The organism is Corynebacterium lehmanniae, assembly GCF_043161975.1.
GTDB lineage: Bacteria > Actinomycetota > Actinomycetes > Mycobacteriales > Mycobacteriaceae > Corynebacterium > Corynebacterium lehmanniae.
The window spans coordinates 1,304,981-1,415,806 of sequence record NZ_CP170998.1 but is presented as its reverse complement, the minus strand read 5'-3'; the positions used below and the strand labels follow the sequence as shown (position 1 = coordinate 1,415,806).

The 110,826-nt window shown below is 66.0% G+C and carries 109 protein-coding genes, 2 tRNA genes and 1 pseudogene (2 of these 112 only partly in view); 58 read left to right on the top strand and 54 right to left on the bottom strand.

What is annotated here, in order from left to right:
• A protein-coding gene (gene sepH, locus ACF3NP_RS06795; RefSeq protein ID WP_392398520.1) for a septation protein SepH crosses the window boundary here: on the bottom strand, window positions 1-662 show its 5' portion. The gene continues 340 nt to the left of window position 1, outside the view; the window shows 662 of its 1,002 coding nt (coding positions 1-662); the start codon lies at window positions 660-662; its stop codon lies off the left edge, out of view.
• Window positions 663-871: 209 nt separating this feature from the next.
• On the opposite strand from sepH, the gene ACF3NP_RS06790 reads away from it, so the two are divergent.
• From ACF3NP_RS06790 to ACF3NP_RS06770, 5 genes are all read left to right on the top strand, one after another.
• Window positions 872-2,167 (top strand): citrate synthase, encoded by a 1,296-nt coding sequence (locus ACF3NP_RS06790; RefSeq protein WP_239307682.1) that lies wholly within the window; start codon window positions 872-874, stop codon window positions 2,165-2,167.
• Window positions 2,168-2,339: 172 nt separating this feature from the next.
• Window positions 2,340-2,699: an FKBP-type peptidyl-prolyl cis-trans isomerase gene (locus ACF3NP_RS06785; protein WP_392398519.1), complete on the top strand. Its 360-nt coding sequence runs from the start codon at window positions 2,340-2,342 to the stop codon at window positions 2,697-2,699.
• Window positions 2,700-2,708: 9 nt separating this feature from the next.
• Complete coding sequence (locus ACF3NP_RS06780) at window positions 2,709-3,536, top strand: aldo/keto reductase (protein ID WP_239355692.1); 828 nt, start codon at window positions 2,709-2,711, stop codon at window positions 3,534-3,536.
• Window positions 3,537-3,746: 210 nt separating this feature from the next.
• On the top strand, window positions 3,747-4,085 hold the full coding sequence (locus ACF3NP_RS06775) for a DUF485 domain-containing protein (protein WP_181890168.1): 339 nt from the start codon (window positions 3,747-3,749) through the stop codon (window positions 4,083-4,085).
• Between the two features lie 3 nt (window positions 4,086-4,088).
• Complete coding sequence (locus ACF3NP_RS06770; protein WP_392398518.1) at window positions 4,089-5,738, top strand: solute symporter family protein; 1,650 nt, start codon at window positions 4,089-4,091, stop codon at window positions 5,736-5,738.
• Window positions 5,739-5,797: 59 nt separating this feature from the next.
• Here the strand turns inward: ACF3NP_RS06770 and ACF3NP_RS06765 are convergent, their stop codons facing one another.
• Window positions 5,798-6,631, bottom strand: coding sequence for a DUF1906 domain-containing protein (locus tag ACF3NP_RS06765; RefSeq protein ID WP_392398517.1), 834 nt, complete (start codon window positions 6,629-6,631; stop codon window positions 5,798-5,800).
• A gap of 16 nt (window positions 6,632-6,647) precedes the next feature.
• Window positions 6,648-7,346, bottom strand: coding sequence for a PAQR family membrane homeostasis protein TrhA (gene trhA / locus ACF3NP_RS06760; RefSeq protein ID WP_239307687.1), 699 nt, complete (start codon window positions 7,344-7,346; stop codon window positions 6,648-6,650).
• A gap of 118 nt (window positions 7,347-7,464) precedes the next feature.
• On the opposite strand from trhA, the gene ACF3NP_RS06755 reads away from it, so the two are divergent.
• Window positions 7,465-7,540 (top strand) — tRNA-Arg (locus ACF3NP_RS06755).
• 93 nt (window positions 7,541-7,633) lie between these two features.
• Here ACF3NP_RS06755 and ACF3NP_RS06750 read toward each other — a convergent pair.
• Together ACF3NP_RS06750 and ACF3NP_RS06745 are read right to left on the bottom strand one after the other, a co-directional pair.
• The gene (locus ACF3NP_RS06750; protein WP_392398516.1) at window positions 7,634-8,827 is read right to left on the bottom strand and encodes an IS481 family transposase; all 1,194 of its coding nucleotides are present in this window, start codon (window positions 8,825-8,827) and stop codon (window positions 7,634-7,636) included.
• A 166-nt stretch (window positions 8,828-8,993) separates the two neighbouring features.
• Complete coding sequence (locus ACF3NP_RS06745) at window positions 8,994-10,064, bottom strand: GNAT family N-acetyltransferase (RefSeq protein WP_392398515.1); 1,071 nt, start codon at window positions 10,062-10,064, stop codon at window positions 8,994-8,996.
• A gap of 59 nt (window positions 10,065-10,123) precedes the next feature.
• Between ACF3NP_RS06745 and ACF3NP_RS06740 the strand changes: the two genes are divergently transcribed.
• Window positions 10,124-10,720, top strand: a complete 597-nt coding sequence (locus tag ACF3NP_RS06740) for a TetR/AcrR family transcriptional regulator (RefSeq protein ID WP_392398514.1) — start codon at window positions 10,124-10,126, stop codon at window positions 10,718-10,720.
• A gap of 313 nt (window positions 10,721-11,033) precedes the next feature.
• On the opposite strand, the gene ACF3NP_RS06735 is transcribed toward ACF3NP_RS06740, so the two are convergent.
• Window positions 11,034-12,068: a hypothetical protein gene (locus tag ACF3NP_RS06735; RefSeq protein ID WP_392398513.1), complete on the bottom strand. Its 1,035-nt coding sequence runs from the start codon at window positions 12,066-12,068 to the stop codon at window positions 11,034-11,036.
• Between ACF3NP_RS06735 and ACF3NP_RS06730 the strand changes: the two are divergent.
• Window positions 12,067-13,484 (top strand): annotated as a pseudogene (locus ACF3NP_RS06730) (phytoene desaturase family protein). The gene ACF3NP_RS06735 and the pseudogene ACF3NP_RS06730 sit on opposite strands and share 2 nt — an antisense overlap.
• Here ACF3NP_RS06730 and ACF3NP_RS06725 read toward each other — a convergent pair.
• The 4 genes from ACF3NP_RS06725 to ACF3NP_RS06710 are packed head-to-tail and all read right to left on the bottom strand — an operon-like array spanning window position 13,485 to window position 15,814.
• On the bottom strand, window positions 13,485-13,769 hold the full coding sequence (locus tag ACF3NP_RS06725; RefSeq protein WP_269509487.1) for a glutaredoxin domain-containing protein: 285 nt from the start codon (window positions 13,767-13,769) through the stop codon (window positions 13,485-13,487). It lies immediately after the preceding pseudogene.
• 1 nt (window position 13,770) lies between these two features.
• Complete coding sequence (locus ACF3NP_RS06720; protein WP_392398512.1) at window positions 13,771-14,250, bottom strand: dihydrofolate reductase; 480 nt, start codon at window positions 14,248-14,250, stop codon at window positions 13,771-13,773.
• On the bottom strand, window positions 14,247-15,044 hold the full coding sequence (locus tag ACF3NP_RS06715; RefSeq protein WP_269509483.1) for a thymidylate synthase: 798 nt from the start codon (window positions 15,042-15,044) through the stop codon (window positions 14,247-14,249). The genes ACF3NP_RS06720 and ACF3NP_RS06715 overlap by 4 nt, the downstream gene beginning before the upstream one ends.
• Window positions 15,041-15,814 (bottom strand): 3'(2'),5'-bisphosphate nucleotidase CysQ, encoded by a 774-nt coding sequence (locus tag ACF3NP_RS06710; protein WP_070472938.1) that lies wholly within the window; start codon window positions 15,812-15,814, stop codon window positions 15,041-15,043. Before ACF3NP_RS06710 ends, ACF3NP_RS06715 begins: the two co-directional genes overlap by 4 nt.
• A 30-nt stretch (window positions 15,815-15,844) precedes the next feature.
• On the opposite strand from ACF3NP_RS06710, the gene ACF3NP_RS06705 reads away from it, so the two are divergent.
• A complete protein-coding gene (locus tag ACF3NP_RS06705; RefSeq protein WP_392398511.1) occupies window positions 15,845-20,512 on the top strand; it encodes an ATP-dependent helicase in 4,668 nt (1,555 codons plus the stop codon).
• Window positions 20,513-20,534: 22 nt separating this feature from the next.
• Here the strand turns inward: ACF3NP_RS06705 and ACF3NP_RS06700 are convergent, their stop codons facing one another.
• Window positions 20,535-22,103 carry an HNH endonuclease signature motif containing protein gene (locus ACF3NP_RS06700; RefSeq protein ID WP_392398510.1) on the bottom strand — a complete coding sequence of 523 codons (1,569 nt, stop codon included), beginning with the start codon at window positions 22,101-22,103 and terminating at the stop codon, window positions 20,535-20,537.
• Window positions 22,104-22,192: 89 nt separating this feature from the next.
• Window positions 22,193-22,429 (bottom strand): YciI family protein, encoded by a 237-nt coding sequence (locus ACF3NP_RS06695; RefSeq protein ID WP_239307331.1) that lies wholly within the window; start codon window positions 22,427-22,429, stop codon window positions 22,193-22,195.
• Between the two features lie 10 nt (window positions 22,430-22,439).
• Here ACF3NP_RS06695 and ACF3NP_RS06690 point away from each other — a divergent pair, with 10 nt between their 5' ends.
• From ACF3NP_RS06690 to ACF3NP_RS06680, 3 genes are read left to right on the top strand one after another with little or no spacing between them, the layout of a single operon-like run.
• A complete protein-coding gene (locus ACF3NP_RS06690) occupies window positions 22,440-23,276 on the top strand; it encodes a DNA-formamidopyrimidine glycosylase family protein (RefSeq protein ID WP_311389577.1) in 837 nt (278 codons plus the stop codon).
• Window positions 23,276-24,178, top strand: coding sequence for a hypothetical protein (locus ACF3NP_RS06685; RefSeq protein ID WP_392398509.1), 903 nt, complete (start codon window positions 23,276-23,278; stop codon window positions 24,176-24,178). Before ACF3NP_RS06690 ends, ACF3NP_RS06685 begins: the two co-directional genes overlap by 1 nt.
• On the top strand, window positions 24,175-24,432 hold the full coding sequence (locus tag ACF3NP_RS06680; RefSeq protein ID WP_392398508.1) for a hypothetical protein: 258 nt from the start codon (window positions 24,175-24,177) through the stop codon (window positions 24,430-24,432). The genes ACF3NP_RS06685 and ACF3NP_RS06680 overlap by 4 nt, the downstream gene beginning before the upstream one ends.
• A gap of 67 nt (window positions 24,433-24,499) precedes the next feature.
• Here the strand turns inward: ACF3NP_RS06680 and ACF3NP_RS06675 are convergent, their stop codons facing one another.
• A complete protein-coding gene (locus tag ACF3NP_RS06675; RefSeq protein ID WP_392398507.1) occupies window positions 24,500-25,129 on the bottom strand; it encodes a DedA family protein in 630 nt (209 codons plus the stop codon).
• A 113-nt stretch (window positions 25,130-25,242) separates the two neighbouring features.
• Complete coding sequence (pgi, locus tag ACF3NP_RS06670; protein WP_392398506.1) at window positions 25,243-26,880, bottom strand: glucose-6-phosphate isomerase; 1,638 nt, start codon at window positions 26,878-26,880, stop codon at window positions 25,243-25,245.
• A gap of 110 nt (window positions 26,881-26,990) precedes the next feature.
• Here pgi and ACF3NP_RS06665 point away from each other — a divergent pair, with 110 nt between their 5' ends.
• Window positions 26,991-27,320, top strand: coding sequence for an antibiotic biosynthesis monooxygenase family protein (locus ACF3NP_RS06665; RefSeq protein WP_392398505.1), 330 nt, complete (start codon window positions 26,991-26,993; stop codon window positions 27,318-27,320).
• 10 nt (window positions 27,321-27,330) lie between these two features.
• Here ACF3NP_RS06665 and ACF3NP_RS06660 read toward each other — a convergent pair whose 3' ends face one another.
• Window positions 27,331-27,624: a chorismate mutase gene (locus ACF3NP_RS06660; RefSeq protein WP_070472910.1), complete on the bottom strand. Its 294-nt coding sequence runs from the start codon at window positions 27,622-27,624 to the stop codon at window positions 27,331-27,333.
• On the opposite strand from ACF3NP_RS06660, the gene pcrA reads away from it, so the two are divergent.
• Window positions 27,563-30,004, top strand: a complete 2,442-nt coding sequence (gene pcrA / locus ACF3NP_RS06655) for a DNA helicase PcrA (protein WP_392399136.1) — start codon at window positions 27,563-27,565, stop codon at window positions 30,002-30,004. The two genes, ACF3NP_RS06660 and pcrA, sit on opposite strands and share 62 nt — an antisense overlap.
• 3 nt (window positions 30,005-30,007) lie before the next feature.
• Here the strand turns inward: pcrA and ACF3NP_RS06650 are convergent, their stop codons facing one another.
• Complete coding sequence (locus ACF3NP_RS06650; RefSeq protein ID WP_392398504.1) at window positions 30,008-30,706, bottom strand: M23 family metallopeptidase; 699 nt, start codon at window positions 30,704-30,706, stop codon at window positions 30,008-30,010.
• Between the two features lie 317 nt (window positions 30,707-31,023).
• Complete coding sequence (locus ACF3NP_RS06645; RefSeq protein ID WP_392398503.1) at window positions 31,024-31,764, bottom strand: M23 family metallopeptidase; 741 nt, start codon at window positions 31,762-31,764, stop codon at window positions 31,024-31,026.
• A 306-nt stretch (window positions 31,765-32,070) separates the two neighbouring features.
• Between ACF3NP_RS06645 and ACF3NP_RS06640 the strand changes: the two genes are divergently transcribed.
• The 6 genes from ACF3NP_RS06640 (at window position 32,071) to ACF3NP_RS06615 (ending at window position 37,701) form a co-directional block, all read left to right on the top strand.
• Window positions 32,071-33,306 (top strand): cell division protein PerM, encoded by a 1,236-nt coding sequence (locus ACF3NP_RS06640; RefSeq protein WP_392398502.1) that lies wholly within the window; start codon window positions 32,071-32,073, stop codon window positions 33,304-33,306.
• 10 nt (window positions 33,307-33,316) lie between these two features.
• Window positions 33,317-33,901 (top strand): phosphoribosylglycinamide formyltransferase, encoded by a 585-nt coding sequence (gene purN / locus ACF3NP_RS06635; RefSeq protein WP_392398501.1) that lies wholly within the window; start codon window positions 33,317-33,319, stop codon window positions 33,899-33,901.
• Window positions 33,894-35,432, top strand: coding sequence for a bifunctional phosphoribosylaminoimidazolecarboxamide formyltransferase/IMP cyclohydrolase (purH, locus tag ACF3NP_RS06630; RefSeq protein WP_392398500.1), 1,539 nt, complete (start codon window positions 33,894-33,896; stop codon window positions 35,430-35,432). Before purN ends, purH begins: the two co-directional genes overlap by 8 nt.
• Window positions 35,433-35,446: 14 nt before the next feature.
• Window positions 35,447-36,316, top strand: a complete 870-nt coding sequence (locus ACF3NP_RS06625; protein WP_392398499.1) for a serine hydrolase — start codon at window positions 35,447-35,449, stop codon at window positions 36,314-36,316.
• A 9-nt stretch (window positions 36,317-36,325) separates the two neighbouring features.
• A complete protein-coding gene (locus ACF3NP_RS06620) occupies window positions 36,326-36,889 on the top strand; it encodes a hypothetical protein (protein ID WP_392398498.1) in 564 nt (187 codons plus the stop codon).
• Window positions 36,890-36,960: 71 nt separating this feature from the next.
• The gene (locus tag ACF3NP_RS06615) at window positions 36,961-37,701 is read left to right on the top strand and encodes a serine hydrolase (RefSeq protein ID WP_392398497.1); all 741 of its coding nucleotides are present in this window, start codon (window positions 36,961-36,963) and stop codon (window positions 37,699-37,701) included.
• Here the strand turns inward: ACF3NP_RS06615 and ACF3NP_RS06610 are convergent.
• The 6 genes from ACF3NP_RS06610 to ACF3NP_RS06585 form a co-directional block, all read right to left on the bottom strand.
• Window positions 37,698-38,381, bottom strand: a complete 684-nt coding sequence (locus ACF3NP_RS06610; RefSeq protein ID WP_392398496.1) for a TetR/AcrR family transcriptional regulator — start codon at window positions 38,379-38,381, stop codon at window positions 37,698-37,700. The two genes, ACF3NP_RS06615 and ACF3NP_RS06610, sit on opposite strands and share 4 nt — an antisense overlap.
• A 145-nt stretch (window positions 38,382-38,526) precedes the next feature.
• On the bottom strand, window positions 38,527-38,778 hold the full coding sequence (gene rpsR / locus ACF3NP_RS06605; protein WP_172796731.1) for a 30S ribosomal protein S18: 252 nt from the start codon (window positions 38,776-38,778) through the stop codon (window positions 38,527-38,529).
• An 11-nt stretch (window positions 38,779-38,789) separates the two neighbouring features.
• Entirely contained in the window at window positions 38,790-39,095 is a 306-nt protein-coding gene (rpsN, locus tag ACF3NP_RS06600) for a 30S ribosomal protein S14 (protein ID WP_239217378.1), read from the bottom strand.
• A 3-nt stretch (window positions 39,096-39,098) separates the two neighbouring features.
• Window positions 39,099-39,263, bottom strand: a complete 165-nt coding sequence (rpmG, locus tag ACF3NP_RS06595; RefSeq protein ID WP_006841072.1) for a 50S ribosomal protein L33 — start codon at window positions 39,261-39,263, stop codon at window positions 39,099-39,101.
• Window positions 39,263-39,499, bottom strand: a complete 237-nt coding sequence (gene rpmB, locus ACF3NP_RS06590; RefSeq protein ID WP_181888011.1) for a 50S ribosomal protein L28 — start codon at window positions 39,497-39,499, stop codon at window positions 39,263-39,265. Before rpmB ends, rpmG begins: the two co-directional genes overlap by 1 nt.
• A 202-nt stretch (window positions 39,500-39,701) precedes the next feature.
• Window positions 39,702-40,832: an SLC13 family permease gene (locus ACF3NP_RS06585; protein WP_392398495.1), complete on the bottom strand. Its 1,131-nt coding sequence runs from the start codon at window positions 40,830-40,832 to the stop codon at window positions 39,702-39,704.
• Between the two features lie 188 nt (window positions 40,833-41,020).
• Between ACF3NP_RS06585 and ACF3NP_RS06580 the strand changes: the two genes are divergently transcribed.
• From ACF3NP_RS06580 to ACF3NP_RS06550, 7 genes are all read left to right on the top strand, one after another.
• Window positions 41,021-41,290, top strand: coding sequence for a type B 50S ribosomal protein L31 (locus ACF3NP_RS06580; protein ID WP_181888012.1), 270 nt, complete (start codon window positions 41,021-41,023; stop codon window positions 41,288-41,290).
• A gap of 21 nt (window positions 41,291-41,311) precedes the next feature.
• Window positions 41,312-41,485 (top strand): 50S ribosomal protein L32, encoded by a 174-nt coding sequence (rpmF, locus tag ACF3NP_RS06575; RefSeq protein WP_181888013.1) that lies wholly within the window; start codon window positions 41,312-41,314, stop codon window positions 41,483-41,485.
• Between the two features lie 108 nt (window positions 41,486-41,593).
• Complete coding sequence (locus ACF3NP_RS06570; RefSeq protein ID WP_181888014.1) at window positions 41,594-42,292, top strand: response regulator transcription factor; 699 nt, start codon at window positions 41,594-41,596, stop codon at window positions 42,290-42,292.
• Window positions 42,289-43,770, top strand: coding sequence for a HAMP domain-containing sensor histidine kinase (locus ACF3NP_RS06565; RefSeq protein WP_392398494.1), 1,482 nt, complete (start codon window positions 42,289-42,291; stop codon window positions 43,768-43,770). The genes ACF3NP_RS06570 and ACF3NP_RS06565 overlap by 4 nt, the downstream gene beginning before the upstream one ends.
• A gap of 101 nt (window positions 43,771-43,871) precedes the next feature.
• Window positions 43,872-45,104, top strand: coding sequence for a S1C family serine protease (locus ACF3NP_RS06560; protein WP_392398493.1), 1,233 nt, complete (start codon window positions 43,872-43,874; stop codon window positions 45,102-45,104).
• A 51-nt stretch (window positions 45,105-45,155) separates the two neighbouring features.
• Window positions 45,156-45,716, top strand: a complete 561-nt coding sequence (locus ACF3NP_RS06555) for a MogA/MoaB family molybdenum cofactor biosynthesis protein (protein ID WP_181888017.1) — start codon at window positions 45,156-45,158, stop codon at window positions 45,714-45,716.
• An 18-nt stretch (window positions 45,717-45,734) separates the two neighbouring features.
• Window positions 45,735-45,932: a hypothetical protein gene (locus ACF3NP_RS06550; protein ID WP_392398492.1), complete on the top strand. Its 198-nt coding sequence runs from the start codon at window positions 45,735-45,737 to the stop codon at window positions 45,930-45,932.
• Between the two features lie 28 nt (window positions 45,933-45,960).
• Here the strand turns inward: ACF3NP_RS06550 and mscL are convergent, their stop codons facing one another.
• From mscL to ACF3NP_RS06535, 3 genes are read right to left on the bottom strand one after another with little or no spacing between them, the layout of a single operon-like run.
• Entirely contained in the window at window positions 45,961-46,383 is a 423-nt protein-coding gene (mscL, locus tag ACF3NP_RS06545) for a large conductance mechanosensitive channel protein MscL (protein WP_392398491.1), read from the bottom strand.
• Window positions 46,367-47,011 carry an SAF domain-containing protein gene (locus tag ACF3NP_RS06540; RefSeq protein WP_392398490.1) on the bottom strand — a complete coding sequence of 215 codons (645 nt, stop codon included), beginning with the start codon at window positions 47,009-47,011 and terminating at the stop codon, window positions 46,367-46,369. Before ACF3NP_RS06540 ends, mscL begins: the two co-directional genes overlap by 17 nt.
• A gap of 34 nt (window positions 47,012-47,045) precedes the next feature.
• Complete coding sequence (locus ACF3NP_RS06535; RefSeq protein WP_392398489.1) at window positions 47,046-47,591, bottom strand: 5-formyltetrahydrofolate cyclo-ligase; 546 nt, start codon at window positions 47,589-47,591, stop codon at window positions 47,046-47,048.
• Between the two features lie 108 nt (window positions 47,592-47,699).
• Between ACF3NP_RS06535 and ACF3NP_RS06530 the strand changes: the two genes are divergently transcribed.
• The 6 genes from ACF3NP_RS06530 to ACF3NP_RS06505 all read left to right on the top strand — a co-directional run bounded on the left by ACF3NP_RS06530 (window position 47,700) and on the right by ACF3NP_RS06505 (window position 52,874).
• Complete coding sequence (locus ACF3NP_RS06530) at window positions 47,700-48,674, top strand: UTP--glucose-1-phosphate uridylyltransferase (protein WP_392398488.1); 975 nt, start codon at window positions 47,700-47,702, stop codon at window positions 48,672-48,674.
• Between the two features lie 18 nt (window positions 48,675-48,692).
• The gene (gene glp, locus ACF3NP_RS06525; protein ID WP_392398487.1) at window positions 48,693-50,024 is read left to right on the top strand and encodes a molybdotransferase-like divisome protein Glp; all 1,332 of its coding nucleotides are present in this window, start codon (window positions 48,693-48,695) and stop codon (window positions 50,022-50,024) included.
• A gap of 8 nt (window positions 50,025-50,032) precedes the next feature.
• Window positions 50,033-50,680, top strand: coding sequence for a GNAT family N-acetyltransferase (locus ACF3NP_RS06520; RefSeq protein WP_370642048.1), 648 nt, complete (start codon window positions 50,033-50,035; stop codon window positions 50,678-50,680).
• Window positions 50,681-50,794: 114 nt separating this feature from the next.
• A complete protein-coding gene (gene sepX / locus ACF3NP_RS06515; RefSeq protein WP_181888024.1) occupies window positions 50,795-52,003 on the top strand; it encodes a divisome protein SepX/GlpR in 1,209 nt (402 codons plus the stop codon).
• A gap of 75 nt (window positions 52,004-52,078) precedes the next feature.
• Window positions 52,079-52,151 (top strand) — tRNA-Ala (locus tag ACF3NP_RS06510).
• A 102-nt stretch (window positions 52,152-52,253) separates the two neighbouring features.
• Complete coding sequence (locus ACF3NP_RS06505) at window positions 52,254-52,874, top strand: cation transporter (protein WP_338026553.1); 621 nt, start codon at window positions 52,254-52,256, stop codon at window positions 52,872-52,874.
• Window positions 52,875-52,892: 18 nt separating this feature from the next.
• Here ACF3NP_RS06505 and ACF3NP_RS06500 read toward each other — a convergent pair whose 3' ends face one another.
• Complete coding sequence (locus ACF3NP_RS06500; protein WP_181888025.1) at window positions 52,893-53,516, bottom strand: DNA-3-methyladenine glycosylase I; 624 nt, start codon at window positions 53,514-53,516, stop codon at window positions 52,893-52,895.
• A gap of 52 nt (window positions 53,517-53,568) precedes the next feature.
• On the opposite strand from ACF3NP_RS06500, the gene ACF3NP_RS06495 reads away from it, so the two are divergent.
• Together ACF3NP_RS06495 and ACF3NP_RS06490 are read left to right on the top strand one after the other, a co-directional pair.
• Window positions 53,569-53,976: a DoxX family protein gene (locus ACF3NP_RS06495; RefSeq protein ID WP_181888026.1), complete on the top strand. Its 408-nt coding sequence runs from the start codon at window positions 53,569-53,571 to the stop codon at window positions 53,974-53,976.
• The gene (locus tag ACF3NP_RS06490; protein ID WP_181888027.1) at window positions 53,969-54,604 is read left to right on the top strand and encodes a zf-HC2 domain-containing protein; all 636 of its coding nucleotides are present in this window, start codon (window positions 53,969-53,971) and stop codon (window positions 54,602-54,604) included. The genes ACF3NP_RS06495 and ACF3NP_RS06490 overlap by 8 nt, the downstream gene beginning before the upstream one ends.
• 136 nt (window positions 54,605-54,740) lie before the next feature.
• Here ACF3NP_RS06490 and ACF3NP_RS06485 read toward each other — a convergent pair whose 3' ends face one another.
• From ACF3NP_RS06485 to ACF3NP_RS06475, 3 genes are all read right to left on the bottom strand, one after another.
• Window positions 54,741-55,760, bottom strand: a complete 1,020-nt coding sequence (locus ACF3NP_RS06485; protein ID WP_236883627.1) for an IS3 family transposase — start codon at window positions 55,758-55,760, stop codon at window positions 54,741-54,743.
• Complete coding sequence (locus ACF3NP_RS06480) at window positions 55,757-56,674, bottom strand: hypothetical protein (RefSeq protein ID WP_392398486.1); 918 nt, start codon at window positions 56,672-56,674, stop codon at window positions 55,757-55,759. The genes ACF3NP_RS06485 and ACF3NP_RS06480 overlap by 4 nt, the downstream gene beginning before the upstream one ends.
• Window positions 56,675-56,805: 131 nt before the next feature.
• Entirely contained in the window at window positions 56,806-58,443 is a 1,638-nt protein-coding gene (locus ACF3NP_RS06475; RefSeq protein ID WP_181889540.1) for a dolichyl-phosphate-mannose--protein mannosyltransferase, read from the bottom strand.
• 49 nt (window positions 58,444-58,492) lie between these two features.
• Here ACF3NP_RS06475 and rsmI point away from each other — a divergent pair, with 49 nt between their 5' ends.
• From rsmI to metG, 3 genes are all read left to right on the top strand, one after another.
• Window positions 58,493-59,353 carry a 16S rRNA (cytidine(1402)-2'-O)-methyltransferase gene (rsmI, locus tag ACF3NP_RS06470; protein WP_181888028.1) on the top strand — a complete coding sequence of 287 codons (861 nt, stop codon included), beginning with the start codon at window positions 58,493-58,495 and terminating at the stop codon, window positions 59,351-59,353.
• Between the two features lie 103 nt (window positions 59,354-59,456).
• A complete protein-coding gene (locus ACF3NP_RS06465) occupies window positions 59,457-61,262 on the top strand; it encodes a BCCT family transporter (RefSeq protein ID WP_181888029.1) in 1,806 nt (601 codons plus the stop codon).
• Between the two features lie 85 nt (window positions 61,263-61,347).
• Window positions 61,348-63,192 carry a methionine--tRNA ligase gene (gene metG / locus ACF3NP_RS06460; protein WP_236883382.1) on the top strand — a complete coding sequence of 615 codons (1,845 nt, stop codon included), beginning with the start codon at window positions 61,348-61,350 and terminating at the stop codon, window positions 63,190-63,192.
• A 7-nt stretch (window positions 63,193-63,199) separates the two neighbouring features.
• Here metG and ACF3NP_RS06455 read toward each other — a convergent pair whose 3' ends face one another.
• Both ACF3NP_RS06455 and ACF3NP_RS06450 read right to left on the bottom strand, forming a co-directional pair.
• Window positions 63,200-64,111, bottom strand: coding sequence for an alpha/beta hydrolase fold domain-containing protein (locus tag ACF3NP_RS06455; RefSeq protein WP_202032073.1), 912 nt, complete (start codon window positions 64,109-64,111; stop codon window positions 63,200-63,202).
• Entirely contained in the window at window positions 64,108-64,500 is a 393-nt protein-coding gene (locus tag ACF3NP_RS06450; RefSeq protein WP_181888031.1) for a DUF3806 domain-containing protein, read from the bottom strand. The genes ACF3NP_RS06455 and ACF3NP_RS06450 overlap by 4 nt, the downstream gene beginning before the upstream one ends.
• 12 nt (window positions 64,501-64,512) lie before the next feature.
• On the opposite strand from ACF3NP_RS06450, the gene ACF3NP_RS06445 reads away from it, so the two are divergent.
• The 9 genes from ACF3NP_RS06445 to ACF3NP_RS06405 all read left to right on the top strand — a co-directional run bounded on the left by ACF3NP_RS06445 (window position 64,513) and on the right by ACF3NP_RS06405 (window position 73,871).
• Complete coding sequence (locus ACF3NP_RS06445) at window positions 64,513-65,349, top strand: TatD family hydrolase (RefSeq protein ID WP_181888032.1); 837 nt, start codon at window positions 64,513-64,515, stop codon at window positions 65,347-65,349.
• A 98-nt stretch (window positions 65,350-65,447) separates the two neighbouring features.
• Window positions 65,448-66,587, top strand: a complete 1,140-nt coding sequence (locus ACF3NP_RS06440) for a resuscitation-promoting factor (RefSeq protein WP_181888033.1) — start codon at window positions 65,448-65,450, stop codon at window positions 66,585-66,587.
• Window positions 66,588-67,442 (top strand): 16S rRNA (adenine(1518)-N(6)/adenine(1519)-N(6))-dimethyltransferase RsmA, encoded by an 855-nt coding sequence (gene rsmA, locus ACF3NP_RS06435; protein ID WP_181888034.1) that lies wholly within the window; start codon window positions 66,588-66,590, stop codon window positions 67,440-67,442.
• A complete protein-coding gene (locus ACF3NP_RS06430; RefSeq protein WP_392398485.1) occupies window positions 67,432-68,379 on the top strand; it encodes a 4-(cytidine 5'-diphospho)-2-C-methyl-D-erythritol kinase in 948 nt (315 codons plus the stop codon). The genes rsmA and ACF3NP_RS06430 overlap by 11 nt, the downstream gene beginning before the upstream one ends.
• Before the next feature lie 45 nt (window positions 68,380-68,424).
• On the top strand, window positions 68,425-70,215 hold the full coding sequence (locus ACF3NP_RS06425) for an ABC-F family ATP-binding cassette domain-containing protein (RefSeq protein WP_392398484.1): 1,791 nt from the start codon (window positions 68,425-68,427) through the stop codon (window positions 70,213-70,215).
• Window positions 70,216-70,225: 10 nt separating this feature from the next.
• Complete coding sequence (locus ACF3NP_RS06420; protein WP_269509406.1) at window positions 70,226-70,549, top strand: putative quinol monooxygenase; 324 nt, start codon at window positions 70,226-70,228, stop codon at window positions 70,547-70,549.
• Between the two features lie 162 nt (window positions 70,550-70,711).
• A complete protein-coding gene (locus ACF3NP_RS06415) occupies window positions 70,712-71,902 on the top strand; it encodes an NRAMP family divalent metal transporter (protein WP_392399135.1) in 1,191 nt (396 codons plus the stop codon).
• A 45-nt stretch (window positions 71,903-71,947) separates the two neighbouring features.
• Window positions 71,948-72,691: a putative hydro-lyase gene (locus tag ACF3NP_RS06410; RefSeq protein ID WP_392398483.1), complete on the top strand. Its 744-nt coding sequence runs from the start codon at window positions 71,948-71,950 to the stop codon at window positions 72,689-72,691.
• Between the two features lie 100 nt (window positions 72,692-72,791).
• Complete coding sequence (locus ACF3NP_RS06405; protein ID WP_392398482.1) at window positions 72,792-73,871, top strand: HNH endonuclease signature motif containing protein; 1,080 nt, start codon at window positions 72,792-72,794, stop codon at window positions 73,869-73,871.
• 4 nt (window positions 73,872-73,875) lie between these two features.
• Here the strand turns inward: ACF3NP_RS06405 and ACF3NP_RS06400 are convergent, their stop codons facing one another.
• From ACF3NP_RS06400 to ACF3NP_RS06385, 4 genes are all read right to left on the bottom strand, one after another.
• Entirely contained in the window at window positions 73,876-75,600 is a 1,725-nt protein-coding gene (locus ACF3NP_RS06400) for an acetyl/propionyl/methylcrotonyl-CoA carboxylase subunit alpha (RefSeq protein ID WP_392398481.1), read from the bottom strand.
• A 3-nt stretch (window positions 75,601-75,603) separates the two neighbouring features.
• Window positions 75,604-77,088 carry a 5-oxoprolinase subunit B/C family protein gene (locus ACF3NP_RS06395; RefSeq protein ID WP_392399134.1) on the bottom strand — a complete coding sequence of 495 codons (1,485 nt, stop codon included), beginning with the start codon at window positions 77,086-77,088 and terminating at the stop codon, window positions 75,604-75,606.
• Between the two features lie 62 nt (window positions 77,089-77,150).
• Window positions 77,151-77,906: a LamB/YcsF family protein gene (locus tag ACF3NP_RS06390; protein ID WP_392398480.1), complete on the bottom strand. Its 756-nt coding sequence runs from the start codon at window positions 77,904-77,906 to the stop codon at window positions 77,151-77,153.
• A 59-nt stretch (window positions 77,907-77,965) separates the two neighbouring features.
• Entirely contained in the window at window positions 77,966-78,595 is a 630-nt protein-coding gene (locus ACF3NP_RS06385; RefSeq protein ID WP_392398479.1) for a GntR family transcriptional regulator, read from the bottom strand.
• Between the two features lie 186 nt (window positions 78,596-78,781).
• Between ACF3NP_RS06385 and ppk2 the strand changes: the two genes are divergently transcribed.
• Entirely contained in the window at window positions 78,782-79,633 is an 852-nt protein-coding gene (gene ppk2 / locus ACF3NP_RS06380) for a polyphosphate kinase 2 (RefSeq protein ID WP_181888043.1), read from the top strand.
• Here ppk2 and ACF3NP_RS06375 read toward each other — a convergent pair whose 3' ends face one another.
• The 6 genes from ACF3NP_RS06375 to ACF3NP_RS06350 form a co-directional block, all read right to left on the bottom strand.
• Window positions 79,634-80,395, bottom strand: coding sequence for an HtaA domain-containing protein (locus ACF3NP_RS06375; protein WP_070472765.1), 762 nt, complete (start codon window positions 80,393-80,395; stop codon window positions 79,634-79,636).
• Between the two features lie 333 nt (window positions 80,396-80,728).
• The gene (locus ACF3NP_RS06370; RefSeq protein WP_181888044.1) at window positions 80,729-81,574 is read right to left on the bottom strand and encodes an HtaA domain-containing protein; all 846 of its coding nucleotides are present in this window, start codon (window positions 81,572-81,574) and stop codon (window positions 80,729-80,731) included.
• A 92-nt stretch (window positions 81,575-81,666) separates the two neighbouring features.
• Window positions 81,667-82,470, bottom strand: coding sequence for a heme ABC transporter ATP-binding protein (locus ACF3NP_RS06365; protein ID WP_239217340.1), 804 nt, complete (start codon window positions 82,468-82,470; stop codon window positions 81,667-81,669).
• Window positions 82,467-83,510, bottom strand: a complete 1,044-nt coding sequence (locus ACF3NP_RS06360) for a FecCD family ABC transporter permease (protein ID WP_070421265.1) — start codon at window positions 83,508-83,510, stop codon at window positions 82,467-82,469. Before ACF3NP_RS06360 ends, ACF3NP_RS06365 begins: the two co-directional genes overlap by 4 nt.
• Window positions 83,507-84,574: a heme/hemin ABC transporter substrate-binding protein gene (locus ACF3NP_RS06355; protein WP_181888046.1), complete on the bottom strand. Its 1,068-nt coding sequence runs from the start codon at window positions 84,572-84,574 to the stop codon at window positions 83,507-83,509. Before ACF3NP_RS06355 ends, ACF3NP_RS06360 begins: the two co-directional genes overlap by 4 nt.
• 25 nt (window positions 84,575-84,599) lie before the next feature.
• Window positions 84,600-86,534, bottom strand: coding sequence for an HtaA domain-containing protein (locus ACF3NP_RS06350; protein WP_083290123.1), 1,935 nt, complete (start codon window positions 86,532-86,534; stop codon window positions 84,600-84,602).
• Window positions 86,535-86,707: 173 nt separating this feature from the next.
• Between ACF3NP_RS06350 and ACF3NP_RS06345 the strand changes: the two genes are divergently transcribed.
• On the top strand, window positions 86,708-87,055 hold the full coding sequence (locus tag ACF3NP_RS06345) for a hypothetical protein (RefSeq protein WP_141741270.1): 348 nt from the start codon (window positions 86,708-86,710) through the stop codon (window positions 87,053-87,055).
• Between the two features lie 11 nt (window positions 87,056-87,066).
• Here the strand turns inward: ACF3NP_RS06345 and ACF3NP_RS06340 are convergent, their stop codons facing one another.
• The 3 genes from ACF3NP_RS06340 to ACF3NP_RS06330 all read right to left on the bottom strand — a co-directional run bounded on the left by ACF3NP_RS06340 (window position 87,067) and on the right by ACF3NP_RS06330 (window position 89,158).
• Window positions 87,067-87,714, bottom strand: a complete 648-nt coding sequence (locus ACF3NP_RS06340) for a biliverdin-producing heme oxygenase (RefSeq protein ID WP_236883383.1) — start codon at window positions 87,712-87,714, stop codon at window positions 87,067-87,069.
• Window positions 87,715-87,797: 83 nt separating this feature from the next.
• Entirely contained in the window at window positions 87,798-88,379 is a 582-nt protein-coding gene (locus ACF3NP_RS06335; protein ID WP_070472746.1) for a DNA-3-methyladenine glycosylase, read from the bottom strand.
• The gene (locus ACF3NP_RS06330) at window positions 88,376-89,158 is read right to left on the bottom strand and encodes an HAD family hydrolase (RefSeq protein ID WP_181888048.1); all 783 of its coding nucleotides are present in this window, start codon (window positions 89,156-89,158) and stop codon (window positions 88,376-88,378) included. The genes ACF3NP_RS06335 and ACF3NP_RS06330 overlap by 4 nt, the downstream gene beginning before the upstream one ends.
• A gap of 41 nt (window positions 89,159-89,199) precedes the next feature.
• On the opposite strand from ACF3NP_RS06330, the gene ACF3NP_RS06325 reads away from it, so the two are divergent.
• The 3 genes from ACF3NP_RS06325 to ACF3NP_RS06315 all read left to right on the top strand — a co-directional run bounded on the left by ACF3NP_RS06325 (window position 89,200) and on the right by ACF3NP_RS06315 (window position 92,195).
• Window positions 89,200-90,180, top strand: coding sequence for a 3-hydroxyisobutyryl-CoA hydrolase (locus ACF3NP_RS06325; RefSeq protein WP_181888049.1), 981 nt, complete (start codon window positions 89,200-89,202; stop codon window positions 90,178-90,180).
• Between the two features lie 174 nt (window positions 90,181-90,354).
• Complete coding sequence (locus tag ACF3NP_RS06320) at window positions 90,355-91,746, top strand: glyceraldehyde-3-phosphate dehydrogenase (RefSeq protein WP_181889542.1); 1,392 nt, start codon at window positions 90,355-90,357, stop codon at window positions 91,744-91,746.
• An 8-nt stretch (window positions 91,747-91,754) separates the two neighbouring features.
• Window positions 91,755-92,195: a hypothetical protein gene (locus ACF3NP_RS06315; RefSeq protein ID WP_181888050.1), complete on the top strand. Its 441-nt coding sequence runs from the start codon at window positions 91,755-91,757 to the stop codon at window positions 92,193-92,195.
• Here ACF3NP_RS06315 and ACF3NP_RS06310 read toward each other — a convergent pair.
• Window positions 92,173-93,303 (bottom strand): glycosyltransferase family 4 protein, encoded by a 1,131-nt coding sequence (locus ACF3NP_RS06310; protein ID WP_181888051.1) that lies wholly within the window; start codon window positions 93,301-93,303, stop codon window positions 92,173-92,175. The two genes, ACF3NP_RS06315 and ACF3NP_RS06310, sit on opposite strands and share 23 nt — an antisense overlap.
• Window positions 93,304-94,500, bottom strand: a complete 1,197-nt coding sequence (locus ACF3NP_RS06305; RefSeq protein ID WP_181888052.1) for an NAD-dependent epimerase/dehydratase family protein — start codon at window positions 94,498-94,500, stop codon at window positions 93,304-93,306.
• Window positions 94,501-94,679: 179 nt separating this feature from the next.
• Between ACF3NP_RS06305 and ACF3NP_RS06300 the strand changes: the two genes are divergently transcribed.
• Both ACF3NP_RS06300 and ACF3NP_RS06295 read left to right on the top strand, forming a co-directional pair.
• Window positions 94,680-98,390 (top strand): Rib/alpha-like domain-containing protein, encoded by a 3,711-nt coding sequence (locus ACF3NP_RS06300; protein WP_392398478.1) that lies wholly within the window; start codon window positions 94,680-94,682, stop codon window positions 98,388-98,390.
• Between the two features lie 14 nt (window positions 98,391-98,404).
• Window positions 98,405-100,792 carry a zinc metalloprotease gene (locus ACF3NP_RS06295; RefSeq protein ID WP_181888054.1) on the top strand — a complete coding sequence of 796 codons (2,388 nt, stop codon included), beginning with the start codon at window positions 98,405-98,407 and terminating at the stop codon, window positions 100,790-100,792.
• Here ACF3NP_RS06295 and ACF3NP_RS06290 read toward each other — a convergent pair.
• Entirely contained in the window at window positions 100,789-101,586 is a 798-nt protein-coding gene (locus ACF3NP_RS06290; RefSeq protein WP_181888055.1) for a hypothetical protein, read from the bottom strand. The genes ACF3NP_RS06295 and ACF3NP_RS06290 overlap by 4 nt on opposite strands.
• A gap of 144 nt (window positions 101,587-101,730) precedes the next feature.
• On the opposite strand from ACF3NP_RS06290, the gene ACF3NP_RS06285 reads away from it, so the two are divergent.
• Complete coding sequence (locus ACF3NP_RS06285; RefSeq protein WP_181888056.1) at window positions 101,731-102,090, top strand: DUF2200 family protein; 360 nt, start codon at window positions 101,731-101,733, stop codon at window positions 102,088-102,090.
• On the opposite strand, the gene ACF3NP_RS06280 is transcribed toward ACF3NP_RS06285, so the two are convergent.
• The 4 genes from ACF3NP_RS06280 to ACF3NP_RS06265 form a co-directional block, all read right to left on the bottom strand.
• A complete protein-coding gene (locus ACF3NP_RS06280) occupies window positions 102,087-102,674 on the bottom strand; it encodes a TetR/AcrR family transcriptional regulator (protein WP_181888057.1) in 588 nt (195 codons plus the stop codon). The two genes, ACF3NP_RS06285 and ACF3NP_RS06280, sit on opposite strands and share 4 nt — an antisense overlap.
• Before the next feature lie 2 nt (window positions 102,675-102,676).
• A complete protein-coding gene (locus ACF3NP_RS06275) occupies window positions 102,677-105,034 on the bottom strand; it encodes an MMPL family transporter (RefSeq protein ID WP_181888058.1) in 2,358 nt (785 codons plus the stop codon).
• Between the two features lie 54 nt (window positions 105,035-105,088).
• Complete coding sequence (locus tag ACF3NP_RS06270) at window positions 105,089-106,219, bottom strand: ATP-binding protein (protein WP_181888059.1); 1,131 nt, start codon at window positions 106,217-106,219, stop codon at window positions 105,089-105,091.
• A gap of 127 nt (window positions 106,220-106,346) precedes the next feature.
• A complete protein-coding gene (locus ACF3NP_RS06265; protein WP_181888060.1) occupies window positions 106,347-106,532 on the bottom strand; it encodes a hypothetical protein in 186 nt (61 codons plus the stop codon).
• Between the two features lie 112 nt (window positions 106,533-106,644).
• Here ACF3NP_RS06265 and ACF3NP_RS06260 point away from each other — a divergent pair, with 112 nt between their 5' ends.
• Window positions 106,645-108,159, top strand: a complete 1,515-nt coding sequence (locus ACF3NP_RS06260) for a DASS family sodium-coupled anion symporter (RefSeq protein WP_181888061.1) — start codon at window positions 106,645-106,647, stop codon at window positions 108,157-108,159.
• On the opposite strand, the gene ACF3NP_RS06255 is transcribed toward ACF3NP_RS06260, so the two are convergent.
• Window positions 108,160-108,552: a hypothetical protein gene (locus tag ACF3NP_RS06255; protein WP_181888062.1), complete on the bottom strand. Its 393-nt coding sequence runs from the start codon at window positions 108,550-108,552 to the stop codon at window positions 108,160-108,162.
• 27 nt (window positions 108,553-108,579) lie between these two features.
• On the opposite strand from ACF3NP_RS06255, the gene ACF3NP_RS06250 reads away from it, so the two are divergent.
• Window positions 108,580-109,494, top strand: coding sequence for an ADP-ribosylglycohydrolase family protein (locus tag ACF3NP_RS06250; RefSeq protein ID WP_181888063.1), 915 nt, complete (start codon window positions 108,580-108,582; stop codon window positions 109,492-109,494).
• Here ACF3NP_RS06250 and ACF3NP_RS06245 read toward each other — a convergent pair.
• Window positions 109,480-110,541 carry an HNH endonuclease signature motif containing protein gene (locus ACF3NP_RS06245; protein WP_269952500.1) on the bottom strand — a complete coding sequence of 354 codons (1,062 nt, stop codon included), beginning with the start codon at window positions 110,539-110,541 and terminating at the stop codon, window positions 109,480-109,482. The two genes, ACF3NP_RS06250 and ACF3NP_RS06245, sit on opposite strands and share 15 nt — an antisense overlap.
• Before the next feature lie 153 nt (window positions 110,542-110,694).
• Here ACF3NP_RS06245 and ACF3NP_RS06240 point away from each other — a divergent pair, with 153 nt between their 5' ends.
• On the top strand, window positions 110,695-110,826 hold the 5' portion of the coding sequence (locus ACF3NP_RS06240; RefSeq protein ID WP_181888065.1) for a YihY/virulence factor BrkB family protein. 978 nt of this gene lie beyond the right edge of the window; only the first 132 of its 1,110 coding nucleotides appear in the window; its start codon is at window positions 110,695-110,697; its stop codon lies beyond the right edge, outside the window.

Below are 110,826 nucleotides of genomic sequence, written 5' to 3'. Positions count from 1 at the left end.
CCCATGGAACGCTTGAAGGTCCACAGCGCCTCGTTCTCCGTCAGCCCTGCCTTCCAGGTGACGTGGACGACCCAGCTGTCGCCCTGCTCGCGGGTGGCGTCCCACTCCGCGTCGCTGATCGAGTGCCCGCGGGCCGCGAACGCGGTGGCCAGGATCTCAAACAGGGTCTGCTTGGCCGGGCCGTCCTCGCGCACCGGGTGCGACTGCTTCGCGGCCTCCGCCACCTGAGCGCGCTCGAGGCGCACCGGGTGGGCGTAGACGTCCAGGCGGCTTTCCGCCACGCCCATCTCCTCGGCCAACTCGGTGGCGGTGGCGCCGGCGCGCAGGCGCGCCTGGATCTCGTTCGGGCGCATGGACAGGGGAGTGGCGTAGAGCGGGTCCGGCTCCGGCAGGGAGCGCTCCACCGGTGCCGGCTCGGGCGCGGCGGGTTCCTCTACGTCGGCGGCCTCGGTCCCGGGTGCGTCGGCGGTGTCCTCCAGTGGGGCCGGCCCGTTGTCGTCGGCGGGGGTGGCGGGGGCAGTGACGGAATCGGTGACGGGGGCGCCGTCGAGAAGCGAGGGCTCAAGCTCGGTGCGCGCCAACTGGTAACGCATCCCGTTCTCGTCGCGGAGGACGAAAAACGTCTCCGTCGACTCTTCTTCCAAGAAGTGCAGCTCGCGCATACGTCACCTTTCCGCCGGGCAGATACCCGACCAGCTTAACGGACGTGCCCGCACCAGCGGGCGTACCCGCCCGGTTATCTGTGGTGTGTCCAGACAGTTGCCAATGTTGTCAGACGGGTCACAAACTTTGATACAGTGCCTTACGTAAAAACAGGTTGCCGGGAGGTATCCCGAAGACAGCCGAGAAAACTACCTGGAAGGGGAAATCAGTGGCTACTGAGAACAAGGACAAGGCCGTACTCCACTACCCGGGCGGCGAGTACGAGATGGACATCATGCGCGCCACCGAAGGCAACGACGGCGTCGTGCTGGGCAAGCTTCTCGGCGAAACCGGCCTGGTCACCTTCGACCCCGGCTACGTCTCCACCGGCTCCACCGAGTCCAAGATCACCTACATCGACGGCGACGAAGGCATCCTGCGCTACCGTGGCTACGACATCGCTGACCTGGCAGAAAACGCCACTTTCAACGAGGTGTCCTACCTGCTGATCAACGGCGAGTTGCCCACCACCGACGAGCTGGACAACTTCAACTCCGAGCTGCGCCACCACACCCTGCTGGACGAGGACTTCAAGGCCGCGTTCAACATCTTCCCGCGCAACGCCCACCCGATGGCCGTGCTCGCCTCCTCGGTGAACATTCTCTCCGCCTACTACCAGGACCAGCTCGACCCGCTGGACGAGGAGCAGCTGGATAAGGCAACCGTGCGCCTCATGGCCAAGGTACCGATGCTCGCCGCGTACGCCTACCGCGCATCCCGCGGCAAGCCGTACATGTACCCGGACAACTCCCTGAACCCGCGCGAGAACTTCATGCGCATGATGTTCGGGTACCCGACCGAGGACTACCACGTCGACCCGGTGCTGACCAAGGCCCTGGACAAGCTGCTCATCCTGCACGCGGACCACGAGCAGAACTGCTCCACCTCCACCGTGCGCATGATCGCCTCGGCCCAGGCCAACATGTTCGTCTCCATCGCCGGTGGCATCAACGCCCTGGCCGGCCCGCTGCACGGCGGCGCAAACCAGGCCGTGCTGGAGATGCTCGAGGACATCAAGAACAACCACGACGGCGACGCCACCGACTTCATGAACCGCGTGAAGAACAAGGAAAAGGGCGTGCGCCTGATGGGCTTCGGCCACCGCGTGTACAAGAACTACGACCCGCGTGCCGCCATTGTGAAGGACACCGCGCACGAGGTGCTCGAGCACCTCGGCGGCGACGAGCTGCTGGACCTGGCCATGAAGCTCGAGGAGATCGCGCTCAACGACGAGTACTTCATCCAGCGCAAGCTCTACCCGAACGTCGACTTCTACACCGGCCTGATCTACCGCGCCATGGGCTTCCCGACGGACTTCTTCACCGTCCTGTTCGCCATCGGCCGCCTGCCGGGCTGGATCGCCCAGTACCGCGAGCAGCTGGAGATGAACACCAAGATCAACCGCCCGCGCCAGATCTACACCGGCTACCAGCAGCGCGAATTCGTGCCGCGCGACCAGCGCTAGTTTCGGGCACTAGGCCAACCTCTAGGCCAACCGGAGGGCGTCGATAAGCTGCATGCTTCGGCGCTTCACCGCCGAGAACTGCTCTTCCCTTATACTTTCGGGAGGAAGTTCTCGGCGGTTTTGTATTGGGCCGCACAACTTGCCCACGTAATTTGCAAGGAGTTTCAACGTTATGGAGAAGCCGTTCATCGACAAGCCGGAGGGCCCGGCGCCTGCAGACCTCGTCATTGAGGACATCACTGTCGGCGAGGGCGCAGAGGCCGTGGCCGGCGGTTTTGTCAAGGTCCACTACCTTGGCGTGGACTTTGAAACGGGCGAGGAGTTCGACTCCTCCTGGGACCGCGGCGAGGCCGCAGATTTCCCGCTCACCGGCCTGATCCAGGGCTGGCAGGAAGGCATCCCCGGCATGAAGGTCAGCGGCCGCCGCCAGCTGACCATCCCGCCGGAAAAGGCGTACGGCCCCGCGGGCGGCGGGCACCCGCTGTCCGGCCGCACCCTCGTGTTCATCATTGACCTGCTCGACGCCAGCTAGGAGGCTGCCATGCGCATCCCGGTCACCACACTTAACGACGGCTACGATTTCCCCCTCCTCGGCTTGGGCACGTACAAGCTGACCGGCGACGAGGTGGAGCCCATCGTGCGCACCGCCATCGAGCTCGGCTACCGCCACATCGACACCGCGGCGCTCTACGACAACGAGGTCGAGGTGGGCAAGGCCATCAACGCCGCGATCAAAGCCGGCGACGTCACGCGCGAAGAACTGTTCGTGACCACGAAGCTGTGGAACGACGACCAGGAGCGCGTGGCCGAGGCCTACCACGAGTCGCTCAAGCGCCTCGACCTGGAGTTCATCGACCTCTACCTCGTGCACTGGCCGTGGCCGCAGCACGGCACCTACGTCAAGGCCTTCGAACAGATCGCGGAACTGCAGGGCATGGGCCGGCTGCAGTCCGCTGGCGTGGCCAACTTCTACCCGGAGGTGCTCGACGAGATCATCGCGGCCACCGGCATCACCCCGGTGCTCAACCAGGTGGAGCTGCACGCCGGGTTCACCCAGCCCGAGCTGCGCGCCTACCACGACGAGCACGACATCGTGACCGAGGCGTGGGCGCCGCTCGCGCGCGGCGGCAACTTCGACGACCCGGCCATTCAGGCAGTGGCCGACAAGCACGGAGCCACCCCGGCGCAGGTCTCGCTGGCCTACCTGATGCAGCTCGGCTGCTCGGTGGTGCCGAAGACCGCCAACCCAAAGCGCCTGGAGGAAAACCTCGGCGCGGTGGGCATCACGCTGGATAGCGAGGATGTCGCCGCCCTTGATGGGGTCGCAGGCGAGCGCCTCTCGGGCGACCCGCTGACTTTCCCGGGGTAGGGGGGGTGCTGTTTTAACCACCCGGTTGCGTTGATCGCAGCCGGGTGGTTTTGCATTGCTGCGATTTTTCCTGGGAGAAAAATTAAAGCGATTTACGGAACAACCAACATGTGACTGTGTGGTGGGTTACATTCACATTGTTGAGTCGGAGATCACATACTTCCGGCGCGGCAAAGACCTAATTCCCGTGCACTAGAAAGGATCGAGGCCATGGCCGGTTCCACCGCTGTCCCGCAACGCCGCGAGCCAACTCCTGACGAGTTCGTGGCCATGCAGCAAAGCCCCGAATTCCAGGACCTGCGAGGCACGTTCCGCGGATTCACCTTCCCGGTGATGATCGCGGCGTTCCTCTGGTACGTCTTCTACGTCGTCTTCGCCACCTTCGCCCCCGACGTGATGGCCAAGGACTTCCTCGGCCTCAACGTCGGTCTCTGGCTCGGCTTGGCGCAGTTTTTCACCACGTTTTTGATCACTTGGATCTACGTGAAGTGGGCGAACAAGAACATTGAGCCGCGCGCGGCTCACATCCGCGAAGAGATGGAGGGCTAAACCATGCAGACCCACCTGCTCGCAGCCGAAACCGGGCAAGAAACCGGCAACCCGCTGCTCAACATCGCCATCTTCGGCGCCTTCATCGTGGTCACGCTCTACATCGTGACGCGCGCCGGTAAGACCACGAGCGAATCGGCGGACTTCTACACCGGCGGTGCGTCGTTTAGCGGCACGCAAAATGGCCTCGCCATCGCCGGCGACTACCTGTCAGCCGCGTCCTTCCTGGGCATCGTCGGTTCGATCGCGCTCAACGGCTACGACGGCTTCTTGTACTCCATCGGCTTCTTCGTCGCCTGGCTGGTGGCGCTGCTGCTGGTGGCCGAGCCGCTGCGTAACGTCGGACGCTTCACCATGGCCGACGTGCTGTCGTTCCGCCTGCGCCAGAAGCCGGTGCGCGTCGCCGCCGCGTTCGGCACCCTGTTCGTGTCGCTGTTCTACCTGATCGCCCAGATGGCCGGCGCCGGCTCGCTGGTGTCCGTGCTGCTGAACCTGCACTCCTTTACCGCGCAGGCGATCTGCGTGGGCATCGTCGGCGTGATCATGATCATCTACGTCCTCGTCGGCGGCATGAAGGGCACCACCTACGTGCAGATGATCAAGGCCGTGCTGCTCATCGCTGGCGTGCTGATCATGTCGGTGCTGGCGTTCATCATGGCCAAGGGCGGCCTGACCGCGGTGTTCAACCAGGCCATCGACACCCACTCCGCCTCCAGCTACCTCGCGGAGAAGGGCTACCAGGCCGAGGAGATTATGAAGCCGGGCCTGAAGTACGGCAAGACCACCACCACCAAGCTGGACTTCGTCTCCCTCGGCCTGTCGCTGGTGCTCGGCACCGCGGGTCTGCCGCACGTGCTGATGCGCTTCTACACCGTGCCCACCGCCAAGGAAGCGCGTAAGTCCGTGACCTGGGCGATCGTGCTCATCGGTTCCTTCTACCTGCTCACCCTGATCCTGGGCTACGCTGCGGCCGCCTTCGTCGGCCCGGACCGCATCCTCGCCGCCCCCGGCGGCGCGAACTCGGCGGCCCCGCTGCTCGCATTCGAGCTCGGCGGCTCCATCTTCATGGCGCTGATCTCTGCGGTCGCCTTCGCGACGGTGCTTGCGGTGGTCGCCGGCCTGGCCATCACCGCCTCGGCCTCCATCGCCCACGACGTCTACGACGCTGTGCTTCGCGACGGCCAAGCCACCGAAGAAGAGCAGGTCCGTGTCTCCCGCATCACCGTGGTGATCCTGGGCATCGTCGCCATCATCCTGGGCATCCTCGCGATGCAGCAGAACGTGGCCTTCCTGGTCTCCCTGGCGTTCGCCACCGCGGCGTCCGCGAACCTGCCGACCATCCTGTACTCCCTGTACTGGAAGCGCTTCAACACCACCGGTGCGGTGGCGTCGATCTACACCGGCCTGATCTCCGCACTGGTGCTGATCGCCCTGTCTCCGGCGGTCTCCGGCAGCCCGACCGCGATGTTCCCCAACGCCGACTGGTCCATCTTCCCGCTGACCAGCCCGGGCCTGGTGTCCATCCCGCTCGGCTTCCTCGCCGGCATCGTGGGCACCTACCTGGGCAAGCCCGACAACTTCGACGAGCTGCAGGCCGAGATGGAGGTCCGCTCGCTGACCGGCGTCGGCGTCGAAGCTCCCGTCGACCACTAGAGCGCCGCTTGAGTTGGCAATAAAAATGGCCCGGTTTGCCCGGGCCATTTTCTGTTGCGCTACCTCCTGAATAATGAGGACGAGAGCTGGCTGCTGCCCTGGAGCAGGTTGGACCAGTCGTCCGGCGTCATGTCGGTCAGCGTGGAGGCCTGCCCCGGGGTCCACTGGCCCCAGTCGGAGGTGTAGACGTTGTTGATGTCCACCTGCACGCCCTGGATGTTCGCCTGCCAACCGGCGACCTGGTGGATGTTCGCGCGCGAGTGCACCTTGCCGCGGGAGCCCCAGTCGTGCTGCCAGAAGTAGGAGCCGATGCCGTCTTCCAGGCACCAGGCGATGGTGTAGTAGTTGCCGTACACGCCGAGCTGGTACCCGGCGGCGTTGAACGCGGTGCCCATGGCCTTCAGGTACGGGTTGATCTGGCTGTTGAACTGCTCGAGGGTGGGGTTGTCGTCGATGGCGACGTAGATCGGGCGGCCTTGCGGGCCGCCGGCGGCGGTGTGCAGCGCCATCGCCTTCGGGGCGTGGGCGGCGGCACCGAGCGCGCCGCGCTTCCAGTCGGCGGTCTCTGCGCGGCCGAACTGGTACACCGACGCGACGGCGAGGCCGTTGGCCTTGTAGTCGCGGGTCTCGCCGATGGTCACCGGCTTGCCGCGCATCCACTCGGCGCCGGGGCGGCGGTCGGAGACGTAGCGCACCGCGCCCATGTGGCCCGCAGCTTTCACAGCGCTTGCCGACGGCACGCCAGCCGAATAATCCACCACCGTGCCAAGCACCCGGCGCTGCTGAGCCTGGGCGGAGGGGGAGAGGGCGGCTGAGGCACTGCCGGCGAGTGCTGCGGTGGCGGCTGCGGCGCCCGCGGACTTGAGGAACGTGCGGCGATTAAAGGTAGTCACATGTGTCACTCTAGTCTCATTGGCCCACAACCACCATCCAAATGGCCACAAGGTGGCACACGGCGGCGACGACGGTCGCGGTGTGGAAGTGCTCGTGGTAGCCGTAGTAGCGCGCGGAACGCCCCGGCCACTTGAAGCCGTACACCAGTGCGCCGAGCGTGTAGACCACGCCGCCGGCGAACAGTAGCCACACCACCGCGGGGCCGGCCGAGCTCCACAGTGTTGGCAACAGCGGCACAATGATCCAGCCCAGCCCCACGTAGACCACGACGTCGAGCCACCGCGGGTGGTTGATCCACACCAGGTTGAGCACGGCCCCGCCGATGCCGCCCGCCCACGCCACCGCCAGCATGATCGCGGCGGTGCGCGGCTCGAACACGATCAGGCACAGCGGGGTGTAGGTGGCGGCGATGAACACCGAGATGGTGGCGTGGTCTGCTCGGCGCCACCACTGCACCGCCCCGGGCGAGCGCCAGGGCCAGCGGTGGTACATCGCGGAGACGGCGAACAGCAGCACCACGCCGGCGCCGTAGATGGTTACGCCGAGGGCCTGCGGCCACGGCAGGGTCATCCAGCCGAACGTGATCAGCACGGCCGAGGAGATGGCCGACAGGGCGGCGGCGACGAGGTGGAACCAGCCGCGCACGGCTGGCCGGTCGCCGCGGTCCGCGACCACATACGTGCGCTGGACTTGGCCTGTCTTGAGGGCGGTCATGGGCACCTCGCAGGGTAGGGGGCTTTTAGCTCAAACCCTACCGGACCGTAGGTTGCGGCGGAAGGGCTTGCGAGCCTGTTTTCGGCGCGGGCAACCGCTGCGGTACTCTTACGCCGTTGCCTCCGTAGCTCAGTGGATAGAGCACTTCTCTCCTAAAGAAGGTGTCGTAGGTTCGATTCCTACCGGGGGCGCCATTGTCATGAGTCGCGTCATGCTTGACGCCTGAGTCGCGACATGCTGGACGGACCGGCATCCCAGTTGTTTTTATTCTGGGGTGCCGGTTTTGTTCATTTGGGGCGAAGTGGTGGGTCACCGTGTTTCCAGTAGGCCTTTTGGTAGTCGCGGGCGGTGTCGATGTAGTGCTCGGTGATGACTTCTCCGGTTTCGGCTAGTGATGTGATGACGTGGTTGTCGGTGATAACCATGAGAATTTTCTTGTGTTTGTAGGCGCGTCCGATGCCGAGGTGGAAGAGTTTGCCGGCGTAGCGCACGGTGACTTTGCCGTTTTTGTCGACTGTGTCGTTTCGGGTTCGCCATTCTTCTTTGGGGTTGTCGTTGGGTGTGGCTTTGACTCCGGTGGTGTATGCCTGCTGCGGGGTGCGTCTGCCCAGGGCGCGGTGGGGCCGGGTGCAGTTGTAGTATTGGCGAAACTCATTGAGGAGTTGTTGCAGCTCAGCAACTGTTTGTGCTGTGGGTCGGGCCTTGATCCATTTTTTGAGGGTTTGGTGGAACCGCTCAATTTTTCCTTGGGTTTGGGGGTGGCCGGGCCGGCCGTTTTTCTGTTGGATTTTGTGTGCGACGAGCACTTTTTCAAACGCGTTTCTTCCACCTTTGCGCCCGGCTAGGCGGGCGGTGAACACCAAACCGTTGTCCGTCAGCGTGGATGCTGGTGGGCCGTACGCGCCGATCAGGCGGGTGAGTTCGGCGGCGACGGCGGGGCCTGTAAATGCGGCGGCCGCGGTGATTGACAGCAAGTATCGCGAGTGGTCGTCGAGGAAGTCGAGGACTTCGACTCGTGTGTTGTCGGCGAGGAAGAGGTGGGTGATGTCGGCTTGCCAGCATTCGTTGGGCATTGCGGCTTCGAAGCGGATGTAGGAGCTTTTTGGCTTCTTTTGCGGCTGCGGGGTGATCAAGCCTTCTTTGGTGAGGATGCGGCGGATCGTTGAAGTTGACGGGGCACGTTTGCCGGCCTGTTCGAGGTGGTAGGCGATGGTTTCGGGTCCTGCGTCGAGTCCGTGCCGGGTGAGTTGCTTGCGGATGCTGATGATGTCGTTGCTTAGTGCTTCCGGGATGGCGTGCGGGTGGGTGTGAGGGGCACGCGATTTCGGTGCGATTGCCTCGGCGCCGCCTGCGTCGTAGGCGTTGAGGATCTGGTGGACACGTTGGCGTGAGATGCCAAAGCGCTTGGCGACGCTGGTGGGTGTGCCGCCTTGGTCTCTGACGGCTCTGACGATGGCGAGATTACGGTTGGGACTGTTCATAGCGTCAAACATGTCCCGACTCACCAGTCAAGCGTCACCGACACGGCTGAGGTAACCCTAAGTGTCAACAATGACGCGACTCACCTGTCAAGGATCACAACGCCTTCCGCAGGCACACCCCGTCAAATATGTCGTGACCTCAGGCACTACCGGGGGCGCCATTGGCTTAGCTCTCTGAGGCAAGCCGCGCGTAGACGAGGGTGTCGGTCCATTCGCCCTTGCTGTACCAGTCCTGGACGTGATGCGCTTCGAGCCTGAGCCCGACGCGGCGGGCGAGTGCTGCTGAGGCGTTATTGCGCGCATCCATCTGTGCCGTGATGCGGTGGAGGCGATAGTGGTCAAACCCGAGGGCAAGGACCGCTCGGACGGCTTCGCTGGCGAAACCTTGTCCTCCAAACTTCGGGTTCAGAACCCATCCGATTTCACCCTGGCGGTGCTCCTTATCGGTGAGCCACAGTGCGACGTCTCCGATGGGGGCGCCGTCATGCTCGATGACCAGTGCGAGCGCGCCGGCCTCGTCGTCGAGACCGGTCTTGGCTAGGCGCTCGCCGAGCTTTTCTCGCGCGACTTCCGCGGTCCACGGCTCGTCCAGCAGGTAGCGGGCAACGTCAGGTTGTGCATAAAGGTTGTGGAGCCAACTGGCGTCGCCTCGTTCGTGGAGTCGGAGCTGGAGCCGTTCCGTCGCCAACGGCCACTGGTGGGCAGGCGCGAGGTCACGCTGATAATGGAGCAACTCCTCCTGCAGCCCCGCGGGCGTGGTTCCTACGCTTCTCCCGGTCTCGCGGAATCCTGCACTGGTCAAACACCGCTGGGAAGGCTCGTTCTCTGGAAGTGTGCGTGCCGTCAAAGTCCGAAGCCCACTGTCGCGGGCGAAACGCGATGCCAATTCGAGCGCCCGGCGGGCGTGTCCATTTCCTCGCGCATCGGGATGGATCCAGAACCCGACCTCGGCGGCCTCGGGGCTGATGTCGAAAAGTACTAGGGAGCCCACGAACTGGTTCGTCGCAGCGTCGGCAAGTGCGAGGACCGCCAGCGTGCCGGACGAGAGGCCCGCCGCGATCTCTCCGCGGATCAACCGTCGCACGGATTCGGGGGTGTAGTCGGGTTCGGGTAAGTGGCCGAAGCGCAGCACGGCTTCATCTTTGGTTCCGCTTGCGTACGCGTCCGCATCTCGCTCGGAGAGGGGCCGTAAGCGTGTGCCCTCATGGACGATCGGGAGCTTCGTGGCATCCAACATGGTGCAAAACTAACATAGGACGGATAGTTGCTGCGGACATGTTTGGTTAGCCTGGTGGGGTGAGCTACTGGGAACACCGAAAACCTGTGCAACGCCACCGCGCCGTGGACATCGCGGAGATTGCGAGGGTCTCGGTGAGACTGCTGGATGAAGGTGGATTGAGAGCGCTCACCCTCAGAGCTGTGGCGCAGCAGGTGGAGGTCGCTCCCGCCAGCTTGTATTCCCGCGTCGAATCAGTCGACGACTTGTTTGACCTCGCCCTCGACACAGCGCTTGCAGACGATCCAGTTATGAACGAATCGATCCGCAACGCCGACCTGTCTACCCTGATGCAAGATTTCTTCTCGCATCTCACAGCCCACCGGTGGGCAGGCCAAGTCATCGGGATGCGGGCACCCAGGGGCCCTGCGTACCTGGCGCTTTCTGAGCGTATGTGCGTGCTGCTCGAGCGAGCGGGCGCTCCGGATCCGTTGGGAACTTCCTACCGGTTATCAAACCTAGTGATCGGCGCCGCCCTGACCGCTCCCATGGCGCCCGACGAAAGGCGCGTTGCCATCGACCCGGAGCAGGCCCCGACCTATGCGTGCCTCCATGCGGCGCACCACATCAGCCCACGTGAGATCCTCTCCGAGGGCATCTCGGCACTTCTGTCTTGAGGAGGTTTCTGAATGGGATCCAGGTTTGAAATGGGCTTCGGCGGGGCACTTGCCGCGCGAGAGGAAAATGGAGCGCCATGGGTTCCGCCATGGTGGCAGAGTTTCGTTATCGTGCCTCTCGCTGTAATCGCCATGTACGTTGTGTTTCCTGTTAACGACGGTTCCGGCACTTGGCTTTCAAACATGCTCATTCCAGTCGCCTGGACTCTTGGCGTGTACTACAGCTTCATCTTGCCGATCTTTCACTTCCGCAGGTATCGATGGAATAAGAAACACGGCAAGTAGTTGGTCACGCGCCACCTACCCGCCCAAACTACCGGTTAAACGGCTTCGAAACCCAGGTGAACGGCCGGTCCAGCAGGGTGGTGCCGAGCTTGGAGGGGGTCAGCTCGAAGGCGTCGGTGGTGCCGTCGATAGGCGAAAGCTCGAGCCCATCGCCCTGAGCGCGCCAGGTGAACTCCAGCGTCTCCTCGATGGGGCCGCGCGGGGCGGCGTTGACGCCGTCGTCGGTCATGGGGGCGGTGAGCTGGATGGTCACGCGGTCGCCGTCGAGAGTGTAGAAGCCTTCGTGGAGGTCGCCGGAGGCTCGTCGCACGGCAGCGAGCCCGTGGAAGTCGCCTTCCGGGGTGTCGCCCTCGACCCGGTAGAAGTTGCCGGCCTCGAAGCCGTCGAAGGAGCCGAACGCGATCTCGGACCAGCGGCGGTCATCCGCGAGTACAGGCGCGGGATCGATGTTGCCGCCGGCGACCGAGTACACGCCGGACAGCTCGGTGCCCTCGCGGTCGAGCGCCTTCGGGATGCCGTTGACCATCACGAATCCGCCCGCGCCGAGCGCGACCACCGCGGCCACGGCGGGGAAGAAGCGGGTCACGCGGTGGACCTTGTCGTTGGTGATCACGCGCGGCGGCTCCACGGCCTCCGTCGCACGTCCGGCGAGGAAGCGGAACAGCCGCGGTAGCCACGGCGCCAGCACCAGCAGGTACAACAGCGCCTGGAAGGCCGAGGGGATCTTCACGGGCACGTCGAACGTCATGTTCAGAAGCCACACCACGGCCAGATCGATGAAGCCGATCAGCCCGCCGAGCCACGCAGTGCGCCGCCACAGCAGCAAGATGGCGGCGATGAATTCGGCCAGGCCGGCGAGGAACTGCACGACGGGGGAGAAGCCCATGAAGGTCCACAAAAGCCCCATCGGGGACTTCTCGCCGAGGGTGATCAAAAGCTCCGGGAAGTCCGGCTTGCTCATCTGCATCAGCCCAAGTTTGAATACTGCGTACGGCATGAGCAGCCCAAACGCCGCCATGCGCACGACCCAGTGCAGTGCCCAACCAATCTGTTTCGCGTTCATGGGCAGCAGTCTAGCTAGCATTGGCACGGTGAAACCTTTGGCAGTTGTCGTCGGCGCCGGGCCCAACGGGCTCACGGCCGCCGCGCGCCTCGCGGTCAGCGGCTGGCGGGTGGAGGTGCTTGAGCGCTCGGGCGAGGTCGGGGGCGCGGCGGCAACGCAGAAGCTTTACGACGCCACGCTGGTCGACCTCGGCGCCGCCTGCCACCCCTTCGGGGCCGCCAGCCCGGCCTTCCGCGCGCTGCGGCTGGAGGACTTCGGGGTGCGCTGGCTGCGCGCGCCGTACGAGATGGCGCACCCGCTGGGCAGCGGCGCGGCGGTGCTGGCGGGCACGCTGGAGGAGACGGCGGCGGGGCTCGGTGCCGATGGCGGGGCGTGGGAGCGGCTGCATGGGCCTGTGGTGGAGCACGTGGACGACCTCCTCGAAGACGTGCTGGCGCCGATGCCGCGCCTGCCCCGCCACCCGGTCGCGCTGGCTCGGTTCGGCGCGCGCGGGCTGTGGCCGGCCACCGCGCTCGGGCGCGCCGCGTTTCGCACCGAGGAGGCCCGTGCCCTGTTTGCCGGCAGTGCGACGCACGCGATCACCTCGCCGGCGCGGCCGTTTACGGGGGCGTTCGGCCTGCTCTTCGGGGTGCTCGGCATGACGCGCGGGTGGCCGGTGGCGGAAGGCGGCTCGGGCGCGGTCACGGCTGCACTGGCCAGAATCGTCGAGGAGCACGGCGGTCAGATCCGCCGCGGCGAGGAGGTCCGCGCGCTCCCGGACGCGGACGCGGTGATCCTCAACCTCACCCCGAAGCAGGTGCTGCCTCTCGACGGCACGTCGCTGCCCGCCCGCCGCAGCCGGTCCATGCGCCGGTGGCGCTACGGCCCCGGAGTACACAAGGTGGACTTCCTGCTGGATGCCCCGGTGCCGTGGGCCGATGCCAGGGTAGGTAAGGCCGCGACGGTGCACGTCGGAGGCAGCGCAGACGAGATCGTGCGGGCCGAAAGGGAAGTGGCCAGGGGTATCATGCCCGAGCGGCCGTTCGTGATGGCGGCGCAGCAGTACGCCGCCGACCCCTCGCGAGGGCTGGTGCTGTGGACCTACGCCCACGTCCCGCACGGCTACCAGGAGCGCCACCCCGGCGAGGTGGCGGAAAAGATCACCGCGCAGATCGAGCGGTTCGCGCCGGGATTTAGGGCGGTGGTCCGGGAAAGAGAGAAACGCCCCCGCGCGAGCTGGAGGCGTGGAACCCCAACCTCGTCGGCGGCGACATCGCCGGCGGAGCCATGGACGGGGCGCAGCTGCTCGCCCGCCAGCCGCACCGGTTGCGCAAGGGGCTGTACATGGCCTCGTCCTCGACCGCGCCCGGCGCCGGGGTGCACGGCATGCCGGGGTGGTGGGCCGCCGAGGCAGCAATGAGGGACTTCGGAGGTTAATTACTCCTCGCCGGTGAGCTCGCGCAGCTTCGCGCGCACCGCGGAGGCCTCCGGGTTGGTGGCATAGGTGCCGTCGGAATACAGCACGGTGGGCACGATGCGGTTGCCGTCGTTGACGGACTCGATCCAGGCGTTGACCTCGTCCATCCCGTCGGCGTCCGCGTCGACCAGGTCGTACGGGGTCTCGGTGCGGTCGAGGCGCTCGCGCAGCTTGCGGCAGAACGGGCACCAGTCCGCGGCGAAGATGGTCACGTGCGAGGAGGTCTCAGGTGCGGCAACGGTCATGTCAAACCCTTTCAAATCGTTGGAACTTGTAGCGCAGCCCGGTCGTGGAGGTCTGCCATTCGCCGTCGCGGACCAGCTCGAAGGCGTCGTCGATGCGGGGCGCGTGGACGGCTTTGTTTGCGGGGAGGTCCGGATGGACGTCGATAAGTGTGCGCTCGATGACATCCACCTCGTCGAGGGTGGCCTCGTAGACCTGGGCGCCGCCGATGATCCACGCGTCCGACTCCAGGTCCGGGATGTCGCGGCACACGGACGCGCCGTCGGACCACTCGTCGTCCTCGCGCGAGGACAGCACGATGTTTTTACGCCCCGGCAGCGGCTTGACCGGCAAGGATTCCCAAGTGCGGCGCCCCATGATGATGGGGCTGCCCAGGGTGGTCTCCTTGAAGTGCTTGAGGTCCTCGGGCAGGTGCCACGGCATGCCGGCGCCGTCGCCGATGATGCCGTCGAGGCTTTGGGCCCAGATTGCGCCCAAGGTCATACGGACACCTCCGCCTTGATGGTGGGGTGCGGGTCGTAGCCCACAACCTCGATGTCGTCGAAGTCGTAGTCGAAGATCGACGCGGCCTTGCGTAGGCGCAGCTGCGGGTACTCGCGGGCGTCGCGGGAGAGCTGTTCGCGCACCTGGTCGAGGTGGTTGTTGTAGATGTGGCAGTCGCCGCCCGTCCAGATCAGCTCGCCGACCTCGAGGCCCGCCTGCTGGGCGAACATGTGGGTCAACAGCGCGTAGGAGGCGATGTTGAACGGCACGCCGAGGAACATGTCGGCGCTGCGCTGGTACACCTGCATACTCAAGCGGCCGTCGGCGACGTAGAGCTGGAACAGCAGGTGGCAAGGCATAAGCGCCATCTTGTCCAGCTCGGCGACGTTCCACGCGGAGACCAGGTTGCGGCGCGAATCGGGGTTCTCGCGCAGGGTGCGCAGGACCTCTTCGATCTGGTCGATGTGCCCGCCGTCGGGGGTGGGCCAGGAGCGCCACTGCACGCCGTAGACGGGGCCGAGCTCGCCGTTTTCGTCGGCCCACTCGTTCCAGATGCGCACCCCGTTGTCCTGCAGCCAGCGCACGTTGGAGTCGCCGCGCAGGAACCACAACAGCTCGCCGACGACGCCCTTGAAGTACACCTTCTTGGTGGTCAGCAGGGGAAAGGACTCGGAAAGGTCGTAGCGGATCTGGCGGCCGAACACGCTGCGGGTGCCGGTGCCGGTGCGGTCGCCCTTCTCGGCGCCGTTTTCCAAAACGTCGCGCAGCAGGTCCTCGTACGGGGTGGAAATCACTTGGCTACTCCTTCAAAGGTGCCGTGCTCGTCGTGGTAGCGGGCGGCGGCGTCCAGAATGTCGTCGGCAAGCTCGGGCCGGCAGATCACAATATCGGGGATGTAGGTGTCCGCGTTGTTGTAGCGCAGCGGGGTGCCGTCGAGGCGCGAGGCGTGCAGCCCCGCCGCGAGCGCGACACCCACGGGCGCGGCCTGGTCCCACTCGTACTGGCCGCCGGCGTGGACGTAGGCGTCGTAGTCGCCCAGCAGCACGTGCATCGCCTTCGCGCCCGCCGAGCCCACGGGTTGCACCTCAAAGTCCAAGGCTTGGGCGACATGCTTCGCGACGGCCGGGGGCCTGTTCCTCGACATTGCCACCTTGCCCGCGAACGGCCCGGAGACGTGGCGGACGTCGGAGGACTTGAACACGACACCCAAATCCGGCAGGCCCACCGCGGCGTGGGTGGGCACCCCGTCCTCCACGAGTGCGACGTGCACCGCCCAGTCTTGGCGGCCGGTGGCGAACTCCTTCGTGCCGTCGAGGGGGTCGACGATCCAGACCCTGTCCTTGGACAGGCGGTCCTGGTTGTCGGCGGCTTCCTCCGACAGGAAGCCGTCGTCAGGCCTGTGCTGCGAAAGCACCCTGGAGATCCAGCTTTGGGCGAGCTCGTCGCCCGCCTCGCCGAGCTCGCGGCCCCGCAACAGGCCCACGCCGCGCACGCCTTTGAGGATCTCGCCGGTGCCCTCGGCGATGAGGTTGGTCAGCCGGGAATCCGAGTACTGAGCAGTCATGCAACCGACTCTACCGCTAAGGTTGGCGTGATGAACGCGCCGATCCTCAGCCGCTTCCACCCGCAGGTGGCCCAGTGGTTCGGGGACGTCTTCGCGGCGCCGACCGCGGTGCAGGAACAGGCGTGGCGCGCGATCTCCGACGGCGAAAACGCGCTGGTGGTCGCACCCACGGGCTCCGGTAAGACGCTCGCGGCGTTTCTGTGGTCGCTGAACTCCTTGGTGGAGCGCGCCGGGCAGCAAGCCTTGCCTATCGACGGAGCTTCCGCCTCCACCCACGGCGGCGTGCGAGTCCTGTACATCTCGCCCCTGAAGGCGCTGGGCGTGGACGTGGAGAACAACCTGCGCGCGCCGCTGGCGGGCATCGCGCGGGTGGCGCAGAAGCTGGGCCGCGACATGCCGGACATCTCGGTCGGGGTGCGCTCCGGCGACACCCCGCAGTCCGAGCGCAACCGGCAGGTGCGCAAGCCCCCGGACATCCTGATCACCACGCCGGAGTCGCTGTACCTCATGCTCACCTCGAAGGCGGCGGGCATCTTGCAGACGGTGGACACCGTGATCGTGGACGAGATCCACGCCCTGGCCGGCACGAAGCGCGGCGTGCACCTGTCGCTCTCGCTCGAGCGGCTGCGGCGGCTGGCGGGGGACTTCCAGCGGGTCGGCCTGTCGGCCACGGTGCGCCCGATCGAGGCGGTGGCCAACTTCCTCGGGCCGAAGACCACGATCATCAACCCGCCGGCCGAAAAGCGCTGGCACCTCGACGTGCGGGTGCCGGTGGACGACATGTCCGACCTGCCCGTGCCGGAGGACGCCTCCACGATCGGGGACGCGGTCTTCGACGACGCGCTGGACGAGGCTCCACAACCGGGTGCGACCAACTCCATCTGGCCCCACATCGAGCGCGCGGTGTACGGCGAGGTGATGGCGCACCGCTCCACCATCGTGTTCGTGAATTCGCGCCGCACCGCGGAGCGGCTGACCAGCCAGCTCAACGAGCTGTGGGCGAAGGAGCACGACCCGGAGGCCCTGTCGCCGCCGACCCGCCGGCCGCCGGCGCAGCTGATGAAGTCGGTGGACACCGCCGGCCACGCCGCCAACGTGATCGCCCGGGCCCACCACGGCAGCGTGAGCAAGGACGAGCGCGCCCAGACCGAAACGATGCTCAAGGAGGGCACCTTGCGCGCGGTGGTGTCCACATCCTCGCTGGAGCTGGGCATCGACATGGGCGCGGTGGACCTGGTCATCCAGGTGGAGTCGCCGCCCTCGGTCGCCTCCGGGCTGCAGCGCGTGGGCCGCGCCGGACACACCGTCGGTGCGGTCTCGGAGGGCACCTTCTACCCGAAGCACCGCGCCGACCTCGTGCAGACCGCGGTGACGGTGCCGCGGATGCGCGAGGGCCTCATCGAGGAACTGCACACCCCGCGCAGCCCGCTCGACGTGCTGGCGCAGCAGACCGTGGCGGCGGTCGCGGTGGAGGACCTCGACGTCGACGAGTGGTACGACACCGTGCGCCGCGCCTGGCCCTACAGGGGCCTGGCGCGCGAGGTGTTCGATTCGGTGATCGACCTGGTCATCGGCGTCTACCCGTCCACGGACTTCGCGGAACTGCGGCCCCGCGCCATCCTCGAAGGCACCACACTCAAGGCCCGCCCGGGCGCCCAGCGGGTCGCGGTGACCAACGCCGGCACGATCCCGGACCGCGGCATGTTCGGCGTCTTCCTGGTCGGCGCGGACGACAAGGCGCCCCGCCGCGTCGGCGAGCTCGACGAGGAGATGGTCTACGAGTCCCGCGTCGGCGACGTGTTCACCCTCGGCGCCTCCAGCTGGCGCATCGAGAACATCACCCGCGACCAGGTCCAGGTCAGCCCCGCGCCGGGCCACACCGGCCGGCTGCCGTTCTGGACCGGCGACGGGCTGGGCCGGCCCTATGAGCTGGGCAAGGCGCTGGGCGCGTTTCGTCGAGAAGCAAAAAGCTCCTTGGATGCGAGCCTGGACGAGCGGGCGCGGGCCAACCTGCTGCAATACCTGGAGGAGCAGGAGGAGGCCACCGGCATCCTCCCGGACGAGAAAACCCTGGTGCTCGAGCGCTTCACCGACGAGCTGGGGGACTGGCGCGTGGTACTGCACACCCCGTTCGGCAAGGGCGTCAACGCGGCGTGGGCGCTGGCCACCGGGTGGCGGGTCGCGCAGGAAACCGGCATGGACGCCCAGGCGGTCGCGGGCGACGACGGCATAGTGCTGCGCCTCCCGCAGGGCGACAAGGAGCCGGACGGGGCGATCTTCCAGTTCGACGCCGACGAGATCGCCGACATCGTCACCGAACAGGTGGGCAACTCCGCCCTGTTCGCCTCCCGGTTCCGCGAGTGCGCCGCCCGCGCCCTGCTGCTGCCGCGGCGCAACCCCGGCAAGCGCGCGCCGCTGTGGCAGCAGCGCCAACGCGCCGAGCAGTTGCTGGACGTGGCCCGCAACTACCCGAGCTTTCCCATCATCCTCGAGACGGTGCGCGAATGCCTCCAGGACGTCTACGATCTCCCGGCGTTGCAGGAGGTCATGCGGGACATCAACACGCGCCGGGTGCGCATCGCCGAGGTGACCACGGACCAGCCCAGCCCGTTCGCCTCGTCGCTGCTGTTCAACTACACCGGCGCGTTCATGTACGAGGGCGACACCCCGCTGGCGGAGAAGCGGGCGGCGGCGCTCTCGCTCGACCCGTCGCTGCTGGCCAAGCTGCTCGGCACCGTTGAGCTGCGGGAACTCTTGGACGCGGACATCATCGCGGAGGTGGACGCCACGCTTCGCCGGCTCGGCCGCGCTTCGACGAGCGAGCAGTTCGCCGACACCCTGCGCATCGTGGGGCCCGTGCCTATCGACGAGCTCCGCCTCCACACCGAAGTCCCCCTCGAGTCGTTGGAGCAGGCCTTGGGGGCGCGGATGATGCGGGTGCGCATCGGCGGGCGCGAGCACGTCGCCCAAGTCCTCGACGCGCCGCTGCTTCGCGACGGCCTCGGCGTGCCCGTCCCGCCCGGCGTCGCCGCCCAGGTGCAGACCATCCCCGACGCGCTGGCGCAGCTGGTGGGCCGCTGGGTGCGCACCCGCGGGCCGTTTACTCTGCGTGATTTGGCCGACGCGTTCGGCCTGGCGGTCGGCGCGGCGCACGCGGCGCTGCAGCCGCTGGTGGACAAGGACAAGGTCATCCCGGGCCGCTACCGGCAGGGAGTCGAGGAAGAGGAATACGTCGCGGCCGAGGTGCTGCGCATCATCCGCACCCGCTCGCTGGCGGCGGCGCGCGCCCAGACCCGGCCGGTGTCGCAGTCTGCTTATGGACGGTTCCTGCCCGCGTGGTCGAACGTCGCCCCGGTGGGGGTCACGCCTGCTTTGCGCGGGGCAGACGGCGTTTACTCGGTGCTGGAGCAGCTCGCCGGGGTGCGGCTGCCGGCCAGCGCGTGGGAGTCCCACATCCTGCCGGCCCGGGTTGGCGACTACTCGCCGGTGATGCTCGACGAACTGACCGCCTCGGGCGAGATCGCCATCGTCGGCGCCGGCAAGGCGGGCGCCCGCGACCCGTGGATCATGCTGCTGCCCGCGGACTACGCCGCCCAGCTCGCGCCGCAGGTCGACGAACCACTGCTGTCACTGACCCAATCCCAGGTGATGGAGAAGGTGCGCCGCGGCGGCGGGTTCCTGTTCACGGACCTGCTCGAGCCCACCACCACGACCGAGGAGCTGCGCGAGGCCATGTGGGACCTGGTCGAGGCCGGGTTTTTGGCCCCCGACTCGTTCGCGCCGATCCGGGCGCGGCTCGCCGGCGGCAAGGCGGCGCACAGGGCGAGGCGGAGGCCGTCGAGAAGCAGGGTGCGCTCGGGGCGGACCTCGTTTGCGGCGAGTGTGCCGCCGGACATGGTGGGGCGGTGGTCGCTGACGCCTACGCCTGACGACGACGCGACCCGCCGGTCGGTGGCTCTGGGCGAGTCGCTGCTGGACCGCTACGGGGTGGTCACCCGCGGCTCGGTGGTCGCCGAGGACATCCTCGGCGGGTTCGCGCTGGCCTACAAGACGCTGTCCGGGTTCGAGGCGTCCGGCAAGGCGATGCGCGGCTACCTGGTGGAGGGGCTCGGCGCCTCGCAGTTTTCCACCCCGGCGACGATCGACCGGCTGCGCGGCCACCAGGACTCCGACGACGTGGTCGGCTGGCCCTCGGGGGCCCGGGAGCCGCACGTCCACGTGCTGGCGGCGACCGACCCGGCGAACCCCTACGGGGCGGCGCTGCCGTGGCCGGCGCAGGGGCCGACCCGCTCGGCGGGCGCGATGGTGGTGTTGGTGGATGGGCTGTTGGCCGCCCACGTCACCCGCGGCGGTAGGACCATGACCACGTTCTTCGACACGTTTCCGGACGGGGTCGGCGACCCGATGCCGCTGGTGGTCGGCGCCCTTACCGACGCGGTGCGGGCCGGCCGGATGCAGCCGCTGGCCGTGGAAAAGCTCGATGGCGGGCCCGCCTTCTCGCTGAAGGAGTACGGGGCGACGGCGACTCACAAGGGCGCGAAGATCGGCGGGCGCGCGTCGGCGCCCCCGAAGCGGCGCGGGCGCAGCGTGGCGGAGGCGCTGGGGGAGCTCGAAGACGACGAAGGCAGTGACGGCAACGGCCTAGGCACGCGCGACGGCGCGCGAGGCCCTGCCGAAGGTCTCACCTTCGACGATTAATTCAGGCTGCGGCGAATGCCTTTTAGGGCCGCATCGGCATGCGGTGACCAGGGCGATTGGGACGGTGGTTTGGCTGATTCGCATGGGCAGCATGACCCGCGCGCCCCGGCGGTGGGGAGGTGGGCCAGTGCGTTTCCACAGGTGGCGGCGCCGACGCTGAGGCTCGTTTCGCCTTGATCCGGTTGACCGCCGAGTGCATGGCGGGGTCCGTGGTGTTGGTGTGGCGGGTGCCGTCGGCTTTGACCAAAACGGCACCGCCGGTGTCGGGGTCGTAGTCCATGTAGCCCTTGTTGAACGAGCCGTCCCTGCGGTCGTTGTTGCACCTGTGGTGGGTGGGGCACAGGCCGGTGAGGTTCTCGATGTCGGTCGCCCCATACCGCAACCAAGAGATGATGTGGTGGGCCTCGCACTCGCTCATGGAGGTCGTGCAGCCGGCCCAGGAGCACACCCCCTGGACTGCGAACATGGCGATGCGCTGGCCCACCGACGCGAGCCTCCGCGACCGGCCCAGGTGCAGCGGCACCCCGGAAAGCCCGTCGACGGTGAGCAGGAAGTCGCTCGTGCCGTCCATTCCGAGCCGGACCAGGTCGAAGGCGTCGAGCTCCACCCCGACGTTGGTTTGGAACAGGGTGTTGGCGTCGGCCTCGGCGAGGTCGTCGAGCGTGACGGACACGACCACCGACGCGGCACCGCCGTTCGCGGCCTGCTGGCCCTCCTCGTACTGGCGCAGGATGGACATGTACTGGTCGTAGCGGCGCTGACCTTTCGTGCGCGGGTCCCGGTCGCCCTGCAGTTCCTCCGGGATGTTGGAGTTCGGTGACAACCCCTTGTCGGTGAGTGCCTTGTAGAGCGCGTAGTCGGCGCGGGTCATCGACAGCGTCACGTCGAAGGTGCCGTCCACGTTCTCCCTGCCCAGCGAGGCGTCGCGCTTTTCAAAGCCCGCGTTCGGGTTCGCCTTCACGTGGGGCTTGTTGGCCTCGGCGACCAGGCGCTTCACAAACAGCCGTAGGTCCTTCTCGTCGCGGTATTTCGCCTGCTCCATCGCGCGGGCGTAGATGCGCATCCGCTCGCCCTCGGCAGCCTTGAGCAGCTTGTCCAGCTCGCGGCGGATGATGTCCTGCTTGGCGGCCGGGACCTCGTCGGCACGCTTGCGCGCCTCCTCCTGGTCCTTGCGGCGGCGCTCCGCTTCCTCCTCGGCGGCCTTGCGCGCGGCCTCCTCGGCAGCAAGGCGGTCATCTTCAGTGCAGTCCTCTTCGAAGAAGAAGTCTTCAGGCTCCGGAGGCTCCGGCGGAGCATCGAAAAGCGCCTTCGCCCGTGCGATGCGGTTGTACGCCTCGCCGCGCGAGATGCCGAGCTTCTCGGTCAGGTACGCGTCCGGGTGGTTCGCGCCGACCAGCTTGCCGGCGTCCGCCAGCACGCACGCCTGCGCGAAGGCGGCGTCCACGTAGGCCTTCTTATCCATCGCGCGTTCGAGGCGCGCGATGTCGCGGGTGATGGTGGCGAGGGGGAGGGCCGATGGATCGTCCAGAAGCTGGCGCAACTGCGACAGGCCGTCGGCGACCTGGTCCACGAGCTCGGCGATTCCGTTCATGACACCCTCCTTTCCGCAACATTTCGCGGGTGTTGGGTGTCAATGTAACAACGCGTCCGACACGTAAAACTCAAATTCGAACAAACATTCTAAACTAGCTGCTTCACCAGGTGATTCGCCGCCGCAAGGCCAAGTCGAGGATTCGCCTCGCGCACGTCTTTCACCGCGCGCACAAACTGCGCCTTTGGGTCCGTGCCGGTCTCCGCGAGCACCCCGCGCGCCCACTCGACGGCAGCATCCATGTCCGGGAAGAAACCCACGAGCGACTCTTCCGGCGTCGGGCCGGTGTTAACAGTGTTGAAGATCTTGCGCAGAAATTGGAACATAGACCCCACTATGCCCGAAGGTGATTCCGTCTATCAGCTGTCAAAGCGCCTGCAGTGGATGCAAAACCGCGAAGTGACAGCCACCAGCATCCGCGTCCCGCGCTACGCCACCGTCGATTTCACGGGCATGACCTGCGAGCGCGTCTGGCCGCACGGCAAACACCTGTTTATGCAGTTCGCCAAAGACGGCTACCAGCCGCAAATCCTGCACACGCACCTGAAAATGGAGGGCACGTGGGCCATGCACCGCGCCGGCACCAGGTGGAAAAAGCCCGCTCACGCCGCCCGCGTGGTGCTTTCGCTTAGCGACGAACCAAAGGCCGACATCGAACTCGTCGGCTTTTGGCTCGGGCTGGTCCGCGTCTTCCCGGCCAGGGAATACCAACAAGAAATGGGCTACCTCGGCCCGGACCTGTTGGACCCGGACTTCGACCTCGACGAGGCGGTCAGGCGCATCGAAGCTGAGCCCGGCCGCGAGATCGGCCGCGCCCTGCTGGACCAGCGCAAGCTCGCCGGCATCGGCAACGAGTACCGCGCGGAGATCAACTTCCTGGCTGGAACCCATCCGGCAGAGTTGGTGCGAGACGTGGACGTCGAGAAGCATGTGCGCCTCGCGCGCAGACTGATGTGGGCGAATAAAGATGCCCCCGTCCGCGTGACCACGGGGATCAAGCGGGCGGGGGAGACGAGCTACGTGTTCGGCCGCAACAACAAGCCGTGCAGGCGGTGCGGCACGCTGATTACCAAGGGCTTCCTCGGCGGGGAGGGTGACCTAGAGCGGGTTATTTGGTGGTGCCCGCAGTGTCAGCCTGAGCCTTGCTATATTCCGAGGCGAAAGGGGGAGTGATGTTTGACTTTGATTTCTTCAAAGAGAAACGCCCGTGGAGCAAGCAGGAGATTAACGAACTGGGGGAGTACTTTGCGGGATGGGCGGAGATGCCCGCCGAAGCCTCAGAAATGATCTATTGGCATGATGAGATAGCCAGGCGCACAGCTGCATCATGCGCGGATTTTGCGAAGAAGCTTTTCGGTGGAGAAGGCCAGCGTCCGGACATCGTCAGCGCCTACCGGGTCAAGTCACAATCAACTATCGGTGACAAAATCCGCAGATCGAAAAAGGACCCGGGTGCGAATGTTCAGTTGGGCCGGATGTGGGATTTCGCGGGAGCACGAATTACAGCCAACGTGCTTCACGATGATCTTCGCTACCTGGGGTACGAGCTCCGTCGACGGCTAGTCGCGGAAGGGCATCGCGTCACTGAGCGGGACTACATCGCGCGTGCTCAGCCCGGCGGCTACCGCGCCCTTCACTTGATTATCGACTCAGCCGCGGGAATCGTTGAGTTGCAACTACGGACTTTGCTTCAGTCTGAGTGGGCCAACGCTTTTGAAAAGCTGGCAGATAAGACTGGGCGTCGAATCCGTTATGAAAGGAATTATCGGCCAGAAAACAGGGAGCTTGCTGAAGTCGCCGCTCACCTCGGGTCTATAGCGAGTGACATTCACGACATGGAGCGGACGCGAGCTGCGAGCAACCGGCACAGTCAGACCTCAATGAGAAATCTTGCAACTATACCTCCGGGGCTTCCATTGAATCCTCGGTTGCATGAGTTGCGTTCAAGATCTTTCGAAGCGCTGTCGCGATCCGAGACTGCCGCTGGTGAGCATGCGTCACGTATCCTGAGCCTCATCGATTCGTTGCGAGTCCTTTCCCAGAGCCTTAGCGCATACGAGACTGAAAGTGAGTGAAGAAAATGAAGCACTTCCTCATCGTGTTTAACCGGAAAACTGGTGAGCGTGACATCACGGAATACAAAGATTCTCGTGAAGCGATTGTCCAGCGTCTCGCTGAAGAGCAATCCAACGACAACCCTGACGTTGAGATTGTGGTGATCGGGTCGCCTTCGCTCGAAGATCTGAAGGTGACGCACTCCAGGTACTTCCGGGTTGAGGAGCTGCCTGACTTCGCTGAGTACTGGACGAAACGCGAAAAGGTCTCCTGAAACGATAAAGCGGCCGCCACACCTGTGACCGACCGCTTTGGACCGTAAATCTTTTACGCTAAAACTCTTACGCTGACCTCTCCGCGTTCTTGTCCCGCACCGCACGGCGGATGAAGAACACCAAAAAGCCGAGGATGATCAGCAGCAGCACGACATAAATCACGTTGGAGTAGGTGTCGGCGTACTCGGTGGCCTTCTCCCAGTTGTCGCCGAGGACGAAGCCCAGGTAGATCAGGATGGCGTTCCAGATGCCGGAGCCGAGGGTGGTCCACAGGCCGAAGGTGACCAGGTTCATCTTGCCCAGGCCGGCGGGGATGGAGATCAGCGAGCGCACGCCGGGGATGAGGCGGCCGAAGAACACGCTCGGCTTGCCGTACTTGGTGAAGAAGTTCATCGCGGCGTCCACGTCGGAGGCGCGCACGAGCCACATCCAGTCGGCGATCTTGCGCAGCCGCTCCAGGCCCAGCCACACGCCGATGCCGTACAGCACATACGCGCCGATGACGGAGCCCAGCACGGACCAGATGAACACATTGACCATGTTCAGCGAGCCCTGCGCGACGGTGAAGCCGGCGAGCGGCAGCACCACCTCGGATGGGATGGGCGGGAAGAGGTTCTCCAAGAGGATCGCGATGCCGACGCCGGGGGCGCCGAGGGTCTCCATGAGGCCCACAATCCAGTCGATGATGCTCTGCATTGGGCCTATCTTGCCCTACTCAACCTCGAGCGTCCAAGTGTGCACCGGCGCGTCTGCCTGGGAATTTTTCATGTACTGGCGTAAAACCCGCGCGAGCCCATCGGCGTCGCCCATTAGCGGTGCTCCCGGTACCAAGCGATAAGGCTGTCGGTGGAGGAATCGCCCGTGTCCGGCGCCTCTTCGCCCGCGACGGCGGCGGCGAGGTCGTTCGCCTGCGCCTTGCCCAGCTCAACGCCCCACTGGTCGAAGGCGTTGATGCCCCAGATCGCGGCTTCGACGAACACGATGTGCTCGTACAGCGCGATCAGCGCGCCCAGGCTGAACGGGGAGAGCTCCTCGGCCAGAATCGTGGTGGTGGGGCGGTTGCCCGGTATCACCTTGTGCGGGGCCAGCGCGTGCGGCACGCCTTCGGCCTCGATCTCCTGCTGGGTCTTGCCGAAAGCCATGACCTTCGTTTGCGCGAAGAAGTTGCCCATGAGCAGGTCGTGCATGGAGCCCTCGCCGGTGGCGGTGGGCAGGTCCGCCCGGGGCTTGGCAAAGCCGATGAAGTCCGCCGGCACGAGCGTGGTGCCCTGGTGGATCAGCTGGAAAAACGCGTGCTGGCCGTTGGTGCCCGGCTCACCGAAGTAGATTTCGCCGGTGTCGTGGTCAACGCTTGCGCCGTCGATACGCGTGTGCTTGCCGTTGGACTCCATGGTCAGCTGCTGCAGGTACGCGGGGAAGCGGGCGAGGTCCTGCGAGTACGGCAGGACCGCGTGCGTCTGCGCCTTGTGGAAGTTGCGGTACCAAATGTTCAAAAGCCCCATCAGCACAGGCACGTTCTCCTCGAACGGAGCGTCACGGAAGTGCTGGTCCATGGCGTGGAAGCCGTCGAGCATCCGCATGAAATCCTCCGGGCCGATGACGGCCATGAGGCTGAGCCCGATCGCGGAATCCATGGAGTAGCGCCCGCCTACCCAGTCCCAGAACGGGAACATGTTCGCGGTGTCGATGCCGAACTCTGCCACCTTTTCCGCATTGGTGGACACAGCCACGAAGTGCTTCGCAATCGCGGATTCGTCGCTGCCGAACTGCTCGAGCAGCCAGCGCTTCGCGGCGTGCGCGTTGGCCAGCGTCTCCTGGGTGGTGAACGTCTTGGACGCGACGATGAACAGCGTTTCTTCCGCATCCACCTCAGCGAGCACACGCGTCATATCCGCCGGGTCCACGTTGGAGACGAACTCGGCGGTGATGCCAGCAGTAGCGTAGGTACGCAGCGCCTTCGCGGCCATGGCAGGGCCCAGATCCGAGCCGCCGATGCCGATGTTGACCACCTTGGAAATCGTCTTTCCGGTGTGGCCCACCCACTCGCCGCTGCGCAGCTTCGTGGCGAACTCGCGCATCTGCTTCAGCACCGCGTGCACGTCCGCGGTGACATCCTGGCCGTCCACCTCCAGCTGGGCGTCCTCGGGCGCGCGCAACGCGGTGTGCAGCACCGCGCGGTCCTCGGTGGAGTTGATGCGCTCGCCGCTGAACATCGCCTCGATGCGGTCTTTCAAGTCCGCTTCTTCCGCCAGCGAGAGCAATTGCTTTGCGACGTCTCCGTCCACCAAGTTCTTCGAAAGATCGACGCGGAGTCCAGCCGCGTCGAACGTGTAGCGCTGCGCGCGCTCAGCGTCCGCCCGGAACAGGTCCCGCAGGGTGGTGCGGGACTTTTCGGCGTGGAGTTTTTCCAGCTTGCCCCAGCTTTCGGTGGACGTGATGTCGTGCATGTCAGCCTCCCAGGTGGCGGTCCAGGTTGCGGTTAGGTTGTCCTGGATCAACGGTAGCCAAAACGTGCTGCGCGCGTCCGCGGAGCGGGGGAGTGTGGATAATGGCGACCATGTCAATTGTGAAAATCAACGCGATTACCGTCCCCGAAGGTTCCGGCGAGGAGCTGGAGCGCCGCTTTGCTGCCCGCAAGCACTCCATCGACGGCCACCCCGGCTTCGAGGGTTTCCAGCTGCTGCGTCCGGTCAAGGGCGAGGACCGCTACTTCGTGGTCACCCGCTGGGCAGACGAGGAGTCCTACAACGCGTGGTGGGAAGGCGCCGGCCGCGCCGGGCACGGCGAGTCGAAGGACGCCGATAGTGGCAAGCCCCGCAAGCCGGTCTCGCAGTCCGCGGACCTGCTGGAGTTCGAGGTCGTGCTCGACTCGCTGGAGCAGGACTAGCGGAACAGGACTAACCCAGCTTGCCGCGGCCGAGGCGCAGCAGGATCTGCGCTAGGCCGGGGCCTTCCTCGCCCAGTTCGTCGCGGAACTGGTTGATTATGGCGACCTCGCGTGTGTGCACGAGGCGGGTGCCGCCGGAGCCCATGCGGGTTTTGCCGATGGCGCTGGAGATCTCGCTGCGGCGCTTCACCGCGTCGAGGATCACGCGGTCCAGCCGGTCGATCTCTTTGCGGTACGCCTGAATCTCCGCGTCCGAGAGTGGGTCGTCTGTGCCGGAAGGCATGCGGATTTCAAGCTCGCTCATGGGTGCTCATTATGCCAGTTCGAACACCCGCGCGGGTCGTGTCGGAGGCGTTAGTACAGTTACGGCCATGACTGATCTGACTCTGGGTTTGAATCCGCAGCAGCAGGCCGCCGTCGTCCATGAAGGCAGCCCGCTGCTCATCGTTGCGGGCGCGGGTTCCGGCAAGACCGCGGTGCTCACCCGCCGCATTGCCTACCTGCTGCACAACCGCGGTGTGGCGCCGTGGCAGATCTTGGCCATCACCTTCACCAACAAGGCCGCCGCGGAGATGAAGGAGCGCGTGGGCCAGCTGGTCGGCCCGGAGGCGGAGCGGATGTGGGTGGCCACCTTCCACTCAGTGTGCGTGCGCATCCTGCGCCAGCAGGCCCAGCTGGTGCCGGGGCTGAACACTAACTTCACCATCTACGACTCGGATGATTCGCGCCGCCTTTTGGGCATGATTGCCAAGGACTTCAACCTGGATTTGAAGAAGTTCACGCCCCGCACCCTGGCCAACGGGATCTCGAATCTGAAAAACGAGCTGATTGGCCCGGAGACGGCGCTGGCAAACGCCGAGCGCACCCACAACCCGTTCGAGACCACGGTGGCCAAGGTGTACGTGGAGTACCAGCGCCGCCTGCGCCAGTCCAACGCGCTGGACTTCGACGACCTCATCGGCGAGGTCGTGCGCATCTTCAAGGAGCACCCCCAGGTCACCGACTACTACCGCCGCCGCTTCCGCCACGTGCTTGTGGACGAGTACCAGGACACCAACCACGCCCAGTACGAGCTCATCCACACCCTTGTCGGCGACGGTCCGGACGCGCCGGAGCTGGCGGTGGTGGGCGACTCGGACCAGTCCATTTACGCCTTCCGCGGCGCGACCATCCGCAACATCGAGGAGTTTGAGCGCGACTACCCGAACGCCACCACGATCATGCTGGAGCAGAACTACCGCTCCACGCAGAACATCCTGGGCGCGGCGAACGCGGTGATCGCGCAGAACGAGGGCCGCCGCCCGAAGAAGCTATTGACGGACCAGGGCTCCGGCGAGAAGATCGTCGGCTACGTCGCGGACAACGAGCACGACGAGGCGCGCTTCATCGCCTCGGAAATTGACTCCCTGGCCGACAGGGGAGTGCCGTACTCGGACATGGCGGTGATGTACCGCACCAACAACGCCTCGCGCGCGCTCGAGGACATCTTCATCCGCTCCGGCATCCCGTACAAGGTCGTCGGCGGCACGCGGTTCTACGAGCGGCGCGAGATCCGCGACATCGTCGCCTACCTCAAGGTCTTGGAGAACCCGGACGACACGGTGAGCATGCGCCGCATCGTCAACGTGCCCAAGCGCGGCATCGGCGACAAGGCGCAGGCGATGGTGGCGCTGCACGCGGAGAACAGCAACCAAAGCTTTGGGCGGTCGCTTGTCGACGCCACCTTAGGCAACGTCGACATGCTGGCAAAAGCTGCCACGAACTCGATCACGCGCTTTGTGGAGATGATCCGCCAGATCCGCGACGACATGCCGGCGATGCGCAACGAGGTCACGGGCATGCCGGATCTGGGCGCGCTGATCACTCGGGTGTTGGAGGACACCGGCTACCGCGCCGAGCTGGAGGCATCGAACGACCCGCAGGACGGCGCGCGCCTGGACAACCTCAACGAGCTGGTCTCTGTGGCCCGAGAGTTCTCCTCCGAAGCAGCCAACCAGGTGGCGTACATGACCGATGAGGAGCTTAACGAGGTGATGCAGGAAGGTGAGCCCGCGCCGGGGTCCCTGCAGGCCTTTTTGGAGAAGGTTTCTCTGGTGGCTGACGCGGACCAGCTGCCGGAGCACGAGCAGGGCGTGGTCACGCTGATGACGCTGCACACGGCGAAGGGCCTGGAGTTCCCCGTGGTGTTTGTCACCGGCTGGGAGGACGGGCAATTCCCGCACCTGCGTGCGTTGGGGGATCCGGCGGAGCTCGCCGAGGAGCGCCGCTTGGCGTACGTGGGCATTACCCGCGCCAAGGAGCAGCTCTACCTCACCCGCGCGATCCTGCGCGCCTCCTGGGGCTCACCGGTGACCAACCCTGCCAGCCGCTTCCTCGCAGAGGTCCCGGAGGACCTCATCGACTGGCGCCGGTTGGAACCGGAGCGCTCATTCAGTTCTGACGCGTGGGGTGCCCCCACCCGCTCCCGCCCGCCGGCCCGCTCCCGCCGGGGCGGTTCCGGGGCCAAGGTGCACAAGAACCTCAACCTCGCCGTGGGCGACCGGGTCAATCACGCCAAGTACGGGCTCGGCACCGTGATGGCGGTTGAGGGCTCAGGCGTGCGGGAGACGGTGACGATTGACTTCGGCTCCTCGGGCACCGTCCGCCTGATGACGATTGGCGGCGTGCCCATGGAGAAGCTCTAGCCGCTAGATCTTGATGCCCTGGGCGGCGAACCACGGCACCGGGTCCACCTGGTTCACGCCGTCCGGCTTGATCTCGAAGTGGAGGTGCGGGCCGGTGGACTGGCCCTCGCTGCCGATGGAGGCGATCTTCTGCCCGGCGGTCACGCGCTGGCCCACGGAGACGTCGTAGTAGCGCATGTGGCCGTAGACGGACACCTCGCCACCGTCGTGTTTGATGACCACCCAGTTGCCGAAGCCGCGTGCCGGGCCCGCGGCGATGACGGTGCCGTCCATGACGGAGTAGATCGGGGTGCCCAGGTCGTTGGCGATGTCGATGCCTTGGTGCACGGTGCCCCAGCGGGGGCCGAAGCCAGAGGTGAAGCGGCCGGAAGCCGGGGTGATCACGGCGCGGCCGTCGGCGGTGCGGCCACGCTGCGGGGCCACCCAGTCGCTGCCCTTCGCCGGAGCGAACGCGGCGGCGAGCGGAGCCTCGAGTGCGCGCGGGTCGTAGACGATCTTGTAGTCGCCTGCGGTAATCGTTGCACCGCTTTCCTTGATGGCGCCAGCGGCCTTCGCTACTGCGCCCAGGGCCTGGCCCGCGTCGGAGACGGTTGCGCCACCCACAGTGACGGTCAGGGCGGTAGCAGGCGCGGGCGTAAGGGTGAGCGCCATTGCCGCTGCGGCCGAGACGGCTGCGATGCTCGAAGTGAGACGTCGTTTCATGTTTGGGGGATACCTTTTCTAACTCTGTAGAGGGCTAGGCGCGGTCTCGGCCACGCACACAGGCAGAGAATCTAACCGGCGAAATGGCCTCTGGCAATGCTGTGACGTGCACGTTTGTTCGATTTTCGGGGGCATCTTTTGCGTCCGTCCAGCTCACCCGGCGTGTTGCTGATGTGAAAATTGTTACCCATGGTATTAGGAGGCGGGGGTAGGGGATTTACCCCCGTCAAAGAGGTTTCGCGCAGGGGCAACGCGGAAACGGGGCCTTCCGCACGTCGATTAGCGCGAAAGGCCCCGTTGGGAAAGGGCTGAAAGGTTTAGAGGCTGATGCCTCGGGCTGCCAGCCAGGGGGCAGGGTCCGACGGGCTGGCGCCGTCAGGCCAGATCTCAAAGTGGAGGTGGGAGCCGGTGGAGAAGCCCTCGCTGCCCATGCCGGCGATGAGCTGACCGGGCTGCACAACCTCGCCGACGGCGACGTAGAGGGACTGCATGTGGCCGTAAACGGAGATGGAGCCGTCCTCGTGGCGGATGCGGATCCAGTTGCCGAAGCCCTGCGCCGGGCCGGAGTCGATCACGGTGCCAGCGGCAACTGCGCGGATCGGGGTGCCCGGGGTGTTGGCGATGTCGACGCCGTTGTGCATCGAGCCCCAGCGCATACCAAAGCCCGAGGTGAAGGCACCCTCGGCCGGCTTAGTAAACAGCGGCGCGCGGGCGGCTTCGTCCAGGCGGGCAACCTCGTCGGAGTGCTGGATAGCCTTGTCCAGCTGCTCGGTGAGGTTCTCCACCGGCTTGTACTCGGCGATGGAGAGGATCTGCGGGGTCTCCTCGGCGGGAGCCTCGTCCACGCCCGGATCGGCGCTCTGGAGCTCGTCGGCGTCTGCGGCGAGCTTGATGTTCTGTCCCTGCTCGGCATCCTGGTTGCTGGTGAGGGCACCGGCGACCAGGCCGGAGAAACCAGCGGTGGACACAGCGCCAGTGGCTGCTGCGACGACGGCAACGCGCCCCTTGTTGGGGGACTGCTTGCGGTGCTTGCCGCCCTGCTTCTTGGAGTTGAACATGAGCCCTCTTTGAGATCTTCCGTTGGCCATCTCCTCCGCTGTTCACAGCGGAATCGTGACCTTCCTGTTATCTACGAGAGGTTACTGTAACGAATCGGTCTCGTCGGAGCAAGACAGAAGCTGAAATATTTCTTAAATCGTGCTTATTCGGGCGAACGTTACACCCCCGCCGCGTTAGAGATGTGCGCCACGCCGTTGCGTAGCGGCGATGAACCGCCGCATTTCGCCAGGTGACGCCGCCAGGCAGCGGGCCGGGCGGGTGTCACTGTGGTGGGGGTTGTCGCCGGGGTGGCAGAGTAGGACGCGATGAGCACCACACCCAATCAGAGGCCGCGCCAGTCGGATGCGCGCCGTCAGCGTCGCAAAGGCGCAGCCAAGCGGAAGATCACGGGCGTCAAACGCCCCGCGGACAGCGGCAAAATGCCCGCCACGGCGAAAGAACGTGTGCGCCACTACCTGCCGTACGCGCTCGTGCCGAACCTGGCGCTGGTGCTCGGCATCGTCGCGTTGTGCTTCGCGGTCATTCTCATTGCAGGTTGGAGCCTCACGTATTTCCCCGGCGCTGTCGGCGAGGCATGGTTCGCTCTCCACGGCGTGCCTTTGCTTATCGACGGCGTCTCGCTCACCGCAATGCCTCTCCTTCCCGCGGTAGGGGTGGCCGCCGTGGTGGCGGTGCAGGTGCGCAAAGCCACCGCGGGCCGCGTCAGCGTGCTGGATCTGCTGACGCTGCTCGGGCTCGCGCTCGGCCTGCCGCTGCTAATCAGCGCCATCGCGCTGTTCATGGTGTTCGACGCCTCGCACGTATACCCGGTGGGGATGCCGCCCGTCGTCGCGGCGTTCGTCTACCCGCTGATCGTGCACCTGGTGGGCTTCATCATCGGCGTGCGGCGCGTGGTGTGGCACGCGCTGGCCAAGCGCAGCGGCGTCCCGGCGGAGGCGGTGGACGCGGGGGCGCACGCGGCGAACCTCATTCTCCGCCTGCTTACCGCGGCCACGGTGGTCTTCCTCGTCGCCCTCGCGTTCGGCTACGGCCGCGTTAGCGAGCTGGTCTCCCAGTTCCCGCAGCTCGGGGTCGGCGGGGCACTAGCCCTGGTGGTCTTGAGTCTGCTGTACCTGCCCAACGCGGCGGTCGCGCAGCTCGCGGTGCTGCTCGGCGGCAGCTTCGAGGCCGCCGGCGCGGGCGTGAGCCTGTTCGCCACCTCCAACGTGGCCTACCCGCCGCTGCCGCTGTTCGCGGCGATCCCGGCGGAAATGCCGCAGTGGGCACCGGTGCTGCTGATTGTGCCGGCGGCGGTGCTTGCGCACGCGTTCGTCGTCAAGCCTTTGAGCCTCGAAAGCGTCGCTGCGGCCGCCACGTGGGCCGCCCTGATGGGAGCGCTGCTGGGCATCTTCTCGTCCGGGGGTGCCGGGGCTTACGGGCTTGTCGGCGCGGATCCGTTCGCGCTCGCATTGTCCCTGTTTATTTGGGTCGCGCTGACGGGCGCGCTTGTGCGCGGCGTGGCGCTGGTGAGGCAACGCGCATCCGCGCGCAGCGGTAGTTAGACTTGGGCTTGTGAGTGACTCTGCGAAATCGGTGGCCGTGCTCGCGTCGGGCACCGGCACCCTGCTGAAAGCGATCATCGATAACCAGGAGAACCGCTACCGCGTCGACCTCGTGGTGGCGGATCAAATTTGTCCGGCTCTGCAACGCGCGAAGAACGCCGGCATCCGCACCGCCGTGGTGCCGATGGAGACAAACCGCAACGCCTGGAACGACAAGATGGTGGCCGCTGTGGCCTCCGTCGAGCCGGACTTGGTGGTTTCTGCGGGATTCATGCGTCTGCTCGGTCCGGCGTTCGTGCAGGAATTTGAGGGGCGCACAATCAACGCCCACCCGTCGCTGTTGCCTTCGTTCCCGGGCGCGCACGCGGTGCGCGACGCGCTGGAGCACGGCGTGAAGGTCACCGGCTGCACGGTGCACTACGTGGACGCAGGCCTGGACAGCGGCGAGATCATCGCCCAGCGCGCCGTGGAGGTGCAGCCGGGGGACACGGAGTCGGAGCTCCACGAACGCATTAAGAAGGTGGAGCGCGAACAGCTCGTTCACCTGCTGCACAACCTCGAAATTGCCAACGGAAAGGCTGTATTCAATGTCTAAGCGGGAAATCAAGCGCGCGCTGATCAGCGTCTACGACAAGACCGGGCTGGAGGAGCTGGCCCGCGCCCTGGGGCAGGCGGGTGTGGAGATCGTCTCCACCGGCTCCACCGCCCAGCGCATCGCCGACGCGGGCGTTTCCGTCACCGAGGTCGCGGACGTGACCGGCTTCCCGGAGGTGCTCGACGGCCGCGTGAAGACGCTGCACCCGCGCGTGCACTCCGGCATCCTCGCGGACCTGCGCAAGGACAGCCACGTGGACCAGCTGCAGGAGCTGGGCATCGAGCCGTTCGACCTTGTCGTGGTCAACCTCTACCCGTTTGAGGAGACCGTCGCGTCCGGCGCAAGCTTCGACGAGTGCGTCGAGCAGATCGATATCGGCGGGCCGTCCATGGTCCGCGCCGCGGCGAAGAACCACCCGTCGGTCGCCGTGGTCACCTCGCCTGCCCGTTACGGCGAAGTCGTCGAGGCCGTCAAGGGCGGCGGCTTCGACCTCGAGCAGCGCAAGCAGCTTGCGCTCGAGGCATTTACGCACACTGCGCTTTACGACGCCGCGGTCTCCTCCTGGCTGTCCAACCAGCTCGGCGCGGACGCCTCCGGCGCCGGCGAAGACACCACCACCCTGCGCTACGGCGAGAACCCGCATCAGGCCGCCCGCCTGGAAAACGAGGGCTGGGGCCTGGCAGCCGCCACCCAGCACGGCGGCAAGGAGATGAGCTACAACAACTACCAGGACGCCGACGCCGCATGGCGCGCCGCCTGGGACCACGAGCGCCCGTGTGTGGCGATCATCAAGCACGCCAACCCTTGCGGCGTGGCCGTGTCCGACACCTCGATCGCGGACGCGCACAAGAAGGCGCATGCCTGCGACCCCGTTTCCGCCTACGGCGGCGTGATCGCTTGCAACCGCGAGGTCACCCTGGAGCTGGCGGAGCAGATCAAGCCGATCTTCACCGAGGTTGTCGTCGCACCGTCCTACGCCGCGGACGCGCTCGAGCTGCTGCAGACGAAGAAGAACCTGCGCATCCTCGAGGTTGAGCCGAAGCAGCAGGACGAGGAGCGCAAGCAGATCGCCGGCGGCTGGCTCGTGCAGGAGCGCGACCGCTTCCAGGCCGAGGGCGACACCGCCGCCAACTGGACCCTGGCTGCGGGCGAGGCGGCCGACGAGCAGACTCTTGCCGACCTCGAATTCGCCTGGCGCGCAGTGCGCTGCGTGAAGTCGAATGCAATTCTGATCGCGGCCGAAGGGGCGTCGGTAGGCATTGGCATGGGCCAGGTCAACCGTGTGGACTCCGCAAAGCTCGCGGTGGACCGCGCCAACACCCTCGACGAGGGGCGTAACCGCACCAATGGCGCCGTGGCTGCCTCCGACGCGTTCTTCCCGTTCGCGGACGGGTTCCAGCTGCTGGCTGATTCCGGCGTGAAGGCCGTGGTGCAGCCCGGCGGATCCATCCGCGACGAGGAAGTCATCGCCGCCGCTGAGGCCGCCGGCGTGACCATGTACCTGACCGGCACCCGCCACTTCGCCCACTAGAAAGACCGTTTCCCGTGCCCTCCAAAGTTGCAGCCCTGGCCCTGACCGCGGGCCTGGCATTCCCCATGTCGTCGGTGCCGACTTACACGGCGATCGACCAGATTCCCGTGATCGGCCAGCCAATCGTGCAGGCCTACAACCAGCTGCCGCCGCAGGTGAAAAACGCGATCCGCCTGCCGCTGCCGCTGACCACCCCGAAGCCCGGCAAGGCGCAGCACGTCGCGCCCGCAGTGGACGTCCAGGCGCAGCTGGACCGCCTTGTGGCGGGCGTGGTGGGACGCCACGGCGGCCGCGCCACCGTGGCGGTGGGCAGCTTCACCGCCGGCGACAACCGGCCCGAGCCCGCGTTTTCCACGATGAAGGTGCCGCTGGCCATCGCCGCGCTGCGCCAGAGCCAGGCGTTCTACCCGGACGCTGAGGCCGCCGTGACCCGCTCCGACAACCCCGCCGCGCACCACATGTTCGGCCAGGTCCCGGCCGCGAGTTACGAGGGCGTGATCCGCGAAGCTGGCGCCCGTACGACCACCCCGGCGGGCTACCAGATGGGCACGATGTGGACCACCAGCGACCAAGCCCAGTTCGCCTCGGGCCTGCGCTGCGTTGCGGGGCACGAGCCGGTGCTGGACATGATGGGCCGCATCGTGGATTACCAGCACTGGGGCCTGGGCCGCATCGGCGGCGCCCGCTTCAAGGGCGGCTGGAACCACTACGAGGGCGGCCACCTGGCCCGTCAGTTCGGCTTGATCCCGGGCCCGAACGGTGACATCGCCGTGGCAATCACCGCCCACAGCCCGAAGGGCCACGAGGGCAGCTTCGCCATGCTGAACGAGCTCGCGGACGGGCTCAACGCCATGCGCGGCGACCTGCCCACGTCGCGTTGTTAGGGGGTTGCCATGAATAACCAAGGCTCCAGCCAATGGAATCCGGACCAGACGTACTCCACGGATCCTGATATCGGACAAACCCAGCAGTTCGGCGCCGTGACGCAGCAGCAGTACGGACAGCCCGACGAGTACGCCCCCAGCTACCAGCAGCCGGAGAAGCGCGGCGGCCCGAGCCCGTGGCTCTACGTTTTGGGCGCGCTGCTGCTCGCCGCAGTTGTCGGTGTGTTGGCGTTCATGGGCGGCTCGGGTGCGTTTAACCGCTCTAGCGAGCCGGTGACCAGCACGGTGGTTGAGACTCGCACGCTGCCGAGGTCGGAGGCGCCCGAACAGCCCAGCAAGGAGCCGACGAAGCGCACGTACTCGCACTACGCCCCGGCTACGGACGTGACCACCGACGGGTTTGCCGCCAACGTCTTTGAGGCGTTCCAGCAGGCGTACGAGCGCACCGGCACGGCCGATATGACTGTGAACGCGTACAGCCCGGCCACCGGCATCACCTACCGCATGACCTGCTCTGGCGGGGAGACGGTGTACTGCACCGGCGGCAAGAACGCCCGGGTCAAGATTTGGTAGCTCGCCGGCGTCTCGGACTCGCCGCAGCCGGCGCACTGTTCTTGTCCGCCTGTTCCGGCGGCCAAGAAACCGTGGTCGTCACCTCAACCGTTACGGAGGCGCCACCGCCGGCCCCCGATGAGCAATTGCCTCTCGACGCCACCGTCGCCCACGTCGAATCCTCCTACGGCGGCCAGCTGGGCATAGCAACGATAGGGGAGCGAGGGCCGGAAACTGCCGGATTCACCGCCCCGAGCCCGGCCTGGTCCACCATCAAGGTGCCGATCGCCGTGGCGGCGATGCGCGCAAACCCCGGTCTCGAGGCAGATGCCCGAGCCGCAGTGAGCGCGTCTGACAACGCGGCGGCGCAGCGACTCTATGATGCCGTCGGGCCGGGCGCGGTCGATGCGGTGCTGGACGATGCCGGGTTGGCTGCGCACGTGAACACTGAACCGCTTCGCCCTGAGTTCTCTGCCTTCGGGCAGACGCAGCTCGGCGTGGCCGACGAGGCCGCTCTGGCGAACACCGTCGCCTGCGTGGAGGGCGCCGACCCGGTGCTGCAGTTCATGGGGCAAATCGACCCCTCGCAGGCGTACGGCCTGGGTGTAGCAGGGGCGCTGTTCAAGGGCGGTTGGGGCCCGGACCCCGCGGGCGCCTACCAGGTTCGGCAGTTCGGGCTTGTGCCGCGCGGCGACGGCACGTGGGCGCCGGTGGCGCTCACCGCGCTGCCCGCGGACGGAACATACGAGACGGGGCAGGAGATGCTCACCCTTGCCGCGGAAATACTCGCCAAGGATCTCGCGCAGCTCCCGGCGGCTGCCTGCCAGCCCTAGTCCTGCTCGTCCTTGCGGGAGACTAAGTCCACCAGCTGGAGCATGCGCTCGGTGCGGCGTTCCGGCAGATCCGTGTGGAGCACGTCCAGTACGGCGTCGGCGATGGTGACGGCGGGGGCGGGCAGGGCATCGTCGACAAGCGGGTAGGGCGCGGTGCCTGTGTTGTCGCGCATCTCGATGGCCGCGAGCGTCATGTGGAACGGCAGGTCGATGCGCGGGTCATCCTCGCCGACGATCTGCCCCGACAGCTTGCGGAAGATCCCCTCCAGCTCCTGGCGCGCCTCGTGGTACTCCGCGAACTCCTCGGACAAAAGCACAGGCAGTTGGTAGAGCCTGCCGATGTTCCAATTCGAGGACAACAGGATGCGCGACTCGGCGGCCACGAGAGCCCAAAGCTTCACCGCCGCCGACTCGTCGGTCTTGGCCAGATCCGACGCGAGCGCCAGCGCTGGCTGGATCGTGCCCATCAGGAGCGTGAGAAAGATGTCGCGCTTGGAGGGGAAGTGGTAGTACAGCGAGGCCTGGCGCATGCCCACCGCGTCCGCGATGTCGTGGGTGGAGGTGGTGGCGAAACCTTTGCGGGTGAACAGCTCGGAGGCGGCGTCGAGGATCTCCTCGCGCGCGGTGTCGCCTCTGCGGCGGGGGCTTTGCTTGCGTGGCCGTCCGACCGGTTTCGCCATGCCTTCCGTCCTTCGTCATAGCTCGCTATTTATGGTTGCGCGGGATAACTATAGACGAAAAGCACCCGCTCTCGACCCTCCGGGGAGGGGAGTGCGGGTGCTTGAAAGAGCCGAAGACTCTACGCTGTCATCGTCAACCGGCTAATTAGCGGGTGGTGAACGGCAGAAGAGCCATCTCGCGCGCGTTCTTCACAGCGGTAGCGACTTGGCGCTGCTGCTGCGGGGTCAGACCCGTCACGCGGCGGGAGCGGATCTTGTGGCGGTCGGAGATGAACAGACGCAGGGTCTCAACATCCTTGTAGTCGACCGACTCGATGCCCTTCGCCTTCAGCGGGTTCTTCTTCGGGCGGCGGGACTGCTCAATGCGCGGCTTACGCGAATTGTTGCGCTTCATAATGTGAGTCCTCCTTACCACGAAGACTTACGGACGCCAGGCAGCTCACCACGGTGAGCCATCTCGCGCATACGGACACGGGACACACCGAACTTGCGGAGGTAGCCACGGGGGCGACCGTCACGCGAGTCACGGTTGCGCACGCGAACCGGGGAGGCGTCGCGCGGCTGACGGTTGAGCTCGAACTGTGCATCAAGACGGTCCTCGTCAGAGGTCTCCGGGTTCTTGATGATGGCCTTGAGCTCCTGACGACGCTCCGCGTAGCGGGCGACGATCTCTTTACGCTGCTCGTTCTTAGCGATCTTGGACTTCTTCGCCATGGATTATCGCTCCTCGCGGAATTCGACGTGCTTGCGAACAACCGGGTCGTACTTCTTCAGCGTGATGCGGTCCGGGTTGTTGCGCTTGTTCTTGCGGGTCACATAGGTGAAACCGGTGCCCGCAGTGGACTTGAGCTTGATGATCGGGCGGATATCGTTACGTGCCATTAGATCTTCTCACCTCGTGCGCGGATCTGGGCGACGACGGACTCGATGCCGTCGCGGTCGATGATCTTCAGACCCTTGGTGGAGACGTTCAGGGTGATGGTACGGCCCTCGGAGGGCAGGTAGAACCGGCGCTTCTGCACGTTGGGGTTCCAACGGCGCGAGTGGCGGCGGTGCGAGTGCGAGACGGTCTTGCCGAACGACGGCTTACGTCCCGTGACCTGGCAATGTGCCGACATGGGTTAGCTTCCTTACTCTTCTTGCCGCCCACGACACGATCGCTATGTGAGGTAAAGCGCCAGGTGAGAAGCGGAGTGAGGGTCCGCGACCAGCGCAAGTGCAATCGGTTGACGCAGGCGTAAACGTGTACTTCGACAACAGCGAGAGACAACCATACCGTCTTAGGCCTCTATCTCATAATCGCGTCTGGCTGGCTTTTCTCTAGCCTGCCGCCAGCAATGCAGCGGTGGCGGCAGTGACGGCTACCGGGGCGAGCACTAGGCCCCACAGGATGAAGTGGCGCCAGGGCACCGCGGCCCCTGCCCGCTTCAGCTGGTCCGCCCAGAGCAAGGTGGCTAGCGACGCCCAAGGTGTCACCAGCGGGCCGGCATTGACGCCGATAAGTAGGGCCATCACGCCGTCTTGGCCGCCGGCCGCGGGCTCGAGCGCGAGGAATGCGGGCAGGTTGTTGATGCCGTTGGCGAGAAGAGCGCCCGCCGCGGCGATGGCGCCGGGGTGCGCGCCGTCGAGAAGGCCCACCGCAGCGGCAACGGCATCGACGTGGAGGGCCAGCGCCGCTGCGGCTGAGAGTGCGGCCGCGAGGAGCAGCGCGTGCCACGGGATCAGCGAAGCGGCACCTGCCTTGCGGCCGTTCGTGCCCACCGCGAACCACATCGCAACAGCGGCGAGGCTGCCGGTGAGCCAATAGGGAACCGGGCTCAGCAGCGCGGCGACGGTTGCGCCGAGGACAATCAGCGCCGGCGTCGGTCGCGCAACCGCCGTCGGCGCATGGTTGGGCGCGGGGGTGGCGGCACGGTAAATAAGGCGGGCGCTGTACGCGGCGGCGACGGCAACCGCGATCGCCGCGGCGGCGGGCGCGGCGGCCGCGCGGATGTAGTCGTGGTTGGTGCTGAAGGCCCCGCCGCCGAGTGCTAGTAGGTTGGTCAGGTTCGACACCGGCAGCGGCATTGACGCGAGGTTGGCGATCCAGACCACCGACAACGCCACCGCGGGCTGCGGAAGCCGGAAGCGGGACGCCAGCTGCACGGCGAGCGGGGTGAGCATGATGGCCGTGGTGTCGAGGGAGAAGAACACCGTCGACACTATTGTCAATGCCAAAAATCCAGCGAACACCGCCTCGCGGCTGCTTGTGCCGCGTTCGAGTGCTGACACGAGCCACTCGAACATGCGGACGCGCGCGGCCAGGTTCACCACGGCAGACATCCCAGCGGCAAAGGTGAGTACAGGTATCAGGCGTGCAGCGAGTGCGACAGCGTCGGCTGGGCTGGCGACAGTGAGGCCCGCAAACGCCGCAACCGCGGCGGCGGGCAAAAGGAATCGTTGGTGTGGCATGGGGAGGGGGACCGGAGGGGCGTCGATAGGCAAAGTGCGCAATTAGGTAAACGCGCACGTGAACTGTAAGATACTGCGGGTTATCCGGCGACCGTCGGATGAAAAGACCATTTCGCACCCAACTCGGGCACGATCCGCGGGACTTCGCGGAACCGACCCGTAGTTCAATCCTGAGGGAGACGAATCTAATGAAGAAGGATATTCACCCGGATTACCACCCGGTGATTTTCCAGGACGCAAACACGGGCCACAAGTTCCTGACGCGCTCCACCCTGACCTCCGCACGCACTGAACAGTGGGAAGACGGCAACGAGTACCCGCTCGTGGTCGTGGACGTCACCGCCGAGTCCCACCCGTTCTGGACCGGCGCGCAGCGTCTCATGGACACCGCCGGCCGCGTGGAGAAGTTCAACCAGCGTTTCGGCGGCATGGCCCGCCGCAAGAAGAAGGCCAACTAGAGGGGATAAAGGAGACTCGTCATGGCAACACCGAAGTTCAAGAAGTCCCGCGCGAACACGCGCATGCGTCGTTCCCAGTGGAAGGCCGACAACGCCGACCTGCAGACCGTCAAGGTCGACGGCCAGGAGGTGCGCATCCCGCGCCGCCTGATCAAGGCCGCTCAGGCTGGTCTGATCGACGTCGAGCAGTTCTAAGCTTTTAAGGGTCGTATTAGACCCGTTGAACTAACCGGGATCCCCAGGTGGGACCCGGTTTTTTCAGCTCAATTCAACTCTGAGTAGAAAATAAGTCATAATAATCCTATGAAGATTCTCGTAGCCGACGACGAGCAGGCTGTCCGCGAGTCGCTCCGACGCTCGCTCCGCTTCAACGGATACGACGTGGTGCTCGCCGTAGACGGCGAAGACGCGCTCGATCAGATCCGCATTGAGCAGCCAGACCTGACCATCCTCGACCTCATGATGCCCAAGCTCGACGGCCTGGGCGTCTGCCGTACCCTGCGCTCCTCCGGGTACGACGGGCCGATCCTCATGCTCACGGCTCGCGACGGTGTGTCCGACCGCGTGGCCGGCCTGGATGCGGGCGCGGACGACTACCTGCCCAAGCCCTTCGCCCTGGAGGAGCTGCTGGCGCGCGTGGGGTCGCTGCTGCGCCGCACCCGCTCCGAAGCACGCAAGGCGGCGGAGAAGGACCAGACCCGCCTGCAGTTCGAGGACCTGGTCATGGACACCTCCACCCGCGACGTCACCCGTGCAGGCCGCGCCATCTCGCTGACCCGCACCGAGTTTGCGCTGCTGCACCTGCTGCTGCAGAACCCGCGCCATGTGCTTGCCCGCCAGACCATCCTGGAAGAAGTGTGGGGCTACGACTTCCCGACGTCTGGCAACGCGCTCGAGGTCTACATCGGCTACCTGCGTCGCAAGACTGAAGCAGGCGGCGAATCGCGCCTGATCCACACCGTCCGCGGCGTCGGCTACGTGCTGCGGGAGACCGCTCCGTGATCTTGCGGCGCTTCACAGGCGAAGCTGAGCCGCAGGGGCAGGCTGGCACAGGCCGGTCCCTGCGCAACAGCTTGGCCGTACTCGCCGGCGGCATCGTCGCCGTGGTCATTCTGCTGACCGCGCTGTTTACCTACCGGCTTTCAGAAACGACTCGTCTGACCGTCATGGACGACGACCTGCGCACCCGCAGCTACGGCGTGTCGCTGCAGCTGAAGGACCTGGATTCGGACGACCGGGAGGGCTTTGAAAAGGCCCTCGCCGAGTTTCGCCGCGCAACCCCGTGGGCGAAAGTCTCGGCCGCGCCCGCTGGTTCCAACGTGTTCTACGGCGACCCAGTGCCGGTGGCGGGGCCGTACGCGGCGACGTCGTCAGGCGACATGCTCTCCCAGCACACCGTGGCGGGGGAGCGCGTCGTGGTGCGCCGCAGCACCTCCGGTGTCACCGTGGCCATGTCGCAGCCGCTGGACGTGTTCAGCATTGTCTCCGGCAGCTGGGGTGCAGCCGCGCTGGTGATTGCGGGTACCGGGGGTTTGCTCGCCTGGATCGCGGGCACGGCGATTTCCGCCGTCGGCCTCCGCCCCGTGCGCAGACTGCACAGGGCTATCGACGCCGCGAACGAGTCCGACCAGCTCACCGAGCTCCCCGTCGACGGCAACGACGAGTTCGCTGAAATCACCACCTCCGTGAACAAGATGATCTCCACGCTGGAGGACTCCAAGACGCGCCAGGCGCAGCTTGTGGCGGACGCGGGCCACGAGCTGAAAACCCCGCTGACCTCGATGCGCACCAACATCGAGCTGTTGATGATGCTGTACAACTCCGGCCGGCAGGACCAGATCTCCGAGCAGGACCGCAAGGACCTCGAGCGCGACGTGATGGCGCAGATGGAGGAAATGTCCATCCTCATCGGCGACCTGGTCAACCTGGCGCGCGACGAAGCGCAGCAAGGTGCCGAGCCTGAGGACTTCCGCCTCGACGAAGTGCTGGAGGAAGCGCTCGACCGTGTGCGCCGCCGCCGCCCGGACCTGGCGTTCCAATTCGAGGCGGACCCGTGGGTCATCACCGGCGACCGGTTCGCCATGGGGCGCGCACCGATCAACCTCATCGACAACGCCGCGAAGTGGTCGCCGCAGGGCGGCACCGTGCGTGTGTCGCTGAAGGCGGCGAAGCGCAACGCGGTACTCATCGTGGACGATTCCGGCCCCGGCATTCCGGCGGACCAGCGCGAGAAGGTGTTCGAGCGCTTCTACCGCGCGCCCGAGTCCCGGTCGATGCCGGGCTCCGGCCTGGGCCTGGCCATTGTGAAGCAGGTCTTCGACCGCCACAACGCGACCATCGTGGCGGAAGAATCCGATGACGGCGGCGCGCGCTTCCGCGTGGTGTTTCCGGGACGCCCGCCCGAGGTGGACGGCGCGGATGTGCAGGACGCTCCTGCGGAGACCACCGCGCGCGTGATCCCGCGCAAGAGCTACAGCTAGACCCGCAGGCCAGCGTACACAGCAATCGTCCAGCAAACATTGCGAATTACAGTGCATGCCCTCAAGACCTGCCACAGGACGGCGGTGCATAATAACCCCTCATGAGTGAACTGAACTATCCGGGAGACACCGCAAGTTTCCCGACAAACAACGGTGTCTACCAGGTGCAACCGCAGCCCCAGAGGCAGCAGGAGCGTCGCGGTAAAGGCATCGGTGCGGCGTTCGCCGTCGCGCTGACAACTGCGCTGGTCGCCGGCGGCGGCGCCGGGTACCTCGCCGGGTCGTCACAGTCCGACAACGCGGCGGAAACTGCGGCGTCGAATTCGCCGTCCAGCAGCGTGTCGTCCGAAAGCGATTCGCAAGGCGAGCTGCGCAACCCGACCGTCGCGGACCCGGCCGAGGCCCCCGAGGGCTCCGTGGAGCAAGTGGCGGCCGCGGTGCTGCCTGCGGTGGTCTCCATTGAGGTGGACACGCCCCGCGGCAGTGCGGAAGGCTCCGGCTCCATCATCTCCGCGGATGGCTATGTGCTGACCAACCACCACGTCATCGCTGGCGCGGAAACGCCAGGTTCGGAGGTGCAGGTCACGCTTAACGACGGCTCACGCCACAGCGCACAGTTTGTCGCCTCCGACGTCAACACCGATGTCGGCGTGCTGAAGATCGACGACGTGCACGACCTGCCAGTCATGCAGTTCGGCAACTCCGACGAGCTGCGCGTGGGCCAGGAGGTCGTCGCGGTGGGCTCCCCGCTGGGCCTGTCCGCGACGGTGACAAGCGGCATCGTCTCCGCGCTGAACCGGCCGGTGCGCGCTTCCCAGGGCGGCGGCGAAAGCTCGCTCATGGACGGAATCCAGACCGACGCGGCGATCAACCCCGGCAACTCCGGCGGCCCCCTGGTGGACCGCAACGGCAAACTCATCGGCATGAACTCCGCTATCGCTTCGCTGTCCTCGGGCGGCATGAGCCAAGGCGGCCAGGGCGGCTCCATCGGCCTCGGCTTCGCCATCCCGTCGAATTTTGCCAAGCGCGTCGCTGACCAGCTCATTGAAAAGGGCGAGGCCACGCAGCCGATGCTCGGCGTGCGCGTGAGCGTGATGCAGGGCTTCGGTGGCGGTGCCGTGGTGGCGGGGGTGGAACCCGGCAGTCCCGGCGAAACGGCTGGGCTGAAGCCTGGCGACGTGATCACGCGCCTGAACGACCGGCCCATCGACTCTGCTGACGCCCTCATCGCCGCGACGCGCTCCAAAGCATTTGGAGAGACGGTGACGCTGCAGGTGCAGCGGGAGGGGGAGTCTGAGTCGGTTCCGGTAGAGGTGACCTTGAGTTCCGAGTAACTTCTTATCTGTCCAATCCGCCCCGTTTTGTGCCAAGGGAGTCTGACCACGATGCCGGAACTGTTTGACGCGCTCGACATCACCGAGCCGGACGATGCGACGCTGCGCGCCTCCGAGCTGGAGAGCGACTCTCCGACGTCGCCGTGCGCGATCGTCGTGCTGGTGGGCGACCGCCGCTACGACGCGCCGGGCGACAACACCGACGAGATGGTGGTGGAGCTGCTCCGCGAGGTTGGCTACCAGGTCGACGGCGTGGTGCGCGTGAAGTCGAAGAAGTCCGAGATCCGCAAGGCCATTGAGACGGGCGTTGTCGGCGGCGTGGACCTCGTGCTCACCCTCGGCGGCACCGGCGTGGGCCCGCGCGACAAGACGCCGGAGGCGACGCGCGCGGTCATAGACAAGGTGGTGCCGGGTGTCAGCCAGGCCCTCCGCGCGTCCGGCCAGGCGTGCGGTGCCGTGGACGCGTGCACCTCGCGCGGCATCTGCGGCGTGTCTGGCTCCACTGTCGTGGTGAACCTCGCGTCGTCGCGCCAGGCGATCCGCGATGGCGTATCGACGGCCGCTCCGCTCGTGCGCCACCTCATCGACGAGCTGAACCAGCACTCGGTCTAGGCCAGGGCAGAGGGTTTCATGGAGCGCAAGCGCAGGCGCGCCGTACGCAAGGCGGACGTGGACTACGACCGCTCCGCGGACGCCGCGCCGAATACGCAGGCAAACGAAAACCCGGCCCTGGACGCTGAGCGCGAGGTGCTGCTCGGCGACGAAGAGCCGGGTTTGACGGGCCGCGATTTTTATGAGGCGGAGCGGCCGCCGCACTACGGGGAGTAGCTTTCAGCCAGCCCCGCTCAAGGACGAACTAGTTCAGCGGCTTCTGCACATTGTTCGGGTTCTGGCCTGCGAGCAGGTCGCGGATCTCCGTGAGCAGCTCGGTGTCGGTCGGCTCCGGCTCGTCCGGGTCGATGCCCTTGCGGCGCTTCTGCGCCTCGTCGAGCTTGTTCATCGGAGCAACGAGCAGGAAGTAGATCACTGCCGCGATGAGCAGGAAGTTGATGATGGCGGTCAGGACAGCGCCGAAGTCGACGAAGGTCGCCTCGTTGCCCTCGCGGACGAAGAAGCCCAGGCCGGAGTAGTCCACGCCACCCAGGGCAGCGAGGAGCGGGTTGATGATCGCGTCAGAGAACGCGGTGACAACTGCGGTGAATGCCGCACCAATGACAACGCCGACGGCAAGCTCGATGACGTTGCCGCGCATGATGAAATCTTTAAATCCTTGAAGCATGGTTGGGGATATTAAACTGACGTTGACGGTTGCTCAACACGAGAGTCAGCGGCTCAGACAGGGACGCAGCCGCAACGGCAGCTGCCTCACCCTGCCTGAGCAGCACCAACACTGCGTCGCCTTCCCCAGATGTGACGACAATCCCATTTTCAGCCACCACTCGGGGCCCTTGGCCCACAACGTCGACTTCCGTCCCGTGGTGGAGCATGGGCACAATGTCCGGTTCCGCAAGGGGGACCGGCACCATTGAGAACTCCTCGCCGTCCGGTTTGTCCTGGGTGAGCAGCCCCGCCAGATCCGGCCCGACCAGGCGCGTGGCCGTGACCACCTCGCCGCGGGAGGCGGCCGCCGCGAGCAGTTGCCCCTCGGCCAGTGCCGCGTCATCCAGCGCGTTGTCGGGCACCGACTCCGCTGGCAGGCGGCGCAGTTCCACATCGTCCGAGGTGAGCACGGTGCCGGGGGCGACATCGCGGGCGAAGGTCAGGGCGGGCGGGTCGGACCGTGAGGCGTCGATAAGCACATGCAACACAGCGGCGACCACGAGGAACACGGCGACCACCCTGCGAATGATCACGGAGCGGCGGTAGCCGGGGGAGCGGAGGGTATTCAGGTGCGCGGAGAGTTCCATAGGGATAAGACGGTGAAACCCCCGCCCCGGTTCCCTAGACGCGGAAGAAACCTTCCGGCATGATCACCGCGTCCACCGCCTGGTCGTGCGCGTCATGGGGCACCGCATCCACGACCTCCCAGCCGTAAACCACAGCCGCGACGGGAACATCCAGGCCGGCAAGCGCCCGGTCGTAGTAGCCGGCACCCTTGCCAAGGCGCATTCCTTGCCTATCGACGGCTAACGCCGGGGCCACCACCAGCCCGCAGGAGCGCAACACGTTGGAGGTGAAGCGCGGGCCTGCCGGCTCAGTGATGCCCAACGCGCCCGCCGCATCCTTGGCCCCGTGCTGCGCCCAGGCCAGCACCCCGTCTGGCAGAGAGATTGGCAGAAACAGAGTGCGTGCCGCCGCCGCGAGCAGTGCTGCGAAATCCGCCGGGCCAGGCTCGGAGCTAAGCGGGTTGTAGGCGGCGATGTTGGAGCCGCGCGCGCCGAAGTCGTCGACGCACGCCAAGGTTGCCGTCACAATCGCCTGGTCGAGCTCGCGCTTTCGCTCGGTGCCGCGTAGGTCGCGCCGGGCGGCTGCGTGCGATGCGCGCATCGCGTCCTTTTGGGGGTGTGTGGTTGTGTTCACTTCGGGGTGCATACTCCTCGTGTCGACCGGGTCGCAGCCCGGTTGTGAGGGCTGGGGGCTGTAGGCTTTGCGTTTATGCAGAATTCTACTGACCGACCCGTTGATGCTGCGCGCGCTTCGGTGAAGACTGTTGTGGTGCCGGCGGCGGGGATGGGGACGCGTTTTTTGCCGGCGACGAAGACGGTGCCGAAGGAGCTTTTGCCTGTGGTGGATACCCCGGGCATTGAGCTGATTGCTGAGGAGGCCGCTGCGGCGGGGGCGCAGCGTCTGGCTGTGGTGGTCGCGCCAAATAAGGAAGAGATCATGCGGCACTTCGGCGAGTTTTCGGACTTGCAGGAGCTCATGGTCGCCCGCGGCAAGCAGACCCAGGCGGACAAGGTCGCGCGCGCCAACGGGCTGATTGAGGCTGTGGCGGTCACCCAGGACGAGCCGCTCGGGCTTGGCCATGCGGTTGGTTGCGCGGAAGAGGCGTTGGATGACGACGAGGATGCGGTTGCTGTGATGCTGCCGGATGATTTGGTGTTGCCGGCGGGCGTGATGGAGAAGATGGTCGCGGTGCGCAATGAACTCGGGGGCTCGGTGTTGTGCGCGTTTAACGTCTCGCGCGAGGAAGTGTTCAACTACGGCGTGTTCGATGTCGAGGATGCCCAGGCCGAGATCGACGGTGTTGAGGTGTTGAAGGTGCGCGGCATGGTGGAAAAGCCTGCTGTGGAGGATGCGCCGTCGACGCTTGTGGCTACCGGCCGCTACTTGCTGGACCGCGGGATTTTTGACGCCCTGCGCCGCATCAAACCGGGTAAGGGCGGCGAGCTGCAGCTCACGGATGCGATTGAGTTGATGATCTCTGAGGGCCACCCGGTGCATGTGGTGGTGCATGAGGGTAAGCGGCATGACCTTGGTAACCCGGGCGGGTATATCCCGGCGAATGTTGACTTCGGTCTGCGGGACGAGAAGTACGGCCCGGCGCTGTACACCGCGGTGAAGAAGATCATCGCCGACTTCGAGGCGGAACACCCCGAGGTTGCCGCAAAGGTGCAGGACAACGCGTAGACGAAAGGGGCACGGGCCATGCGCAGCGTAGAGGACCAGCTTGCGGCTGTAGTGGACGCGGCGACCGCCCCCGAGCCGATCCGGGTGGCGCTGACGGACGCGCTCGGCCTGATGTGCGCCGAAGAGGTCACCTCAACCAAGCAAGTCCCCGGGTTCCCCCAGGCCGCGGTGGACGGTTTCGCCGTGCGCGCGGTAGACGTGGGCGGCACCGCCGGCCTGCGCAGGCCCGAGCGCCGCGACCACAACGAAAACGACCACAACGAAAACGACCGGGACGGTAACGGCGAGGAAGCCCCCGCCGCCCAGCAGCCGAATCGCGAGCGCGCCCTTCCCGTGGTGGGCGAGGTGCCCGCCGGCTCCCAGAAGCCGCTGCGCCTGCAGCCGCGCCAAGCGGTGCGCGTCGCCACCGGTGCCCCGCTGCCCACGCTCGCGGACGCGGTGCTGCCGCTGGAGTGGACGGACCGCGGCCGCAAGCGAGTCACCCCGCAGCGCCCCGTGCGAACCGGTGATTTCGTGCGCCGGCCCGGCGACGACATCCAGCCCGGCGACATCGCCGTGCGCCAGGGGGCAGTGCTCGGCCCCGCCCAGATCGGCCTCGCCGCCGCCGCGGGCCGCGACAAGCTCCTGGTCTACCCGCGCCCGCGCGTGACAGTGATGAGCTACGGCCTGGAACTGGTGGACCTGGACCGCAGCCCGGGTCTGGGCCAGGTCTTCGACATCGCCTCCTACGTCGTGTCCGCCGCCGCAAAGGAGGCGGGCGCGGACGTCCACCGCGCCGGCATCATCAACGCCGAGCCGCGGCGCATGCGCGAGATCATGGCCGGGCATATCGCCAAGAGCGAGTTCGTCGTCATCACCGGCGCCGTCGGCGGATCCGGTGCGGCGCCTATCCAGGAGATCCTGCGCGAGATCGGGCAGGTCGACACCACGCGCGTGGCCATGCACCCCGGCTCCGTGCAGGGCTTCGGCCTGATGGGTGAGGAGCGCGTCCCGGCGTTTCTCCTGCCGTCCAACCCGGTGAGCGCGCTGGTGATCGCGGAGACGTTCATCCGCCCCGCCATCCGCAGCTCCCTGGGCAAGACCGCGGTGACGCGCCGCACCGTCAAGGCCCGCTCCTTGCGCGAGCTCAGCTCCATTCCTGGCCGCCGCGGCTACATCCGCGCCCGCCTCATGCGCGACGCGGACACCGGCGACTACCTGGTCGAACCGCTGTCCGCACTGGAAGCCGGCCCCGCCCACCTGCTGGCCGGCTTCGCTGAGGCCAACGCCATGATCCACCTGCCGGAAGACGCCGTGGACGTGCGCCCCGGCGACATCGTGGACGTCGAGTTCCTCCGCCAGCGCAGCTAGGCTCAGCCATGTTCGCGATGTTCCGCCAGCCCACCCCGGGCTGGCCAGAGTCCACGCCGACCGCGACGCTTCCCGACGGCACATCCGTCCGCCTCCGACCCCTCACTTCCCGCGATGGAAAGGACTGGTCGGGCACGAGAAACGTCGATAAGCAATGGCTCCAACCGGTCGAACCCACGGTGGAGGGCAGCTGGGAGGACGCGCACTCACACGCGGCGTGGCGCAACACCTGGCTGAACCTGAAGCGGCTGGCCAACCAGGGCACCGTGGTGCCGCTGGTCATCGAGGTCGACGGCGGCTTCGCAGGGCAGGTCACCCTGGGCAACATCCAGCACGGCATCGTCTCCGAATGCTGGGTGGGCTACTGGGTGCACTCGCCGTTCATGGGCCGCGGGGTGGCCACCGCCGCGTGCGCGTTGGGTGTGGACCACGCGTTTTCCCGCGTCGGACTGCACCGCGTGACCGCCACCTACCTGCCACACAACCCCGCCTCCGGGCAGGTGCTCAAGCTCAACGGCTTTCGCGAGGAGGGCTACCTGCGGCGCAACCTGCACATCGACGGCCAGTGGCGCGACCACCACTTCGTGGCCTTAAACGCCGACGATTTCCCCACCACAGCCGTGCAGCGCCTGCGCGAGACCGGCCGGGTGCGCTAAAGGGCGAAAAACAGCTGCGCCCACCGGCGCGCCGACCCGTTCGCCTGCGCAAGTGCCGATACCGTGGACTCCTGACTTTAAGGGTGCAACTGACGCGGAAAGGTGGCATCGCCCATGGGCAGCCCGAGCTTAATGATCATCTTGATCCTGGTGGTGTGGATCATCGTCCTCGCACCGTTGATGATCGGCAACAACAAGCCGATCCGCCGCTCCGGCGACGGCTACGACGAAACGCGCGTGCTGCACGAGGGCGGCACCGCGCCGATGGCTGAGCGCCGCCGCCCGAAGCTCACCGCCGCCGACATCCACCGCCACAGCGAGGACACCGACTACGAGGTTGTGGAGGCGACGGATGCCGAGGAGCAAGTGCTTATCGACGACGCTCCCGCCCTGCGCACCCTCTTCCGCCGCCCCGGCGCCGAAGACGATGCCGCCGCGGCCGGCCACATCGACGGCGAAGTGATCGAGCACGTCGATGACGAGGCTGAGCCGGCCGAAGCTGAGGCCGAGCCTGAGCTGGACAACGCCGAGGGCGGCTCCACCAAGGTCGTCGCCAGCGAGTCCGCCGGTTCCACCTCTGTGAAAGTCCTCGCCGCGGAGGATGATGCAGAGGACGCTGACGCCGACCCAGATGCCGACTCCGATGAGGATGAGGCTGAGGCTGAGGCCGACCGCTACGAGCTGGACGAGTCCTACACCGCACCCGAGGACTTTGGCTATGCGGGGGAGACCGGAGGCGCTGAGAAGCAAAGCGCTCCGAAAGCGGACGTTGAGGAAGCGCCGGAAGACATTGACGACGAGGACGACGAGGTCGACACCGCGGAGGCGGCCGAAGCGGGCGACGAGGACCTCGCTTTCGCCGCTGCGCGCCGCGGCCGCGGCGGATTCGACCCGGAGCGCGAAAAGAAGAACACCGCCACCCGCTTTCAGCGTCGCCAGCGCACCCTGCTGGCGCTGATCGCCGCGTGCGTGGTCACCTTCGTCATCGCGTTTGTCGCGGGCGGCTGGACCTGGGTGCTGCCCGCCGTGGCAGTGGGGATGACCGCATGGTTCATGGTCGCGCTGCGCCGCGTCGTGCTGCAGGAGCGCGCGCTGCACGCCCGCCGCCTGCGCCAGCTGCGCCGCGCACGCATGGGTGTGGCGATGAGCAACCACACCGAGCACCCGCGTGACGCTCGCCTGCGCGCCGGCTCCGTCGTGCTGGACCTGGACGACGACAGCCCCGACTTCGACACCCTGCCGTCCACCCGCTACGTGCCGGAAAACGACCCCGGCTACGACGACTACGAAGACCTCGGCGGCTACGGCACCCGCGCCTCCTAAAAACCGTGAAAAACCCCACTGCGCTGGCGATTTAACCGGCGCGTGGGGGAGGAGTAACGTAACGAGCGTGCCCCAGGGGCTATAGCTCAGTTGGTAGAGCGTCGCGTTCGCAATGCGAAGGTCAGGGGTTCGATTCCCCTTAGCTCCACAGGATTGCGGGACCCGGTCGAATACGGCCGGGTCCCGTTACGTTTTGCGCATCGGCTAAGCTGCCTTCCCGTTGTATAAGACGCTGAAAAGAGCAGCTGAAGTGGCAGAGTCGTTGGGTGAGCAGAAGATCCGTCGCGCGGTGCTGATTGTGGCGCTGCTGAACTTGGCCTACTTCTTCGTGGAGTTCGCCGGTGCGGTGGCCATCGGCTCGGCGTCCCTGTTCGCGGACTCCGCCGACTTCCTCGAGGACACCGCAATTAACCTGCTGGTGTTCTTCGCCGTGGCGTGGCCGGCCGCGCGCCGCCGCACCGCCGGCAGCGTGCTTGCCGCGCTGATTCTCATCCCGGCGGTCGCCGCGGTTGTCACCGTGATCACCAAGATCATGAACCCTGTCGCGCCGTCGCCGGAGGGCCTGACCGGCATCGCGGTTGGAGCCCTGGTGGTGAACGTGATCTGCGCGATCCTGCTGATGCAGCTGCGCGGCGAAGGCTCGTCGCTCGCCACCGGCGCCTGGCTGGCTGCGCGCAACGACGCGCTGGCCAATCTGCTCATCATCGCCGCTGGCCTGCTCACGTTCGTGTGGGAGACCGCCTGGTTCGACATCGTTGTCGGCGCGATCATCGCCGCCATCAACCTCTCCGCCGCCAAGGAAGTTTGGGAGGCCTCCCGCGAGGAGCACGACTCCGTCGAGGACGCCTTCGCGGACATGGACGACGATTAAACGCCGCCTAGGCGCCGATTACACCCATACCCCGGACGCCCCGCGGCGCCACGTGCCCACCAAGTTGGTGTCGATGATGCCGGTGGATTCCATCAGCGCGTACATCGTCACCGGCCCCACAAAGGTGAAGCCGCGCTTCTTCAGGTCTTTCGCCAGCTGCTCGGACTCCGCCGAGCGCGTCGGCACTTCCGCCATCGTGCGCGGCACCGGCGTGTTCGCCGGCTGGTAGGACCACACGAACTCGCCGAGGTGCGTGCCCTCCTCCCGCAGCGCCAGCGTCGCCTCGGCGTTTTTCACTGCTGCTTCGAGTTTGCGCCGGTTGCGGATCAAGGAAGCGTCGTTAAGCAAATGCTCGATGCTCATACCCGCGACTTTGTCCGGGTCGAAGCCGTGGAAGGCCGCGCGCAGGGCCTCGCGCTTCTGCAGGATCAGCCGCCACGACAGCCCCACCTGGAAGCCCTCGAGGCAGACGCGTTCAAACATGCCCTGCTCGTCGGTGACGGGCATGCCCCATTCGGTGTCGTAGTAGTCGCGCAGCAGTGGGTCGGTGGCGGCCCACGGCGGACGCGCCAGCCCGTCGTCGCCGATGACGGGCCAGCCGGATTCGGGATTGGTTTCTGGTGTGGTGTGAAGATCAGTCATATGTATTGGACTCAGTTCTACCCCGTTCGGTTCCACGGGTACGCTAATCGGCATGAATAGGCCCGCCGTCCGCGACTTCGCGCTGCTTGTGCTCCGGCTCGTGCTGGGCGCGGTGTTTGTGGCGCACGGCTACAACCACTGGTTTGAGATGGGCATGGCCGAAACTGGCCGCCAGTTCGCCGCCCTCGGGGTGCCGCAGCCGCAGCTTTCCGCCTACCTCACCGGCACCGTCGAGCTCATCGGCGGCGCGTTTTTAGCAGTGGGGCTCTTGACGACGATCACCGCGTCGCTCCTCGCCCTCCTCGTTTTAGCCGCCGGGTACTTCGTGCACCTGGACAACGGCTTTTTCATCGAGGCCGGGGGAGTGGAGTACACGCTCGTGCTCGCCGCCGCGCTGTTTATCATCACCGTCTTCGGCACCGGCCGCGTAAGCCTGGACGGGGTGCTCACGCGTGGTTAGCCACGAGGAGGTTCAAGCGGCGCTGTCTGCGCGCATCGACGGCGAGAAGGCTGAACTCGACGACGCCATCGTCGACGCCCACGTGTCCGGCTGCGCGGTGTGCCGCGCGTTTTTGGACCGTTCGCTGGCGCTGTCGGAGTCGCTCGGTGTTGACTCGGACGACGCGATGGCCCCGCCGCAGGACCTGTCCGCCGCGATTCTGGCAGGCGTGGACAACGAGTGGCGCCGCTTCGCCCGCCGCCGTGAGATCGGCATGGCCGTGGGGCGCCTGATGCTCGGCGCGATGGCCGTGGTGTGGGTGCTGTGGGCCGTGCGCCTGATCCTGTCCGGCGGGGAGGAGCCGGTGGTGGCGTCCGCGGCGTCCGTGCGCTTCGGAGTGGCGCTCGCGTTGGGCTTTACCGCCTGGCGGCCGCAGCAGATCCCGGGGGTGCTGCTCATCGTGGGCACGATGTTCACCTTCACCGTCGGCTTCGCCGTGCGCGACTTCGTGCTGGGGATGGGCCAGTTCGAGGCGGCGTCCGTACTTGTTCCGCTGCTGAGCTTGGTTGCGCTCGTGTGGACGTGGGTGGCCGACCGCGGCGGTGCCGTGCGTCGGGCGTGGCAGCTCTTAGATGCCCGTCCGTACTAGGGCAGGTGTGGAGCTGGGGTAGCAGTCGAAAGCGATGGCTCTGACATATTCCGCAGGCGCTTCGAGCTGACCTGGGGCGGAGCGCGTCGCCTGACAGATTCGCTTTGTGTCAAGTGGTTGTGAACGGGTTTAGGTGTTAGATCGTGATGGGTTGTGGGGTTGGGGCGGTTTGGGTGGTGGTGCGGATGATGCTGACTTCTGCCGGGAGGCCTGTGCCAGCTTTGGTGTCCGGTAGTTGTGTGATGATGCCTTCGCTGAGTGCGTTTCGCATCCCTTCCTCTCGTTTGCGTTGCAGTTCGGTCCAGGTGCCGTCGAGGACTGCTTGTGGTGGGTAGTAGTTGATCCCGCTGTGTGGGGTGGCGTTGTAGACCGGCACCCAGGCGCTGACCCAGGTGTTTGCTTCGCCCAGCGTGGTGAAGGTTTTCGGGTAGTAGGTCCTGGTCTTTAGGGTGTGGAACACCGACTCGGTGTGCGGGTTGTCGTTGCTGGTGTGCGGCCGGTTCAATGAGCGGGCCACACCATGTTCGGCAAACAGTTTGCCGAGTCGTTTGCTGGTCATGGCAGCGCCGTTGTCGGAGTGGACAGTGTGCACATTTGGAAAACGGGTGAAGATGTCGGCGAACATCGCTGCTGCAAGCTGGCTGTTTTCTCGTTCTGCGACGACGAACCCGACGATGGCGCGCGAGTACAGATCGATCACCATGTGCAACGCGAAGGTTTGTCCGTAGTACTGGCCAGGCAAAAACGTGATGTCCCAGCACAGCACCTGCCCGGGGGCGGTGGCGTGCACATGCGGCGGTGTGGCGTCGTGGCGGCGTTTGGCTTGTCTGGCTTTGGTGTTGTGGCGTTGGTGCAGCAGTTTGCCGTGGGCTTTGGCCACCCGGTAGAAGCTGCGCAGGCTCGCCAGGTAGATCCCGTTGTTCAACGCGGCGTAAAACACCTGGTCCACCCCGCAATGCGGATTGTCGTCCAGCAGCTCCACTATGTCTGTGACTGTGGCATCAGACAGCCGGTTGATCCGGCGTTGGTGATGCGGGATCGGGTTGTCGGTGCGTGGGCGCGGATTGGTTTCGTAGAAGACCCGGCTGCGTGAGGCACCGATGATGCCCATCGCCTTCGTTTTGGAGTATCCGACGGAAACGAGCTGGTTGATCAGCGTTTCTTCCGCTTGCCGGCCTTGCTCGTAGAGGCGTTGTTGGGCGTCGGTGAGGACTTTTCCTCCGCGTTTGAGTCCACGCCAGGTGCTCCTGGCATGGTCGCTAAAGCTTTTCCCAACACATCAGTGGCCAGCTCAGCCCGCTCTGCCCTTTCCGTCGCCTTATCTAAGGCACGCTGCATTGCTTCTTCACGGCGTTTGGCATCGAGTTCGAGCTTGCGTTTGTCCTGCGTCAGCGCAGAAATTTCCTTGCGCAGCTGCTGAATTTCGGCGCATTCATCCATCGTCAACGTTCCAACCCTCCTTGGTCTTGTGCGTGTTGGCAGATCACCGTCAGCCACCATTGCGGTCCAGCGTCGCACGGTGTGATGGGCAAGTCCATGCGCCACTAACCAGGCTTCTTTCTGGCCATGCGGTACTAACCCGTACTCGACGACAACCTCACGGATGTACTCCGCACTAGGTCTGCCCAGGTAGGCAGCATCAGCCATGTGTTTGGCGCGCTCGACGCCGTCAAGGCCGTCGTCCACGGTTTTCGATTTCTGCAGTGCGCGGGCCCAACGCTTGATGTTGAGATATTGAATTCCCTGCCGGGCGCACCACGGGCCTTTCGTGCCATTGGGCAACAGGTTGTAAATCGTGATCATCTGCCGCTGCTGTGCTGGATGAAACCAACTGCCAGAACCGGTCACGCGGTACGGGGAGAACACGAACGCCACAGCGTCAAGCGATGTCAACGTCTCATCATCGAGTACTTCCCCCGCCGCCAGCACACGCGGCGGCAGCGACAAGATCTCCTCGACCCCCTCGCGCGACGTCTTAGGCTTGACCTTTCGGGCAACCACCGGGGCATCAACGGACGGTGGCGACGTCAACGACGACGGCACCAACTGAGGCAACTGTGAATCGGTCATGAACAAAACCTCCTACGGTACGTCGTTCACAACCACTCTGGCACTAAGGGATTCCGCCAGAAAGTGTCAGGCGCGGGCCCCGGGGAACGACGCCGGTGCCGAAAACTGGGCCAGGTTTCCAACTAGCCGGGCTACTTCCAGCTGGGTAGCCACATGATGGACTCGTACCAGGTGTCCGGGATCTTGAAGCCGTAGAAGATGGGCGACCAGTAGATGAAGCTGGCCACCACCAGCGCGATGTAGACCACGGCGGCGAGCTGGCCCCAGCGCAGCTCGAAGCCCGCGACCTTGTTCACCCAGGACCACGTCACAGCCCCGCCCTTCTTGGCCAGGTTGCCTAACGCCAAGGCCAGCAGCACCGCGGTGAACGGCACCAGGGCGGTGGCGTAGAAGAAGTACATCTGGCGGTCGAAAGCAGCCAGCCACGGCAGGAAGCCAGCGGCAAACGCGATCACCGGCACGATGACGCGGAAGTCCTTGCGGGTCAGCCACACCCAGCACGCCCACAGCAGCACCGGCACGGTCAGCCACCAGATGGCGGGGGTGCCGAACATGTAGATCATCTCGCGGCACTTGCCGTCGCCGGATGCGATGGAGCATTCAAGGTCGGTGGCGGAGTAGTACAGGATCGGACGTGCCGAGACCAACCAGGCCCATGGCTTGGAGTCCCAGGGGTGGGAGTGGCCGGAGGACGACGTCAGCGAGGCGTGGAAGTTCAGCACCGAGAAGTGGTAGTAGAACCAGCCGGCGATCGGCTCGGGCAGGTTAGCCAGCCAGGGCCAGTCGGAGCCGGCGATGGTGCCGTCGGAAAGCGAGTGACGGTACACGGAGGTCTCGGAGGCGAACCAGGCGCGCCAGGACCACAGGTACAGCACGGCGGGGATGAGCACGATGGAGGCGAGCGCCGACGGGACGTCGCGAAGCAGGGTGCCCGAAATCGGCTTCTCCACGCCGTAGCGGCGGCGCAGGAACAGGTCCCAGAACGACGACAGTAGGCCGAAGAACATGATGTAGTACAGGCCGTTCCACTTCACGGACAGCGTCAGGCCGAGCAGCACGCCGGTGGCGAAGCGCCACCAACGGAACCCCATGCGCGGGCCGAAGGGGCCGGTGCCCTCGAGCTTGCCGGCCAGCCACGCGTCGTGCCAGCGGTGGTGCACCTGGCGCATGTCGCCGGCCAGCGTCCACGCCGCCATCACCACGAACAGCACCTGGAAGACGTCGAGCATGCCGAATTTGGCGGAGACGAGCAGGACGCCGTCGAAAAGCGCGATGATGCCCGCGAGGATCGCGATGTTGGTGGACTGGCTCACGCGCCGCGCGAGCAGGAACACGAACACGATCACGGCGGTACCGAACAGGCCGGTCATCAGACGCCAGCCCAGCGGGGAGTAGCCAAAGATGATCTCGCCGAGCGCGAGTAGCTGCTTGCCCAGCGGCGGGTGAACGACCAGGCCGTAGCCGGGGTTGGACTCGATGCCGCCTAAGACCGGGTTGAACCAGCTTTCCACCATGTCCCAGGCTTGCGGGACGTAGTGCTTCTCGTCGAAGACGGGGGTGCCGGAGCTGGTCGGCTGCACCAGGCCGATGAACCTGGTGAGCAGCGCCAGCACACCGATGACGGAGGCGGCGATGGTGTCGCGGCGCGTCCACGGCACCGTCACGGGTGCCTCGGGCGCAGGCTGGGCGGGCCGCAGGGAACGCGTCGTCTCTGGCGCCGTTGCGTCGGCGCTAGGTGGCGGTCCGGCGGGGTTCGGGGTGCTCGCGATAGTGGTCACGACGGAAGATATTAGCGCCTTACGCGTATGCTCCCGAGGTATGTCCGCCGAGCAAGACAACCTGACTCAGAACCTCCCGGCCGGAGTTGTACTCGCGGCCACCCCGCTCGGCAACGTCGCGGACGCCTCGCCCCGGCTTGCGCAGGCGCTCGCCACGGCGGATGTGATCGCAGCGGAGGACACCCGGCGCACGCGCGCCCTTGCCGCAGCGCTCGGCGTGGAAATCACCGGCCGCGTGGTGTCCAACTTCGACCACAACGAGGAATCCCGGGCGCGGGAGCTTCTCGACGCCGCACGCGCCGGCACCGTACTCGTCGTCACCGACGCCGGCATGCCGCTGGTGTCCGACCCCGGCCACTCCATCGTCGCCGCCGCCCACGACGCCGGCATCCCGGTCACCTGCATCCCGGGCCCGTCCGCGGTGACCACGGCGCTGGCGCTGTCCGGGCTCAACGTGGGCCACTTCATCTTTGACGGTTTCGCGCCCCGCAAGGCCGGCGCGCGCCGGGCGTGGCTGGAAACACTCGTGCATGAGCGCCGCGCGGTGTGCTGCTTCGAGTCGCCGCACCGCATCGAGCAGTTGCTTGCCGACGCCGCGGACGTCCTCGGCGCCGAACGCCGTGCTGCCGTGTGCCGCGAGCTGACCAAAACCTACGAGGAGGTCAAGCGCGGCACGCTGGGGGAGCTCGCCGAGTGGGCGGCCGGCGGCGTGCGAGGGGAGATCACGCTGGTGATCGAAGGCGGCACCGGGCAGCAGGCCGAACCCGAGGACTTAGTCGGTCTGGTGCTGGAGCTGGTCGACGGCGGCCAGCGCATGAAAGACGCCGCGAAACAGGTGGCGAAGCAGCACGGAGTGAAGGTCGGAGACCTCTACGATGCCGCGTTGGATGCGCGAAGCTGACGTCGATAAGCAAAAGTTCCCCGCGCGGGCTAGCACAATGGTGTGATCTGCGCTAGCCTGCTTGGGTTCTAGTAAAACCCTGAAAATTTGCGAGGAGAACTCTATGTCTCAGCGTGATCTCCAAAGGGATCCCCACGATCCCGACGTGGAGCCGCGGAGTACGGATCCCATTAAGACTGAAGACACTTCCGCAGTCGGCGAAATCGCCGCGCTGCTGCGCGCCGACCGCGACGGCGTGCAACCCAACTACACCGACCCTGAGGAACGCGTCGAGAGCCAAGCCGACGCAGAAGACGCCCCGATCAACTGGGGCATCGTCATTCCTCTCGCGGTGGTTGTCGCGGCAATTGTCGGCTGGGGCCTGGCTGCCCCCGACAACTTCTCTAACTTTGCGGACGCCGCGTTCGGCTGGGTCATCGACAACCTCGGCTGGGCCTTCGTCCTCGGCGGCACCATCTTCGTCGCCTTCGTCATCGTGATCGCCTTGTCGAACTTCGGCACCATCCGCCTCGGCACCGCCGACGAGCGCCCCGAGTTCAAAACAACCTCGTGGATCGCCATGATGTTCGCCGCCGGCATGGGCATCGGCCTGATGTTCTACGGCGCGGCTGAGCCGCTGGCGATGTACCTCGACGGCGTGCCGGGCCACGACGAGCACGAGGTCGGCACCGCGATGGCGCAGACCATGTTCCACTGGACGCTGCACCCGTGGGCCGTCTACGCCATCATCGGCCTGGCTATCGCGTACTCGACGTTCCGCCTCGGCCGCAAGCAGCTGCTGTCCAGCGCGTTCATCCCGCTAATTGGTGAGAAAGCTGCCAACGGCTGGCCGGGCAAGCTCATCGACGCCTTCGCCGTGTTCGCCACCATCTTCGGCACCGCCTGCTCCCTGGGCCTGGGCGCGCTGCAGATCAGCTCCGGCCTGGAGGCCTCCGGCTTCGTGGACAACCCGTCCACCAAGCTGATCATCGGCATCGTGGCTGTGCTCACCCTGGCATTCCTGCTGTCGGCGATGTCGGGCGTGTCCAAGGGCATCCAGTGGCTGTCCAACGCGAACATGGTCGTCGCCGCGATCCTGGCGATCTTCGTGTTCGTCTTCGGCCCGACCGTCGCGCAGCTGAACATGCTGCCGACCGCCGTGGGCAGCTACCTGCAGAACTTCTTCGAAATGGCCGCCCGCACCGCCGAGAGCTCCGACGGCCAGGCCGGCGAGTTCCTCTCCGGCTGGACCATCTTCTACTGGGCATGGTGGATCTCCTGGTCCCCGTTCGTGGGCACCTTCCTGGCGCGCATTTCCCGCGGCCGCACCGTGCGCGAGTTCTGCCTCGGCGTGATGCTGGTTCCGGCTGGCCTGTCCACCGTGTGGTTCGCCATCTTCGGCGGCACGGCCATCAAGATGGAGCAGGCTGGCGAGTCCATCGTCGGCGACGGCTCCAACGAGGAGCAGCTGTTCAACCTGCTGCACGCCCTGCCGGGCGGCTACGTCATGGGCGTGTTCGCCCTGATCCTTCTGGGCACCTTCTTCATCACCTCCGCGGACTCCGCGTCGACGGTGATGGCGTCCATGACCCAGTCCGGCAAGACCGAGGCGAAGCCGTGGCTCGCCGCAATGTGGGGCCTGGCCACCGCGTTCGTCGGCCTGACGCTGCTGATCTCCGGCGGCTCGGACGCGCTGAACTCGCTGCAGTCCGTGACCATCGTGGCCGCCACGCCGTTCCTGTTCATCCTGATCGCTCTGATGTTCGCGATTGTCAAGGACATGTCCAACGACACGATCTACCTGGACAAGAAGGAACAGGAGCGCTTCGCCCGCCAGCTGGCCATCGAGCGTCGCATGCACCGCGACCAGCAGCAGCTGGAAGCCCGCAAGGCGCAGGTCAAGGGGATGCTCAAACCGCGTTCCCACTAGGGGCGTTTGCTTGACGACGCACCTTCGGTTGTGCCCCGCTCGAGCAGTGCAGTGCTTAGGCGGGGCATAACTTATGCTGAGAGCCATGACTTCTTCCGAGACCAACAACAACGTTCTTGTGTGCGTTGCGTGGCCGTACGCCAACGGCCCGCGCCATATCGGCCACGTCGCAGGCTTCGGCGTGCCCTCCGACGTCTTCGCCCGCTACCAGCGAATGTCCGGCAAGAACGTGCTCATGGTCTCCGGCACCGACGAGCACGGCACCCCGCTGCTCGTGCAGGCCGACAAAGAAGGCGTGACCGTCAAGGAGCTGGCGGACCGCTACAACAAGCAGATCGTCGAAGACCTGGCGGGCCTGGGCCTGTCCTACGACCTGTTCACCCGCACCACCACCCGCAACCACTACACCGTGGTGCAGGAGCTGTTCCGCGGGCTGAACGAGAACGGGTACATGATCCGCGAGACCACCCAGGGCGCGATCTCCCCGTCGACGGGCCGCACGCTGCCGGACCGCTACATCGAGGGCACCTGCCCGATCTGCGGCGCCACCGACGCCCGCGGCGACCAGTGCGACACCTGCGGCAACCAGCTCGACCCGGCGGACCTGATCAACCCGGTGTCCAAGATCAACGGCGAGACGCCGAAGTTCATCGAGACCGAGCACTTCATGCTCGACCTGCCCGCGCTGCACGACGCGCTGGAGCAGTGGCTTTCCACCCGCCAAGAGTGGCGCCCGAACGTGCTGAAATTCTCCCTGAACCTGCTCGAAGACATGCGCCCGCGTGCGATGACCCGCGACATCGACTGGGGCATCCCGATCCCGGTGGAGGACTGGCAGGACAACCCGTCGAAGAAGCTCTACGTCTGGTTCGACGCGGTGGTGGGCTACCTGTCCGCGTCCATTGAGTGGGCTCACCGCTCCGGCAACCCGGAGGCCTGGAAGGGCTTCTGGCAGGACCCGGCCACCGAGGGCTACTACTTCATGGGCAAGGACAACATCACCTTCCACTCCCAGATCTGGCCGGCGGAGCTCCTCGGCTACGCGGGCAAGGGCGCCAAGGGCGGCGCTGCCGGCGAGCTCGGCGAGCTGAACCTGCCCACCGAGGTCGTCTCGTCCGAGTTCCTGACCATGTCCGGCTCCAAGTTCTCCTCGTCCAAGGGCGTGGTCATCTACGTCAAGGACTTCCTTTCGGAGTTCGGCCCGGACCCGCTGCGCTACTTCATCGCCGTCGCCGGCCCGGAGAACAACGACACGGACTTCACCTGGGACGAGTTCGTGCGCCGCGTGAACAACGAGCTGGCCAACGGCTGGGGCAACCTGGTCAACCGCACCGTGTCCATGGCGCACAAGAACTTCGGCCAGGTCCCGGCACCCGGCCCGCTCGAAGCGTCCGACGAGCGCATCCTGAACCTCGCGGCCGAAACCTTCACCACCGCCGGCGAGGAGCTGGGCAAGGCCCACTTCAAGTCCGCGATCACGAAGATCATGCACGTCGTCGGCGAGGCCAACGCCTACATCGCGGAGCAGGAGCCGTGGAAGCTGGCCAAGGACGACACCCAGCGTGAGCGCCTGGCCACCGTGCTGTGGACCGCGCTGCAGGTCGTCTCCGACTGCAACGCCATGCTCACCCCGTTTTTGCCGCACACCGCGCAGAAGGTCCACGAGACGCTGGGCCGCACCGGCATCTGGGCCGCCGAGCCACGCGTCGAGGAGTTCGTGGACGACGAGGAGTTCAACCTCGTCGGCGTCGGCCTGCCGGAAAAGGGCCAGACCTACCTGACCATCACCGGCGACTACTCGCAGCAGCAGGCCGTGTGGCAGCGCGTGGACGTCACCCCGGGCACGGAGCTGTCCAAGCCGCAGCCGCTGATTGCCAAGCTGGACCCGGAGCTCGGCGAGACCGGCCCGGAGTGGGCGCCGGTGCAGTAGGCCGCGGCTACAGCTGCTCGCCGAGCCACGCCCTGGCCGAAGCGAGCATGGCCTTGACCACCGGCACGTCGAACGCCCACAGCTCGATCGCGTGCGGCGCGCCCTCGACGATCTCGAGCTGGGCGGGCACGCCGGCGTCGCGAAGCCTCCGGGTGTAGGCGCAGATCTCCTCGTAGAACAGCTCGATGTCGCCGGTGGACAGCCACGCAGGGGGAAGGCCCGACAGGTCGGCGCGCCGGGCGGGGACGGCGTACTCGGGCACCGTCTCCAACCCGGGCGCCTGGCCCAGGTAGGACGCCCAGGCGTAGCGGGTCTGCGCGTTGTTGGCCACGGGCCGGTCCCGAGGCAGGTCGCGCCTCCGGTCGGCGGTGGGGCGGTCGTCCAGCATGGGGCAGAACAGCCACTGGGCGCGCGGCAGCGGTCCGTGCTCGTCGTAAAGCCGCTGGCACGCCGCGGCGGCCAACCCGCCGCCGGCGCTTTCGCCGCCGATGGCGAACGGTTCGCCGAACTCGTCCGCGCGGGTGTGCATCCACGCCCACGTCTCCAGCGCGGCATCCAGGCCGGCGGGGAAGGGGTGCGCAGGCGAGAGCGGGTAGCGCGGGGCCACCACGGTCACGCCCACCTCGGCGGCGGTGTTCGCGCACAGCGGCCCGTCCTGGGCGGGGTGGCCGATGATGTGGCCGCCGCCGTGCAGCCACAACAGCGCGCCCTTCGGGTTGCGCGGCCGGAAGACGAGGGTGCGCCCGTGCCGGATCAGCTCCACACCCTCGCGCCGGGGAATGGGAAAGAGCGTCTGGCCGTGGCTGGTGAGCCAGCGCGTCGCTCTCAGCTGCACCGGCGGGTGGGGGATCAGCCGCGCGCGTCTGCGCAACTCCGGCCGCACGAGCGGCATGATCGATTCCGGCATACGAGCAGTCATAGGAACTGCCCGAGGAACTTGGTCAGCGTGCCGGGTTCCTCGTCCTCGAAGCGCTGGTCCACCACAACTAGCGGGGCGGTGTATTTTTCGCTGGCGCTGCCGACGTCTTTGGCGACGACGAGGTCGGTGCCGTAGTCGTCGATAAGCAATTGCCACTTGTACCCCTCGCGCACGAGCGCCTGGCCGAGCGCGGTGCCGAAAAGGCGCGCGGTGTCGCCGCGGGGGAAGCTGCGGCGCACGTCCGCGGGAAGGGCGAGGTAGTCCGCGAGTTCGGCCTCGAAAGACTCCGCGATGTCGGCGGGCGAGCCGTTGATGCCGCGGCCGGCGGCTTCGGCCAGGTCGGCCTCGATTTGGGTCTGGGTGGCTGAGTCGATGTCTTCAAATGCCATAGGGTGCATCGTATGAGCAAAAAGAAGCCACGTCCCACGCCCGTGCCCGCCGAGCCGATTGCCGGGCTGATTGACGCGCACACGCACCTCGCGTCGTGCGGCGCGCGCAGTGCCGTAGAGGTCGACGCGTTTGTCGAGCGCGCCCTGGCCGCCGGGGTGGAGCGCATCTGCACCGTCGGCGACGGGCTCGAGGAGGCCGAGCTCGCGCTTCAGGCCGCCCACTTCAACAAGCGCGTGTTCGCTGCGTGCGCCATCCACCCGACGAGGGCGCATGAGCTTGACGACGGTGCCCGCGCCCGCCTGACGGAGATGGCCGCAGACGAGCGTTGCGTGGCGGTGGGCGAGACCGGCATCGACACGTACTGGCTGAAGCACGACGCGGAGGGCACCGCGCCGCTGGAGGTGCAGGAGGATGCGTTTCGCTGGCACATCGACCTAGCGTGCGAGTCGGGCAAGGCGCTGATGATCCACAACCGCGAGGGAGATGCGGAGATGCTGCGCATTCTTGATAGCGCCCCACGGCCCGAGCACGTGATCCTGCACTGCTTCTCCTCGCCGCTGGACGTGGCGCGCGAGGCGATCGAGCGCGGCTACGTGCTCAGTTTCGCTGGCAACGTGACGTTCAAGCGCAACGAGGAGTTGCGCGAGGCGGCGGCGCTGGCACCAGCGGGTCAGCTGCTGGTGGAAACGGACGCACCGTACATGACGCCGGAGCCCTTCCGCGGGGCGAAAAACGAGCCGTCGCTGATCGGTCACACGGCGAAGGTTGTGGCCGAAGCGCGCGGCATGGAAGTGGCCGATGTGGCGCGTGAGATTGCAGAGACGTTCTCGCGGGTCTACGGGGTGTGAGCTGGCACGTCGGGTCTTGAAACCCTGCGAGCGTTACCGTATCGTTACCCGGGTTATTGGCTGAACACCTTCAGCTGAGCCGACCCGTGAGGAAACACATGTCCCGTCAGATCAAGCGGATCAACCCGAAGAGCACCGCCACCAAGCGCGCTGTCGCCGGCACCGTCGCCGGCGCCGTCCTGGTTGGCGGCGCGGGCACGGCACTTGCCACCCAGAAGCAGGTCACCGTCGACGTCAACGGCGAGGAGACCAACGTGCGCACCTACGCCGCGGACGTCGCGGGCGCGCTCAGCTCCGCCGGCGTCGAGGTCGCGCCGGAGGACCTGGTCTACCCGGCGCCGGGCGAGAAGCTCTCCAGTGGCGACACCGTCACCGTGCGCACCGCGAAGCCGGTCGCCGTGGTCATCGACGGTGTTGCGCAGGAGATCACGTCGACCGCCGGCACCGTCGGTGAGCTGATCGACCAGGCTGGCGTCGCCGGCCACTCCGCGGTGGACGTGGACCGCGACCAGCCGGTCACCCACGGCATGAACCTGGACGTGACCACCCCGAAGATCGTCGCGCTGCGCGACGGCGGGGATCTGACCTACGTCTCGGCAGCGGCGAAAACCGTCGGCGACCTGCTCTCCGCGCGCGGCGTCACATTCGACACCGACGACCGCCTCAACGTCGCGCTCACCGACGCCATCGTGCCCGGCATGGAGATCGTTCTCGACCGTGTCAGCACCGTGGACCGCCCAGAAACCGTCGTGGTTGAGGCCCCGGCGGAGTACGTCGACGACGACTCGCTCGACGAGGGCGAAGAGGAGGTCCGGGAGAAGGGCGAGCAGGGCGAGACCAAGGTCATCCACCGCACCGTCACCGTCAACGGCCAAGTCGAGTCCGAGGGCGTGGCCGAGGAGAAGGAAGTGAAGAAGGCCAAGCCGGCGCTTATCGCCCGCGGCACGAAGCAGGCCGGCAACACTGGCGCGGCCGCGCCCGCAGTGGCCTCCGGCAGCGTGTGGGATTCGCTGGCACAGTGCGAATCCGGCGGCAACTGGGCCATCAACACCGGCAACGGCTTCTCCGGCGGCCTGCAGTTCACCCCGTCCACCTGGGCGGGCCACGGCGGCACCGCGTATGCGCCGAGCGCGCACCTGGCCACCCGCGAGCAGCAGATAGCCATCGCCGAGCGCGTCCAGGCCTCCCAGGGCTGGGGCGCCTGGCCGGCCTGCACCGCCAGCCTGGGTATCCGCTAGATGGCGGAAGCGCAACTTCTAGGGCCCGCCGAGATTCGCGAGCTCGCCGCCGAGCTGGACGTCACCCCGACGAAGAAGCTGGGGCAGAACTTCCTGCACGACCCCAACACCGTGCGCCGCATCGTCGCGGCCGCGGAACTCAGCGAAGACGACCACGTGGTGGAGGTCGGACCGGGCCTCGGCTCGCTCACCCTGGGGCTCATCGACACCGCCGCGAGTGTGACCGCGCTCGAGATCGACCCGCGCCTGGCGGGGCGCCTGCCGAACACCGTCGGCGAGCTCGCCCCGGATTACGCCGATCGCCTCACCGTGATCAACACCGACGCGCTGAAGGCCTCCCGCGCCGACTTCGACGCCGCGCCGACCGCGCTGGTGGCGAACCTGCCCTACAACGTCTCGGTTCCGGTGCTGCTGCATTTGCTGGCGGAGCTGCCGTCGATACGCAGGGTGCTCGTGATGGTGCAAAAAGAAGTCGCCGACCGCCTTGCCGCGCAGCCGGGATCGAAGATCTACGGCGTGCCCAGCGTCAAGGCCGCGTTCTACGGCGACGTTTCGCGCGCCGGCACGATAGGCAAGCACGTGTTCTGGCCGGCGCCGAACATCGAGTCGGGGCTCGTGCGCATCGACGTCGCTGCCGACGCCCCGCGCGAGCTTCGCGACACCATCTTCCCGCTGGTGGATGCCGCGTTCGCCCAGCGCCGCAAGACGCTGCGCTCCACGCTGTCGGGCATCTACGGCTCGGCCGCGGCCGCCGAGGACGCGCTGCGCGCCGCCGGCATCGACCCGGGGCTGCGCGGCGAGAAGCTCACCGTCGCAGACTTCATCCGCCTGGGGGAGGCCCGCCATGACGCGTGAGATCGTCGCCTCCGCGCCGGGCAAGGTGAACCTCCACCTCGGCGTCGGCGAGGCGCGCACGGACGGCTACCACGACCTGGTCAGCGTCTTTCATGCGGTGGACCGGCGCGAGGTGGTGCGCTTGCTTTACGACGGCACCCCCGTGGCCGGCCCAGCAGTCGAGTCCATGCGTACCACGTTCTTCGTGGATGAGCCCGACGAGGACATCGACGGGCCGAACAACCTGGCGTGGCGCGCCGTCGAGGCCGTGGTGGCGCGCGCGGGCGTGGCGGTGCCGCGCGTGCGCATCGAGGTGGACAAGCACGTCTTCGTCGCCGGCGGCATGGCGGGCGGCTCCGCCGACGCCGCCGCCGCGCTGGTGGCGTCCAACGCGCTAGTGGCCGAGTTCGGCGAGGCCTTGCCGGAGGAGGAACTGCTCGAGATCGCGGCGTCGCTTGGCGCGGACGTGCCCTTTTCGCTGATGGGTGGCACGGCGCTCGGCACGGGCCGCGGCGACAAGCTGGTCGAGATGCTCTCGCGCGGCCGGCTGCACTGGGTGTTCATCAACCCCAAGATCGGCATCAACACCGGGGGAGCGTTCTCGCTTCTCGACGACCTGCGCCACGGCAACCCCGCCCTTTTGCCACACATGGACGCCACCGACCTGTCCCAGGCGCTGACCTCCGGCGACGTGGCGCGCGTCGCCGCCGCACTGCACAACGACTTGGAGGCCCCCGCGCTTTCGATGCGGCCGGTGCTCAAACGCGTGCTTGGCGCTGCCGGGGAGGCGGGCCGCCGCGCGATCGTCTCCGGTTCCGGGCCCACCGTGGCCGTGCTCTGCGACGACGCCGACGCCGCGCGCTTTGCCGCCGAGCACCTGGCGGAGCGCTTCGACGGCTACGAGGTCTTCGTTGCGGAGGGCCCGGACCGCGGTGCGGTGGTGGAGAAGGTGGGTTAACCGGAGGCGTCGATAGGCGGGCGCCTGCGTAAGATTGCAAGCCATATGGCTAACCTGATCAACCTGGAAAACGTCTCCAAAACATGGGGGCTGAAAACGCTTCTCGACGGCGTCTCGCTCGGCGTGCAGACCGGCGAGCGCATCGGCATCGTCGGCGTCAACGGCGGCGGCAAAACCACCCTGCTGGAAGTGCTCACCGGCATCGAGCCGCCGGACGCAGGGCGCGTGTCGCACACCTCGGATCTGCGCATGGCGGTGGTGACGCAGCGCTTTACGCTGGATAGTGCGCTCACGGTCGGTCAGGCTGTCGTCGAGCCGCTAGGCCTGCAGATCTTTGAGTGGGCCTCCAGCGCCCGCGTGCGCGAGGTGCTCCAAGGCACCGGTGTGGCGGAGCTTGGCCTGGACACCCCGGTGGGGCAGCTCTCCGGCGGCGAACGGCGCCGCGTCAACCTCGCCGCCGCGCTCGTGCAAGACCTGGACCTGGTGGTGCTGGACGAGCCGACCAACCACCTCGATGTCGAGGGCGTCCAATGGCTCGCCGACCATCTGCTCTCGCGCAAGGTCGCCGTCGTGGTGGTCACCCACGACCGTTGGTTCTTGGATACCGTGGCCACCCTGACCTGGGAGGTCCACGACGGCGCCGTCGACGTCTACGAGGGCGGCTACAACGACTGGACCTTCGCCCGCGCCGAGCGCGCCCGCCAGGCCGACGCCATCGAGCAGCGCCGCCAGAACCTCGCCCGCAAGGAGCTGGCGTGGCTGCGCCGCGGCGCGCCGGCGCGCACCTCCAAGCCGCGCTACCGCATCGAGGCCGCCGAAGCCCTGATCAAGGACGTCCCGCCGCCGCGCGACACCGTCGAACTCATGGCGTTTTCCAAGCAGCGCCAGGGCCGCGTGGTCATCGAGCTCGAAGACGCTCGCATCGACGCCCCGGACGGCCGCACGCTGGTCGACCACCTCACCTGGCGCCTCGCCCCCGGCGAGCGCATCGGCCTGGTCGGCGTGAACGGCTCCGGCAAAACCACCCTGCTGCGCACCCTGGCCGGCGAGTACCCGCTCGCAGCCGGCAAACGCATCGAGGGGCAGACCACCCGCATCGGCTGGCTGCGCCAGGAACTCGACGACCTCGACCCGGAGCGCCGCGTCATCGACGCCGTCGAAGACGTCGCCACCTACATCAGCTTCGGCAAAAAGGAGCTGTCCGCCTCCCAGCTCGCCGAGCGCCTCGGCTTCTCCCCGAAACGCCAGCGCACCCCCGTGCGCGACCTCTCCGGCGGCGAGCGCCGCCGCCTGCAACTGACCCGCGTGCTCATGGCCGAGCCGAACGTGCTGCTTCTCGACGAGCCCACCAACGACCTCGACATCGACACCCTGCAAGAGCTGGAAAACCTCCTCGACTCCTGGCCCGGCACCCTGGTGGTCATCTCCCACGACCGCTACCTCATCGAGCGCATCGCCGACTCCACCTACGCGCTGTTCGGCGACGGGAAACTGACCAACCTGCCCGGCGGCATCCAGCAGTACCTGGACCAGCGCGCCGATCAGGCCCGCACTGCCGGCGTGCTGGATCTGGGGGAGGGGCAACCGGAGGCCGTCGATAAGCAGATGAGCTCCCAAGAAGAGCGCGAGCTGCAGAAGAAGATGAAGGCGCTCGAGCGCAAGATCGCCAAGGAAAACGAGCGGGCCGAAGCCCTCGAGGCGGAGATTGCCGCGCTGTCCGAGACCGGCGACTTCGACGCCATCGGCGCCAAAACCAAAGAGCTCACCGCTGTGAAAGATGCGCGCGAGGAGCTCGAGATCGAATGGCTCGAGTTGGGCGAAACACTTGAAGGCTAGGGTGGGGCGCATGATTTTGATCAACGTACGATTCAAGCCCCTGCCCGAGAACGTCGAGAACTTCCGCGAGCTGGTCAAGGACTTCACCGACGCCTCCCGCGCCGAGGAAGGCAACATCTTCTTCGACTGGTACCGCAACGAAGACAACCCCGACGAATACCTGCTCATCGAAGCATTCCAGGACGACGCCGCCGAAGCCCACGTCAACTCCGACCACTTCAAGGCCGCCCAGGAATTCTTCCCCACGATCCTGAAAGAGACCCCCACCATCATCAACACCCTCATCGAAGGCAAGACCGAGTGGGACCAGATGGCGGAGTTCAAGGTCTCCTAGGGGTAGCGCGGGTGTGACGTGATGTCTCCTGGGGCGCATTCATGGCTTAATATCTCCCCCGTCACATTTTCCTAGAACGTGAAAGGGGTGTCCCCAGTGACCGCTCCAGAGCCCACGCACGGCGGATCCACCGCCGCAGACGTGCCCGCCAAGGCACCGGCGATGAAAGCCGGCATCGGCCCGATGGTCGGCGCCATCTTCCTCATGGCAACCTCCGCCATCGGACCGGGCTTTCTCACCCAAACGTCCGTGTTCACCGTGCAGATGGGCGCAGCGTTCGCCTTCGCGATTCTGCTGTCGATCCTGGTCGACATCGCCGTGCAACTCAACGTCTGGCGCATCCTCGGTGTGTCCGGCCTGCGCGCCAGCGAACTCGCCAACAAGGTGGTGCCGGGCCTCGGCTGGGTGCTCGCGGTGCTCGTCGGCGTCGGCGGCTTCATCTTCAACATCGGCAACGTCGCCGGCACGGGCCTCGGCCTGCAGGCGCTCGCCGGCATTGAACCGCGCATCGGCGGCGCCATCTCCGCCGTCATCGCCTTGGTGGTGTTCCTGTCAAAGCGCGCCGGCGCCGCACTCGACGTCATCGTCGGCATCCTCGGCGCGATGATGATCCTGCTCATGCTGTATGTCGCCATCTCCTCGAACCCGCCGGTGGCGGAGGCCATGCGGCAGACGGTCGCGCCTGAGGCGATCGACTTCAACGTCATCACCATCCTCATCGGCGGAACCGTCGGCGGTTACATCGTGTTCGCCGGCGTGCACCGCCTCATCGACGCAGGCCACACCGGGCCGGAAAACATCGATTACCTCACCCGGTCCTCGGTCACCGGCATCATCGTCACCGGCATTATGCGCGTGCTGCTGTTCCTCGCGGTGCTCGGCGTGGTGGCCACCGGTGTCACGTTGTCCAAGGACAACACCGCCGCGGACGTGTTTTACCAGGCCGCTGGCGAGTTCGGCCGCCGCGCGTTCGGCCTCGTGCTGTGGGCCGCTGGCCTGTCCTCGGTGATCGGCGCGTCGTTTACCTCTGTGTCGTTTATGACCAAGCAGGGCTTCGACCCGAAGAAGCGCACGATGTTCACCGTCGCGTTCATTGTCGCCTCCGCCGCGATCTTCCTCGCGCTCGGCGGCACCCCGCCGCAGAAGGTGCTGCTGTTCGCCGGCGCGTTCAACGGCTTGATTCTCCCGATCGGTTTCGCGGTGGTGCTCTTCGTCGGCATCTTCCGCCGGGACCTGTTGCGCGGCTACAAGCCGCCGGTGTGGATGCTCACGATCGGTGTGCTCGTGCTGGTGCTCACGCTGTACATGGGCTGGAGCTCCATTAGCAAGCTTCCGGAGATTATCTCGATGTAGCGTTGAGGCACGTACGGCTCCTACACCCCAGCGCAGGCCCGCGCGTTGTTCCGCACGACCGATGTGGCGACAACGGCGGGCTTTTCCGCTGGCTTCGCCCAGGCCAACCTGATCGCGCTGGATAAGAAGTACGCGTTCGACTTTTTGCTGTTCGCGCAGCGCAACCCGAAGCCGTGCCCGCTGCTCGGCGTGTTGGAACCAGGGCAGGTGTCGTCGCTGCTGCTCGAGGGTGGCGATATCCGCACCGACATCCCGTCCTACCGGGTGTTTTCGCACGGCTCGCTTATCGACGAACCAACGGATGCCACCGCCTACTGGACCGAGAACACCGTCGCGTTTGTCATCGGCTGTTCGTTCACCTTCGAGCAGGTTTTGATTGACAACAACGTGCCGGTCGCCCACATCGAGCAGGGCGTGAACGTGCCGATGTTTATGACCAACATCGACTGCGAGCCGGCCGGGGTGTTCAGCGGGAAGATGGTGGTGTCGATGCGGCCCATCCCGGCGGGGTTGGTGGCGGACGCGGTGCGCATCACCTCGCGCTACCCGGCTGTGCACGGCGCGCCGGTGCATGTGGGGGAGCCGGGGCTGATCGGCATCGACGATCTGGGCGCACCCGATTTCGGCGACGCGGTGGACATCCCGGCCGGGTGGGTGCCGGTGTTCTGGGCGTGCGGGGTGACCCCGCAGTCCATCGTGATGTCGTCCAAGCCGGAGCTGGCGATCTGCCATTCGCCGGGCAAGATGCTCGTCACCGATGTGCGGGACGTGGCCTATCAGGTTCCCTAAAGGGCCCGGCTGTGGACAACTTTGTTACTGGTGTGGCGAGTTATCCACAGATTTTGGTTCGGGGGTTGTGCGGGGTTGCGTGCCGTTTAGTGTTCGTGGCATGAACCCGTTCGACGCGTTTATCGAGGCGATGGCCGCAGCATCCATGGAGACGCTGCGGCACTTCGACCTGCCGGTCGCGCTGGGCGCCGGCATGGCGCCGGATCGGGTACGCGCGTGGGATCAGATGCAAAAGGTGTACTACGGGCCAACGAAATTCACCCGCAAGCAGGCCCTGGCAGTACAGAAGGCCCGCGGATTCTCCCTGGACGAGCTCGCGCTGATCGAGCGCCGCGTCGGAGGCGTGAAAGATCTTAGCGAGCGGTGGCGGCTGCGCCTCGCCTTGTTGGATGTAAAAGGCGGGTACCGCGCGATTGAGCGCGCCGCACGCGAACTCGTGCCGCGCGAGGACAACGCCCCGACAAAGAAACAGGTCGCCTTCTCCGCGCCGAAGAACGGGCGGGCGCGCATCACCATAGACACCACCGACCGCAAAGCCGCCGACTTAGAGCACCGCCTGCGGCAAGACATCGACGCCACACAGCCGGCAGCACCCCAGATGGAGGGAGCGTTCTGGCGCATCGTCGAAGGCAAAACCGGCGGGGTCGTCGCCGCGGCACCGCGCCCGATTGTGATGGTGCCGATCACCGAGCACGCCCGCATCATGGCCGGCGACGGTGACGACGTCATCCTCACCTTGACTGACGGCACCACCATGACCGGGGCGGAGTACATGCAGCAAGAGTTCGGCGAGGCCTTGGAGGTTGCCGCCTTCCACCCGGAGGAAGGGGCGGTGAACCTCTACGACACCGAGCGCTTCGCCAACCAGAAACAGCGCGATATGGCCTGCATGGTCTCACCCGTGTGCGCCTTCCCAGGCTGCCGCCACGGGGCGTTGGGCTCCGAGATCCACCACGTGAACGCCTGGAAACACGGCGGCTACACCAACATGAACAACCTCGTGCCGCTGTGCCGCTACCACAACCGGGTCAACGACGACGACCCCTGGCGCAAATCCCGCGGCCGCATCGCGATGATCAGAGGCGCGCCCTGGTGGGTCTCACCCCGCGGATACCACCTGAGAAACACCGACCGTGGAGCACTCGACCAACTCTTCGGACCCCGAAGAGCAGGCCCCTAACACGCTAGGAAATCGTCGCGATGGTGGCGTTCGCCTTCACGCGCTCGCCCTGCTGTGCGGCAAGCGAGATCTGCCCGTCGCGAGGCGCTTTGAGCTGCGATTCCATCTTCATCGCCTCGACGGTCGCAATGGCATCGCCCTTGGCAACGACGTCGCCGTCGGCGACCAGCCATTCCACGATGGTGGCCTCGTACTTCGACGTCACCGCGCCAGCCTCGTCGCCGGAGGGGGCGGCAGCGTCAGCCGCAGCTGGGGCAGCGCCGCCGCCGAGCAGCGCGACGGGGAAGCCGATGGTGTGCAGGCGCCCGTCGATCTCGATAACGACGTCGCGGCGCTCGTCGTAGATGTGCTCGATGTCCACGTCACTGTGTTTTTGCGACGGCGAGTAGTTGTGGTCCACCCAGTCGGTGTAGACGTCGAGGCTGTCGCCGGTGATCTCGGGCGCGTCGACCATGTCGCGGTGGAACGGCAGCACGGTGCGCACGCCTTCGATGACGAACTCGCTGAGCGCCTGCTGCGCCCGCTTCAACGCGGTGTCGCGGTCCGGCCCCCAGACGACGAGCTTGCCCATGAGCGAGTCGTAGTAGGGCGGGATTTGGCCACCGGTGCGCACGCCGGTGTCGATGCGCACACCGGGGCCGGTGGGCACGTCGAAACGCGTCACGGTGCCGGGTGACGGTGCGAATCCGTTGGTGACGTCTTCGGCGTTGATGCGGAACTCGAACGCGTGACCATGGATTTGCGGGTCGGCGTCGCCGAAGGACAGCGGAAGCCCGTCTGCGATGCGGAACTGTTCGGCGATGATGTCCACGCCAGTGATGGCTTCGGTGACGGGGTGCTCGACCTGGACGCGTGTGTTGACCTCCAAAAACGACACGGTGCCGTCTTCGGAGACGATGTATTCGACGGTGCCGGCGGACTGGTAGTTCGCCTTGCGGATGATTTCGCGGGCACCTTCTTCGATGGCGCTGCGCTGCTCGTCGGTGAGGAAGGGGGCGGGCGCTTCCTCGATGAGTTTTTGGAAGCGGCGCTGGGTGGAGCAGTCGCGGGTGCCGAGGACGGCGACGTTGCCGTGCGCGTCGGCAAGCACTTGCGCCTCGACGTGGCGCGGGTGGGTGAGGAACTTTTCCACGTAGCACTCACCGCGGCCGAACGCTTCGCGCGCTTCGCGGCCGGCGGAGGCGAAACCTTCCTCGATGTCGGCCTCGTCGAAGACGACCTTCAGGCCGCGGCCGCCGCCGCCGAAGGCTGCCTTGATTGCGATAGGCATGCCGTGCTCGCTGGCGAAGTCGCGGGCTTCTTCCCAGGTGGACAGCGGCTCGCCGGTGCCCGGTGCGAGCGGGGCGCCCGCTTCGACGGCGAGGGCGCGGGCGGAGAGCTTGTCGCCGAGCAGCTCGATGGCCTCGGGTGAGGGGCCGATCCATTTCAGGCCGGCCTCCTCGACGGTGCGGGCGAAGTCGGCGTTTTCGGACAAAAAGCCGTAGCCGGGGTGGAGGCAGTCGGCGCCGGCACGGTGCGCGATCTCGATGAGCGCCGGGATGTTCATGTACGTCTCGGCGGAGGTGTTGCCCGGCAGCAGGTACGCCTCGTCGGCGACCTGGGTGTGGAGTGCGCCGGTGTCGGGCTCGGAGTAGACGGCGATGGAGCGGATGCCCAAGTCGCGGGCGGTGCGTGCGATACGCACGGCGATCTCTCCGCGGTTGGCGATCAGTACGGCAGAAAGAGTCATTCCTTAACCTTCCAGGGTGTAGCGCTCGAAGCGGAGTTTTCCGCCGGGCGGGAGTTGTGCGGCGATGTCGACGTCTTCGTTGATCACGGTCGCGATGACAGGGTATCCGCCGGTCACGGCGTGGTCGCGCAGGAAGAGCACGGGCTGGCCGGACGGGGGGATCTGCACGGAGCCTGCGACCATGCCTTCGCTGGGCAGCTCGCCGTCGCGAGAGCGGGTCAGGGGCGCGTCGGATTCGAGGCGCAGGCCCACGCGGTTGGAGTCGCCGGTGACGGTGAAGGTGGTGGCGAAGAACTGGTCCACGGCGTCCGCGTCGAACCAGTCGTCGCGGGGGCCGAGGACGCAGCGCACTACGCCGACGACGTCGGCGCCGTCGCGTTCGACGCGCAGCGGGTTGGACAGAAGCGAGTTCGCGGACTGCGGCGGGGTCAGCGACATGGCGATGGTGTCGCCGGCGGCAAGCGGCTTCGGGCCGAGGCCGGAGAGCATGTCGGTGGCCGCCGAGTCCAGTTCGGTGTCGGCGATGAGCCCGCCGCGCACGGCGACGTAGGTGCGGAAACCCAGGCGTGCCGGCTTGACGACGACCTCCGCGCCGGCCGGCACGATCGTTGGGGTGGCCAGGGGGGCGGGCCTGCCGCCGACGGTGACGTCGGCGTCGGCGCCGGTGACGCAGATGACGGTCTCGGCTAGAGCGGTCATGGTCAGCCCGCCGACGTTTTCTAAAAGCGTGGCGTTGCGTTTGTTGCCTACTGCGGCGTTGGCGGTGCGGGCGGAGGCGCGGTCGGAGGAGCCGGATGTGGTCACCCCGAGGTTGCCGTTGCCTTGGCGGCCGAGGTCTTGGTACAGGGTCTGCAGCCCGGCGTCGTCCAGCGTGAACACGGGCCTGCGCGGCGGTGTGGCCAGGTGCTTGCGCGCGGTTTGCGTGTCCGCCGGCAGGGTGTCTACGGCGCGGTAGTGCACGCGGTCGCCGGGGGCGACGAGCGCGGGCGGGGTGGCGGTGGAGTCCCACATCGGGGTGGCGGTGGTGCCTATGAGCTGCCAGCCGCCGGGGGAGGTGCGCGGGTAGACGGCGGAGAATTCGCCGGCCAGGGCGACGGCGCCTGCGGGTACGGCGGTGCGGGGCGAGTCGCGGCGCGGGATTTCCAGCGCGCGCGAGGCGTCTTCTGGCACGCAGTAGGTGAATCCGGGGGCGAATCCGCCGAAGGCGGCGACCCAGGTGGTGGAGGTGTGCCATTCGATCAGCTCGTCCGCGCTCATGCCTAGCGACGACGCCAGCGCTTCGACGTCTTCGCCGTCGTATCGCACGTCAATGTTGATGTCGCGCGGGGTGCCCATGTCGGCGGCGTCGGGGGAGTAGGAGGCCAGCACGTCCACGGCCTTGGTGGTGGCGGTTGGCGAGTCGAAGGTCACCAGCACAGTGCGGGCGGCGGCGACGACATCGGTTTGGTGCTCCAGTGGGGAGGCAGTAAGTGCCGCGTAGAAGTCCATGACGGTTTGTAGGTCTGGCAGATCCACGATGAGGGCGCGGGTGCCGACGCGTTTGATGTTTCTCACAGGACGGCCTCGATGCGGATGCCTTCGTCGGCAAGCTTGCGCACCACACTCCGGGTCAGCTCGACGGAGCCGGGGGAGTCGCCGTGGACGCAGACCGATTCGGCCTGGACTTTGACCTCGGTGCCGTCGATGGCGGTGACGGATCCGGTGGAGGCGACTTGGAGCACTCGCTTAGCGACGTCCTGCGGGTCGTGCAAGACCGCACCCGGCTCACGCCGCGACACGAGCGTGCCGTCGGGGTTGTAGCCGCGGTCCGCGAACGCCTCGCGGATCACGCGCAGGCCGGCCTTCTCGGCGATGTCGACGGCGACGCCGCCGGGCAGCAGCATCACGGCAAGGTCGGGGCTGAACGCCTTGATGCCGTCGATGACTGCTTTGGCGTGCGCTTCGTGGTGGACGATCGTGTTGTAGAGCGCGCCGTGCGGCTTGACGTAGCGCACCTGCATGCCGTGGACGCGGGCCAGCGCGTCGAGGGCGCCGATTTGGTAGAGCGTCTCGTCGGCGAGTTCTGCCGGGGCGTAGTCGATGAAGCGGCGGCCGAAGCCTGCCGGGTCGTTGTAGGCAACGTGGGCGCCGAGAGTCACGCCGTGGGCGGCGGCGTTTTTCAAGGTGCCGGCGATGGAATGGGGGTCTCCTGCGTGGAAGCCGGTGGCGACGTTGGCGCTAGAGACCATCTCCAGCATGGCTGCGTCATCAGCGACCGGGTTGCCCGCGGTGGTCTCCCCGAGGTCGGCATTGAGGTCGATATGCATGGCCCTAGTTATACAACCTGGCGCATGTGATCTTGCACTCAGGTTGGGCCGGGGGTGGTTTAGACGGCGCCGTTGTTGATCTTCTCGATCATCGCCTCGGCCTGCTCCATCAGCTGCACCTGCAGGTAGTCGGAGGCGGCTTGGCGGTCGCCGGACTGGACCAGTTCGACGATGTGCTCGTTGACCTCGATGAAGCGGCGGTTGAACGCCGGGTCGCGCTCCAGGATGGGCAGGGTGGCCAGGCGGAGGAAGGCGTCGAGCTGGTCCATAGTGTCGCCGAGCGTTTTCGAGCCCATCGCGGCGAGCACGACGTGGTGGAAGGCTTGGTTGACGGCGATGAGTAGGTCGTCGTCTTCTTCCTCGATGGCGACGCGGGCTTCCTTGTTCAGCTCGTCGAGGCGGTCGACGTCCAGGTCCGGGCCCCACAACAGCGCGGCCGGCTCAATGGCGGCGCGGGCGCGGAAGGTGTCGGTGACGAACTCCGGCGTCGGGGTGGCCAGGAACACGCCGCGGTTGGGGATGCGTTCGCAGAGACCTTCAGCGGTCAGCATGGCGAATGCTTCACGCAACGTGTTGCGGGAAACGCCGAAGCGCTCGGCGAGGGCGACCTCGTTGAGCTTTTGCCCGGGAGCGAATTCGCCGCGTGAGATCGCGCGGCGGACCTCGGCGGAAACGTTGTGTGCAAGCATGGCATCCGTATTGAAATCAGTTGTCGCCTACTGCGTTTGCGCAGGTGGGTGACCGTATTGGTTAGAACTAGAGAGAGTATATCGCATTTATTGTTCAACAATGCACCCGTAATCCCATATTGCACTTTCTTCTCAGGTTCACGTGCGTTTTTAGTGCTCACGGCGCCTGCGGGTACGGTTACACCCATGAGCCACGACAAGAAACCGCCGAAACTGTCCAAGAAGGCCTACGAGAAGGAACTGCTGCGCCTGCAGGCCGAGCTGGTAGCGATGCAGCAGTGGGTGGTGGAAAACGGCGAGCGTGTGGTCATCGTCATGGAGGGCCGCGACGCGGCGGGCAAGGGTTCCGCGATTAAGCGCATCACCCAGTACATGAACCCGCGCACCTGCCGGATCGAGGCGCTGCCGAAGCCCACGGAGCGCGAGCAGGGCCAGTGGTACTTCCAGCGCTACGTGGAGAAGCTGCCGACGGCCGGCGAGATCGTCATCTTCGACCGTTCCTGGTACAACCGCGCCGGCGTGGAGCGCGTGATGGGCTTCGCGTCCTCGCAGGAGTACCGCCGCTTCTTGCACCAGGCGCCGATCTTCGAGCGTCTGCTGGTTGAAGACGGCATCATGCTGCGCAAGTACTGGTTCTCCGTTTCCGACGAGGAGCAGTACAAGCGTTTCCAGTCCCGCCGCAACGATCCGCTGCGCCAGTGGAAGCTTTCGCCGATGGACTTAGAGTCCATCACGAAGTGGGAGGAGTACTCCCGCGCCAAGGACGAGATGTTTGTCCACACCGACATCCCGTCGGCGCCGTGGTACACGGTGGAAAGCGAGGATAAGAAACGCTCGCGCATCAACGTCATCTCGCACCTGTTGTCCACCATCCCGTACGAACACATTAAGCCGGACCTGCCGGAGATCCCGGAGCGCCCGGAGACCACGGACTATGAGCGTCCGCCTCGCGACGAGTTCCGCTACGTCCCCGACGTCGCCGCCGAGTTGGAGAAGCGCAAAGTGGGCAAGGGCAGCAAGAAGAAAAAGAGAAAGTAGTTACCGGGGCAGCCACTGCGCAAGGAGCGCCCGGACCGGGGTAAGGGTTGATGCGTAGGCGAGACTGCCAAGTACGGCGAGCACGCCCACGGCGATGCCCGCGATCGCCCCAGGGCTGAGAGCAGTCGCCCCGAATGTCACGTTGAGATCCACTTCAGAGTCTTTTAGCAACGTGCCCTTCGGGTAGTGCCTGAGGGACTTCTCCATGCCGGTATCCGACACCGTTGTCCGGTTGTGCTCTGTCACTCGTTTCGGCGGGGTGATCTCGCTGCCGAGTGTGAAGGTGACCAGCGGCTCGTCGTCCCCCTTGGCACCGACTGGCTTGTACGTCTTGTTCGCGACCCCGGCGAGGAGGTAGTCGCCGTACAAAGTGGCGTTTTTTCCCTCCACCTTCAGCTTGAGGTCCGAGTACTTTACATCTACGGCCCAGCCGTCGTAGCCACCCGCATTCTTGTATCCCTGTACCTGCGCTGAGCCGTCGAGCGCGAATGTCCACGTCTTTCCGGTCCGCGTCGCGGAGGTGACCGGGAAGGAGAATTCAAGCGCTTCCTGGTTCCACGTCGCGCCCCCGCCTGTGAGCACGCGACCTTGACCTTTAATGACGGCCTGATTCAGAAAACCGGTGGAAATGGGCCACACAAATTCGCCGCCAACCTCGGCGGGCTCAGCGGAGGAGCTTTCGGCGGCGGCAGGAATTGCCAGCGCAGTGGCGAATATAAGCGCGGAGAACCCCGCCGCAGCGGCGTTTCGGGAGATGAGCATTGAGGCGAATCCTGTTCGAATCAAATGAGGGCCTCGCCGGACGACGGGGCTCTTGGGACAGTGTTTAACGCACCAGTTGGGGCAGTTGTGGAGGCTTGATGCCGAGGATTGACGCGGCCCCCTGTATGAGGGCGCCGAGCGCGAACCCTAAACCGGTGAAAGCCATCGCCAGTGCGATTGCCCGCGTGGCTTGCGTAGCCGGCGAGCCGTCGTCTGTCGAGGAAATCTCCGTGAAAGTGTCTTCCTCCGCAGTTTGGCCTTCAGTGACGGCGGGGGAGCAAAGCAATAGCACCACCGCCACCGCGGTGGACAATCGCGCCTTGCACATGGACGCTACTTGCCCATGAACTGGTTAATCAGCTTCTGGACCGAAGGCTGAGTCGCCGCAAAGCCCAGGCCGCCCAGCACTGCGATAACCGCCATGACAATGCCGACGATTGCGCCGGTGCTCGAGCCGTCCTCACCGGTCGGCTTCGGGTCAGTCGGCTTCGGGTCAGTCGGCTTCGGGTCGGTCGGCTTCGGGTCGGTCGGCTTCGGCTCCTTCTTCGGGGCCTTGAATGCGAGGTTGACGGCGACTTTCGAGTCATCCAATGGCTTGCCGACTTCGTAGCTCGAGCCGAAGATGTCGACGCCGAACTCGGTCAGCTTGGTCGGGGTGAACGTCGCAGACAACTTGTTGTCCTTGCCGGGCTTCAGCGCATCTGTGACCTCGAACTCTGCGATCGGCTTGTCGTCTCCGGTGGCGGTGGTGGGCTCAGAGCCCGGCATTGCGCCCTTGCGCACGTAATCCGCCTGCAGGACGCCCTTCGTGCCGTTGACCACAATCTTGAAGTCGGACATCTTGATGTCCATAGCGCCGTGGTGGCCCTCGATCGAAATGGCGCCGTTGAGGTCAATGGTGCCGTTGCCGTTGGCATCGAGGGCGGAGTCGGCGGCATTGACCGGAAGTGCGAAGTCAGCAAGCTTGCCGTCGCGAAGCACCTTCTCCGCGCCTTCTGTGGTTGTGATGGTGCTGGCGACGAACGGGGATTGCACGTAGCGCAGGAACGATTCCTTGATGTTCCAGTGCGCATTTCCCGACTCGATGGTTGGCGCATCCGCGAAGGCAGCGGGGGTGGCGAATGCAGTCGAGATCATGGCCGTGGCGGTGATGGCCGCGAGGGTGGTGGTGCGGGACATTGATGAAGCCTTTCGGTGAGTTGGTGTGGTGGATGTAACATCGCACCGATTGGATAGGGTAGGCTAACCTTAGCAAGGTATCCCTAACTTTTTCAAGGGGTGGGGGGAGCTGGGGCTGGACACCAGAGTCCGGAGACGGGTTCACCCGCCTCGTCGGGGGCCACTAGGATCCGCCCACTGCTTCGCAACACGGTGATGGGCCAGTCGTAGACGGAGCTGAGAATCGCGTCGTTGTACACTTCGTCAACGGTGCCTGCCGCTGTAATCTCGCCCGCCTTAAGGCACACGACGCGGTCGCAATATCGCGCCGCGAGCTGTAGGTCGTGCAACACGACGATGACTGTCACACCGCGACGCGCAAGCGCGCGAACGGCTCCCATCGTTTGTTCTTGGAAGTGAACGTCCATGGCTGCCGTTGGTTCGTCGAGAAGCACGACCTGCGTTTGCTGCGTGAGCACCCGCGCGAAGGCTGCGCGGGCTCGCTCTCCGCCGGACAGCGTCGCAATCTCGCGGTCCTGTAGGTGGGTGATCCCCGTCGCGTCGAGCGCCGCATCCACGATCGCCGCATCGTCCGGCCCACGGCCCCAGGGGTGGCGGCCCATTTCGACGACATCGCGCACGAGGAAGGAAAACGCCACGCTGACGTCTTGGAGCATGACAGCGCGCGTGCGCGCGAGTTCGGAGGCTGTGCTTTCCGACGCATCCTTGCCCGCCACCTCGACCACTCCGTGCGCGAGCTGAATGTCACCCGCCAAGGCCGACAGCAGGGTCGACTTTCCGGCTCCGTTGGGGCCGATAAGCCCGGTGACCTGGCCGGCGGTTGCGTGCAGGTCGACTTGGTTAAGAATCGTGCGGTTTTGCTTCTGCACAGTGACGCCACGTGCGGTAACAGTCATATCTGGTGGTTCTTTCGTATCATTTGCCGCAGCAGCAAGAAGAATGTTGGCCCACCGATCAGCGCGGTAAATATGCCAATCGGTAGGTCTGCAAAGGGGATGATTGTGCGGGCGAGAATGTCGCCGGCACCGATCAAAAGTGCCCCACCGAGAGCTGAAGCGGGGAGCAGCACCTTATTGGAAGGGCCTACCGCAGTGCGCACGATGTGCGGCACCACAAGACCCACAAACCCGATCAGTCCCGCAAACGAGACAGCGGCAGCGGTGAGCAGCGTCGACAGCACGATCGCCGCCATTCGCAGGCGTGTGACATTGAGCCCGACGTGGTAGGCGGCCTGGTCGCCGAGTGCGAGAAGGTCGAACTTGCTGCCTAACAGCATCGCCAGCGTCAGTGACACGATGACCACGCCTGTCACTGCGCCCGTTTGCGCCCAGTTCGCGCCCGAGAGAGTGCCCATCTGCCAAAAGATGATTTGCTCTCGCGCGGTCGTGGGGGCCATAAAAGTGAGCACTGAAATAATGGCACCGCAGATAGCGTTGGCCGCGATACCCACCAAGATCAGGTTGAGCACGCGAACCTTGCCGCCGACTCGCGAGAGGAAGTACACCACCGCGGTTGCAAGGGTCCCAGATATAAAGGCAAGGACGGGCACCGTCATCGTGCCGAAAGTGGTGAGCCCGAAGACGAGCGCGACGGCGGCCCCGACGCCCGCGCCGGTGCTCACGCCGATCACGCTCGGCTCCGCGAGCGGGTTGGCGAAGACTGCCTGCATGAGCGCCCCGCTGACGCCCAGCGCGGCACCGACGAACAGACCGAGCACCAGGCGGGGGAGTCGGATCTGCCAGATCACGGACGCTTCCAGAGAGGTTGCGGACAGCGGACCGGCCTGGAGAATCGGCCACAGCTCACGGACCGAAAGCTCGAACTGTCCAACCATGATCGAGCCGATGGCTGTCGCCACCAGTAGCACACTGACGGTCGTGAACAGCGCCACACGGCCGCGGCGGCGGGCGTGAAACACCTCGGCGGAAGATGTCACTGCCCCTCCCCGTACAGGGCGTGGGCTGCGCGCAGCAGAAGTTCCCCGGTTTGGGGGCCGAACGCAAGCGAGTCGCCGTCGGGAAGTGAAAGCACGCGCTTGTGCTGGCCGGCGGTCGTCTGTGCGACACCGGGTCGTTGAAGCAGGCCCTCGATATCGCCGGTGGATTGCAGCCCGCCGTTCATCATGACGAACACCTCCGGATTGACCTGGGTGAGCGCTTCGGGGCTGGCGGGGGAAGCGTTGCCGATGCCGTTTTCAGTGTTCACGTCAACGCCGCCGAGCGCCTCGATGAGGTCCTTGGTGCCGTCTTCGCCGCCGAGCAGGTAGAACACGCCGCCGGTCCCGCGCGCGTACAGGAATGACATGCGCAGCGGCTGTTTCGGGACGACCTGTTTGATCGCTTCGAGAGCTTGCTGCACCTCTTTTTCACTTCGTTCCGCGAGGAGTTTGCCCGCTTCTGGCTCCCCGACGACGGAGGCCACGTTCATGATGTCCTCTCCCATTGATGCCATGGTCCGTTTCGGCTCCATGACGACGGTGGTCACGCCCGCCGCGCGGATTTGGTCGATGGCCTCGCTCGGACCGACGGAGTGATCCACGATGACCAACGTCGGGCGCAAGTTCAGTATTGCCTCCACGTTTAGTGAGTGACCGTTTTCGGTGACCACGGGAAGGTCAGAAAGCGAGGGTTCCGCGGAGCTGACCGTGCGACCGACAATGTTGTCCGCCAACCCGATACCGCGGAGCGTCTTTGTGTAGGTGCCGTAGAGGTCGAGCGCGAGGATGCGGGAGGTGTCGGTGACCGTGACGTCGTGGCCGTCGGCGTCAGTGAGTTCGACGGGCAGCGCAGTTTCGCGCTCCGCTTCGACGGGTTCTACCTCGGAAATCTCCGATACCATCGCGACGCCCTCAGCCTGGTGCGGGTCGGCTCCGGTTGCGAGCGACTGCGAAAGCGCCTTTTGTTCGGTTTGCACGGGGTTGTCCCAGCTGGCGCAACCTCCAAGCGACAGACCCACGGCCGCCGCGACCGCGCAGACGAGGGGTGTTTTCCAAAGCTTCATTGAGAGTTTCCTTTTCTATCCGGTTTTATCCGGTCGCAATAAACCTGGTCAGCGCGCCACCGGCGCCGAGCAGCGAGGCCACCAGAAGCAGGAGTTTGGCCACCGTTGAGTCGTCCCAGCCTCCGCTGCCGGCGCCGTCGCCTGCCGCGGAGTTTTTGATCTGGAACTTTCCGCCTTCGGGCTGTTTGGCGGATTCCACGGCATCTGTACCTTCTACCTCGTCGAACACGCTGCCTTTTGCGTTTTCGGGGGTCGTCCCTGAGTTCAGCTTCGCTTGGGCTCCTGCCGTGCCGCCGCGCTTCAGCGCCGCAGCGTCACCTGCGGTTCCGCCTTTGCCTGTCGACGACTCCGAGGAGGCTCCACCCTGCCCCTCGCGGCAGTTCGCCGTGTTGCCGAGGCGAGCGCTGAAACTCACTGGGTCGAGTGGGGCCCCAGCGGGGTAGAACTGGCCGAACGCCTCCGCGCCGACTTGGGTGAGCGTCGCCTGCGCGGAGCCGGACACCGCGGAATCGGAGACGCTCAGCTCGCTGAAGGATAAGTTGGCGATCGCGATGCGGCCGAAATCATTCGCCTTGCCATCAGTGCTATTCGACGAAACATTGATGACGATTTGGCCCGAATCGCCACTGAACTGGATCTCCATATTGGAAAAGCGGGTGTCTAACACCCCTTCGTGGCCGGTGAAGTGGATGGTGCCGGGGTAGAGGATGGAACCGGAGCGTGCGGCAGTGTCCACCGCGCCGGAATTGCCGGAGAACGTGAACGCGTTGCCGTCGTCGCCGACGCCTTTGAGTTCCCAGCGTCCTTTCGCGATGTTGCCGCGGATGTACGTGCGGAAAGATTGGCGAATGCCCCACTGGGCCTCGGAACTGACAATCCCACGAGACGCGCTCGAGTCACAGATCCCGCTGTCGCTGGCGCCACCCGCAGGTGCCGCACCAGTGGGTTTTGCTGCATTACCGGTGTTCGTGCCGCCACTCACCTTCGGCGCGCCGGCTGGTGTCGCGGGGACGGAGCCAGGGTTGACGTTCGCTGGACTGTTCGTTGCGTTGGAGGTTCCTCCCGTTCGGGAGGCATTGGACGTGGGGGCGCCGCTGTTGGCCGCTGGTGCAGGGCTCGTGCCTTCCTGCATCGGAAGTACCCGGCGATGCAGTGACTCACCGCTGCGCAGCAGTGTCTCAGTGTTGGCGAACATCGCGTTGAGTTCTTCCAGGGTGTCGTTGATCTCGCCGAGGAGGCGGGCCGGGCCGGAGGTGGCGCCCGATCTCTTTGCGCCGGAGGTGCCGCCGCCCTCTTTGGGCTGTGGGGCGGGGCCGGAGGCGTCGTTAAGCGATAGCTCAATTGTGACCGGGTCGAGTGGAGCGCCCACCTCGTAGAAGCCACCGAAGATCTCCGCACCGGTTGTGGTGAGGGAGGTGGGGCCTGCGATGGTCGTTGTTTGTGCGGAGAAATCCGGGGCGGCGTTGAGCGCGATGGTGGCGAGCAGCTCTTGGGTGCCTTCGCGCACCGGGCCGGTCGAGTTCATGCCCTCGTACTTCCGCGAAGCGTAATCCACCCGCAGTTCGGCTTGAGTGCCATTGACCACCACTGTGGGGTTGCGCAGCGTCATATCAAGCGCGCCGTTGTGTCCGGTGAAATGGACCTCACCCTGGAAGCTGATTTCGCCGGCCGAGGCTGAAGTCAGTGCCGAGGATTTGGCGTCGAACGTGAAACCGTCGCCTGAGCGCTGTGCGCCGCCACCGACCGAAATGCTGCCGTGGGCTATGGGACCTTCGATGTATTTTCTGAACGATTCGCGCACCCCCCATTGCATGGTTCCCGCTGAGACACTGCGGTGTGTGCTGGCAGGCTCTTCGGCCGCCGCGAGAGGAAGAAGCGCAGGCGCGGCGCCGAACATGGTGGCGGTAAAGCCGATCAGGCTCGCGCAAGCGACTGCGCCGAGGTGGGTGCGAACATTCATGGTTGCCTCGAGGTGCGAAATAGCGAAAAGTAGGTAGGCTAACCTTACCTAAGTAAGGTTAGGTTTGCATAATGTTGAAAGGGGTTGTCGTGATGGCGCAACAGACGGGACCTGCTACCAAACTCATTCGACCTGTCGGTGTGCGATTGCCGCGCACATATGAAGGCGGCGCTGTGCACTTCGTCACCTGGGAGCGCGCCCTGATCGCCTTGATCACAGGTGTGATCGCGTTTGGGGCGGGTACCGGAAACATCTGGGTGGCGTTCCCTGCGAGCGTGGCGTTGGTGGCTGCGGTTCTCGGGCTTTCGTCACTGCCCTCGCATAAGGGCCGCGATGCCAGTGCTCGACTGGGCAAACGCGCGGGGATCGTCCTCGCGGTGGCTTGGGGGTTGATTGTTTGCTTGGCAGTGCTAGTGCTGTTTCTGGTGCCTGCGCAGTTCACGCTCACCGGCGGAGTGCTCACCGCGTTCGTGGCGGCTGGGGCGATCTGGGGTGCGATCGCTTACGTTGACAGGCGTTAGTGAGCCCCGGCCTAGCCGGCGTGGGTCGAAAGGTCCTGGAACACTGCCTGGTTCAGGGCGAAAACGTGCTGGGCGGTGGAGATGATTCGTGCGCGCTCTTCGTCGTTAAGCTGTATCGCGTCGAGCGCTTCCTTGTAGTGCGCGCGGTAGTGTGGGATCTTGCCTACCGCGGAGAAGTTGTAGAAGTGCAATGCCTCGTCGGGCAGTGCGTACGCGTTCTGGAACACGCGTGCGAGCACCTGTCCGCCGGCAATGTCGCCGAGGTAGCGCACGTAGTGGTGGGCGATGACTTCCGGGCCGGAGTCCGGGGTGAGCGCCTCGAGTTCGGCAACGTAGCGCCTCGTGGCATCGAGTGGGGCGGTGGTTTCCTTCCAGCCGGCACCGAGCATGGCGGTGAGATCGGCTTCGAGGGCGGGCACGCGCTCGAGGCGCTCGTCGGCGATCTGCGCCACCGCGGGGTGGGAAGCGGCGCGGCGTACCGCAGCTTCGAGTGCCGAATAGATGTGGAAGTACTGCACTGTCAGCTCTGCTACGGCTGCCCGGTCCAGCTCGCCTTTTCCAAGGCTCGACATGAAGGGGGAATTCTCGGCGCTGGAGTGCGCAGTGGCAGTCTGGTCTTTGAGTGCGGCCGACAGTCGCTGGTCAGTGGGGGCGGCCATGGTCATCTGCTTCTCCAATCTAGGAATGAAGGGTAGGTTACCCTTAGTTGCAGATTGAGAATATAGGTAAGCCTAACCTTTAATCAATCACCCAAAAGGTTGATCCGCTTCGGGCGCCCGCGTGGTGTGGATACGGTTTTGTCGCCGGGGATCCAGAACCGCCACGGGGCGTCTTTGTTTTTGGAGATCCCGATGCGCGGTCCTGCGACCCATTCGGGTTCGGTGTCGCGTGGGGTGAGGTGAACGGGGGTGCCGTTGTCGCCTAACCCCAGTCCGAGCGCTTGGCCGAGGTTGCCTGGCCCGCGTGCGAGGTTTTCAAACGGGATTATGGCACGGTCGGGGCGTTGTCGCCGCTTGCGGGCGAGTGCTTCGCCGGCGATGATTTCGCCGCCGCGCATGAGGCAGCCTTGGCCGACGCCTTCGGGTGCGCAGACGATGTTGCTGTTGTGGTGGATGCCGTAGGAGAGGTAGACGTAGAGCCTGCCGGGTGGGCCGAACATGGCGGCGTTGCGGGCGGTTTTGCCGTTGTGGGTGTGGGCGGCGGGGTCGTCGTCGCCGAGGTATGCCTCGACTTCGGTCAGGCGCACGGTTACCCCGTTGTGGGTGATGAGGCACCCCAGCAACTGCGGTGCGACGACGTCGGCGGGTTGGGTGAAGTCGATCATTTCAGCCATTGCGCAAGCTTATCGACGACCGCCTCGTCCCCGTTTGACCCAATCACCTCGTCCGCGATCGCTTTGAGGTCGGGGTGTGCGTTTTCCATGGCGACGGCGTAGCCGGCGGCGCGAAGCATGCCGTAGTCGTTGAGGAAGTCGCCGAATGCTGAGGTCTGTGCAAGGGGGATACCCAGCGTGTCGGCGAGCGCTTCGAGTGCGTGTCCTTTGTCGGCGTCTGGGTGCATGATGTCTAGCCAGTGTTTGCCGCTGACTACAGCGCGCAGCTCGGGGGCGTGTTCGCGGACCCAGGGCAGGGCGTCGCGTTCGGCGTCGGTTTCGACGTAGAGGGCGATTTTGATCACGGGGGTGGGGTGGTCGCCGAGTGCTGCCAGTGTTGTGCGGGAGGCGTAGTACTTGTCTACCTCGGCGTCGATGGCCGGTGGCAGCGGGAGGGTGGCGGCCACTTCTGGTGCACAGATGACGGTGTGGGCGGGAAATGGTGCGTCGGGAAGCGCTGCGATGAGGTTGCGGGCAGCATCCAGGGGTAGGGCGGTGGTGGAGACCACCTCGCCGCCGTGCACCACCACCGCGCCGTTTTCCGCGATGAAGGTGTCGCACTCCGGGAACATCCGCTGCAGGGAGGCCAGCTGCCGCCCGGACGCCGGCGCGAGGGTCACCCCGCGGGAGCGCGCGCTCTCCAGCAGCGGCCAAAACGCGTCCGGCACGCGCCCGTCGCCGTCGAGGAGCGTGCCGTCCATGTCCAACGCAATCAACCGAGGTGTCCGCATTGCCCCCACACTACCGGTGTGATGTGGAACACTGGGGAAGCATGACCGATCTGATCAAGACTGAAGTACGCGACACCACCGGTGTGATCACCCTCGACCGCCCGAAGGCACTGAACTCGTTGAGCCCCGAGATGGCCCGCGCCATCGACGCGACGTTGAAGCAGTGGCGCGACGACGACGCCATCGAGCAGGTGGTCGTCCAATCCTCCGGCAAGCACTTCTGCTCCGGCGGCGACGTGCGCGCCGCCCGCGACGGCATCCTCGAGGGCCGCGGCGACGAGGTCGACGCGTTTTTCGCCGACGAGTACGCGATGAACCTGGACATTGCGAACTACCCCAAGCCGTACATCGCGCTGTGCAATGGGGTGATCATGGGCGGCGGCATGGGCATCTCCGCCCACGGCTCGCACATGGTGGTCACGGAAGATGCCTTCGCATCCATGCCGGAGATGAACATCGGCTTCGTCACCGACGTCGGGATGTCCTGGCTGCTGCAGAATCTGCCGAAGCACCCGTCGCTGGCGCTGGGGAAGTTCCTCGCGCTGACGGGTTACCGGCTCACCCCCGACGACATGCTGGCCACCGGCCTGGCCACGCACAAGGTGGCCACGCTGGACGGGGTGCTCGACGGCATCGTCGCCGAGGGGCCCGGCTACCTCGACTCGGTCGCGGTTGAGCCGGGGGAGTCGCAGCTGCTTTCGCTTCTCGACGACATCGAGCCCACGTTCCAGGGCTCATGGGCTGAGATTCAGGGCAAGTTGGACGGGGAGTTGGCGGAGCTCGTCGCAAAGCTGACGGCGAAAGCCTCCCCGTCGTCCCTGGTCGCCGCCGCCGAGCTGTTCGCCGCCAACGCCTCGCAGGACCTCGCCGGGGCGCTGGACAACGAGCGTCGCTTGGGTGCCATGATGACCCGCGAACCAGACTTCGCAGAGGGGGTACGCGCGGTGCTCGTGGACAAAGACCAGTCCCCGAACTTCGCGCCGCAGCCAGAACCCGGCAAGTACCGGGACATTTTGCGCTAAGCGCTGCGCAATCGCGGGGGTGCAGCACCCGCACGCGGCCCCCGGACGCTACAGTAAGGGGGCGATTACGGGCGAAGAAATTGCCCCCGATTCCCACATGCAAAAGGAGCGACGTTGACCGAAACGACCAACCCCCGCGACGACTGGAACCACAAGCTCACCCTCGCGCAGGAGATGCTGCCGCTGATCAGCCGCCTGCACCGCGAGCACAACGCGGCGACCTCGGTCTACGGCCGCCTGCTGGTGGGTGTCACCGACATCGACATCATTAAGGCGCACCGCTACGCGCGCCGCATCGACGAAAAGGAGCTCGCGCTCGACGAGACGCTGCCGATCCTGCGCGAGCTCGTGGAGATGGACCTCGGCACCGCCTCCATCGACCTGGGCCGCCTGGCCAAGGAGTACAAGCACTCCGACGAGAAGGACCTGCGCTCCTTCCTCGACCGTGAGCTCGCCGACGTCATCGGCACCTCCTCCGAGCTCGAGGCCCGCGACGTCGTGCTCTACGGCTTCGGCCGCATCGGCCGCCTGCTCGCCCGCATCCTCATTGCCCGCGAGGCGATGTACGGCGGCGTGCGCCTGCGCGCGGTGGTGGTGCGCAAGAAGGGCGACATCGACATCATCAAGCGCGCGTCGCTTCTGCGCCGCGACTCCGTGCACGGCCCGTTCAACGGCACCATCACCGTGGACGAGGAGAAGGAAATCATCTGGGCCAACGGCACCCCGATCCAAATGATCTACGCTAACGACCCGGCAGAGATCGACTACACCGCCTACGGCATCGACAACGCCATCGTGGTGGACAACACCGGCGCATGGCGCGACCGCGACGGCCTGTCCAAGCACCTCGAGTCTAAGGGCGTGGATCGCGTCTTGCTCACCGCGCCGGGCAAGGGCGACATCCCGAACATCGTCTACGGCATCAACGAGGACATGATCGGCGAGGAGCGCGTCCTGTCCGCCGCGTCCTGCACCACCAACGGCATCACCCCGGTGCTGAAGGTGATCAACGACCGCTACGGCGTCAAGCACGGCCACGTCGAGACCGTCCACTCCTACACCAACGACCAGAACCTCGCGGACAACTTCCACAAGGGCAACCGCCGCGGCCGCGCCGCCGGTTTGAACATGGTGCTCACCGAGACCGGTGCCGCCAAGGCCGTGTCCAAGGCGCTTCCGGAGTTCGAGGGCAAGCTCACCGGCAACGCCATCCGCGTGCCCACCCCGGACGTGTCCATGGCCGTGCTGAACCTGGACCTGGAAAAGGACGTGGAGAAGGACGAGGTGAACAACTTCCTGCGCCGCGTGTCCACCCACTCCAACCTGCGTCAGCAGATCGACTACATCAACTCCCCGGAGGTCGTCTCCACCGATCTGCTCGGCACCACCCACGCGTCTGTGGTGGACGGCCTGGCCACCATCGCCTCCGGCAACCACCTCGTGCTCTACGTCTGGTACGACAACGAGTACGGCTACTCCCACCAGGTGGTCCGCGTCGTCGAGGACATCGCGGGCGTGCGTCCGCGCGTGTTCCCGGAGCGCAAGGACCCGGCTGAGATCCAGTAACTAGCATCATGTACCGCAAAATCGCAGCCCTAGCCAGCTTGTTCGCGCTGGCCGGCTGCGGCGCGCATGGCACCGAGCTGGGGCTTGAAGACGCCGCGCTGGCTGGCGACTTCACCGTCGCGGACGTGGCAGGGCCGGACGTGGAGCGGGCCTACGTGTTCTGCCCGTACACGGACAAGGCCGAAGCGCAGCGCCTCGGCTTCGACTCGGACAGCGTGCCCGGCATCGACGACAGCTCCCAGGCCTGGGAGACCGCCTCCGGCATCGGCGTGATCGCCGGGGGCCGCGCGGAGATCGAGTGGTTTGACCCGCGCGCGGTCGACGCCTGCGGGCCGGGGGTGGAGCCGTACCAGGAGATCGACCCGGCGGCGCCGGTGCACACGGCGACGGAATCCCGCGAGTTCGCGGACGGCGAGACCGCCGAGGTCACCGTCCTGCGGTTCGAATAACCTCGTCGTAGTAGCCCAGCACCGTCTCGGTGGAGGCGCGCCACGTCCAGCGCTCGGCCTCGGTGCGCCCGGCGGCGGACATGCGCTCGCGCAGCTGCGGCTGCGCCAAAATACGCTCGATCGGGTCGGCCCACGCTGTGTCGGGAGCCTCCGGGTCAACCAGCACGCCGGTTTCACCGTCCGCCACCACAAACGGCAGCCCGCCAGCCTTCGCCGCCACCACCGGCACGCCCGATGCGAACGCCTCCAACGCGGCAAAACCCAACGTCTCCGTGGTGGAGGGAAACAGCAGCACATCGCCGGATGCGTAGGCTGCGCTCAGGTCCGCGCCGGACAAGTATCCGGTGAAGGTGGCCCAGGCGGGCGGGTTGGCGCGGAGCTCGTCGTAAAGCGGGCCCTCGCCCACAAACGCCAGGCGCGCGTTCGGGATGCGCTTGCGCACCTCTTCGACGATGGGGATACAGCGGTCCACGGATTTCTCCGCCGAGATGCGGCCGACGAAGATGACCAGGGGGTCGTCCGGATGGCCGTCGGAAAGCACACTGCGCATCTCGCGGGTGCGCGCGGCGGGGGTGAAGCTTGCCGTATCCACCGCCTTCGGCCACAGCCGCACGTTGGAAATGCCGTAGTCGGCCGCCTTGTCCATCATCGGGCCCGAGGTGACCAGGTTCAGCCCCGCGCGGCCGTGGAAGGTGCGCAGCCCCCACTCGGCGATCGGCTTCACCCACGGAATCCCCAGCTTGAGGCAGTACTCCGGCACGTCCGTGTGAAACGACGCGATGACCGGGAAGCGGCGCGCCACCACCAGCGTGGACCAGCCCGCAGTCCAAATTGGGTTCACCGCGTGCACGATGTCCGGGTTGAACTCGCGAAGCCGCCGGTAGGTTTTCGGACCCAGCATGCCGTGCTTGACCTCCGGGTACACTTTCAGGCTGTGCGAGCGGATCGGCACCACCTCGAAGCCCGCGTACTCGGCGGGCGGGTTGCCGGGCGCGAGGATGAGTACTTCGTGGCCCAGCTCGGCCAGTTGGTCCAGGTGTCGGGTGGTGCGGGTGACCACGCCGTCGATTTTGGGCAGGAAAACCTCGGTGAGTAGCGCGATGCGCATCTACTTCTCGCCCTGCGGCACGCCGGCGGACTGCGCGGCGGTCCACAGCGAGCGCGCCGGGATCTTCGAGCGGTCCGCGCGGTCAGCGTACTTCTTCGCCACCTCCTCGACCTCCACGAGCAGGCCTTCTTCCAGCTTCGTCGGCTCCAACCCCAGGTCTAGGAATGCGTCGTTGACCACGTGGAGTTCGTTTTCGGCGGATTCCTTGCGCGGGTTCGGCACCATCTGCACCTCCGCGTTCGCAATCTTTGCGACGAGCTCCGCCAAATCCCGCACCCTGTGCGTCTCCGTCATCTGGTTGAAAATCTTCACGCGCTCACCGCGCGCCGGCGGGTTCTCCACCGCCAGCTGAATGCAGCGCGCCATGTCGCGGATGTGGATGAACGCACGCGTCTGCCCGCCGGTGCCGTGCACGGTCAGCGGGTAGCCGATCGCTGCCTGCATGAGGAAGCGGTTGAGCACGGTGCCGTAGTCGCCGTCGTAGTCGAAGCGGTTGATCAGGCGCTCGTCGCGAAGCGTCTGCGGGGTGTGGGTGCCCCAGATGATGCCCTGGTGCAGGTCCGTGATCCGCAGCTCGTCGTTCTTGGCGTAGTAGGCGAACAGGTGCTGGTCCAGCACCTTGGTCATGTGGTAGACCGAGCCCGGGTTCGTCGGGTAGAGGATCTGCTGCTCCACAATGCCGTTGTCGCCCGTGTCCACCTGCACGTCCAGGTAGCCCTCCGGGATTTTCATGCCGGCGGTGCCGTAGCCGTACACACCCATGGTGCCCAAGTGCACGACGTGGATGTCCTGACCGGATTCCACGATCGCGGCGAGCAGGTTGTGGGTGGCGTTGACGTTGTTGTCCACGGTGTAACGCTTGTTGCGCGAGGACTTCATGGAGTACGGCGCGGCGCGCTGCTCGGCGAAGTGGATCACGGTGTCCGGCTGGAATTCCTTCAGGAACGCCAACAGTGCGTCGTAGTCGTGGGCGACGTCAATGTTTTCGAAGTCGATCTGCTTGCCGGAGGCTTCCAGCCACGCGGCCAGGCGCTCGTCGATAGTCGCGATCGGCGTCAGCGACTCCGCGCCGAGCTCGCCGTCGATGCGGCGGCGCGACAGGTTGTCCACGATCGTGACCTCGTGCCCGAGGTCTGAAAGGTGCAGGGACGCGGGCCAGCCACAGAATCCGTCGCCGCCCAGAACTGCAATTTTCACTAATTCTCGCCTTTCTTTACGCACATTTCCGCACACGTTACCGCTGTCCGGGAACCTTTGCTGGGCGAACCCGAGTGCCCGCACCCCCGGCGCATTTTAATTTGGGAAGGGCATACAAATAAGTGGTAGCGTTCCCTGTGTTTTAGCGGTGTCGAAGCATTGAAAAAGTTGGGAGCAGCATGTCCCGTCAGCTCAGTTCTGATCGTGCGCACGTCAAGCGCATTACCGCGGCGGCGACGGTGCTGGCGCTCGCCGGCGGGGCCGCCACGGTGCCGCTCGGCCCGGCGCTCCCGGTGGCGCACGCGCAGGTCGCCCCGGTTCCGCAGGAGGGCCTGAGCCACGGCGCGGTGCGCCAGACGTTCGGGGTGAACCCGGACTGGGAGGCCTCGGTCTTCTTCTCCGACGCGATGACGGTGGGCACCGTCGCGGTGGACTTCGTGCCGCAGAAAACAGGCCAGAGTGCCTTGGAGCGACCCGAGCAGGCACCGAAGGACGACCCGGTGTTCAACGTCATCCCGGAGACGGCGACGTACACGGTGAAGCACTACAAGCAGGTCAACCGTAGGACCGTCGAGGCCGCAACGTACGAAGTGACCGGCCGCAGGAGCCAGGCCGAAACACCGAGCGGCAACTGGGCCATCCGCATCGCGTACGACTTGCCGGACGTCGCCGTCGAAAAGAACGACCGCCTCGCCCTGTTCGCCACCGGCATGGGGGCGAAGTACCCGAAGCCGCTCGCTGGCGGCGACATCCGCTTCACCATGCCACGCATCAACTCCGGGTTCGGCGGCACAATCCGGGTGCACAACCCCGATGCCGAGAAGGTGGAGACGCCGAAGCTGCTGCTGCAGCAAGGCACGACGACCACCGACGTGCCGGTTGCCGAGGACGGCACCTACGAACTGACCATCAACGGCGCGTCGGGCACCTACACCGCCAAGGTGGTTCCGCCGGCAGGTTTCGCCTCGCCGGAGCCGAGGACGTGGGATGTAGCCAGCGGCGCGCCGGACCGCGACTTCGATGTCTACCCGATCACTGTGAGTGGCAGGCTTCTCGACGCCTCCGGTGACCCCGTGCAAGGCGCCACCGTGGCGATCGCCGGCCGCAACGCCATCACGGATCAGGACGGCAACTTCACCGTGACCAAGGTCCCGGTGGGCACGTACGACTTGGTGTTCGGCGGGACCACAACAACCGAGACGAAAACGGTCAAAGGTGTTGTGGTGAGCGACCAGCGCGACAACTGGATCGGCGAGCAGCGGGTCAATGAAAAGCCGCAGTTCGGCACCGTGTCCGGCAAGGTGGTGGACCCGTCAGGCAAAGGTGTCGCGAAGGTGACGGTGACGGCTGGTGGGAAGTCTGCGACGACCTCTGCCGACGGCACCTACTCGATCGCTGGGGTGCCGGCTGGTTCGGTGACGGTCGAGGTAGATGCCCGCACGGTTCCGAGCGGCTATTCCGTGTCTGCCGCGCAGCAGAAGGAGCTGACGACAGCTGGCCTGTCCGGCGTGGACTTCAAAACCACACGTGACACGGGCACCGTGTCCGGCAAGGTGGTCGACCCGTCAGGCAAAGGTGTCGCGAATGTGACGGTGCAGGCAGGAAGCGAGTCGGCTCAAACCTCTGCGGACGGCACCTACTCGATTCCTGGGGTGCCGACCGGTTTGACCACCATCAAGGTCACCGTGGTACCAACCAAGTACCTCATTCCCGCGGCGCGACAGGAAAACGTGGCGGTCGGCGGTGTTTCGGGCGTGAATTTCCCACTCGCGCTGAAGCCGACGCCGACGCCGAAACCGACGTCCACAACACCGAAACCGACCACGTCGAAACCGACCACGTCGAAACCAACCCCGTCGCCCACCACGCCGAAGCTGACGACCGCGAAGCCGAAGCCGACCACGCCCAAGCCGTCGCCGACGACATCAAAACCAACGCCGACGCCCACACCCACGACGACGGCCCCGAAACCGACGCCGAAACCAACCCCCACTCCAACCCCGAAACCGACGACGACTCAGCCGCCGGCGCCGACGGTCGGCTCCGTGTCCGGCAAGGTCACTGACGCTGCCGGCAAGGTGGTGCCGGGCGCGACTGTGACGGCTCGCGACGCAGATGGCAAGGAGTACACCGTCCAAGTCGCCAAGGACGGGACTTTCCAGCTCAACAACCTGCCGCCGGGAAACTACACCGTCACCGTCGGCGTGCCTAAAGGCCACGTTGCGCCGCCGCCCGCCAACGTGACGGTGAAGGCGGGGCAGACCGTCAGGCTGCCCGGGTTCGTGGTCAACCCTGAAAAGCCGAAGGCGCGGTTCGATTGGGACCGTGTGGTGGTCAAGCCCGGTGAAACCCAGGTCAGCGCGCCGAAGCGTTCCGGCGACACCACTTCCGCACCGAGTTTCCGCACGACCGGTGTCACAAAGGTCAGCCCCGACGGCAAGACCACACAGATCCCCGCCGAGGACCGCTGGATTTCGGTGGAGAAGGACGGGACGGTCGTCGCCCGCCCGCCGCGCAACGCCGCGCCGGGCGAGTACCGCGTGGAGGCCAAGGACGCCGCGGGTCAGACGCATACCATCACCGTCGAGGTGGCGCAGCCTGCGCCGATGGCGAAGCAGCACGAGGTGCGGTTCCCGCTGATCCCGGTGCCGGCGGGGTCGACCCGCCAGGCAGGCCGCCCGCGCGCGCGAGTCACTGACGGCCCATTCGTCTACCAAGACCGCCGCGTTCCTGAGGGCGCGCGTTTCGACGTCGACCCGGCGTTCGCCAGCTGGGTGCGCGCTGACGACAACGGCCGTCTCACGTTCACCCCGCCGCGAGACGCCAAGCCCGGCATCCGCACGATCCCGGTGAAGGTGACTTTCCCCGACAACTCCGCCCGCACCTACAACGCGGAGGTGGAGATCGGGGATCCGCTGCTCGCCCTGACCACCGAGCTCGGCTACGAGGAGGGCCTGTCCGTGCGCCCCGGCGAGGGCGTCACCGTGCTGCGCACCGGTGCCACCGCGCTGCCGGAGGGCACGACCTTCAAGGTCGACCGTTCCACGCCGCTGGACGGCTGGGTCGCGATGGTGGACGCGCACTCCGGGGATCTGCGCTTGTTCGCCCCGAAGCAGGGCAGTGACGTGGAGGTTCCGGTGATCGCGTACTTCGCGGACGGGTCGTCGACAGAGCTCACCGCGGGCGTTCGCTTATCGACGAGCTCCGCCCTATCCAACAAACATTCCCCCTCGTACGCCGACGTTTCCGCCGCCCCCGGCGGGACCGCGACGGTGGGGCTGACCGGTTCCGTGCCGTCTGGCACCACGTTCGTGGTCGTGGATGGTGGGGGACTGCGCAACGTGGACGTCGATAGGCAAACTGGCTCGCTGAAGATCCAGCTGGCCCCGGACGCGCAGCGCGACACCCCGTACACGGTGACGGTGCGCGTGCGCTACGCCGACGGCAGCACCGAGGAGATCGCCGCGAAGGTCACGGCCGTCTCGGACGCGGTGCGGTTTAGCCCGCAGGTCGCCGGCGGCGATGGCGCGTCGGTGCGCACCGGCCTGCCGCGCGGCGCGAAACTCGTCGACTTCGACCACACCGGGTGGGATGTCGCCTTCGACTCCGCCACCGGCGAGCTGACCGCAACGCCGAACAGCGACGTGCCCGCGGGCACCGTGCTGAAGGTGCCGGTCAAGGCGACATTCCCGGACGGCTCCACGAAGATTGTGGAGTACCCGGTCACGGCCACCGCCGCGCCGGAAACGAAGCCGCAGCAGGGCTCGTCGGCATCCGCCGGGTGGATCGCGGTGGTCCTCGGCGCGCTGGTGGCCATCGCGGGCGTCGGCTACGCGGCGTTTCTCAACCAAGACGCCATCAGGGCGCAACTGAAGCAGTTCGGATTCTAGAAAGGGACACCGGCATGAACGTAATGAAGAAAACGATGGCAGTGTCCCTCTGCGCTGCCCTGGCCGTCACCGCGGCACCTGTGGCGGACGCGAAAGTCACGCTCGGCGCCACCCAGCCGGACGCGACCGTGAACCACTCGAACGCCTCCACGCCGTTCATCAACGGCTACATCACCCCGCGCGGTGAGGGCCGGTTCGACTACTCGCACCCTGCGTCGCAGGCAGACAACCACCAGTTCGACACCTCCATGGCAGTCCGCGCAGGCGGAGCCCTGGTGGACCCCGGCCTGCACGCCAAGCCGGAGGTGACCACCGAGGGCTCCGCCGACGTGCTCACTTACACCCAGCAGCACAACAACTTCCTCATCACCCGCACCTACCGCATCGACGGCGGACGCGTCGACGCCACCGTGACCGTGAAAAACACCGGCCGAGCGAACGGCGAAGTGGGCATCGACCTGGCCAACGCCCTGCCGTCGTCCGCGGGTATCACGGCGAAGCGCAACGGCAGCCGCGTGACCGTCCAGCCGAAGTCCGGCGGCTACATCACCGACGTGCGCTTCACCGCGCCGGACGCGGTAGCGACGGGCGAAACCAAAGCGGCGGCACTCGCGGGAGCGAACAACGGTGCCCAGCACCAGGCCGCGAGGTGGGAGCGCACGGTGGCCCCGGGGGCGTCGATAAGCGCGGGCATGTCTGTGAGCATCACAACCCAAGATTCGGCGCTGGACAGCGACGGCGACGGGCTGCGCGACTCCTGGGAAGCCGAGGGGCTCAGGCTTGCCGACGGCACGTACCTGCCCATCCAACGCTGGGGCGCAGACCCCGACCGCAAAGACCTGTTCCTGCAGGTCAACTGGATGAAATCCGAGTGGGAGACCATCGGCTGCGACCGCACCGAACGCTTCGCCGCCACCCTGGAAGATTTCGCCGAATTCGCCGCCTGCGCCACCGCGAACACGAAGAGCTACGCACCGAACCCGTCGCTGCTCAAAGAACTGGAAGACCTCTTCGACGACCACGGCATCAACCTCCACATCGACGCGGGCAAGTCCTACGTCAGCGAATCCATGGCAAGCATGACCGCCGCCGAACGCAAAGGCGGCGACACGGAGCCGTACACCGCCGAATACTTCGGCGGGCTCGACGACGACGGACGCACCGCCAAGCTGGAAGAGCAGGCAGACAGACTCCTCGGCGCGCGCCGGTCGGTGTTCCGCTCGGCGCTCATCGGCACCCGCTTCGACGAGAGCGACAAGAAGAACGTCACCGGCCTCGGCCAGGTCAACGGATCCACCTTCTTCATCTCCGGGGACGTGACCAACAGCGACGAGCTGTTGCGCAACACCATCCTCCACGAGTTCGGCCACACGCTGGGCCTTATGCACTGGGGGCGTGAAACCCGCGGCAATACCGCCCAGCGCCCAGTGCGCTTCGTGGACACCAAAGACCCGTCGATGGAGTTCGACCGCCCCGGCTACGACTGGCTGGGCGCCTACAAGTCCACCATGAGCTACGCCCACCAGTTCTCCACGTTCGGATTCTCCGACCAGGAAGTGCGCACCACCGAGGCGATCCCCAACGCCGAGGACAAGTCCCGCTACAAGCCCAAGGACGACAACTTCAACTACGCCATCCCGTCGGATTGGGACAACCTGCTGTTCAAAACCGAGTTCATCGGCAAGGGCGTGCACGACTACGACCACACCGCCGACGCCCCCGAGGTCCTCGCGGACGAGGAACGCGCCGTGGTCGACGAGCTGATCTCCGCAGCCGCCGCCACCGGCAATAACGACGGCAAGGTCGGCTTCAGCCTCGCCCGCAACCTGAACAACGACAACGGCATCATCACCCAGGCCGACACCAACATCATCAAGGGCGAGCTGCGCAACCTCGGCTCCACCGACGACACGTTCACCGTCGTCGCGGACTACGGCGTCGGCGAGTTCAGAGGCAACTACTTCGCCAAAGGCGACTCGAACTACATCACGCCCGTGGACATCGAAGTCTCCCCGGCTGCGTTCATCGACAACCCGGTCGTGCCGCTGCACATCACCGTGTCCAACTCCGAGGGCGCCCGGGTCTTCGACGACACGTTCAACGTCTCCGCGCTCGAATACTCCCGCGCCGAGATGGACAAGGTGCTCAAGGAGGTCCTCGCCTCCAACGCGGACGAGAAACTGAAGGCGTTCGCCCGCAACCGCCTCAAGGCCGCTCCGTCCGAGACCCCGACTACCACCGCGAAGCCGGCGCAGGTGCCGGGGAAGGCGGAGCCGTCGCCAAGCGAGAAGCCCTCCGGCAGCTCCGAGTCGCCGCTGGGGATCATCATCGGTGTGCTGCTGGGCCTCGTCGGCCTGGGCGCGGCCGGGTTCGGTTGGGCGCACAGCCAAGGTCTGATCTAGGACGCGCGCTCGCCCCACCACTGCTCGAGGTACTCCAGCGCCTGGTCGATGGCGTGGTGGGTGTCCACCGCCTCCATCGACGGCAGGCCCTCGGAGCGGAACTGCGGTCCCAGGTCCTTGAACGGGCTGATCGTGCGCTCTTCGCGCATGGCCGTGTGGATGGACTCCAGGATGTCGTTGAGCCTGCGCGCCACGATTTTCTTCTGTGCGCGGTTGAAGGTGGGTGGGGCGAACGGGTTGTCGTCGATGAGCATGTGCCCTGAAAGCTTGCCCACGCGCGGGTCGAACGCGAATACCGCGACCGGGAACGTGAAATCGGCGTTCATGTTTGGGCGGAACTCGATGCAAAACGTGGTGTAGAGCGCGTTGTCCTGCGAGTCCTGCAGCATCGCCACCGTGGCGGTAGTCATGTCCTCCGCCTGGAACGACGCGCGGCGCTTCAGCGCGAACGCGGGGTCTTGCGGGTCCACGATTTTCACGGTCTTGTCGTCGAGCGCGACGAGGATGCGGCCGAGCTCGGCGACCACGTTCGCGGCGTCTTCGGGCGAGTACCACTCGGGCGCCTGCGGGCTGCCGGGCTGCAGCATCGCCAGTTCAACCTCGTGGGAGTCGATGTCGTGCACGATCACGGCGACGCGCAGGCCGGTGTCGATGACGTAGTCGGCGTCTAAGTGGCGGGCGATGTCTTCGTCGAAGTACGGGTCGTCCTGCTCGAGCCCGAGGCCGTCGGCGAGGTCCGCAGCCTCTTCGTCGTAGGTGTCCAGGTAGTACAGCTCGTAGGTATCAAATCGCATGGGTCCCCCCTAGGTTTCATGCGGCAGCCCCCTGCTGCCGCCTATCGATGACACTAAAGTCCGCCACCTGCCCGCGCAAGAGATCCCGTGCTCATGAAAATGCGCACTGGCGATGGAACCGGTGCGAGCAATATGGTTGCGCGTATGGATGAGCAAGCGAAGTTGGAGCGGGTCTATAGCTACCCGTTCGGCGACATTTACCGCAACTACCTGGCCAAAGTGGAGCGAAAGGGCCACAGCCGCGACGAGCTGGATGACGTGCTCTGCTGGTTCACCGGGCTTGCGCCAGGCGAGCTGAAGGCGGCGGCGGAGTCGGATAAGACGCTGCGTGACTTCTTCGACGCGACCACGCTCAACGCGAACGCCGAGTTGATCACCGGGAAGGTGTGTGGCGTGCGCGTCGAGGAGGTCGAGCAGGAGCTCATGCGCAAGATCCGCCAGATGGACCTGCTTGTCGACGAGCTGGCCCGCGGCAAGAAGGTCACCAGCATCAAGCGCGGCTAGCGCATGTCGCGCAGCACCTCGAATGCGCGTCGGACCAGCGCGCGGCCGTGGTCAGGTGTGCGCGGCTCCGGCTGCATCAGGTAGTGCTTCACCGCGGTGGCGCCGGCGATGCCGTAGGCGTTGAGGAGCACTTCGGCATCGAACTGCGTGGCGCCAGGGGTCCGGGCCCGGATACACGCGACGAGCGGCTCCGCCATCTCCCGCATGGTCTCCTCCGCGGGTGGGGTGCTGGACTCAGCCCGGGCACGGTCGCTGAGAAGGACCAGGGTGGAGGCGGAGTAGAGCTCAAATCCGTCCTCCTCGAGTGCGTCGGTGATGATCGCCTCGACGGCTTCGGCAGCTGAGAGTTGCTCCGGCAGAGCCACGATCTGCTCGGCGATGGTAGCGAATACTTTGCGCAGGAACTCCTCCAGCGCTTCGTCGATGTCTGCGAAATAATTGTGGAAGGTCCGCGGGGACACGCCCGCACGCTCGGAGACCCGCACGACCGTTGCGGCGGCCGTGCCTTCTTCCAGCACCAGCGCCGCGGTCGCCTCCGAGATGGCGCGCCGAGTCGCGGCCTTCTTCTCCTCGAGCAGACTCATAGCTACACCGTAACCGGCTCAGCGCTCGGAGTTTCCTTGTTGTGCAGCTTCTCGCCCTCGATATCCAGATTCGGCAGCGCCTTGTCCAGCCAGCCGGGGATCTTCCAGGCGCGATTGTCCAGAATGTACATCGTGGCCGGGATCAGGGTCATGCGGACCACGAAGGCGTCGATAAGCACACCCGCGGCGAGCGCGAAGCCCATGGCCTTGATGAACGGCTCGTCGATGAGCACGAACGCCGCGAACACCGAGATCATGATCAGCGCGGCTGCGGTGACCACGCGCGCGCCGTGCTTGTATCCGTTGGCCACCGCGTTGCCGGCGGTCTTGCCGCGGGAGACGTAACCCTCGCGCATGCGGGTGACCAGGAAGACTTGGTAGTCCATGGCCAAGCCGAAGGTCAGGCCGATGAGCATGATGGGCAGGAAGGACAGCAACGGCTGCGGGTCCTCGATGAGCCCGAACATGCCTTCCTGGAAGATGGCGACGGTCACGCCGAATGTTGCGGCCATGGACAGGCCGAAGCCGAGCGCGGCGATCAGCGGGACCCAGATAGAACGGAACACCAGCATCAGCACGATGAACGCAAGCCCCAGGACGATGGCGATGTAGGGCACCAGCACGTCGGAAAGCATCTGCGAGATGTCGTCGAAGATCGGAGTGATGCCGGTGATGCCGAACGTGGCGCCGGTTTCCTCCTCGAATGGCTGCTTGAACTTGCGCAGGCGCTCCAAGGTGTCGGTCGTGGCCTGGTCGGTCGCGCCCGAGTCCGGCGTGATCAGGATTTGGGCGGCGTCGAAGTTGTCCGTGGTTTGCACGATCTGCGCGTTGACTACGCCTTCGGTACCGGAGAAATCCTGTAGGAGCGTCTGGTAGGCGCCCATGCGGTCCTGCTCAGCGACGTCGGCGGTGTCCACGTACGCGATCATGGGGGCGTTGCGGCCGTGGCCGAAGGCGTCGTCGATAAGCTCGTACGCTTCGCGCTGCGGGGAGCCGAGCTTCGCGGTGCCGTCGGTCGGCATGGCCAGGCGCAGGTTGGCGGCGGGGATAGCGAGGATGCTCAGCAGCAGCACACCGGCGATGAGGTTCAGCCAGGGGCGCTTACGGATCTGGCGGGCCCAGAGCAGGCCCATGGTCGGTTTTTCGTCCTCCGGGTCCGGCACCTTCGGGCCGGGGATGCGGATTGCGAACGCGCGGGTGCCCAAAAGACCGAGCAGCGACGGCAGGAACGTCAGCGCCACAAGGACCGCGATGGCGACGGTGGCCGCGGCGGCCAGCGCCATCGTGGTGAGGAACGGGATGCGGATGATCGACAAGGCGGCCAACGCGATGAGCACCGTCGTGCCCGCGAAGACGACGGAACCGCCCGCGGTGCCCAGCGCCATACCCATGGCGTGAGCGCGCTGGTCCTTGGGCATTTTCTTCAGCTCTTGCGCCAACTCCTTTGGCGACAAGTCGTTGAGGCCAGAGGACGAGATCAGCTCGTTGCGAAAGCGCGCGACGATGAACAGGGAGTAGTCGATGCCCACGGCAAGTCCGATCATGGACGCCAGCGTCGGAGTCATGTCGGAGATCGAGTCGGTGAACAGGGTGCCCAGCTGCACGCCGAGGATGCCCACGCCCACGCCAATGACAGCGGCGATCAGCGGCAGGCCGGCGGCTACCAGGGAGCCGAAGGTGACGAGCAGCACGATCGCGGCGACCGCCATGCCGATCAGCTCGGAGGTGCCGTCCATCTCGCCGGCGCCGCTGAACGCGTTGCCGTTGTACTTGACGGTGAGAGCGGAGTCGTCGTAACGCTCGAGAATGCTTTTGACCTCATCGAGGGTCTCAGGCGGGATATCCATGATGTTGTCGTCGGTGAACGTGACGCTCACGGTGCCGGTGGTTTCGTCCGGGCTCAGTGGCGACAGCGCGGCGAGGTCCGCCTCAATTTGCTCCTGGGGCATACCCTGGGCCGCCTTAGCTTCGCTCATCTGCTTGGCCATGCCGCCGGCGGCGAGGACCGGGTTGACAATCGCGTCTGGCTCGCGGAAATAGCCGGTGGCCTTGAGCTCGTCGAGCATTGCGTCGACCTCGGCCATCACCTCCGGGTCCTTAAGCGTCTTGCCTTCCGGCGCCTTGACCACGACGGTGCCGGAGGGCACGCTCATCGCGTCCTCGTCGGTGCCGAAGCGCTCGTTCATCTCCTCTTGCGTGACGGTGGAGTCCATGTCAGGCATGGAAAATGTCGGGCTGGGGGATTTTGCAAAGTTCACGGCGCCGAAGCCGAGGGCGCCCAAAAGGATCAGCCAAACGGCCAAAAACGGCCAGGCTTTTTTGTACGACCAGCTGCCGAGCCGGTAGAGGAATTCAGACATGTTGCACACGGTACGCAAAGTTGCGCAGTGTGTGCAACATTTGCGGTAGGGGTGCTAATCCCAGCCGGTGTCGCGCGTGCTGCGCTGGTTGAGGTGGTGGCCCATGTGGGGGATGACAAAGTTGAGCAGACCCCGGCGAGGGGAGTAGATCAGCTCACGGTCGATGAGCTTCTGCCGTACCATGGACATTTGCTGTACGCGTTTTCCCAGGTGGTGCGCGATGGCAGCGCTTGGCACCGCCTGTTGGTCCTCCTGTACTTCGGCCATCGCTTCGAGGTATTCGAGCTCGGCGGCGGGCAGGTGCAGCAGCGCTGGTTCGTGGACCAAGTCGCCCAGTGTTTTCAACACGTCTGGGGTCACTGCCGCGAGGTCGTCGTGGGAGACGGGCTGGCCCCGGCGGCTCGCACGCTCGAACAGGTGGTAGCCGAGGAGCTGGATTAAAAAGGGGTAGCCGCGTGTCAGTGCCGCGGCGTCCGTGAGTACCCCGTCGGGGATCTCGACGTCACCTTGCGCCGCGGTATCCCTCAGCACCGAAAGCGTCTCTGATGGCGTCATTGGGGCGAGCACGGCGTGCTGGGCGCGGCGCAGAAACGTGGTGCCCGGGTGTTGTAGTAGCGACTCCACGCCGTCAGGTAATCCGGCGGCGGCGAAGGCGATGTCGCGCCCGTCCCGGCGCAGATCCTGCACCGCGGCCGTGAGTTGCCACAGCTCTTTCGCGTTGACACTTTGGACTTCGTCCAGGGTGATCAGTACGCCGGATTCGGGCGGCAGCTCGTCGCAAAGAGTGTTCAGTGAACCGATCAAGGAGGGGGCCGGCTTGTCACCCGGGGCGGCGGTGGTTGAAAACCCGCCGATGCCGGAGACCGTCACGCCCGTGATGCGTCGCCGCTCTGGGTCCTGCTGTCGCACCGTGGCGAGCGCCTGCGGGATCACGGTGGCAACCAGCGGTTCGACCAGCTCGTACGGCTGAGCGCGTAGCACGATCCAGCCATGGCCGGCGGCTTCGTCTTCGAGCTCGTTGAGCGCGACCGTCTTGCCGATGCCACGCGGCCCCGAGAGAAGCAGGGTTCGCCTCGGGTCGCCGGGTCCGCCGTCCAGGCCGGCGCCGAAGCTGCGTGTGAGGCTGTCGTCGCCTCCGAGCACGACGGGTGAAACGCCGAACGTGGGGATGAAGGGATTACGCATCCGTGCCTCCTTGAGTCTTTATACTCTTTATACACGGGGATGTCTTTATACTCTTTATACTCCCGGTTCGTCGGCGATTTTCAAGGCCACGGCACGGGCGGGAAACGCTCGGTGAGACGTTGCTGCGTCACAGCAGTACGGAAACGCCGCGCACGACCGAATCCCACAGGCCGACCACCGAAAAGCTGAGGTCGCGTAGCGAAGCCTGCCAGGACTGTGGAAGGAAGTTGTTGGTGATGTCGGTGGTCAGCATGATGCGCAGATCCTCCGCGCCGTGGTGCATGTTGTAGTTCAGCTGCGAGCTCAGATTCATGGCAGCGATGCTACGCCCGCCAACGGCTAACCGTACGAACATCACATTTTGCAGGATTTATAGGAGTGACTAGCGTCAGGTATATAACAACCGAATCAAGGAGGGGCACGCAGTGACTTCAGCGACCACAGCAGTCACACCAGCAGCAAGCACAGAGCAACAACCCGCGGAAAAAGAACGCAACACCGGCAAGATCATCGCGTTCATCTTGGCGTTTGTGGCGCTCGGGGTGGTGATGATGCTGCCGATTGCGGGCCTGGCCATGCCGGCGAAAATCGCGCTCGGCATGCTCGCCTTCGCCGTGATCATGTGGGTCACCGAGGCGGTGTCCTACTCAGTTTCCGCCGTGATCATCGTCGGCCTCATTGCGATCTTGCTCACCTTCGCGACCGACCCCGAGACCGGCGAAGCAGTCGGCGCCTCGAAGGGCTTGAGCATCGCGATGAGCGGCTTCTCGTCGTCTGCGGTGGCGCTCGTCGGCGCGGCGCTTGCGCTGGCGACGGCGATGCAGGCCACGGGGCTGCACCGCAGGCTGGCGCTCTATGTGCTCAAGACTGCGGGCGAGAAGGTCTCCAACATCGTCATCGGCGCGATTGTCATCTCCATCATCCTGGCGTTCTTCGTCCCGTCCGCAACGGCGCGAGCAGGCGCCGTCGTGCCGATCCTCATGGGCATGGTCGCCGCGTTCGGCCTGGCCAAGGAGTCGAAGCTGGCGGCGCTTCTCGTTATTACCGCGACGCAGGCGGTGTCCATTTGGAACGTCGGCATCAAAACCGCCGCGGCGCAGAACCTGGTGGCCGTCGGCTTCATCGAGGACCAGCTGGGCCAGACCGTGTCCTGGGGCCAGTGGTTCCTGTGGGCCGCACCATGGTCAGTGCTGATGTCGATCGCGCTGTACTTCATCATGCGCCGGGCGATCAAGCCGGAGGCTGAAGCGATTGAGGGCGGGCGGGAGCTCGTCGAGAAGCAGCTTGCAGAGATGGGCCCGATGACCGGCGCCGAGAAGCGCCTCACCGCGATCGCCGTCGCGCTGCTGCTGTTCTGGGCGACCGAAGGTGTGCTGCACCCCATCAGCTCCGCCACCATCACCATCGTCGCGGTGGGCATCATGCTCACGCCCCGCATCGGCGTGATGGACTGGAAGTACGCCCAGGAACACATCAATTGGGGCACGCTCGTGGTCTTCGCCGCCGGCATCTCCCTGGGCAAGTTCCTGCTGGACACGGGCGCGGCGACCTGGCTGTCGGAGTCCACGTTTGGTGCCATCGGCCTGGCGTCCATGCCGATTCTGGCCACGATCGCGCTGGTGAGCCTGTTTAACATCCTCATCCACCTGGGCTTCGCCTCGGCGACCTCGCTGGCGTCCGCGCTGATCCCGGTCTTCATCGCGCTGGCGGCCACCCTGGACGTGCCCAATGACGGCATCGGGTTTGTCATCATTCAGCAGTTCGTCATCTGCTTCGGCTTCCTGCTGCCGGTCTCTGCGCCGCAGAACATGCTGGCCTACGGCACCGGCGCGTTCACCTCCAAGCAGTTCCTGCGCACCGGTATCCCGCTGACGATCGTGGGCTACCTGCTCATCCTGCTGCTGTCGGCAACCTACTGGAACTGGATCGGTCTGCTCTAACTACTCCACAATCAGGCCCAGGTGCAGCGCGGAAAGTTCGTGCTCGCCTGGGCCTTTCGGCAATTCAGCCAGCTCTTTGGCGGTCGCGGGCGTAATGGGAATGATCCACCCGAGCTTCGGGTCCAGCACCGGCACGGCCTCGCGCTCCACCGGCACGAAAGTGACGTCGCGCTCGCCTTCGCGCCGCAGCTGTACCGCTCCACCTGCGGCGATGCGGTCGAGCGCGGCCGCCGAGGTGGTCACAATGACCATCTTCTCCTCGGTGTCGGGGGAGAGTTTCGCGGTGTGCACCTCAAGCTTGTCGACGTCCAAAGGTTCAAACCGGTCCGGAAAATCCACCAGTGGAGTGTGGCCGAGGCCGAGGAGTTGGCGCGCGCGACTGAGAAGTCCCATGTTGGCTGAGTGTATAAGGTGGCGGTCATGGACATGATTTCGCGCGCCCGAGGAGTGCTCTACGGCCAGTGCATCGGCGACAACCTTGGCGCGCAGGTGGAGTTCTACAAGCCCGAAGACATCGCCGCCGAGTACCCGGACGGGGTGCGCGACATGCGCGACGGCGGTCACTGGGGTCTGAAAGCCGGCCAGGCGACCGACGACACCGAAATGGCCATCGAGCTCATCGACGCCCTGCGCCGTGCCGGCGGGTTCGACGAGTCGGAGGCACTGGCCGGCTACCAGCGGTGGATGGCAACCGACCCGTTCGACGCCGGCAATACGTGCCGCAGCGCGCTGGAGCGCGGCGAGAAAGACCACGGGTCTCAGGCGAACGGGGCCTTGATGCGCATCAGCCCGCTCGCGGTTGCTTACGCAGGCAAACCCGAGGAAGCGGAACGCTTCGCCCGCGCCGACGCCGAGCTCACCCACCCGAACCCCATGACGGTGGCCGCTAACGCGGTGTACGCAGGGGCGCTCGCGGATGTGCTCGGGGGTGCGGACCCGCTGGAAGCACTGCGAAACCGCCTCGACCGCGAAAACCTCGACCAGTACCGCGACGACCGCGCGATCGCCCGCGGCGACACCACAGCGACGTGGGAAACGCAGCTTCCCAACAATGGCGGGGGCTGGGTGTGCACCGCGCTCAACGCAGTCGTCTACCACGTCGCACAGGGCACCGACTTCGAGGAGGCGCTGGTGCAAACCATCGCGCTCGGCGGGGACACGGACACCAATGCCGCCATCGTGGGCGCATTTCTCGGTGGCGTGGTAGGGCAGCACGCCATCCCGCAGCGGTGGCACGACGTCATCGACGCTATCGAGCCGCCGCTGGCCCACAACCGCCCGGAGCGCTACGTCCCGCGCCCGCGCGAGTGGGCTGCGGCGCTACTTGCCGAATAACAATTTCATCGCCCCGAACTGGTGGTACGGGTTCGGCACCGCATAGCCCCTGGGTGAGACCCACACCGGCATCCCTCCAATGAAGCGCACCCGGCCGCGCTTGTTGATGTGCGCGTCATCGTCGTTCGTGCGGTTGTGGTACGGGCACAGCATGGCCAGGTTTTTCATGTTGGTTTCCCCGCCGTGCTTCCACGCGATGATGTGGTGGACTTCGCAGTGGTCCGCGGCGTGGCGGCAGTCCGGCACCAAGCACACCGGGGAGGTCGCCTTGGCCAGGATGCGCTGCTTGTTGTTCGCGCGACGCTGCCCCTGGTACAGGTTCACCGCTCCTTCCTCCGGGTGGAACAGCGCAACCTGGAGGGTGTCACCCACGAGGTACTGCAGGTACTCGGCGCCGGTGATGGTGGTGCCGTCGGTCAACCCCAGGATCGTCTCGTCGCCCTCTCCGGCGAGGATGCGGACATGGTCCTCGAGCGGCACCAGAATTAGTGGGGTGGGGGAGGCGGTGGGGACGCTGTAGCCGTCGCGAAGCAATGCGACAAAGCGCTCGAGCATTTGCGGACCGGCGGGTTTGGAGGTGTCGATGCCGCGGCGCAGCGCCGCCTCCAGGTCGGCGAGGAAGCGCTCGTCGAAGACGATCTGGAGCACCCGTTTGCCGTCGATGGACTTGGAAAACGAGATTGAATCCTTCCGCGGCTTCTTTACCGCCGGGATCAGCTCTTTCGCGGCGCGTTCGAGCGACTTGTACCGCTTCGACGCCTTGAGCAGCGCCAAGCGCAGCCGCCAGCGCGTGCCTTCGCACGTGATGGGCTTGAGGCGGCGTTCGATCATGGCCAGCTGCTCCACGGAAAAATTCCCTTCGCGGGCCCTGTTCAAGGCTTTGCGTTGCTGTTTCACGTGTTTAGTGCGGCCGAAGTAGACCTTTTCCAGCTTCTGCCAGGCGGTGGCGGTGGTCGGGCTCATGCCGATGGAAAGTGCGGTGTCGCGGTCGAAGTTTTCAAGGTGGTCGACGGTCGGGCGGTTTTGGACGAAGTGTTGGAAACTCATGCGGGCAAACCTAAACGAAAAAAGCAACCCCACAAGGCCCTGCAAACGAAATCTGTGGATAACCCGCGACAGCCCACCGAGTTATCCACAGATTTGGAAACGCTGGGAACCCGCGTACAGTTTCGCGACCACTCGCCGGTTACAGTGTCTGACATGGCAGAAAAGGGCACCTCTTACCGCGCTGAGCTGGTCATGCCGTACGGCACCGGCGACGTGGTCGTCTCCCCGCACGACTACGAATCACCTCTCGGGCGCGGTAACCGGCTCACTCGCGCCGGGTGGAAA

Coding starts and splice junctions, on each gene's coding strand:
- ACF3NP_RS06785 (WP_392398519.1), top strand. CDS start 2,340: ATGGAGAAGCCGTTCATCGACAAGCCGGAGGGCCCGGCGCCTGCAGAC.
- ACF3NP_RS06780 (WP_239355692.1), top strand. CDS start 2,709: ATGCGCATCCCGGTCACCACACTTAACGACGGCTACGATTTCCCCCTC.
- ACF3NP_RS06775 (WP_181890168.1), top strand. CDS start 3,747: ATGGCCGGTTCCACCGCTGTCCCGCAACGCCGCGAGCCAACTCCTGAC.
- ACF3NP_RS06770 (WP_392398518.1), top strand. CDS start 4,089: ATGCAGACCCACCTGCTCGCAGCCGAAACCGGGCAAGAAACCGGCAAC.
- trhA (WP_239307687.1), bottom strand. CDS start 7,346: ATGACCGCCCTCAAGACAGGCCAAGTCCAGCGCACGTATGTGGTCGCG.
- ACF3NP_RS06750 (WP_392398516.1), bottom strand. CDS start 8,827: ATGAACAGTCCCAACCGTAATCTCGCCATCGTCAGAGCCGTCAGAGAC.
- ACF3NP_RS06745 (WP_392398515.1), bottom strand. CDS start 10,064: ATGTTGGATGCCACGAAGCTCCCGATCGTCCATGAGGGCACACGCTTA.
- ACF3NP_RS06735 (WP_392398513.1), bottom strand. CDS start 12,068: ATGAACGCGAAACAGATTGGTTGGGCACTGCACTGGGTCGTGCGCATG.
- ACF3NP_RS06725 (WP_269509487.1), bottom strand. CDS start 13,769: ATGACCGTTGCCGCACCTGAGACCTCCTCGCACGTGACCATCTTCGCC.
- ACF3NP_RS06720 (WP_392398512.1), bottom strand. CDS start 14,250: ATGACCTTGGGCGCAATCTGGGCCCAAAGCCTCGACGGCATCATCGGC.
- ACF3NP_RS06710 (WP_070472938.1), bottom strand. CDS start 15,814: ATGACTGCTCAGTACTCGGATTCCCGGCTGACCAACCTCATCGCCGAG.
- ACF3NP_RS06705 (WP_392398511.1), top strand. CDS start 15,845: ATGAACGCGCCGATCCTCAGCCGCTTCCACCCGCAGGTGGCCCAGTGG.
- ACF3NP_RS06700 (WP_392398510.1), bottom strand. CDS start 22,103: ATGAACGGAATCGCCGAGCTCGTGGACCAGGTCGCCGACGGCCTGTCG.
- ACF3NP_RS06695 (WP_239307331.1), bottom strand. CDS start 22,429: ATGTTCCAATTTCTGCGCAAGATCTTCAACACTGTTAACACCGGCCCG.
- ACF3NP_RS06690 (WP_311389577.1), top strand. CDS start 22,440: ATGCCCGAAGGTGATTCCGTCTATCAGCTGTCAAAGCGCCTGCAGTGG.
- ACF3NP_RS06685 (WP_392398509.1), top strand. CDS start 23,276: ATGTTTGACTTTGATTTCTTCAAAGAGAAACGCCCGTGGAGCAAGCAG.
- ACF3NP_RS06675 (WP_392398507.1), bottom strand. CDS start 25,129: ATGCAGAGCATCATCGACTGGATTGTGGGCCTCATGGAGACCCTCGGC.
- pgi (WP_392398506.1), bottom strand. CDS start 26,880: ATGCACGACATCACGTCCACCGAAAGCTGGGGCAAGCTGGAAAAACTC.
- ACF3NP_RS06665 (WP_392398505.1), top strand. CDS start 26,991: ATGTCAATTGTGAAAATCAACGCGATTACCGTCCCCGAAGGTTCCGGC.
- ACF3NP_RS06660 (WP_070472910.1), bottom strand. CDS start 27,624: ATGAGCGAGCTTGAAATCCGCATGCCTTCCGGCACAGACGACCCACTC.
- ACF3NP_RS06650 (WP_392398504.1), bottom strand. CDS start 30,706: ATGAAACGACGTCTCACTTCGAGCATCGCAGCCGTCTCGGCCGCAGCG.
- ACF3NP_RS06645 (WP_392398503.1), bottom strand. CDS start 31,764: ATGTTCAACTCCAAGAAGCAGGGCGGCAAGCACCGCAAGCAGTCCCCC.
- ACF3NP_RS06640 (WP_392398502.1), top strand. CDS start 32,071: ATGAGCACCACACCCAATCAGAGGCCGCGCCAGTCGGATGCGCGCCGT.
- purH (WP_392398500.1), top strand. CDS start 33,894: ATGTCTAAGCGGGAAATCAAGCGCGCGCTGATCAGCGTCTACGACAAG.
- ACF3NP_RS06620 (WP_392398498.1), top strand. CDS start 36,326: ATGAATAACCAAGGCTCCAGCCAATGGAATCCGGACCAGACGTACTCC.
- ACF3NP_RS06610 (WP_392398496.1), bottom strand. CDS start 38,381: ATGGCGAAACCGGTCGGACGGCCACGCAAGCAAAGCCCCCGCCGCAGA.
- rpsN (WP_239217378.1), bottom strand. CDS start 39,095: ATGGCGAAGAAGTCCAAGATCGCTAAGAACGAGCAGCGTAAAGAGATC.
- rpmG (WP_006841072.1), bottom strand. CDS start 39,263: ATGGCACGTAACGATATCCGCCCGATCATCAAGCTCAAGTCCACTGCG.
- rpmB (WP_181888011.1), bottom strand. CDS start 39,499: ATGTCGGCACATTGCCAGGTCACGGGACGTAAGCCGTCGTTCGGCAAG.
- ACF3NP_RS06585 (WP_392398495.1), bottom strand. CDS start 40,832: ATGCCACACCAACGATTCCTTTTGCCCGCCGCCGCGGTTGCGGCGTTT.
- ACF3NP_RS06580 (WP_181888012.1), top strand. CDS start 41,021: ATGAAGAAGGATATTCACCCGGATTACCACCCGGTGATTTTCCAGGAC.
- rpmF (WP_181888013.1), top strand. CDS start 41,312: ATGGCAACACCGAAGTTCAAGAAGTCCCGCGCGAACACGCGCATGCGT.
- ACF3NP_RS06570 (WP_181888014.1), top strand. CDS start 41,594: ATGAAGATTCTCGTAGCCGACGACGAGCAGGCTGTCCGCGAGTCGCTC.
- ACF3NP_RS06560 (WP_392398493.1), top strand. CDS start 43,872: ATGAGTGAACTGAACTATCCGGGAGACACCGCAAGTTTCCCGACAAAC.
- ACF3NP_RS06555 (WP_181888017.1), top strand. CDS start 45,156: ATGCCGGAACTGTTTGACGCGCTCGACATCACCGAGCCGGACGATGCG.
- ACF3NP_RS06550 (WP_392398492.1), top strand. CDS start 45,735: ATGGAGCGCAAGCGCAGGCGCGCCGTACGCAAGGCGGACGTGGACTAC.
- mscL (WP_392398491.1), bottom strand. CDS start 46,383: ATGCTTCAAGGATTTAAAGATTTCATCATGCGCGGCAACGTCATCGAG.
- ACF3NP_RS06540 (WP_392398490.1), bottom strand. CDS start 47,011: ATGGAACTCTCCGCGCACCTGAATACCCTCCGCTCCCCCGGCTACCGC.
- ACF3NP_RS06535 (WP_392398489.1), bottom strand. CDS start 47,591: ATGCGCGCATCGCACGCAGCCGCCCGGCGCGACCTACGCGGCACCGAG.
- ACF3NP_RS06530 (WP_392398488.1), top strand. CDS start 47,700: ATGCAGAATTCTACTGACCGACCCGTTGATGCTGCGCGCGCTTCGGTG.
- glp (WP_392398487.1), top strand. CDS start 48,693: ATGCGCAGCGTAGAGGACCAGCTTGCGGCTGTAGTGGACGCGGCGACC.
- ACF3NP_RS06520 (WP_370642048.1), top strand. CDS start 50,033: ATGTTCGCGATGTTCCGCCAGCCCACCCCGGGCTGGCCAGAGTCCACG.
- sepX (WP_181888024.1), top strand. CDS start 50,795: ATGGGCAGCCCGAGCTTAATGATCATCTTGATCCTGGTGGTGTGGATC.
- ACF3NP_RS06500 (WP_181888025.1), bottom strand. CDS start 53,516: ATGACTGATCTTCACACCACACCAGAAACCAATCCCGAATCCGGCTGG.
- ACF3NP_RS06495 (WP_181888026.1), top strand. CDS start 53,569: ATGAATAGGCCCGCCGTCCGCGACTTCGCGCTGCTTGTGCTCCGGCTC.
- ACF3NP_RS06480 (WP_392398486.1), bottom strand. CDS start 56,674: ATGACCGATTCACAGTTGCCTCAGTTGGTGCCGTCGTCGTTGACGTCG.
- rsmI (WP_181888028.1), top strand. CDS start 58,493: ATGTCCGCCGAGCAAGACAACCTGACTCAGAACCTCCCGGCCGGAGTT.
- ACF3NP_RS06465 (WP_181888029.1), top strand. CDS start 59,457: ATGTCTCAGCGTGATCTCCAAAGGGATCCCCACGATCCCGACGTGGAG.
- metG (WP_236883382.1), top strand. CDS start 61,348: ATGACTTCTTCCGAGACCAACAACAACGTTCTTGTGTGCGTTGCGTGG.
- ACF3NP_RS06455 (WP_202032073.1), bottom strand. CDS start 64,111: ATGACTGCTCGTATGCCGGAATCGATCATGCCGCTCGTGCGGCCGGAG.
- ACF3NP_RS06450 (WP_181888031.1), bottom strand. CDS start 64,500: ATGGCATTTGAAGACATCGACTCAGCCACCCAGACCCAAATCGAGGCC.
- ACF3NP_RS06445 (WP_181888032.1), top strand. CDS start 64,513: ATGAGCAAAAAGAAGCCACGTCCCACGCCCGTGCCCGCCGAGCCGATT.
- ACF3NP_RS06440 (WP_181888033.1), top strand. CDS start 65,448: ATGTCCCGTCAGATCAAGCGGATCAACCCGAAGAGCACCGCCACCAAG.
- rsmA (WP_181888034.1), top strand. CDS start 66,588: ATGGCGGAAGCGCAACTTCTAGGGCCCGCCGAGATTCGCGAGCTCGCC.
- ACF3NP_RS06430 (WP_392398485.1), top strand. CDS start 67,432: ATGACGCGTGAGATCGTCGCCTCCGCGCCGGGCAAGGTGAACCTCCAC.
- ACF3NP_RS06425 (WP_392398484.1), top strand. CDS start 68,425: ATGGCTAACCTGATCAACCTGGAAAACGTCTCCAAAACATGGGGGCTG.
- ACF3NP_RS06420 (WP_269509406.1), top strand. CDS start 70,226: ATGATTTTGATCAACGTACGATTCAAGCCCCTGCCCGAGAACGTCGAG.
- ACF3NP_RS06415 (WP_392399135.1), top strand. CDS start 70,712: ATGAAAGCCGGCATCGGCCCGATGGTCGGCGCCATCTTCCTCATGGCA.
- ACF3NP_RS06405 (WP_392398482.1), top strand. CDS start 72,792: ATGAACCCGTTCGACGCGTTTATCGAGGCGATGGCCGCAGCATCCATG.
- ACF3NP_RS06400 (WP_392398481.1), bottom strand. CDS start 75,600: ATGACTCTTTCTGCCGTACTGATCGCCAACCGCGGAGAGATCGCCGTG.
- ACF3NP_RS06395 (WP_392399134.1), bottom strand. CDS start 77,088: ATGGACTTCTACGCGGCACTTACTGCCTCCCCACTGGAGCACCAAACC.
- ACF3NP_RS06390 (WP_392398480.1), bottom strand. CDS start 77,906: ATGCATATCGACCTCAATGCCGACCTCGGGGAGACCACCGCGGGCAAC.
- ACF3NP_RS06385 (WP_392398479.1), bottom strand. CDS start 78,595: ATGCTTGCACACAACGTTTCCGCCGAGGTCCGCCGCGCGATCTCACGC.
- ppk2 (WP_181888043.1), top strand. CDS start 78,782: ATGAGCCACGACAAGAAACCGCCGAAACTGTCCAAGAAGGCCTACGAG.
- ACF3NP_RS06375 (WP_070472765.1), bottom strand. CDS start 80,395: ATGCTCATCTCCCGAAACGCCGCTGCGGCGGGGTTCTCCGCGCTTATA.
- ACF3NP_RS06370 (WP_181888044.1), bottom strand. CDS start 81,574: ATGTCCCGCACCACCACCCTCGCGGCCATCACCGCCACGGCCATGATC.
- ACF3NP_RS06365 (WP_239217340.1), bottom strand. CDS start 82,470: ATGACTGTTACCGCACGTGGCGTCACTGTGCAGAAGCAAAACCGCACG.
- ACF3NP_RS06355 (WP_181888046.1), bottom strand. CDS start 84,574: ATGAAGCTTTGGAAAACACCCCTCGTCTGCGCGGTCGCGGCGGCCGTG.
- ACF3NP_RS06350 (WP_083290123.1), bottom strand. CDS start 86,534: ATGAATGTTCGCACCCACCTCGGCGCAGTCGCTTGCGCGAGCCTGATC.
- ACF3NP_RS06340 (WP_236883383.1), bottom strand. CDS start 87,714: ATGGCCGCCCCCACTGACCAGCGACTGTCGGCCGCACTCAAAGACCAG.
- ACF3NP_RS06335 (WP_070472746.1), bottom strand. CDS start 88,379: ATGATCGACTTCACCCAACCCGCCGACGTCGTCGCACCGCAGTTGCTG.
- ACF3NP_RS06330 (WP_181888048.1), bottom strand. CDS start 89,158: ATGCGGACACCTCGGTTGATTGCGTTGGACATGGACGGCACGCTCCTC.
- ACF3NP_RS06325 (WP_181888049.1), top strand. CDS start 89,200: ATGACCGATCTGATCAAGACTGAAGTACGCGACACCACCGGTGTGATC.
- ACF3NP_RS06320 (WP_181889542.1), top strand. CDS start 90,355: ATGCTGCCGCTGATCAGCCGCCTGCACCGCGAGCACAACGCGGCGACC.
- ACF3NP_RS06315 (WP_181888050.1), top strand. CDS start 91,755: ATGTACCGCAAAATCGCAGCCCTAGCCAGCTTGTTCGCGCTGGCCGGC.
- ACF3NP_RS06310 (WP_181888051.1), bottom strand. CDS start 93,303: ATGCGCATCGCGCTACTCACCGAGGTTTTCCTGCCCAAAATCGACGGC.
- ACF3NP_RS06300 (WP_392398478.1), top strand. CDS start 94,680: ATGTCCCGTCAGCTCAGTTCTGATCGTGCGCACGTCAAGCGCATTACC.
- ACF3NP_RS06295 (WP_181888054.1), top strand. CDS start 98,405: ATGAACGTAATGAAGAAAACGATGGCAGTGTCCCTCTGCGCTGCCCTG.
- ACF3NP_RS06290 (WP_181888055.1), bottom strand. CDS start 101,586: ATGCGATTTGATACCTACGAGCTGTACTACCTGGACACCTACGACGAA.
- ACF3NP_RS06285 (WP_181888056.1), top strand. CDS start 101,731: ATGGATGAGCAAGCGAAGTTGGAGCGGGTCTATAGCTACCCGTTCGGC.
- ACF3NP_RS06280 (WP_181888057.1), bottom strand. CDS start 102,674: ATGAGTCTGCTCGAGGAGAAGAAGGCCGCGACTCGGCGCGCCATCTCG.
- ACF3NP_RS06275 (WP_181888058.1), bottom strand. CDS start 105,034: ATGTCTGAATTCCTCTACCGGCTCGGCAGCTGGTCGTACAAAAAAGCC.
- ACF3NP_RS06270 (WP_181888059.1), bottom strand. CDS start 106,219: ATGCGTAATCCCTTCATCCCCACGTTCGGCGTTTCACCCGTCGTGCTC.
- ACF3NP_RS06265 (WP_181888060.1), bottom strand. CDS start 106,532: ATGAATCTGAGCTCGCAGCTGAACTACAACATGCACCACGGCGCGGAG.
- ACF3NP_RS06255 (WP_181888062.1), bottom strand. CDS start 108,552: ATGGGACTTCTCAGTCGCGCGCGCCAACTCCTCGGCCTCGGCCACACT.
- ACF3NP_RS06250 (WP_181888063.1), top strand. CDS start 108,580: ATGGACATGATTTCGCGCGCCCGAGGAGTGCTCTACGGCCAGTGCATC.
- ACF3NP_RS06245 (WP_269952500.1), bottom strand. CDS start 110,541: ATGAGTTTCCAACACTTCGTCCAAAACCGCCCGACCGTCGACCACCTT.